General features: G+C 53.1%; 115 protein-coding genes and 15 pseudogenes (1 of these 130 cut by a window edge). 60 read left to right on the plus strand and 70 right to left on the minus strand.

The window, feature by feature from the left end; translation table 11 throughout:
• Positions 1–1,011, plus strand: a 1,011-nt coding sequence (locus AAER43_RS24890) for a RepB family plasmid replication initiator protein (protein ID WP_069683705.1), incomplete at its 5' end; no start/stop codon positions are given.
• 815 nt (positions 1,012–1,826) lie between these two features.
• On the opposite strand, the pseudogene AAER43_RS24895 reads toward AAER43_RS24890, so the two are convergent.
• Positions 1,827–2,558 (minus strand): annotated as a pseudogene (locus AAER43_RS24895) (tyrosine-type recombinase/integrase); the annotation flags it as partial.
• A gap of 727 nt (positions 2,559–3,285) precedes the next feature.
• A protein-coding gene (locus AAER43_RS24900; RefSeq protein WP_087451024.1) for an IS3-like element ISSen4 family transposase occupies positions 3,286–4,406 on the minus strand; the annotation gives its coding sequence in 2 pieces (ribosomal slippage) (positions 3,286–4,148 and positions 4,148–4,406; 1,122 coding nt in all).
• 98 nt (positions 4,407–4,504) lie between these two features.
• On the opposite strand from AAER43_RS24900, the gene tap reads away from it, so the two are divergent.
• Entirely contained in the window at positions 4,505–4,591 is an 87-nt protein-coding gene (tap, locus tag AAER43_RS24905) for a RepA leader peptide Tap (RefSeq protein ID WP_057058211.1), read from the plus strand.
• A 36-nt stretch (positions 4,592–4,627) separates the two neighbouring features.
• On the opposite strand, the gene AAER43_RS24910 is transcribed toward tap, so the two are convergent.
• Entirely contained in the window at positions 4,628–5,596 is a 969-nt protein-coding gene (locus AAER43_RS24910) for an IS5 family transposase (RefSeq protein ID WP_000654811.1), read from the minus strand.
• A gap of 430 nt (positions 5,597–6,026) precedes the next feature.
• Between AAER43_RS24910 and AAER43_RS24915 the strand changes: the two genes are divergently transcribed.
• Positions 6,027–6,935, plus strand: coding sequence for an HNH endonuclease (locus AAER43_RS24915; protein WP_057058090.1), 909 nt, complete (start codon positions 6,027–6,029; stop codon positions 6,933–6,935).
• A 386-nt stretch (positions 6,936–7,321) separates the two neighbouring features.
• Here the strand turns inward: AAER43_RS24915 and AAER43_RS24920 are convergent, their stop codons facing one another.
• The 4 genes from AAER43_RS24920 to silR form a co-directional block, all read right to left on the minus strand.
• Positions 7,322–7,672, minus strand: coding sequence for a DUF305 domain-containing protein (locus AAER43_RS24920; protein ID WP_003032889.1), 351 nt, complete (start codon positions 7,670–7,672; stop codon positions 7,322–7,324).
• Positions 7,673–7,815: 143 nt separating this feature from the next.
• Positions 7,816–8,247, minus strand: coding sequence for a silver-binding protein SilE (silE, locus tag AAER43_RS24925; protein WP_000790483.1), 432 nt, complete (start codon positions 8,245–8,247; stop codon positions 7,816–7,818).
• Positions 8,248–8,497: 250 nt separating this feature from the next.
• Entirely contained in the window at positions 8,498–9,973 is a 1,476-nt protein-coding gene (silS, locus tag AAER43_RS24930) for a copper/silver sensor histidine kinase SilS (RefSeq protein WP_003032875.1), read from the minus strand.
• Entirely contained in the window at positions 9,966–10,646 is a 681-nt protein-coding gene (silR, locus tag AAER43_RS24935; protein ID WP_001572351.1) for a copper/silver response regulator transcription factor SilR, read from the minus strand. Before silR ends, silS begins: the two co-directional genes overlap by 8 nt.
• A 189-nt stretch (positions 10,647–10,835) precedes the next feature.
• Between silR and silC the strand changes: the two genes are divergently transcribed.
• The 7 genes from silC to AAER43_RS24970 all read left to right on the plus strand — a co-directional run bounded on the left by silC (position 10,836) and on the right by AAER43_RS24970 (position 20,505).
• Entirely contained in the window at positions 10,836–12,221 is a 1,386-nt protein-coding gene (silC, locus tag AAER43_RS24940; RefSeq protein WP_000475512.1) for a Cu(+)/Ag(+) efflux RND transporter outer membrane channel SilC, read from the plus strand.
• Positions 12,222–12,249: 28 nt separating this feature from the next.
• Complete coding sequence (cusF, locus tag AAER43_RS24945; protein WP_001246153.1) at positions 12,250–12,603, plus strand: cation efflux system protein CusF; 354 nt, start codon at positions 12,250–12,252, stop codon at positions 12,601–12,603.
• Positions 12,604–12,716: 113 nt separating this feature from the next.
• The gene (gene silB / locus AAER43_RS24950; protein WP_023602553.1) at positions 12,717–14,009 is read left to right on the plus strand and encodes a Cu(+)/Ag(+) efflux RND transporter periplasmic adaptor subunit SilB; all 1,293 of its coding nucleotides are present in this window, start codon (positions 12,717–12,719) and stop codon (positions 14,007–14,009) included.
• A 10-nt stretch (positions 14,010–14,019) separates the two neighbouring features.
• Positions 14,020–17,166 carry a Cu(+)/Ag(+) efflux RND transporter permease subunit SilA gene (gene silA / locus AAER43_RS24955; RefSeq protein WP_342702038.1) on the plus strand — a complete coding sequence of 1,049 codons (3,147 nt, stop codon included), beginning with the start codon at positions 14,020–14,022 and terminating at the stop codon, positions 17,164–17,166.
• An 86-nt stretch (positions 17,167–17,252) separates the two neighbouring features.
• On the plus strand, positions 17,253–17,693 hold the full coding sequence (locus AAER43_RS24960) for a DUF411 domain-containing protein (RefSeq protein ID WP_000758228.1): 441 nt from the start codon (positions 17,253–17,255) through the stop codon (positions 17,691–17,693).
• Positions 17,694–17,819: 126 nt separating this feature from the next.
• Complete coding sequence (gene silP / locus AAER43_RS24965; RefSeq protein WP_004098955.1) at positions 17,820–20,267, plus strand: Ag(+)-translocating P-type ATPase SilP; 2,448 nt, start codon at positions 17,820–17,822, stop codon at positions 20,265–20,267.
• A 40-nt stretch (positions 20,268–20,307) separates the two neighbouring features.
• Positions 20,308–20,505: a DUF2933 domain-containing protein gene (locus AAER43_RS24970; protein WP_000843497.1), complete on the plus strand. Its 198-nt coding sequence runs from the start codon at positions 20,308–20,310 to the stop codon at positions 20,503–20,505.
• A gap of 33 nt (positions 20,506–20,538) precedes the next feature.
• On the opposite strand, the gene AAER43_RS24975 is transcribed toward AAER43_RS24970, so the two are convergent.
• Positions 20,539–21,276 (minus strand): peptidoglycan DD-metalloendopeptidase family protein, encoded by a 738-nt coding sequence (locus AAER43_RS24975; protein ID WP_004118669.1) that lies wholly within the window; start codon positions 21,274–21,276, stop codon positions 20,539–20,541.
• Positions 21,277–21,564: 288 nt separating this feature from the next.
• Positions 21,565–22,014 carry a copper resistance protein gene (locus AAER43_RS24980; protein ID WP_001023257.1) on the minus strand — a complete coding sequence of 150 codons (450 nt, stop codon included), beginning with the start codon at positions 22,012–22,014 and terminating at the stop codon, positions 21,565–21,567.
• 233 nt (positions 22,015–22,247) lie between these two features.
• On the opposite strand from AAER43_RS24980, the gene pcoA reads away from it, so the two are divergent.
• From pcoA to AAER43_RS25015, 7 genes are all read left to right on the plus strand, one after another.
• Positions 22,248–24,065, plus strand: coding sequence for a multicopper oxidase PcoA (gene pcoA, locus AAER43_RS24985; RefSeq protein WP_000925242.1), 1,818 nt, complete (start codon positions 22,248–22,250; stop codon positions 24,063–24,065).
• Positions 24,066–24,070: 5 nt separating this feature from the next.
• On the plus strand, positions 24,071–24,961 hold the full coding sequence (pcoB, locus tag AAER43_RS24990; RefSeq protein WP_074463541.1) for a copper resistance outer membrane transporter PcoB: 891 nt from the start codon (positions 24,071–24,073) through the stop codon (positions 24,959–24,961).
• Between the two features lie 39 nt (positions 24,962–25,000).
• A complete protein-coding gene (gene pcoC, locus AAER43_RS24995; protein ID WP_000025662.1) occupies positions 25,001–25,381 on the plus strand; it encodes a copper resistance system metallochaperone PcoC in 381 nt (126 codons plus the stop codon).
• Between the two features lie 55 nt (positions 25,382–25,436).
• Positions 25,437–26,315 carry a copper resistance inner membrane protein PcoD gene (gene pcoD, locus AAER43_RS25000; protein ID WP_080821469.1) on the plus strand — a complete coding sequence of 293 codons (879 nt, stop codon included), beginning with the start codon at positions 25,437–25,439 and terminating at the stop codon, positions 26,313–26,315.
• Between the two features lie 54 nt (positions 26,316–26,369).
• Positions 26,370–27,050 (plus strand): copper response regulator transcription factor PcoR, encoded by a 681-nt coding sequence (gene pcoR / locus AAER43_RS25005; RefSeq protein WP_001188930.1) that lies wholly within the window; start codon positions 26,370–26,372, stop codon positions 27,048–27,050.
• Positions 27,047–28,447, plus strand: a complete 1,401-nt coding sequence (gene pcoS, locus AAER43_RS25010) for a copper resistance membrane spanning protein PcoS (RefSeq protein ID WP_057058258.1) — start codon at positions 27,047–27,049, stop codon at positions 28,445–28,447. The genes pcoR and pcoS (AAER43_RS25010) overlap by 4 nt, the downstream gene beginning before the upstream one ends.
• Positions 28,448–28,662: 215 nt before the next feature.
• Positions 28,663–29,097 (plus strand): hypothetical protein, encoded by a 435-nt coding sequence (locus tag AAER43_RS25015; protein WP_004118347.1) that lies wholly within the window; start codon positions 28,663–28,665, stop codon positions 29,095–29,097.
• A 295-nt stretch (positions 29,098–29,392) separates the two neighbouring features.
• On the opposite strand, the gene AAER43_RS25020 is transcribed toward AAER43_RS25015, so the two are convergent.
• Both AAER43_RS25020 and AAER43_RS25025 read right to left on the minus strand, forming a co-directional pair.
• Positions 29,393–30,373, minus strand: a complete 981-nt coding sequence (locus tag AAER43_RS25020; protein WP_342702039.1) for an IS5-like element ISKpn26 family transposase — start codon at positions 30,371–30,373, stop codon at positions 29,393–29,395.
• A 308-nt stretch (positions 30,374–30,681) separates the two neighbouring features.
• Positions 30,682–31,365: pseudogene (locus AAER43_RS25025) on the minus strand (substrate binding domain-containing protein); the annotation flags it as partial.
• On the opposite strand from AAER43_RS25025, the pseudogene AAER43_RS25030 reads away from it, so the two are divergent.
• The 8 genes and pseudogenes from AAER43_RS25030 to AAER43_RS25065 form a co-directional block, all read left to right on the plus strand.
• Positions 31,358–31,762, plus strand: a pseudogene (locus AAER43_RS25030) (enolase C-terminal domain-like protein); the annotation flags it as partial. The pseudogenes AAER43_RS25025 and AAER43_RS25030 sit on opposite strands and share 8 nt — an antisense overlap.
• Before the next feature lie 15 nt (positions 31,763–31,777).
• A complete protein-coding gene (locus AAER43_RS25035; protein ID WP_015065581.1) occupies positions 31,778–33,643 on the plus strand; it encodes an ABC transporter ATP-binding protein in 1,866 nt (621 codons plus the stop codon).
• Positions 33,644–33,665: 22 nt separating this feature from the next.
• Positions 33,666–35,207, plus strand: coding sequence for a glutathione ABC transporter substrate-binding protein (locus AAER43_RS25040; protein WP_069683698.1), 1,542 nt, complete (start codon positions 33,666–33,668; stop codon positions 35,205–35,207).
• 81 nt (positions 35,208–35,288) lie between these two features.
• Entirely contained in the window at positions 35,289–36,221 is a 933-nt protein-coding gene (locus tag AAER43_RS25045; protein ID WP_015065583.1) for an ABC transporter permease subunit, read from the plus strand.
• On the plus strand, positions 36,218–37,087 hold the full coding sequence (locus AAER43_RS25050; protein WP_015065584.1) for an ABC transporter permease subunit: 870 nt from the start codon (positions 36,218–36,220) through the stop codon (positions 37,085–37,087). The genes AAER43_RS25045 and AAER43_RS25050 overlap by 4 nt, the downstream gene beginning before the upstream one ends.
• A gap of 2 nt (positions 37,088–37,089) precedes the next feature.
• Complete coding sequence (locus AAER43_RS25055; protein ID WP_057058099.1) at positions 37,090–38,133, plus strand: P1 family peptidase; 1,044 nt, start codon at positions 37,090–37,092, stop codon at positions 38,131–38,133.
• The gene (locus AAER43_RS25060; protein WP_015065586.1) at positions 38,130–38,951 is read left to right on the plus strand and encodes a M55 family metallopeptidase; all 822 of its coding nucleotides are present in this window, start codon (positions 38,130–38,132) and stop codon (positions 38,949–38,951) included. The genes AAER43_RS25055 and AAER43_RS25060 overlap by 4 nt, the downstream gene beginning before the upstream one ends.
• A gap of 571 nt (positions 38,952–39,522) precedes the next feature.
• Complete coding sequence (locus tag AAER43_RS25065; RefSeq protein WP_032413424.1) at positions 39,523–40,431, plus strand: LysR family transcriptional regulator; 909 nt, start codon at positions 39,523–39,525, stop codon at positions 40,429–40,431.
• 68 nt (positions 40,432–40,499) lie between these two features.
• Here AAER43_RS25065 and AAER43_RS25070 read toward each other — a convergent pair whose 3' ends face one another.
• On the minus strand, positions 40,500–40,709 hold the full coding sequence (locus AAER43_RS25070) for a LysR substrate-binding domain-containing protein (RefSeq protein ID WP_077255705.1): 210 nt from the start codon (positions 40,707–40,709) through the stop codon (positions 40,500–40,502).
• A 49-nt stretch (positions 40,710–40,758) separates the two neighbouring features.
• On the opposite strand from AAER43_RS25070, the gene AAER43_RS25075 reads away from it, so the two are divergent.
• The 3 genes and pseudogenes from AAER43_RS25075 to AAER43_RS25085 all read left to right on the plus strand — a co-directional run bounded on the left by AAER43_RS25075 (position 40,759) and on the right by AAER43_RS25085 (position 44,521).
• Positions 40,759–41,456 (plus strand): IS1 family transposase gene (locus AAER43_RS25075; protein ID WP_226322890.1). Its coding sequence is split into 2 segments (ribosomal slippage): positions 40,759–41,008 and positions 41,008–41,456, totalling 699 coding nucleotides; the frame shifts between segments, so codons are not numbered across the junction.
• 14 nt (positions 41,457–41,470) lie between these two features.
• A pseudogene (locus tag AAER43_RS25080) lies at positions 41,471–43,438 on the plus strand (Tn3 family transposase); the annotation flags it as partial.
• A gap of 78 nt (positions 43,439–43,516) precedes the next feature.
• Positions 43,517–44,521 (plus strand): IS110-like element IS4321 family transposase, encoded by a 1,005-nt coding sequence (locus AAER43_RS25085; protein ID WP_000427623.1) that lies wholly within the window; start codon positions 43,517–43,519, stop codon positions 44,519–44,521.
• Between the two features lie 181 nt (positions 44,522–44,702).
• On the opposite strand, the gene AAER43_RS25090 is transcribed toward AAER43_RS25085, so the two are convergent.
• Positions 44,703–45,047 (minus strand): hypothetical protein, encoded by a 345-nt coding sequence (locus AAER43_RS25090; RefSeq protein WP_071978086.1) that lies wholly within the window; start codon positions 45,045–45,047, stop codon positions 44,703–44,705.
• Positions 45,048–45,053: 6 nt separating this feature from the next.
• Here AAER43_RS25090 and AAER43_RS25095 point away from each other — a divergent pair, with 6 nt between their 5' ends.
• The 6 genes from AAER43_RS25095 to AAER43_RS25120 all read left to right on the plus strand — a co-directional run bounded on the left by AAER43_RS25095 (position 45,054) and on the right by AAER43_RS25120 (position 48,171).
• Positions 45,054–45,857, plus strand: coding sequence for a hypothetical protein (locus AAER43_RS25095; protein WP_275150593.1), 804 nt, complete (start codon positions 45,054–45,056; stop codon positions 45,855–45,857).
• Between the two features lie 133 nt (positions 45,858–45,990).
• On the plus strand, positions 45,991–46,482 hold the full coding sequence (locus AAER43_RS25100; RefSeq protein WP_015065591.1) for a hypothetical protein: 492 nt from the start codon (positions 45,991–45,993) through the stop codon (positions 46,480–46,482).
• Positions 46,483–46,542: 60 nt separating this feature from the next.
• Positions 46,543–46,746, plus strand: coding sequence for an HHA domain-containing protein (locus tag AAER43_RS25105; protein ID WP_004213596.1), 204 nt, complete (start codon positions 46,543–46,545; stop codon positions 46,744–46,746).
• 13 nt (positions 46,747–46,759) lie between these two features.
• Positions 46,760–46,990 carry a hypothetical protein gene (locus tag AAER43_RS25110; RefSeq protein WP_004206660.1) on the plus strand — a complete coding sequence of 77 codons (231 nt, stop codon included), beginning with the start codon at positions 46,760–46,762 and terminating at the stop codon, positions 46,988–46,990.
• A gap of 444 nt (positions 46,991–47,434) precedes the next feature.
• Complete coding sequence (locus AAER43_RS25115) at positions 47,435–47,701, plus strand: DUF1778 domain-containing protein (RefSeq protein ID WP_003026799.1); 267 nt, start codon at positions 47,435–47,437, stop codon at positions 47,699–47,701.
• Complete coding sequence (locus tag AAER43_RS25120) at positions 47,689–48,171, plus strand: GNAT family N-acetyltransferase (RefSeq protein ID WP_003026803.1); 483 nt, start codon at positions 47,689–47,691, stop codon at positions 48,169–48,171. The genes AAER43_RS25115 and AAER43_RS25120 overlap by 13 nt, the downstream gene beginning before the upstream one ends.
• A 182-nt stretch (positions 48,172–48,353) precedes the next feature.
• Here the strand turns inward: AAER43_RS25120 and AAER43_RS25125 are convergent, their stop codons facing one another.
• The 3 genes from AAER43_RS25125 to AAER43_RS25135 form a co-directional block, all read right to left on the minus strand.
• Complete coding sequence (locus AAER43_RS25125) at positions 48,354–48,551, minus strand: hypothetical protein (protein WP_000710701.1); 198 nt, start codon at positions 48,549–48,551, stop codon at positions 48,354–48,356.
• 694 nt (positions 48,552–49,245) lie between these two features.
• A complete protein-coding gene (locus AAER43_RS25130) occupies positions 49,246–49,653 on the minus strand; it encodes a hypothetical protein (protein ID WP_001572392.1) in 408 nt (135 codons plus the stop codon).
• A 47-nt stretch (positions 49,654–49,700) separates the two neighbouring features.
• Positions 49,701–50,273: a thermonuclease family protein gene (locus AAER43_RS25135; RefSeq protein WP_342702040.1), complete on the minus strand. Its 573-nt coding sequence runs from the start codon at positions 50,271–50,273 to the stop codon at positions 49,701–49,703.
• Positions 50,274–50,487: 214 nt separating this feature from the next.
• On the opposite strand from AAER43_RS25135, the gene AAER43_RS25140 reads away from it, so the two are divergent.
• The gene (locus AAER43_RS25140; RefSeq protein ID WP_087878311.1) at positions 50,488–51,915 is read left to right on the plus strand and encodes a DNA cytosine methyltransferase; all 1,428 of its coding nucleotides are present in this window, start codon (positions 50,488–50,490) and stop codon (positions 51,913–51,915) included.
• A gap of 163 nt (positions 51,916–52,078) precedes the next feature.
• Here AAER43_RS25140 and AAER43_RS25145 read toward each other — a convergent pair whose 3' ends face one another.
• Positions 52,079–52,861: a DUF4942 domain-containing protein gene (locus AAER43_RS25145; protein ID WP_342702041.1), complete on the minus strand. Its 783-nt coding sequence runs from the start codon at positions 52,859–52,861 to the stop codon at positions 52,079–52,081.
• A 465-nt stretch (positions 52,862–53,326) separates the two neighbouring features.
• Complete coding sequence (gene rcnR / locus AAER43_RS25150; protein ID WP_000019951.1) at positions 53,327–53,599, minus strand: Ni(II)/Co(II)-binding transcriptional repressor RcnR; 273 nt, start codon at positions 53,597–53,599, stop codon at positions 53,327–53,329.
• 121 nt (positions 53,600–53,720) lie between these two features.
• On the opposite strand from rcnR, the gene AAER43_RS25155 reads away from it, so the two are divergent.
• Positions 53,721–54,836, plus strand: coding sequence for a nickel/cobalt efflux protein RcnA (locus tag AAER43_RS25155; RefSeq protein ID WP_001572377.1), 1,116 nt, complete (start codon positions 53,721–53,723; stop codon positions 54,834–54,836).
• Between the two features lie 257 nt (positions 54,837–55,093).
• Here the strand turns inward: AAER43_RS25155 and AAER43_RS25160 are convergent, their stop codons facing one another.
• The gene (locus AAER43_RS25160; protein WP_096151415.1) at positions 55,094–55,528 is read right to left on the minus strand and encodes a copper-binding protein; all 435 of its coding nucleotides are present in this window, start codon (positions 55,526–55,528) and stop codon (positions 55,094–55,096) included.
• Between the two features lie 217 nt (positions 55,529–55,745).
• Positions 55,746–57,092, minus strand: coding sequence for a copper resistance membrane spanning protein PcoS (gene pcoS, locus AAER43_RS25165; RefSeq protein WP_001572376.1), 1,347 nt, complete (start codon positions 57,090–57,092; stop codon positions 55,746–55,748).
• Positions 57,093–57,130: 38 nt separating this feature from the next.
• Between pcoS (AAER43_RS25165) and AAER43_RS25170 the strand changes: the two genes are divergently transcribed.
• The 3 genes and pseudogenes from AAER43_RS25170 to AAER43_RS25180 form a co-directional block, all read left to right on the plus strand.
• Complete coding sequence (locus tag AAER43_RS25170; protein WP_000654804.1) at positions 57,131–58,099, plus strand: IS5-like element IS903B family transposase; 969 nt, start codon at positions 57,131–57,133, stop codon at positions 58,097–58,099.
• A gap of 188 nt (positions 58,100–58,287) precedes the next feature.
• Positions 58,288–58,929, plus strand: a pseudogene (locus AAER43_RS25175) (DUF1705 domain-containing protein); the annotation flags it as partial.
• 10 nt (positions 58,930–58,939) lie between these two features.
• Positions 58,940–59,215: pseudogene (locus AAER43_RS25180) on the plus strand (IS481 family transposase); the annotation flags it as partial.
• Here AAER43_RS25180 and AAER43_RS25185 read toward each other — a convergent pair.
• A pseudogene (locus AAER43_RS25185) lies at positions 59,213–59,395 on the minus strand (IS481 family transposase); the annotation flags it as partial. The pseudogenes AAER43_RS25180 and AAER43_RS25185 sit on opposite strands and share 3 nt — an antisense overlap.
• Before the next feature lie 53 nt (positions 59,396–59,448).
• Positions 59,449–60,153, minus strand: a complete 705-nt coding sequence (locus tag AAER43_RS25190; protein ID WP_001067855.1) for an IS6-like element IS26 family transposase — start codon at positions 60,151–60,153, stop codon at positions 59,449–59,451.
• A gap of 153 nt (positions 60,154–60,306) precedes the next feature.
• Between AAER43_RS25190 and AAER43_RS25195 the strand changes: the two are divergent.
• The 6 genes and pseudogenes from AAER43_RS25195 to AAER43_RS25220 form a co-directional block, all read left to right on the plus strand.
• A pseudogene (locus tag AAER43_RS25195) lies at positions 60,307–60,438 on the plus strand (IS110 family transposase); the annotation flags it as partial.
• A 1,062-nt stretch (positions 60,439–61,500) separates the two neighbouring features.
• Complete coding sequence (locus AAER43_RS25200) at positions 61,501–61,830, plus strand: type II toxin-antitoxin system RelE/ParE family toxin (RefSeq protein WP_000493286.1); 330 nt, start codon at positions 61,501–61,503, stop codon at positions 61,828–61,830.
• Positions 61,811–62,092: a helix-turn-helix transcriptional regulator gene (locus tag AAER43_RS25205; RefSeq protein ID WP_000780222.1), complete on the plus strand. Its 282-nt coding sequence runs from the start codon at positions 61,811–61,813 to the stop codon at positions 62,090–62,092. Before AAER43_RS25200 ends, AAER43_RS25205 begins: the two co-directional genes overlap by 20 nt.
• A 277-nt stretch (positions 62,093–62,369) precedes the next feature.
• Positions 62,370–62,939, plus strand: a pseudogene (locus AAER43_RS25210) (IS5-like element IS5B family transposase); the annotation flags it as partial.
• Positions 62,940–62,993: 54 nt separating this feature from the next.
• On the plus strand, positions 62,994–63,698 hold the full coding sequence (locus AAER43_RS25215) for an IS6-like element IS26 family transposase (RefSeq protein WP_023312637.1): 705 nt from the start codon (positions 62,994–62,996) through the stop codon (positions 63,696–63,698).
• Between the two features lie 104 nt (positions 63,699–63,802).
• Positions 63,803–65,032, plus strand: coding sequence for an EAL domain-containing protein (locus tag AAER43_RS25220; protein WP_047064190.1), 1,230 nt, complete (start codon positions 63,803–63,805; stop codon positions 65,030–65,032).
• 124 nt (positions 65,033–65,156) lie between these two features.
• Here AAER43_RS25220 and AAER43_RS25225 read toward each other — a convergent pair.
• The 4 genes and pseudogenes from AAER43_RS25225 to AAER43_RS25240 form a co-directional block, all read right to left on the minus strand.
• Positions 65,157–65,854 (minus strand): IS1-like element IS1B family transposase gene (locus AAER43_RS25225; protein WP_095033700.1). Its coding sequence is split into 2 segments (ribosomal slippage): positions 65,157–65,605 and positions 65,605–65,854, totalling 699 coding nucleotides; the frame shifts between segments, so codons are not numbered across the junction.
• 522 nt (positions 65,855–66,376) lie between these two features.
• Complete coding sequence (locus AAER43_RS25230; RefSeq protein WP_342702042.1) at positions 66,377–67,117, minus strand: SDR family NAD(P)-dependent oxidoreductase; 741 nt, start codon at positions 67,115–67,117, stop codon at positions 66,377–66,379.
• Between the two features lie 65 nt (positions 67,118–67,182).
• On the minus strand, positions 67,183–67,884 hold the full coding sequence (locus AAER43_RS25235) for a DsbA family oxidoreductase (RefSeq protein WP_001194072.1): 702 nt from the start codon (positions 67,882–67,884) through the stop codon (positions 67,183–67,185).
• A 65-nt stretch (positions 67,885–67,949) separates the two neighbouring features.
• A pseudogene (locus AAER43_RS25240) lies at positions 67,950–68,648 on the minus strand (alkene reductase); the annotation flags it as partial.
• 136 nt (positions 68,649–68,784) lie between these two features.
• Between AAER43_RS25240 and AAER43_RS25245 the strand changes: the two are divergent.
• From AAER43_RS25245 to AAER43_RS25255, 3 genes and pseudogenes are all read left to right on the plus strand, one after another.
• The gene (locus AAER43_RS25245) at positions 68,785–69,789 is read left to right on the plus strand and encodes an IS110-like element IS4321 family transposase (RefSeq protein WP_000427623.1); all 1,005 of its coding nucleotides are present in this window, start codon (positions 68,785–68,787) and stop codon (positions 69,787–69,789) included.
• A 277-nt stretch (positions 69,790–70,066) separates the two neighbouring features.
• Positions 70,067–70,264, plus strand: a pseudogene (locus AAER43_RS25250) (hypothetical protein); the annotation flags it as partial.
• Between the two features lie 28 nt (positions 70,265–70,292).
• Positions 70,293–70,556 carry a hypothetical protein gene (locus tag AAER43_RS25255; RefSeq protein WP_021243021.1) on the plus strand — a complete coding sequence of 88 codons (264 nt, stop codon included), beginning with the start codon at positions 70,293–70,295 and terminating at the stop codon, positions 70,554–70,556.
• Positions 70,557–70,586: 30 nt separating this feature from the next.
• On the opposite strand, the gene AAER43_RS25260 is transcribed toward AAER43_RS25255, so the two are convergent.
• Positions 70,587–70,766, minus strand: coding sequence for a Rop family plasmid primer RNA-binding protein (locus tag AAER43_RS25260; RefSeq protein WP_021243020.1), 180 nt, complete (start codon positions 70,764–70,766; stop codon positions 70,587–70,589).
• A gap of 68 nt (positions 70,767–70,834) precedes the next feature.
• On the opposite strand from AAER43_RS25260, the gene AAER43_RS25265 reads away from it, so the two are divergent.
• The gene (locus tag AAER43_RS25265) at positions 70,835–71,200 is read left to right on the plus strand and encodes a hypothetical protein (RefSeq protein WP_021243019.1); all 366 of its coding nucleotides are present in this window, start codon (positions 70,835–70,837) and stop codon (positions 71,198–71,200) included.
• Positions 71,201–71,261: 61 nt separating this feature from the next.
• On the opposite strand, the gene AAER43_RS25270 is transcribed toward AAER43_RS25265, so the two are convergent.
• The 19 genes from AAER43_RS25270 to AAER43_RS25360 all read right to left on the minus strand — a co-directional run bounded on the left by AAER43_RS25270 (position 71,262) and on the right by AAER43_RS25360 (position 81,806).
• Entirely contained in the window at positions 71,262–71,561 is a 300-nt protein-coding gene (locus tag AAER43_RS25270; protein ID WP_021243018.1) for a type II toxin-antitoxin system RelE/ParE family toxin, read from the minus strand.
• Complete coding sequence (locus AAER43_RS25275) at positions 71,551–71,814, minus strand: hypothetical protein (protein WP_000072676.1); 264 nt, start codon at positions 71,812–71,814, stop codon at positions 71,551–71,553. Before AAER43_RS25275 ends, AAER43_RS25270 begins: the two co-directional genes overlap by 11 nt.
• 137 nt (positions 71,815–71,951) lie before the next feature.
• Positions 71,952–72,404, minus strand: a complete 453-nt coding sequence (locus AAER43_RS25280; protein ID WP_125125741.1) for a hypothetical protein — start codon at positions 72,402–72,404, stop codon at positions 71,952–71,954.
• A gap of 548 nt (positions 72,405–72,952) precedes the next feature.
• Complete coding sequence (msrA, locus tag AAER43_RS25285; protein ID WP_021243016.1) at positions 72,953–73,447, minus strand: peptide-methionine (S)-S-oxide reductase MsrA; 495 nt, start codon at positions 73,445–73,447, stop codon at positions 72,953–72,955.
• Positions 73,437–73,898: a peptide-methionine (R)-S-oxide reductase MsrB gene (gene msrB, locus AAER43_RS25290; protein WP_021243015.1), complete on the minus strand. Its 462-nt coding sequence runs from the start codon at positions 73,896–73,898 to the stop codon at positions 73,437–73,439. The genes msrA and msrB overlap by 11 nt, the downstream gene beginning before the upstream one ends.
• A 23-nt stretch (positions 73,899–73,921) precedes the next feature.
• The gene (locus tag AAER43_RS25295) at positions 73,922–74,059 is read right to left on the minus strand and encodes a hypothetical protein (protein WP_021243014.1); all 138 of its coding nucleotides are present in this window, start codon (positions 74,057–74,059) and stop codon (positions 73,922–73,924) included.
• A 73-nt stretch (positions 74,060–74,132) separates the two neighbouring features.
• Positions 74,133–74,639 carry a DUF417 family protein gene (locus tag AAER43_RS25300; RefSeq protein ID WP_001567380.1) on the minus strand — a complete coding sequence of 169 codons (507 nt, stop codon included), beginning with the start codon at positions 74,637–74,639 and terminating at the stop codon, positions 74,133–74,135.
• A 30-nt stretch (positions 74,640–74,669) separates the two neighbouring features.
• Positions 74,670–74,930 (minus strand): DUF1471 domain-containing protein, encoded by a 261-nt coding sequence (locus AAER43_RS25305; RefSeq protein WP_001567381.1) that lies wholly within the window; start codon positions 74,928–74,930, stop codon positions 74,670–74,672.
• 212 nt (positions 74,931–75,142) lie between these two features.
• The gene (locus AAER43_RS25310; protein WP_001567382.1) at positions 75,143–75,700 is read right to left on the minus strand and encodes a TetR/AcrR family transcriptional regulator; all 558 of its coding nucleotides are present in this window, start codon (positions 75,698–75,700) and stop codon (positions 75,143–75,145) included.
• Positions 75,701–75,796: 96 nt separating this feature from the next.
• Entirely contained in the window at positions 75,797–76,063 is a 267-nt protein-coding gene (locus AAER43_RS25315; protein WP_001567383.1) for a YdgH/BhsA/McbA-like domain containing protein, read from the minus strand.
• A 374-nt stretch (positions 76,064–76,437) separates the two neighbouring features.
• The gene (locus AAER43_RS25320) at positions 76,438–77,427 is read right to left on the minus strand and encodes an IS110-like element IS4321 family transposase (protein WP_125125742.1); all 990 of its coding nucleotides are present in this window, start codon (positions 77,425–77,427) and stop codon (positions 76,438–76,440) included.
• Positions 77,428–77,691: 264 nt separating this feature from the next.
• The gene (locus AAER43_RS25325) at positions 77,692–78,696 is read right to left on the minus strand and encodes an IS110-like element IS5075 family transposase (RefSeq protein WP_000427614.1); all 1,005 of its coding nucleotides are present in this window, start codon (positions 78,694–78,696) and stop codon (positions 77,692–77,694) included.
• A 78-nt stretch (positions 78,697–78,774) separates the two neighbouring features.
• The gene (locus tag AAER43_RS25330; protein WP_003100847.1) at positions 78,775–79,332 is read right to left on the minus strand and encodes a recombinase family protein; all 558 of its coding nucleotides are present in this window, start codon (positions 79,330–79,332) and stop codon (positions 78,775–78,777) included.
• The gene (locus tag AAER43_RS25335; protein WP_021243030.1) at positions 79,326–79,697 is read right to left on the minus strand and encodes a hypothetical protein; all 372 of its coding nucleotides are present in this window, start codon (positions 79,695–79,697) and stop codon (positions 79,326–79,328) included. Before AAER43_RS25335 ends, AAER43_RS25330 begins: the two co-directional genes overlap by 7 nt.
• On the minus strand, positions 79,694–80,194 hold the full coding sequence (locus AAER43_RS25340; RefSeq protein WP_003100856.1) for a hypothetical protein: 501 nt from the start codon (positions 80,192–80,194) through the stop codon (positions 79,694–79,696). The genes AAER43_RS25335 and AAER43_RS25340 overlap by 4 nt, the downstream gene beginning before the upstream one ends.
• Positions 80,191–80,517 carry a hypothetical protein gene (locus tag AAER43_RS25345; RefSeq protein ID WP_003100858.1) on the minus strand — a complete coding sequence of 109 codons (327 nt, stop codon included), beginning with the start codon at positions 80,515–80,517 and terminating at the stop codon, positions 80,191–80,193. Before AAER43_RS25345 ends, AAER43_RS25340 begins: the two co-directional genes overlap by 4 nt.
• Before the next feature lie 254 nt (positions 80,518–80,771).
• Positions 80,772–81,128, minus strand: coding sequence for a cupin domain-containing protein (locus tag AAER43_RS25350; protein WP_000215515.1), 357 nt, complete (start codon positions 81,126–81,128; stop codon positions 80,772–80,774).
• Positions 81,118–81,519, minus strand: coding sequence for a DUF86 domain-containing protein (locus AAER43_RS25355; RefSeq protein ID WP_001293886.1), 402 nt, complete (start codon positions 81,517–81,519; stop codon positions 81,118–81,120). The genes AAER43_RS25350 and AAER43_RS25355 overlap by 11 nt, the downstream gene beginning before the upstream one ends.
• Positions 81,516–81,806: a nucleotidyltransferase gene (locus tag AAER43_RS25360; protein WP_001247892.1), complete on the minus strand. Its 291-nt coding sequence runs from the start codon at positions 81,804–81,806 to the stop codon at positions 81,516–81,518. The genes AAER43_RS25355 and AAER43_RS25360 overlap by 4 nt, the downstream gene beginning before the upstream one ends.
• A 158-nt stretch (positions 81,807–81,964) precedes the next feature.
• Here AAER43_RS25360 and AAER43_RS25365 point away from each other — a divergent pair.
• A pseudogene (locus tag AAER43_RS25365) lies at positions 81,965–82,402 on the plus strand (DUF4158 domain-containing protein); the annotation flags it as partial.
• A gap of 23 nt (positions 82,403–82,425) precedes the next feature.
• On the opposite strand, the gene AAER43_RS25370 reads toward AAER43_RS25365, so the two are convergent.
• Positions 82,426–85,413 carry a Tn3 family transposase gene (locus AAER43_RS25370; protein WP_069602320.1) on the minus strand — a complete coding sequence of 996 codons (2,988 nt, stop codon included), beginning with the start codon at positions 85,411–85,413 and terminating at the stop codon, positions 82,426–82,428.
• A 167-nt stretch (positions 85,414–85,580) separates the two neighbouring features.
• Here AAER43_RS25370 and AAER43_RS25375 point away from each other — a divergent pair, with 167 nt between their 5' ends.
• The 6 genes from AAER43_RS25375 to AAER43_RS25400 all read left to right on the plus strand — a co-directional run bounded on the left by AAER43_RS25375 (position 85,581) and on the right by AAER43_RS25400 (position 90,580).
• A complete protein-coding gene (locus AAER43_RS25375) occupies positions 85,581–86,222 on the plus strand; it encodes a recombinase family protein (protein WP_039265225.1) in 642 nt (213 codons plus the stop codon).
• Positions 86,223–86,526: 304 nt separating this feature from the next.
• Complete coding sequence (locus AAER43_RS25380) at positions 86,527–87,342, plus strand: SDR family oxidoreductase (RefSeq protein WP_039265224.1); 816 nt, start codon at positions 86,527–86,529, stop codon at positions 87,340–87,342.
• A 28-nt stretch (positions 87,343–87,370) separates the two neighbouring features.
• The gene (locus AAER43_RS25385) at positions 87,371–88,132 is read left to right on the plus strand and encodes an SDR family NAD(P)-dependent oxidoreductase (protein WP_039265223.1); all 762 of its coding nucleotides are present in this window, start codon (positions 87,371–87,373) and stop codon (positions 88,130–88,132) included.
• A 42-nt stretch (positions 88,133–88,174) separates the two neighbouring features.
• Positions 88,175–89,374: an MFS transporter gene (locus tag AAER43_RS25390; RefSeq protein ID WP_039265222.1), complete on the plus strand. Its 1,200-nt coding sequence runs from the start codon at positions 88,175–88,177 to the stop codon at positions 89,372–89,374.
• A gap of 10 nt (positions 89,375–89,384) precedes the next feature.
• Positions 89,385–90,320 (plus strand): GlxA family transcriptional regulator, encoded by a 936-nt coding sequence (locus AAER43_RS25395; RefSeq protein ID WP_039265221.1) that lies wholly within the window; start codon positions 89,385–89,387, stop codon positions 90,318–90,320.
• Positions 90,321–90,436: 116 nt separating this feature from the next.
• Entirely contained in the window at positions 90,437–90,580 is a 144-nt protein-coding gene (locus tag AAER43_RS25400) for a hypothetical protein (RefSeq protein WP_232764368.1), read from the plus strand.
• A gap of 144 nt (positions 90,581–90,724) precedes the next feature.
• On the opposite strand, the gene AAER43_RS25405 is transcribed toward AAER43_RS25400, so the two are convergent.
• Complete coding sequence (locus AAER43_RS25405; RefSeq protein ID WP_231591592.1) at positions 90,725–91,702, minus strand: AraC family transcriptional regulator; 978 nt, start codon at positions 91,700–91,702, stop codon at positions 90,725–90,727.
• Between the two features lie 121 nt (positions 91,703–91,823).
• Between AAER43_RS25405 and AAER43_RS25410 the strand changes: the two genes are divergently transcribed.
• Positions 91,824–92,357 (plus strand): carboxymuconolactone decarboxylase family protein, encoded by a 534-nt coding sequence (locus tag AAER43_RS25410; RefSeq protein WP_039265220.1) that lies wholly within the window; start codon positions 91,824–91,826, stop codon positions 92,355–92,357.
• Between the two features lie 325 nt (positions 92,358–92,682).
• Here the strand turns inward: AAER43_RS25410 and AAER43_RS25415 are convergent, their stop codons facing one another.
• The 12 genes and pseudogenes from AAER43_RS25415 to merT all read right to left on the minus strand — a co-directional run bounded on the left by AAER43_RS25415 (position 92,683) and on the right by merT (position 101,064).
• The gene (locus AAER43_RS25415; protein ID WP_045889332.1) at positions 92,683–93,900 is read right to left on the minus strand and encodes a TniQ family protein; all 1,218 of its coding nucleotides are present in this window, start codon (positions 93,898–93,900) and stop codon (positions 92,683–92,685) included.
• The gene (locus tag AAER43_RS25420) at positions 93,897–94,805 is read right to left on the minus strand and encodes a TniB family NTP-binding protein (RefSeq protein WP_028604704.1); all 909 of its coding nucleotides are present in this window, start codon (positions 94,803–94,805) and stop codon (positions 93,897–93,899) included. Before AAER43_RS25420 ends, AAER43_RS25415 begins: the two co-directional genes overlap by 4 nt.
• Positions 94,806–94,807: 2 nt before the next feature.
• The gene (locus AAER43_RS25425; RefSeq protein WP_028604703.1) at positions 94,808–96,490 is read right to left on the minus strand and encodes a DDE-type integrase/transposase/recombinase; all 1,683 of its coding nucleotides are present in this window, start codon (positions 96,488–96,490) and stop codon (positions 94,808–94,810) included.
• A 74-nt stretch (positions 96,491–96,564) separates the two neighbouring features.
• Positions 96,565–96,633 (minus strand): annotated as a pseudogene (locus AAER43_RS25430) (EAL domain-containing protein); the annotation flags it as partial.
• 15 nt (positions 96,634–96,648) lie between these two features.
• Positions 96,649–96,852 (minus strand): DUF3330 domain-containing protein, encoded by a 204-nt coding sequence (locus AAER43_RS25435; RefSeq protein WP_223998187.1) that lies wholly within the window; start codon positions 96,850–96,852, stop codon positions 96,649–96,651.
• Positions 96,853–96,963: 111 nt separating this feature from the next.
• A pseudogene (locus AAER43_RS25440) lies at positions 96,964–97,638 on the minus strand (EAL domain-containing protein); the annotation flags it as partial.
• Positions 97,635–97,871, minus strand: a complete 237-nt coding sequence (gene merE / locus AAER43_RS25445) for a broad-spectrum mercury transporter MerE (protein WP_021138754.1) — start codon at positions 97,869–97,871, stop codon at positions 97,635–97,637. The pseudogene AAER43_RS25440 and the gene merE, both read right to left, overlap by 4 nt.
• Positions 97,868–98,233 (minus strand): mercury resistance co-regulator MerD, encoded by a 366-nt coding sequence (merD, locus tag AAER43_RS25450; protein WP_021138753.1) that lies wholly within the window; start codon positions 98,231–98,233, stop codon positions 97,868–97,870. Before merD ends, merE begins: the two co-directional genes overlap by 4 nt.
• 17 nt (positions 98,234–98,250) lie before the next feature.
• Positions 98,251–99,936, minus strand: coding sequence for a mercury(II) reductase (gene merA, locus AAER43_RS25455; protein WP_024552206.1), 1,686 nt, complete (start codon positions 99,934–99,936; stop codon positions 98,251–98,253).
• A gap of 39 nt (positions 99,937–99,975) precedes the next feature.
• Positions 99,976–100,398 (minus strand): organomercurial transporter MerC, encoded by a 423-nt coding sequence (gene merC / locus AAER43_RS25460; RefSeq protein ID WP_024552205.1) that lies wholly within the window; start codon positions 100,396–100,398, stop codon positions 99,976–99,978.
• 27 nt (positions 100,399–100,425) lie between these two features.
• Complete coding sequence (gene merP / locus AAER43_RS25465) at positions 100,426–100,701, minus strand: mercury resistance system periplasmic binding protein MerP (protein ID WP_024552204.1); 276 nt, start codon at positions 100,699–100,701, stop codon at positions 100,426–100,428.
• A gap of 12 nt (positions 100,702–100,713) precedes the next feature.
• Positions 100,714–101,064 (minus strand): mercuric ion transporter MerT, encoded by a 351-nt coding sequence (gene merT, locus AAER43_RS25470; protein WP_024552203.1) that lies wholly within the window; start codon positions 101,062–101,064, stop codon positions 100,714–100,716.
• A gap of 71 nt (positions 101,065–101,135) precedes the next feature.
• On the opposite strand from merT, the gene merR reads away from it, so the two are divergent.
• Positions 101,136–101,570, plus strand: coding sequence for an Hg(II)-responsive transcriptional regulator (gene merR / locus AAER43_RS25475; protein ID WP_024552202.1), 435 nt, complete (start codon positions 101,136–101,138; stop codon positions 101,568–101,570).
• 78 nt (positions 101,571–101,648) lie between these two features.
• Positions 101,649–102,653, plus strand: coding sequence for an IS110-like element IS4321 family transposase (locus tag AAER43_RS25480; RefSeq protein WP_000427620.1), 1,005 nt, complete (start codon positions 101,649–101,651; stop codon positions 102,651–102,653).
• A gap of 517 nt (positions 102,654–103,170) precedes the next feature.
• Here the strand turns inward: AAER43_RS25480 and AAER43_RS25485 are convergent.
• Positions 103,171–103,711, minus strand: a pseudogene (locus AAER43_RS25485) (transposase); the annotation flags it as partial.
• 95 nt (positions 103,712–103,806) lie between these two features.
• Here AAER43_RS25485 and AAER43_RS25490 point away from each other — a divergent pair.
• Positions 103,807–104,787 (plus strand): IS5 family transposase, encoded by a 981-nt coding sequence (locus AAER43_RS25490; RefSeq protein WP_057058244.1) that lies wholly within the window; start codon positions 103,807–103,809, stop codon positions 104,785–104,787.
• 224 nt (positions 104,788–105,011) lie between these two features.
• Here the strand turns inward: AAER43_RS25490 and AAER43_RS25495 are convergent, their stop codons facing one another.
• From AAER43_RS25495 to yfdX1, 9 genes are all read right to left on the minus strand, one after another.
• Positions 105,012–106,163: a trypsin-like peptidase domain-containing protein gene (locus AAER43_RS25495; RefSeq protein ID WP_226322892.1), complete on the minus strand. Its 1,152-nt coding sequence runs from the start codon at positions 106,161–106,163 to the stop codon at positions 105,012–105,014.
• A gap of 24 nt (positions 106,164–106,187) precedes the next feature.
• A complete protein-coding gene (locus tag AAER43_RS25500) occupies positions 106,188–107,153 on the minus strand; it encodes a zinc metalloprotease HtpX (RefSeq protein WP_032238623.1) in 966 nt (321 codons plus the stop codon).
• Positions 107,131–107,628, minus strand: a complete 498-nt coding sequence (gene psiE-GI / locus AAER43_RS25505) for a heat resistance protein PsiE-GI (RefSeq protein WP_001514138.1) — start codon at positions 107,626–107,628, stop codon at positions 107,131–107,133. The genes AAER43_RS25500 and psiE-GI overlap by 23 nt, the downstream gene beginning before the upstream one ends.
• Before the next feature lie 2 nt (positions 107,629–107,630).
• A complete protein-coding gene (gene kefB-GI, locus AAER43_RS25510) occupies positions 107,631–109,340 on the minus strand; it encodes a heat resistance system K+/H+ antiporter KefB-GI (protein ID WP_057058227.1) in 1,710 nt (569 codons plus the stop codon).
• Positions 109,341–109,343: 3 nt separating this feature from the next.
• On the minus strand, positions 109,344–109,784 hold the full coding sequence (gene trx-GI / locus AAER43_RS25515) for a heat resistance system thioredoxin Trx-GI (RefSeq protein ID WP_000786814.1): 441 nt from the start codon (positions 109,782–109,784) through the stop codon (positions 109,344–109,346).
• Positions 109,774–110,919 (minus strand): hypothetical protein, encoded by a 1,146-nt coding sequence (locus AAER43_RS25520; protein ID WP_057058320.1) that lies wholly within the window; start codon positions 110,917–110,919, stop codon positions 109,774–109,776. Before AAER43_RS25520 ends, trx-GI begins: the two co-directional genes overlap by 11 nt.
• Before the next feature lie 79 nt (positions 110,920–110,998).
• Complete coding sequence (gene hdeD-GI, locus AAER43_RS25525; RefSeq protein WP_001090779.1) at positions 110,999–111,610, minus strand: heat resistance membrane protein HdeD-GI; 612 nt, start codon at positions 111,608–111,610, stop codon at positions 110,999–111,001.
• A gap of 89 nt (positions 111,611–111,699) precedes the next feature.
• Positions 111,700–112,587 carry a heat resistance protein YfdX2 gene (yfdX2, locus tag AAER43_RS25530; RefSeq protein ID WP_047670347.1) on the minus strand — a complete coding sequence of 296 codons (888 nt, stop codon included), beginning with the start codon at positions 112,585–112,587 and terminating at the stop codon, positions 111,700–111,702.
• A 102-nt stretch (positions 112,588–112,689) separates the two neighbouring features.
• On the minus strand, positions 112,690–112,951 hold the final stretch of the coding sequence (gene yfdX1 / locus AAER43_RS25535; RefSeq protein WP_032238607.1) for a heat resistance protein YfdX1. It continues 653 nt past the right edge of the window; 262 of the gene's 915 nt are visible here — the last part of the coding sequence; the start codon falls outside the window, past its right edge; the stop codon is at positions 112,690–112,692.

Consider the following 112,951-nt stretch of genomic DNA (forward strand, 5'->3'; position numbering starts at 1 on the left):
ATGACGAGCGAAAATAACAGCTTACCTCTCAATCTTCAGGAAGTGGACAAGACAACCGGTGAAGTTGTTAAGCTGGATGTCAACAGTACCAGTACAGTGCAGCCGGTAGCGCTCATGAGGCTCGGTCTCTTCGTTCCAACCCTGAAATCAACCTCCAGGAGTAAGGCAAACCGGAAAAACGTCACAGATGCCACTGAGGAGCTTGTACAGTTGTCCATTGCTAAAAGCGAAGGGTACACCGACGTTAAGATCACCGGTTCGCGTCTTGATATGGACACGGATTTTAAAGTCTGGCTCGGGATCATTCGCTCCATGTCAGAATATGGGGTAAAAAGTGACACCCTGGAACTGTCGTTCGTTGAATTCGTTAAGATGTGTGGATTTGACTCCCGGCGCTCAAACAAGAAAATGCGCTATCGCATCAGTAATTCCCTGTTTAAACTCGCCTCGGTTACCCTGAAATTCCAGAGCGAGACCAAAGGATGGACCACCCATCTGGTGCAGTCAGCCTATTATGACATCAACGAGGATATCGTGGAGATCAAGGCTGAACCCAAGCTCTTTGAGCTTTACCACATGGACAGGCGGGTACTGCTTCGGCTGAAAGCGATTGACGCCCTGCAGCGGAAGGAATCGGCCCAGGCACTGTATACCTACATCGAGAGCCTTCCCCAGAATCCCGCGCCTATCTCCATGAAACGTATGCGGGACAGGCTGAATCTCACCTCAAATGTCTATACGCAGAACCACACGGTCCGAAAGGCGATGGAGCAGCTGCGGGATATCGGCTATCTGGATTACACCGAGTTTAAACGTGGCCGGGCGACTTACTTCAGTGTGCATTATCGCAATCCCAAACTCATCAGCGGGACGGTGAAGATACCGCGCAGGGAGGAAGAGGAGAAGGCGCCGGAGCAGAATTATGACGAAGTCATTAAGGCACTGAAGGCTGCAGGCATCGATCCTCAGAAACTTGCTGAAGCGCTCTCGGCGATGAAGGCGGAAAATTGACTGCGATACGCATTACCATGACTGCCGTATGCATAAGCGATTAGTTATTGACTGTGATATGCATCACGCATACCACAGTCAATATTCGCACTCTTTCCTGCATGTGAATAACTGACAATATTGACTGCAGTATGTTATTTCTGGCCAGTATATGCTTATATTGACTGCGGTATGTAAGTTTGACGGGAATGTTACCCGGCCTGCTGAGTAATCTCCATATGACTGCATCCCACAGTCAATATTTGAGTACATCCCCGGTCCGCACTGAATGAAACTGCTCAGCAAAGCATTGATCCCCGTATTGCCGCTAAAACCAGTCCTCCGAAGTTCGCTAATCCTGTCGTACCCGCGGCCCGCCTGCAATCGTAAAGAGAAATCCCATGGCTGTCAGAACCGCCCCGGGACGCAGTCACTGACTATATGTTCGTACTGAATAACGACCAGGCTTGCCGGGTTAGAAAGATCCCTCAGGTATATTCCCTGTAATCTGCTCGCGCAGGACTCCTGCTGATATCCGGATCACAGTAAGTTTTATTGTCTGCGAGATGAAAATGCCTGCTGGTCACCTGAGGACGGGGCCTCCTTAATACGGATGATGTCATGGAGCAATAAGAAGGGGAGGGGGCACGGGATGTGGAATGAGACCAGATTCGGACGGAAATGATGTCCGGGTCATACCGGATAAGCGTCACGCTTCTTCGGCCGGCACGTTGAGGGACTTTGAAGGGATTGCCTCTGCCTCACCCGGGGCCGGAGCCAGTCCCTTTCACGTAGCGGCAAAAGCTCCGGCCGCCTGCCCGACAATCTAAGCCGGCCGGGGGCAGGGAGCGAAGGATCTCCGCGGCATCTCGCCCATCACCGGTAAAGGGAACGGCCAGGGTGGCAGCCATGTCCAGCGCAAATACCCGGGTATAGACTTCCATCGAGCGCGGATCCTTATGCCCGGCCAGTGCCTGGATGACCTTCCTGGGCTGCCGGTGATAAAGCATGTGCATAATATAGCTGTGACGGAAAGTATGCGGCGTCACGGGGATCGAAAAATGCACGCCGTCAGCTTCAGCCCGCTTCACCGCCTGTTTCAGCCAGTTGCGCATTGTCTCATCCGTGACGGGCCATAACGGCTCACGCCGGCGGGGGCGGGTGGTGACCATCCAGCTTTCCATCTGACGTACAAAACTGGCATCCGTCAGCGGTACCAGACGCACTTCATCTTTTGGCGGCCGGCCACGACGTGCCCGCACTTTTTCCGACAGCACCCGAACAAAAGGGCGCAGACCATCCAGGCCGAACGATTCCGGGGTGAGCGTCCGGGCTTCACCGATACGGATCCCGGTATTCCACATGGTGGCGAACAACATGTGGTGACGCTGGTCAGGCATATACCAGAGGAGGGCGCTCACTTCCGGCGCCAGGAGGTAAGCCGGCGTGGCACCTGTTGAGGTGGCCATCCGCCGGAGTGCCACCGCGGTCGCAAAATCAACGCCCGGGGCGATCGGCAGCAGGGAGACGCGTTCTGGTGAATTCTGCAAGGGAATGATGCTGTTCATGAGTTATTTTTCACGTAGCGCACGCACTGTTTATGGATACAGGTATTTTGCACCTGACGGGCCGATCCTGCCATGACAATAAATCGCAGCGCGCGGATCCTTTTGTTGTCTTATCCCGCATTATTGCGGGTAAAACCAAATACGTAAAGGATCGTTTTTCTGCTCAGATCCTCCATGAAGCCAGTAATGACGCGGGTTGATGGCTGTTTTACGGTTTTTGGGAGAATTGGAGTAATGCCAGGATGTACATGTTAGGCAGGAAAAAGAAGAGAAGAGAGCGCTACGCGATTTCCGGCCTGGTACACCCCTGTAACCTTGCGGGATTTCGCGTAACGCTTTCATAAGTTTACAACAGAAGAGAAAAGATATTTGCTGAAAAATGAAGTCCGTAAGTTAAATAAAAAATCATGATCCGTCCGGCACTATGTACTTAGCTGTCGTTTAGGTCTTAGGTGTTTTTGCTAAATTACGATGGTATCCCTTGTCAGAGTAATCTGGCTTGTCCTGCACATCTTCAGGTGACAATCCAGTGCAATTTCAGGGGTTAATCCTTTTGTCGTCAGCTGAATCTATCTATAAACGGGCTGTTTGTTGGTTCGCCAGAAGGAAAAAATTTAGCGTCTGAAGTGGTCAACAAAAACTGGCCACCGCGTTAGAGTTTTTCCAGTATCGGTTTTCTGATTCGTTTGGCGGTAACCTGACCTGCCCCCACGATTAGATACAACACTCAGTTAGTAACGTCGGAATCTTCATTCTCAGAATGACCCTTTCTCCAGCCCGCTGCAAATTCAGACGGTGTCTGATAATTCAGCGTGGAGTGCGGGCGGCATTCGTTATAATCCTGCCGCCAGTCATTAATAATTTTCCTGGCATGAACGATATCGCTGAACCAGTGCTCATTCAAACATTCATCGCGAAATCGTCCGTTAAAGCTCTCAATAAATCCGTTCTGCGTTGGCTTGCCCGGCTGGATTAAGCGCAACTCAACACCATGCTCAAAGGCCCATTGATCCAGTGCACGGCAAGTGAACTCCGGCCCCTGGTCAGTTCTTATCGTCGCCGGATAGCCTCGAAACAGTGCAATGCTGTCCAGAATACGCGTGACCTGAACGCCTGAAATCCCAAAGGCAACAGTGACCGTCAGGCATTCCTTTGTGAAATCATCGACGCAGGTAAGACACTTGATCCTGCGACCGGTGGAAAGTGCGTCCATGACGAAATCCATCGACCAGGTCAGATTGGGCGCCGCCGGACGGAGCAGCGGCAGACGTTCTGTTGCCAGCCCTTTACGACGTCTTCTGCGTTTTACGCCCAGGCCACTGAGGTGATAAAGCCGGTACACGCGCTTATGATTAACATGAAGCCCTTCACGGCGCAGCAACTGCCAAATACGACGGTAGCCAAAACGCCTGCGCTCCAGTGCCAGCTCAGTGATGCGCCCTGATAAATGCGCATCAGCAGCCGGACGGTGAGCCTCATAGCGGCAAGTCGACAGGGATAAACCTGTAAGCCTGCAGGCACGACGTTGCGACAGACCGGTCGCATCACACATCAACATCACGGCTTCCCGCTTCTGGTCTGTCGTCAGTACTTTCGCCCCAGAGCCACCTGAAGCGCCTCTTTATCCAGCATGGCTTCGGCAAGCAGCTTCTTGAGTCTGGCGTTCTCTTCCTCAAGCGACTTCAGGCGCTTAACTTCAGGCACCTCCATACCGCCATACTTCTTACGCCAGGTGTAAAACGTGGCATCGGAAATGGCATGCTTGCGGCAGAGTTCACGGGCGGGTACCCCAGCTTCGGCTTCGCGGAGAATACTGATGATCTGTTCGTCGGAAAAACGCTTCTTCATGGGGATGTCCTCATGTGGCTTATGAAGACATTACTAACATCGGGGTGTACTAATCAACGGGGAGCAGGTCAGTTGCTCTATGCAGGGAGTATATGTACATGCTCAGAAAACTTCAAGCTCAGTTTCTGTGTCATTGGCTCCTTCTGTGCAACATAAGCGCGGTGGGGGCTTTGTTGAATAAATAAGATTTCGTGCGAACGACCCTGTAGCTGGCTGGATTTTCAGGCAATACGCACGCTTTCTGGCATCCCAGCCTTTGTCATCCTGTTCAACGCACGCACCATGGCCATAGCTTCCGCTACCTGACCATCGTAGTCACGCAGCGTCAGTGAATCTCCCAACAACTGCTTCATTCTGTACATTGCCGTTTCCGCTATCGAGCGACGGTTATATTCCGTTGTCCATTTCCACCGTGCATTGCTTCCGCTCAGCCGCTGATTAGCAACGGCACGGTTGCGGTCTGCGTACTCACCGGGCCAGTAACCTGCTCCTTTTCGGGGAGGAATAAGCGCGCTGATTTTTTTGCGGCGCAGTTCATCGTGACAGAGCCGGGTATCGTAAGCCCCGTCTGCCGCGGCTGCCCTGATTTTTCTGTGAGTCTGCCGGATAAGGCCCGGGAAGGCTTCTGAGTCCGTGACGTTATTCAGCGACAGGTCTGCACAGACAACTTCATGTGTGTTGCTGTCAACAGCAAGATGCAACTTTCGCCAGATACGACGGCGCTCTTTGCCGTGCTTTCTGACTTTCCATTCGCCTTCACCAAAGACCTTCAGCCCGGTGGAATCAATCACCAGGTGTGCGATTTCACCCCGGGTGGACGTTTTGAAACTGACATTAACCGACTTTGCCCGCTTACTGACACTGGTGTAATCCGGGCAGCGCAACGGAACGTTCATCAGGGCAAAAATGGAATCAATAAAACCCTGCGCAGCCCGCAGGGTCAGCCGGAATACGCGTTTAATCACCAGAACGGTGGTGATGGCGAGATCAGAATAGCGCTGGGGCCTTCCTCGTGATGAAGGCGTTGCCGACTCATACCAGGCCTGAATCGCCTCATCATCCAGCCAGAAAGTGAGGGAGCCACGGTTGATGAGAGCTTTGTTGTAGGTGGACCAGTTGGTGATTCTGAACTTTTGCTTTGCCACGGAATGGTCTGTGTTGTCGGGAGGATGCGTGATCTGATCCTTCAACTCAGCAAAAGTTCGATTTATTCAACAAAGCCTAGTAAATGTTAAAATTTGTAGGTATCCACCCGTTAAACAAAATGATTAATATTTAAAAATACTCGTTGAACACCCGTGCCGTAATAATGAAGTACATTAAAAACGTTATCCGGTCATGTGAAGCTGAGACCGTCTCTTCGTCATGTAAAATGCCGTACTTTCTTTGTCGTGAAGAATGACCGGGTTAAGTCCATAAGGTTGAGAGGAAGTCTGCTGATGTGATACGCTCAAGGCGAGATTTATCTCAGTGAGAACTCACGGCAACAAAAAGTTTTTGGACAACAAAACACAAAGTTGTTTTGGACTGTAGGAGTCCAAGAGACAATGACATTACATACAACGCCGTGTAACGGATTTTACATTATTACAAAGCCTGTGTTACAAGAGAGTTATGGACATGATTGAAAAAATATGTGAAGTAATTGATGGTGAATACGTCTGTGATATAGATATTAGCGTTGAAGAATGGAAGGTTTTATTAAGGGATAAAAAAGTTTTTGATGACAAAAGTATTGCAGCATTAAAAAAATGGTTCATTGAGCCAGACCATTCCTGTACATGTTTCGATATCGGCAAGAAGTACGACCTGCACAGTATGAGTGCTAATGGTGTAATCAATGGGTTGGGTGGAAGAGTTCAGAAGCAGCTTGGCCGATTCGAGGTTAAAGGAGTCGGAAAGATTGCTTCCGGGACAAAATTCATTACAGTCATGAAAAGTAGAGAAATTAAAGGAAACCCAAAGCGAAATTTATGGACTATCCGTGAAGAACTTGTTCAGGCAATAAAAGAACTAGATTTTTTTAGTACGAACGAAAGCTCAAGCATTGATTTTTACTCAGATAATGATTTGATCACTGCTCTAGAAGAAAGTAATCACTTTGACGTTACTCAGACATTTGAGTATAGCGAAAAAGCGAAACCTAAGAAAGCTGCAATAGAAGTCAAAAATGGACTCTCATACCCAAGAAGTAAATCTGTTTCAAAAAATGCGCTTAACAAAGCTGATTATAAATGTGAAATTAATTGCGACCATCCAACGTTCAGAAGGCGAAACTCTCCTCTAAATTACACAGAACCTCATCACATTGTCCCGATGTCAAAGCAAGACTATTTTGAGAATTCACTGGATGTGGAAGAGAATATCATATCACTATGTTGCAACTGCCATAAACAAATTCATCTTGGCAAGGGGTTTGAAGATATGTTGAGGAAAATATATGCCGAGCGGAAAGATGTATTAAAAAAAGCGGGAATCGAGATATTATTAGAGGATTTGATTCTTTTTTACAAGATGGAAGATAATTAATCTTCGAGAAGATGCATGCTTATTTTTATTTTTTTAGCAATGAATGTGAAATACTGCCTGACTATCAATCCTGTCATGTGGTTCAGATTTATGGGGGAGGATTTTAATATTTTACCAGCATGGCATGTCGATCAATCGGTTAAGTATAGCGCCAGGTAACCAGACGGATTTTCCCTCTCAGGCGGGAGCCGTTATCCATCGTCCAGTACCTGATTAAAAGTAGGAGTAATTACAAGAAAATTAAATTGTATGACTATTATTTCCGTTCAGAAAAGAAAGTTACATTAAAAACCGAAATTATTCGGGTTTTTAATTAGTTAAGTGCTATATATTTTCGTGTCCGGGGGTACCCTAAGATGGTGCGCAAGACAACACTCCAGTGTTCATTATTTATTACTGTCAAGCCATTTATTCATCTGCTCAATTTCACCTTTTTGAGCTTTAATGATGTCCTGCGCAAGCTTTCTCATTTCGGGATCTTTTCCGTATTTGAGCTCGGTCTCAGCCATTGCGATTGCCCCTTCATGGTGTGCGATCATACCTTTTGCAAAGGCCTTATCGGGATTGGATTCATTAACGGCGGCCATCATTTTTTCATGCATATTTTTCATGCCAGCCATATATTCCTGTGATGATGCCGATGAGTGCATATCTGACATTTTCATTTCCGAATGTTCAGCAGAAATGGCTGGCAGGGATAACATTAATATTACAAAAAGGGTGTTTTTGATTTTCATATAATAATTCCTTTCAGACAGGTACCGGTTAAGTGTAGCTGAGTCAGACAAAAAAGCCCCCTGACGGGGGGCAAAAATGTAGCAACGTTGTTTCAGGAAAATCTATCAGGGAAAAGGTAACAGCACGGATACTACCGTCGCATTCAGCCTGCATTGATCATGCGGCGGTGCGCTTCGGCCATGGCCTGATGTGGGCCGGATTGCCCGTTATTCATGAATTCATGGGCAACCGCTGCTCTTTCATGCTCATTCATCGCCGCGTAAGACGTTGACGGGACGGTCGTGGATACCGTGTTATTTCCCATCATCTTCTGATGACTTTCCACCATTTTCTGGTGCGCATCCGCCGAGCCGTTCGTCATGGTCTCATGAGCAATAATGGCCTGTTCATGCTGGTCCATACCGGTCATACGAGGAGCAGTCCCCTGGATCCCGACAGGAGCCGCAGCAGACTGCATCTGGTGAGCAGGAGCCTGTGCATTGTTGACGCGATCATGGATATTCACGGTTTCAGTGGCCCAGGCCGATGAAATTAAACCAAAGCCCAGCAAAGATGCTAATACGATATTTTTCATGATAACTCTCCATTTCTGAATTAGTGATGTCCGGGGAAGTACAACCGGTGTTTTCAGTTCCATAACTGAAACAAGTTCGGCAGCGTTTATTTCTCCGGAAGAGGGCTGGATATTCATTTCCTGGCGTACTCTGACGCCGGGTATTGATGAAGCAATCCAGCCTTCCTGATAAGTTGCACTAATTATATCGAATGGCTTCTGTTTGCTGCATGACAGGCTAATGACATCTTTGTCATTTACATCTTTATTTTCAGCATTGGGTTTCCGGGATCATTTTCTCCAGTCTGGGCACGGATAAGATAAAACGCGTGGAGCGTACGTCTGATTCCACCTGCACTCTTCCGTGATGTGCTTCCACGATTGACTTCACAATCGCAAGGCCGATGCCGCTGCCTTCTCCTTTGCGTTGTCTGGATGGATCCACCCGATAAAAACGGTCAAACAGCCTTGATAAATGTTCTTCAGGGATCGGTTTCCCCGGATTTTCAATCACAAGGTCAAAAAAGCTCTCCTGCTCTCTTATTGAGACGGTGATTGCCTGTCCCTCCGGGGTATAACGCAGGGCATTGGATAACAGATTATTGATCGCCCTTCTGAACATTTGTGGATCTCCCTCAACCAGGCAGGGCATCCCGTTAAATTTGAGCGTGATATTGCGTTCTTCGGCCCAGGCTTCGAAAAACTCGAAGACTTTCATGACTTCCGCTCTGAGGTCAAACATGACCCTGTCAGGTATCAGCTGATTATTATCTGCCTGTGCCAGGAACAGCATATCGCTGACCATTTTGGTCATCCGGTTATACTCTTCAAGACTGGAATAGAGGACATCCTCAAGTTCCCTCTGTGTTCGATCCTGACTCAGTGCGATTTCAGTCTGCGTCACCAGATTGGTGATGGGCGTTCTGATCTCATGCGCGATATCGGCAGAGAAATTGGCCTGGCGGGTAAAGACATCCTCAATCTTTCCAATCATATGATTGAACGAGATAACCAGTTGCTCCAGCTCAATGGGAACGCGTGTCGGTTCCAGTCGCGCATCAAGATTCTCGGAGGTGATGTTTTTAATGGCATTGCTGACATTACGAAGGGGCAGGTGCCCCTGACGGACAGCGATTCGAATGATCAGAACAATCAACAGGCTTATCACGACGGCAATCGCAATCAGGTTCTTTTTCAGCGCATCGAGGTAATGGAGATGGAAATTAATGGATAGGCCAGTCAGCATGACATAGTTCTGCTGTTTGCCCTGAAATATCGCCTGACCAGAGGAGGCGATAATCCTGTATGTTTCCATCTTCATTTCGGACCCGGTATCCATCGGTCCCGCAGGATCCTCCACCGTCCAGAGAAAGACATCCCGTGCGCGGCTGTGCTCGCTAAAATCTGCTGAATTCACTGCCGGGCGTAGTGCCGCCCCCTGAGCTGAGCTAAAGAGCACTTCACCCCTGGGATTGAGGAGCAAAAGGGCAACGTTGCGGTAGCTGGCAATTGATTCCTTTATTTTGCTTACTTTTTTTTCATCCGGATCTGCCGGGGACTGGAGTATACGGCTCAGTGTGGTGCTGATTTGTTGCAGATCGCTGACATCCTGCTCGGCAAAATGCTTTTCAACAGAATGCAGCATAAACCAGGTGAAGGCGATAAACGCCAGTATTGTGGACAGGCTGATAAAAAAGGTCAGCCGCAGCGCGAGTGAGAAAGGTCGTCTGGACGGTTTGCTATGCATCCGGGATCTCCAGCATGTAGCCCACGCCCCGCACTGTCTGGATCAGTTTTGTCCCGTAATCGTTGTCTATTTTAGCGCGGAGTCGCTTTACTGCGACATCAATCGCGTTAGTGTCGCTGTCAAAATTCATGTCCCAGACCTGAGAGGCAATCAGGGAGCGGGGAAGAACTTCTCCCTGATGGCGAATGAAGAATTCCAGCAAGCTGAACTCTTTACTGGTGAGCACAATGCGGTTCCCGGCGCGGCTGACTTTTCTGGATACGAGATCAACCGAGAGGTCAGCCACTTTAAGCTGGCTTTCCGTGATCATCGTGTTTCCCCGCCTGAGGAGGGTTCTTACCCGGGCGAGCAGTTCAGCAAACGCAAAGGGCTTCACCAGATAATCGTCCGCACCCAGCTCAAGTCCTTTGACCCTGTGTTCAATCGTGCCAAGGGCCGTCAGCAGTAATACCGGCATCCCCTTTCCGGCACTGCGCAACATACGGATGATATCCCAGCCGTTTACATCAGGCAGCATGATATCCAGGATGACTAAATCATACTCGGCTGTCATGGCAAGATGATATCCGGTCAGACCATTATCAGCGTGATCCACGACGAACCCCGCCTCTGTCAGCCCCTTGCTGAGATATTCACCTGTTTTAATTTCGTCTTCAACGATTAATATTTTCATCATGCTCCCCGGCTGGCTGCTAATGTCATTTTATTGCGCCCACGATCGTTATCAACGGATTACAGCAAAAATGACAACATTGTCATTATCCTGTCACCCGGCAAACAGAGAGCGTTCGGTAAAGTATCCCTATCAATACTCTGGACTTCGTTTGAACCATTTACCAGGTCTGCCTGTACGAGAAGCGTTATGTTCAAATTAAAATTACTCAGCATCAGTACCATATTCATCCTGGCTGGTTGTGTTTCTCTGGCACCTGAATATCAGCGTCCGCCAGCTCCGGTTCCCCAGCAGTTTTCATTGTCTAAAAACAGTCTGACGCCTGCGGTAAACAGCTATCAGGATACGGGCTGGCGAAACTTTTTTGTCGATCCCCAGGTCAGCAGGCTGATCGGTGAAGCCCTGAATAATAACCGTGATTTGAGAATGGCTGCCCTGAAGGTTGAAGAGGCCCGGGCCCAGTTCAACGTCACGGATGCAGATCGTTATCCCCAACTGAATGCCTCATCCGGGATCACATACAACGGTGGTCTGAAAGGTGACAAGCCGACCACACAGGAGTACGACGCGGGTCTGGAGCTCAGCTATGAGCTCGATTTTTTTGGCAAACTTAAGAACATGAGTGAGGCTGATCGCCAGAACTACTTTGCCAGCGAAGAAGCCCGTCGTGCCGTACACATCCTGCTGGTCTCCAACGTTTCACAGAGCTATTTCAGCCAGCAACTGGCGTACGAACAACTCCGTATTGCGCGGGAAACGCTGAAAAATTATGAACAGTCCTATGCTTTCGTTGAGCAACAGCTCGTGACCGGGAGTACGAACGTTCTGGCACTTGAACAGGCGAGAGGACAAATCGAAAGTACCCGCGCCGAAATAGCCAAACGAGAAGGCGATCTGGCTCAGGCAAACAATGCCCTGCAACTGGTGCTGGGAACGTACCGCGCACTTCCGTCAGAAAAAGGGATGAAAGGCGGGGAGATCGCACCAGTAAAATTGCCACCAAATCTATCTTCACAAATTTTGCTGCAGCGACCGGATATTATGGAAGCGGAATATCAGCTGAAAGCGGCTGATGCCAATATTGGCGCAGCGCGAGCGGCCTTTTTCCCCTCCATTACCCTGACCAGTGGTCTTTCCGCAAGCAGTACGGAGCTGTCAAGCCTGTTTACGTCAGGAAGTGGAATGTGGAATTTTATCCCTAAAATTGAAATTCCTATTTTTAATGCTGGCAGGAATAAAGCCAATCTGAAGCTGGCTGAAATTCGCCAGCAACAATCGGTGGTTAATTACGAACAAAAAATTCAGTCAGCCTTTAAGGATGTTTCCGACACGCTTGCGCTGCGCGACAGCCTTAGCCAGCAACTTGAGTCACAGCAGCGTTATCTTGATTCACTTCAGATAACTCTCCAGCGTGCCAGAGGATTATATGCAAGTGGTGCTGTCAGTTACATCGAAGTGCTGGATGCAGAACGTTCCCTCTTCGCTACGCAGCAAACCATTCTCGATCTTACCTATTCCCGACAGGTTAACGAAATTAATCTGTTTACCGCGCTGGGTGGCGGTTGGGTAGAGTAAATTTATTTAATTAATCAGGAAATTAAAAATGCGTAATTCACTTAAAGCCGTTTTATTTGGTGCCTTCTCTGTCATGTTTTCTGCCGGTCTTCATGCTGAAACACATCAGCATGGCGATATGAATGCTGCCAGTGATGCTTCGGTACAGCAGGTTATCAAGGGCACCGGTGTCGTTAAAGACATTGATATGAACAGTAAAAAGATTACCATTTCGCACGAAGCAATCCCTGCTGTGGGCTGGCCTGCAATGACCATGCGCTTCACTTTTGTTAATGCAGACGACGCTATCAATGCCCTGAAAACCGGCAACCATGTCGATTTCTCGTTTATTCAGCAGGGCAATATCTCCTTACTCAAAAGCATTAACGTTACGCAATCCTGATTATCAGTCCGGAGCGAATACATCCAGTGCGCCTGAACATTCATTAAGGGATTACTGTGAATGAATGATCGGGCGCATATGCCAGGTGTTTTGATTTTTCAGCGAGAAATTGTATGGCTTCTTTAAAGATAAAATATGCTGCAATAATTATCAGCAGCCTCATAGCAGGGGGGCTGATATCGGTTACTGCCTGGCAGTATGTAAACTCATCACAAAAAACAGTACAAACCGAACAAAAGGCACCGGAGCGAAAGGTACTTTTCTGGTATGACCCGATGAAACCGGATACCAAATTTGATAAACCCGGAAAATCTCCCTTTATGGATATGGACCTGGTGCCGAAATATGCTGATGAAAGTGGCGATAAAAGCAGTGGCGGGATCCGTATCGATCCAACCCAGGTTCAGAATCTGGGATTAAAAACGCAAAAAGTTACGCGAGGAATGCTGAATTATTCCCAGACAATCCCGGCTAATGTCAGTTACAACGAGTATCAGTTTGTCATTGTGCAGGCGCGTTCTGACGGTTTCGTCGAAAAAGTGTATCCCCTGACGATTGGCGATCATGTGAAGAAAGGCACTCCGCTTATCGATATCACCATTCCTGAATGGGTTGAGGCACAAAGTGAGTTCCTGCTGTTATCCGGTACAGGCGGTACGTCAACCCAGATAAAAGGGGTTCTGGAGCGACTTCGTCTGGCTGGTATGCCGGAAGAGGATATTCAAAGGCTGCGTTCAACCCGCACAATCCAGACCCGTTTTACCATTAAAGCACCTATTGATGGTGTCATTACTGCGTTTGACCTGCGCACCGGAATGAATATTTCGAAAGATAAAGTAGTGGCTCAGATTCAGGGGATGGACCCGGTCTGGATCAGCGCTGCAGTGCCAGAATCTATCGCCTATCTGCTGAAAGATACGTCGCAGTTTGAAATTTCGGTACCGGCTTATCCGGATAAAACATTCCATGTCGAAAAATGGAACATTCTTCCCAGCGTGGATCAGACAACCCGTACGCTTCAGGTCCGTCTCCAGGTTTCTAATAAGGATGAGTTTCTCAAGCCGGGCATGAATGCCTATCTGAAACTGAATACCCAAAGCCAGGAGATGCTGCTGATACCAAGCCAGGCCGTTATCGATACCGGCAAAGAACAGCGCGTGATTACTGTTGATGATGAAGGCAAGTTTGTGCCGAAACAGATCCACGTTCTGCATGAATCACAGCAACAGTCCGGCATTGGCTCCGGCCTGAATGAAGGCGATACCGTGGTGGTCAGTGGCCTGTTCCTCATTGACTCCGAAGCCAATATTACGGGCGCGCTGGAACGTATGCGCCACCCTGAAAAAACAGAAAACAGTATGCCAGCAATGTCTGAGCAGCCTGTAAATATGCATTCAGGGCACTGAGGAGACGACGATGATTGAATGGATTATCCGGCGCTCTGTCGCCAACCGTTTCCTGGTCATGATGGGCGCACTGTTTCTCAGCATCTGGGGCACATGGACGATAATTAACACGCCGGTCGATGCGCTGCCTGACCTGTCTGATGTACAGGTCATTATTAAAACCAGCTATCCCGGACAGGCACCGCAGATTGTAGAAAACCAGGTCACCTATCCGCTTACCACCACCATGCTGTCCGTACCTGGCGCAAAAACCGTGCGTGGATTTTCACAGTTCGGTGATTCGTATGTGTATGTCATTTTTGAAGACGGGACCGATCTGTACTGGGCCCGTTCGCGCGTGCTGGAATACCTGAACCAGGTTCAGGGCAAACTGCCTGCGGGTGTGAGCTCTGAAATCGGTCCGGACGCCACGGGAGTGGGCTGGATATTTGAATATGCCCTGGTCGATCGCAGCGGAAAACACGACCTTTCAGAACTGCGTTCTTTGCAGGACTGGTTCCTGAAATTTGAACTGAAGACCATCCCGAACGTGGCTGAGGTAGCCTCGGTTGGTGGCGTGGTGAAGCAGTACCAGATTCAGGTCAATCCGGTAAAACTGTCCCAGTATGGGATCAGCCTGCCCGAAGTGAAACAGGCTCTTGAATCATCTAACCAGGAGGCCGGTGGTTCATCCGTTGAAATAGCCGAAGCTGAGTATATGGTCCGCGCCAGCGGCTATCTGCAGAGCATTGATGATTTTAATAACATCGTCCTGAAAACAGGCGAGAATGGCGTGCCGGTTTATTTGCGGGATGTTGCCCGCGTGCAGACCGGGCCTGAAATGCGGCGTGGTATTGCCGAACTGAACGGCCAGGGGGAAGTCGCAGGCGGCGTGGTGATACTGCGGTCGGGTAAAAACGCGCGTGATGTAATCACAGCAGTGAGGGATAAACTGGAGACACTGAAGGCCAGTCTGCCGGAAGGCGTTGAAATCGTGACCACCTACGATCGCAGCCAGTTAATCGATCGGGCGATTGATAATCTCAGTTCCAAACTTCTCGAAGAGTTTATCGTGGTGGCCATCGTCTGTGCCCTGTTCCTGTGGCACGTACGTTCTGCCCTGGTGGCGATTATCTCTCTGCCGCTTGGTCTGTGTATCGCCTTTATCGTCATGCACTTCCAGGGACTGAACGCCAATATCATGTCGCTGGGAGGGATAGCCATTGCCGTCGGTGCGATGGTGGATGCCGCCATTGTGATGATTGAGAATGCGCATAAACGGCTTGAGGAATGGGATCATCAGCATCCGGGTGAGCAGATTGACAACGCTACCCGCTGGAAGGTGATTACCGACGCCTCCGTGGAAGTGGGACCCGCACTGTTTATCAGCCTGCTGATCATCACCCTGTCCTTTATTCCTATCTTTACCCTGGAAGGTCAGGAAGGACGTCTGTTTGGCCCGCTGGCATTCACGAAAACGTACTCCATGGCAGGAGCGGCCGCGCTGGCCATCATTGTCATTCCGATCCTGATGGGATTCTGGATCCGGGGAGAAATTCCTGCCGAGACCAGTAACCCCCTGAACCGGGTGCTGATCAAAGCGTATCATCCATTGCTGCTGCGGGTCCTCCACTGGCCAAAAACAACCCTGCTGGTTGCGGCCTTGTCCATTTTCACCGTTATCTGGCCACTGAGTCAGGTGGGTGGGGAGTTTCTGCCGAAGATCAATGAGGGCGACCTGCTGTATATGCCGTCAACATTGCCTGGCGTCTCTCCGGCAGAAGCTGCAGCACTCCTGCAGACGACGGACAAGTTAATCAAAAGCGTTCCTGAAGTGGCCTCTGTATTTGGCAAGACCGGTAAAGCAGAGACCGCAACGGATTCCGCACCGCTTGAAATGGTGGAAACCACGATCCAGCTCAAACCTGAGGATCAGTGGCGTCCAGGTATGACGATTGACAAGATAATTGAAGAACTCGACAAGACCGTCCGTTTACCGGGTCTGGCAAACCTGTGGGTTCCGCCAATCCGTAACCGTATTGATATGCTTTCAACCGGGATCAAAAGCCCGATAGGTATCAAGGTTTCAGGGACTGTTCTGGCCGATATTGATGCGACTGCGCAGAGTATCGAGGCGGTAGCCAAAACCGTGCCGGGCGTGGTGTCTGCCCTGGCTGAGCGACTTGAAGGCGGGCGTTACATCGATATCGATATCAACCGGGAAAAAGCGTCCCGTTACGGTATGACTGTCGGTGATGTGCAGCTGTTTGTCTCATCAGCCATCGGCGGCGCAACGGTAGGGGAAACGGTTGAAGGCGTGGCCCGCTACCCGATTAATATCCGCTATCCGCAGGATTACCGGAACAGTCCAAATGCATTGAAACAGATGCCGATCCTGACCCCGATGAAGCAGCAGATCACGCTGGGCGATGTCGCGGATATTAAGGTCGTTTCAGGGCCGACTATGCTGAAAACGGAAAATGCCCGGCCAGCCAGCTGGATTTATGTTGATGCCCGCGGCAGGGACATGGTGTCGGTGGTTAACGACATTAAGACGGCCATCAGCGAGAAAGTGAAACTGAGACCGGGAACCAGTGTGGCATTCTCCGGACAGTTTGAACTGCTTGAGCATGCCAACAAGAAACTGAAGCTGATGGTGCCGATGACGGTGATGATCATTTTCATCCTGTTGTATCTGGCATTCCGCCGGGTTGACGAAGCCCTGCTGATCCTGATGAGCCTGCCGTTCGCCCTGGTTGGCGGAATATGGTTCCTGTACTGGCAGGGCTTCCATATGTCAGTGGCGACCGGAACCGGGTTTATCGCCCTGGCCGGGGTGGCAGCAGAGTTTGGCGTGGTCATGCTGATGTATCTGCGTCATGCCATTGAAGCGCACCCGGAATTGTCCCGTAAAGAGACGTTCACACCGGAAGGTCTTGATGAAGCCCTCTATCATGGTGCCGTACTGCGTGTCCGGCCGAAAGCCATGACCGTGGCGGTGATCATTGCGGGTCTGCTGCCAATACTCTGGGGAACCGGCGCAGGTTCAGAAGTCATGAGCCGTATTGCTGCGCCAATGATTGGTGGGATGATCACGGCTCCGCTGCTGTCCCTGTTCATTATTCCTGCCGCCTACAAATTAATCTGGCTGCGCAGACATAAAAAAAGCGTGTCCTGAACCTGAAAGGGCACCCCCTGTGGGTGTCCTTCTTTACTGATTCACCCTGACGTCAGGGTTTATATCGATAATATACAGAGGTGAGTATGAAAAAAGTGGTTCTAATGGCGCTGGCTCTCGGCCTTTCACTACCCGCGATGGCGAGTGAAAAAGTGATTGATATGTACAAATCTGAAAACTGTGGCTGTTGTTCCCTGTGGGGCAAAGCGATGGAAAAAGACGGGTTTGAAGTACGAACTCACGTCATGAATGATCAGGCGCTGTCAGCCCTGAAAGAAAAGCATGCTATTCCTGCAGGACTACGAAGTTGTCATACCGCGGTTGCCGGTAATTTGATCATTGAAGGCCATGTGCCTGCGACAACGATACATAAGGCAATGCAGTCTGGTTCGGGTATATACGGTCTCGCCACCCCCGGTATGCCAGCAGGAAGTCCTGGAATGGAGATGGGAGCCCGAAAAGAGGCTTACGATGTTATCGCATTCTCACCGGATGGAAGTAAAAAAGTCTTCCAGCGAATCGAATAGTCAGCGGAACGGCTGATAACGGGACGCCGGTAGCAGGCACTCCTGTGCCGGCGATATTCGTGGTAATCGCATCCATGACATACCCTGAAGACAGAAGATGCTTCGGTATGCATAAGGAGAGTTACTGTGAAAAATGACAATGCAGTGCAACACAACAACCAGACTGCTTCTGAGCAGACATTATCCCCGGACGAGGGCCACGTATTGCATAAGGTGAGAGATCCCGTGTGCGGGATGGCCATCCTGCCCGACAGGGCGCACAGCAGCATTCGATACCAGGACCACCAACTTTATTTCTGCTCCGCCAGCTGTGAGAGTAAATTTAAAGCCCATCCCGATCGTTATCTTACCGAAGATGCCAGTGAACATTCCCATCACCATCACCACGATCATCACGAAGTCAGCCCTGATCAGATAAAACAGCCTCACAACCAGGCGGAAAAAGAGAATTCTGAAGGTGTGTGGACATGTCCGATGCACCCGGAGATACGCCGCAGTGGTCCCGGAAGCTGTCCTGTCTGTGGAATGGCACTGGAGCCGCTCGTAGCTACGGCATCCACGGGGCCGAGTGATGAACTTCACGACATGACAAGACGCTTCTGGCTGGGGTTGTTGCTGGCGTTTCCGGTTCTGGTACTCGAAATGGGATCTCATCTGTTTCCCGACTTGAGGAATACAGTACCGCCACAGTACAACACATGGCTGCAGTTGCTTCTGGCCTCCCCTGTCGTGTTGTGGTGTGGCTGGCCATTCTTCGCCCGGGCCGGAATGTCGTTACGTAACCGCTCCCTGAATATGTTTACCCTTGTTGCAATGGGGACCGGCGTAGCCTGGGTTTACAGCGTCATTGCAACCGTCTTCCCCTCCTGGTTTCCTGCATCGTTCAGAAACATGGATGGCCTGGTGGCCGTTTATTTTGAAGCCGCAGCAGTTATTACGGTGCTTGTTCTGCTGGGACAGGTTCTTGAGCTGCGGGCACGGGAACAAACCTCAGGCGCCATTACTGCGCTTCTGAACCTTGCCCCCAAAACCGCCAGACGGCTGGATCATGACGGTCATGAAACGGATATTAATGCGGAAGATGTCCTGCCTGGCGATAAGCTCCGCATCAGACCTGGAGAGAGTATTCCGGTCGACGGTATCGTGATCGAAGGCAAAACAACCGTTGATGAATCGATGGTGACCGGGGAGTCTATGCCGGTTACCAAAACGAAGGGTGACCCTGTCATTGGGGGGACGATTAATCAGACAGGTAGTCTTATCATCCGTGCAGAGAAAGTCGGTGATGAAACGATGCTCTCACGAATTGTTCAGATGGTCGCTGATGCACAGCGTTCGCGTGCCCCCATCCAGAGAATGGCAGACAGCGTTTCAGGCTGGTTTGTTCCTCTGGTGATACTTATCGCGGTTGTTGCTTTCTTGATCTGGTCTGTCTGGGGGCCCGAGCCCAGGATGGCGCACGGTCTCATTGCGGCTGTGTCGGTCCTGATTATTGCCTGTCCCTGCGCGCTGGGACTGGCCACGCCGATGTCGATAATGGTGGGGGTGGGCAAAGGCGCCCAGGCCGGGGTGTTAATCAAGAATGCCGAAGCCCTTGAGCGTCTTGAAAAAGTGGACACGCTGGTTGTCGACAAAACAGGCACGCTCACGGAAGGTTCGCCTACGGTGACAGGGATTATCAGTCTCAGTCCGGGTGGGGAAATATCTCTTTTACGTGTAACAGCTGCAGTGGAAAAAGGTTCGCAGCATCCGTTGGGTATGGCTGTTGTCAGAGCCGCGCATGAAAAGGGGATCGTGATACCTGCCGTCAGTAATTTCAATGCCCCGTCGGGGAAAGGTGTCTCAGGCGATGTCGAAGGTCAACGGGTTGTTATTGGTAATGAACTGGCTATGCAGGAAAACAGTATCGTTATTGATAATCAAAAGGCCGTTGCGGATACGTTGCGGATGGAAGGCGCTACCGTTATCTATGTGGCCACAGACGGGAACCTCGCAGGCCTGATAGCTATCTCGGATCCCGTGAAAGCAACCACGCCGGATGCGCTTAAAGCTTTGCGTCAGGCGGGGATCCGCATTGTTATGCTCACCGGGGATAACCAGCTTACTGCTGAAGCAGTCGCACGGAAACTGGGAATAGATGAGGTTGAAGCCGGGATTCTGCCGGATGGCAAAAAAGCAGTGATAACCCGACTGAAAGCGTCTGGCCATGTGGTTGCGATGGCCGGAGACGGTGTGAATGATGCCCCGGCGCTGGCAGCGGCTGACGTGGGTATAGCCATGGGAACGGGTACAGATGTGGCAATAGAAAGTGCTGGCGTTACCCTTCTCAAAGGCGATTTGATGATACTCAACAGGGCCCGTCATCTGTCAGAAATCACCATGAAAAATATCCGGCAGAATCTGTTTTTTGCGTTTATCTACAATGCTCTTGGGGTGCCTGTAGCTGCAGGTCTGCTTTATCCTGTGTATGGAATACTGCTGTCGCCAGTTATTGCGGCGGCGGCTATGGCCCTTTCCTCCGTTAGCGTCATTGCAAATGCGTTGCGTCTGAAAAGTGTCAGGCTCGGGAAATAACCCTGAATGAAGGGTCTGTTACTAACAGAAGGAGTCCGGTATGAAAAGTACCACCTATGCACTTATTGCTGTCGCCGCGATTGCGGCATTTGCCCTCCTGCGCGAACACTGGTCACATGTGGCAGGTTACTGGCCATATCTGTTATTGCTGGTCTGCCCGCTAATGCATCTTTTCCACGGCCACGGAGGGCATGGAGATCATCAACATCAAGGAAGTGAAAACGATAAAAAAAATTAATCCGGCAGACGGGGCCGCGTCGCGGCCCCGTTATCAGTCCAGGTATCGTTCGTAGTCTCTGGCATGCGCAAAGGCATGCTGTTCAAGTTTGTTATCAGCGGGTGCCGCTGCCCGGAACGCCAGTGAGTTAACAGGATTGTTATTGATGACCAGCTCGTAATGCAGATGAGGACCGGATGAACGTCCGCTGTTACCGGATAACGCAATAGCGTCTCCCCGGGTAACCCTGGCCCCTTTAGTAACGAGTATTTTATTGAGGTGGAGATAGCGAGTTTTAACACCGGCTTTTCCCGTTACTTCAACAAAATATCCCATGGTACTGTTGTATTCGGCCCGGGTGATTTTTCCGTCGATGACGCTGACTATTTTCGTGTTCATGGGCATGGAATAATCAATGCCATTATGGGGACTCACTTTTCCCGATACCGGGTTAAGTCTTGCAGGATTGAAAGGCGAACTGAGTCTTGCTGTGGCCGGTAACGGATAATCGAGACTGCCTTTCCCGGAAGTATCGGAAAGGTTATAGAACTTTTTATCTGATATACGATACGCCGTGTAATTAAATGAACCGGACGTAAATTTATAGGCCACGACACGTGATTTTCCCGCTTTCTTTTGCAGTACGAGTTTTAATGATTCATTTTTTTTCAAATGCCGCAGATTAAACCGGGAAGGCAGGGAGCGCTGAAGAGTAGCGATCTCGTTCGATTCCAGCCCCGAGCGGGTGGCTGAAAGGTAGGCATTTTCTTTTACGACATCGGTAGAATACATTTACTGGAATTCGCCGTTAGCATGAACACTGCGGCGTATGCTAGGGGTTTTCAGGAGGCGTGTCATCTGTCAGTTAATCGGGAGCACCGTTGATGGTCGTCATTTTTGTAACATATCTTGTTTCCCGTTTGCTCCTGAAGCTCTGGGAACTGTATGACCAGCCCGACGGTGATGATTAACGGGACTGAAACAGGTTACGGCAGAGCAATATGGGGCTCATGTCCTGCTACGTAACCCGTCAGTAAAGCCCTGCTGCGCACCTGACGCTAAGCACTAACCCGCCTGCAGTTACCTGGTCGAATACAGCCCGCGAAGCTTTCTTGCCTGCGTCTGATGTGCTTCCGCACCGGCATTATTGACCTGCTCATGCACGAGAGCGGCTTTTTCTCCGGCATTCAGTTCGTTAAAAGAAGAAGACGAGGTCTTTGAATTTGCATCACTGCCGGACAGCATTTTTTTATGTTCCTCAATCATTTTCTGATGCGCATAGGACGCGCTGTTGTTCATAAATGAATGAGCAACAATGGCCCTTTCATGTTCATTCATTTCAGAGAATGAGGGCGTGTTGTTTTTATTAACCCTGTCCGGTAAGTTTTCATGCGTCGAGGAGTTCACATGACTGACGGCTGAGGCATTATTAACAAATCGATGTGCTTCATGGGCAATATCACTGGACTGAGCAAAAGCTGCCCCACAAAATAAAGCTGTAAACGCAGTGGTCGTGATTAATATATTCATGTGTAATTACCTTCTGAGGTACATAAAAGATGTCCTTATGATCATATATAAAAAAATCAACCTGTGGGGAAGATGACGTAAATGTAATACAGCCACGTACATTACACGATTGTAATGAATTTGTTTCTTAAGGTGTGCTAGATTCATTTCATTGTAAGTGGATGAACCAGTAATTTAATTTAAATCGGTTCTCGAATTCTGTCAGTAACCATACTTTAAATAAGGGAATGCGCATGCTGTTGAAAACGTCTCGACGAACTTTCCTGAAGGGGTTAACCCTCTCTGGCGTAGCCGGAAGTCTTGGCGTATGGAGTTTCAATGCGCGTTCCAGTCTGAGCCTGCCAGTTGCCGCATCCCTGCAGGGTACTCAGTTTGACCTGACCATTGGTGAAACGGCCGTCAATATCACGGGCAGTGAGCGTCAGGCCAAAACAATCAATGGAGGCCTGCCGGGGCCCGTTCTTCGCTGGAAAGAAGGTGACACCATTACCCTGAAGGTCAAAAACCGTCTTAATGAACAGACGTCCATTCACTGGCACGGCATTATTCTTCCGGCCAATATGGATGGTGTTCCGGGGCTGAGTTTTATGGGCATAGAGCCTGATGATACCTACGTTTACACCTTTAAGGTTAAGCAGAACGGGACTTACTGGTACCACAGCCATTCCGGTCTGCAGGAACAGGAGGGGGTATACGGTGCCATTATCATCGATGCCAGGGAGCCAGAACCGTTTGCTTACGATCGTGAGCATGTGGTCATGTTGTCTGACTGGACCGATGAAAATCCTCACAGCCTGCTGAAAAAATTAAAAAAACAGTCGGATTACTACAATTTCAATAAACCAACCGTTGGCTCTTTTTTCCGCGACGTGAATACCAGGGGGCTGTCAGCCACCATTGCCGATCGGAAAATGTGGGCTGAAATGAAAATGAATCCGACTGACCTCGCGGATGTCAGTGGCTACACCTACACCTATCTCATGAACGGGCAGGCCCCGCTGAAAAACTGGACCGGACTGTTCCGTCCCGGTGAAAAGATACGCTTACGGTTTATCAACGGCTCGGCAATGACCTATTTCGATATCCGTATCCCCGGGCTGAAAATGACGGTCGTGGCTGCAGATGGCCAGTATGTAAACCCGGTTACCGTTGACGAATTCAGGATTGCCGTTGCCGAAACCTATGATGTCATTGTGGAGCCTCAGGGTGAGGCCTATACCATCTTCGCACAATCCATGGACAGGACCGGTTACGCTCGAGGGACACTGGCCACGAGAGAGGGGTTAAGTGCTGCCGTTCCCCCCCTCGATCCCCGTCCTCTGTTGACCATGGAAGATATGGGTATGGGGGGAATGGGACATGATATGGCAGGAATGGACCACAGCCAGATGGGAGGCATGGATAACAGCGGAGAGATGATGTCTATGGACGGTGCTGACCTTCCGGATAGCGGGACATCCTCCGCGCCCATGGATCACAGCAGCATGGCCGGTATGGATCATTCCCGGATGGCCGGAATGCCGGGTATGCAAAGTCATCCTGCGTCAGAAACGGATAACCCACTGGTTGATATGCAGGCGATGAGCGTCTCTCCGAAATTAAATGATCCGGGTATTGGTCTTCGAAATAACGGAAGAAAGGTTCTCACGTACGCGGATTTGAAAAGCCGCTTTGAGGATCCTGACGGACGTGAACCTGGCCGTACCATAGAACTGCATTTAACCGGCCACATGGAAAAGTTTGCCTGGTCATTTAACGGAATCAAGTTTTCAGATGCCGCACCGGTGCTGCTGAAATACGGTGAGCGGCTCAGGATCACGCTGATCAACGATACCATGATGACTCACCCCATTCACCTGCATGGTATGTGGAGCGATCTGGAAGATGAAAACGGTAATTTCATGGTTCGTAAACACACAATAGATGTTCCCCCTGGTACAAAACGCAGTTACAGAGTGACAGCAGATGCGCTTGGCCGCTGGGCGTATCACTGCCATTTGCTCTATCACATGGAAATGGGAATGTTTCGTGAAGTCCGGGTGGAGGAATGATGCGAATGAAGAGAAATTTGAAGGCCATACCTGTTCTGGTCGCCGGTTTGTTTACCTCACAGCTTTCTATTGCGGCGGGCTCCGTCTCTGCAGATCCCCACGCCGGGCACGACATGTCTGCCATGCAGATGCCAGCAGATGAGAATTTCACTGAGATGACGTCAATGGAGCCCATTGTAACTGAGAGCAGAACGCCAATTCCGCCTGTTACCGATGCCGACCGGAAGGCTGCATTCGGCAATTTACAGGGGCATGCGATTCACGACAGTGCGATTAATTATCTGGTTCTGCTGGATCAACTGGAATGGCAACGGTCGGATAACACCAACAATTTCAGCTGGAGTGTTAACAGCTGGATTGGAGGCGACACAGATCGGATTTGGCTAAAGAGTGAAGGTGAACGAAGCAATGGGGAAACGGAGGCGGCTGAAGCGCAGTTACTCTGGGGACATGCGGTTGGCCCATGGTGGGATTTGGTTGCGGGTGTCAGGCAGGATTTCAGATCTGCTTCTGCCCGGACCTGGGCTGCTGTCGGTTTTCAGGGGCTGGCACTCTATAATTTTGAGTCTGAAATTACGGGTTTTGTCAGTAATGGCGGAAAAGCAGCCCTTCGTCTGGGAGGAGAATACGACGTTTTACTGACTAACCGGCTCATACTCCAGCCATCCTATGAGGTGAATTTCTACAGTCAGGATGATGAATCGCGGGGTCGCGGCAGGGGACTGACTGACACAGAGCTGGGGCTCCGGCTGCGCTATGAAATACGCCGTGAGTTTGCACCCTATATAGGCGTTTCCTGGAATCAACTTTACGGGAAAACATCCGATATGGCGAAAAGAGAAGGTGAGAAAGACCATCAGGTAGTATTCCTGGCGGGAGCCAGAATCTGGTTTTAACGCACTGATATAAAACACTCAACTAAACAGGTAAATAAAATGTCGATTTTAAATAAAGCCATTCTTACAGGTGGCCTCGTTATGGGCGTTGCTTTCTCTGCTATGGCCCATCCGGAATTAAAAAGCTCTGTGCCACAGGCTGATTCAGCCGTAGCGGCCCCGGAAAAGATTCAGCTTAATTTCTCGGAAAATCTGACCGTGAAATTCTCAGGTGCAAAATTAACGATGACGGGTATGAAAGGCATGTCATCACATTCTCCGATGCCGGTCGCGGCAAAAGTGGCGCCAGGCGCTGACCCTAAATCGATGGTCATTATTCCGCGAGAGCCTTTACCCGCTGGCACTTATCGTGTTGACTGGCGCGCGGTTTCTTCAGATACGCACCCTATTACCGGTAATTACACCTTTACAGTGAAGTAATATTATGAACGACCTGATTATGATTGTTATTCGTTTTCTTCTTTATCTGGATTTGATGGTAATATTTGGATTGCCATTTTTTCAGATATATGGAATAAGCGGTGTCAGACATGAAACCTATAACCTGACTAATTTCAGGTCGTTTATAACCTTTGCTGTTGTTACAGGCATCATTCTTACTGGCATTAATATGCTCCTGGTATCTAATGCCATGAGTGGAGTAACTGACCTCAGAGAATTATCCATCCATGTTATCGAGATGGTGATAGAAGAAACTGATGTGGGTATTAGCTGGATTGTCAGGCTCTGTGCCCTGTTTACCACACTCGGTGCTTTGTTCCTTTACACTAATAAGAGAGTATTGTCCTGCCTGCTGATGACGATGAGTGGGGGCGTGGCGCTGGCTACACTTGCCTGGGGAGGACACGCCGTTATGCATGACGGTCTGCATTACTATCTCCATTTACTGAGCGATCTGACCCATCTCGGCGCTGCAGGTGCCTGGACAGGTGCTCTGGTTGCATTTGCTATCCTGCTGATGCGCAGAAACGAGCATAATGCACAGAGCGTCATTGTGATATCTGACTCCCTGGCAAAATTTGCCACGGCAGGAACGGTGATTGTTGTAGCCCTGATCCTGAGTGCGCTGGTCAACTATCTGTATATTGCTGAGGGTAACTTAACTCCCTTATTCAACAGTTCCTGGGGGAGGATATTGCTTGCCAAGACGGCTCTGTTTGTTCTGATGCTTCTTCTGGCTGCAGCAAACCGGTTTCACCTGGGTCCCCGGCTTGAAGTTATGGTCAGGGAAGGGAATTATGATCGCAGCGTTGCCCTGATGCGAAACAGCATCCTGACAGAATTCGTTGTTGCGATTATCATTCTGGGCGCCGTAGCGTGGCTTGGAATGCTTGCTCCGTCTCAGATCAGCTAGGGGACAGCCAAAGCTCATGCGTGAGATTTTTACTTTCATATCAGCGAGTTGACCATGCAGCGTATTTTAATCGTTGAAGACGAACAAAAAACAGGTCGTTACCTGCAGCAGGGACTGGTTGAGGAAGGCTATCAGGCCGATCTCTTTAATAATGGCCGCGATGGTCTCGGGGCCGCGTCGAAGGGACAGTATGATTTGATAATACTGGACGTGATGCTGCCTTTCCTCGACGGGTGGCAAATCATCAGCGCACTGAGGGAGTCCGGGCACGAAGAACCGGTCCTGTTTTTAACCGCAAAGGACAACGTGCGGGACAAAGTGAAAGGACTGGAGCTTGGCGCAGATGACTACCTGATTAAGCCCTTTGATTTTACGGAGCTGGTTGCACGTGTAAGAACCCTACTGCGCCGGGCACGCTCGCAGGCCGCAACAGTCTGCACCATCGCCGATATGACCGTTGATATGGTGCGCCGGACCGTGATCCGTTCGGGGAAGAAGATCCATCTCACCGGTAAAGAATACGTTCTGCTTGAGTTGCTGCTGCAACGCACCGGAGAAGTGTTACCCAGGAGTCTTATCTCGTCCCTGGTCTGGAACATGAATTTTGACAGTGATACGAATGTGATTGATGTCGCCGTGAGACGTCTGAGAAGTAAAATTGATGATGACTTTGAGCCAAAACTGATCCATACCGTTCGCGGTGCCGGATATGTCCTGGAGATCAGAGAAGAGTGAGGTTCAAAATTTCCCTGACCACACGCCTGAGCCTGATTTTTTCTGCGGTGATGCTTACGGTATGGTGGTTATCAAGTTTTATCCTGATTAGCACCCTGAATGGCTATTTCGATAATCAGGACCGCGATTTTCTGACAGGTAAACTTCAGCTCACCGAAGAGTTTCTTAAAACAGAGACGTTCAGGAACAAAACGGATATTAAGTCATTATCAGAAAAAATAAACGATGCGATGGTGGGGCACAATGGCTTATTCATTTCTATAAAAAACATGGAAAATGAAAAAATTGTTGAACTCTATGCCAAAAATTCTGTTTTTCCAGCGGTCCTGCTTAATAAGTCGGGTGATATTCTCGACTATATGATCCAGACGGAAGAAAATAACACCGTGTACCGCAGTATCTCGCGGCGGGTTGCCGTGACGCCGGAACAGGGTAAAAGCAAACATGTCATCATTACGGTTGCCACGGATACTGGGTATCACACCCTGTTTATGGACAAACTCAGTACCTGGCTGTTGTGGTTCAATATCGGTCTGGTCTTTATTTCTGTTTTTCTGGGCTGGCTGACCACACGTATTGGTCTGAAACCGCTACGGGAAATGACCAGTCTGGCTTCCTCCATGACCGTACACAGCCTGGATCAGCGTCTAAATCCCGCTCTGGCTCCGCCGGAAATCTCTGAGACCATGCAGGAGTTCAATAATATGTTTGATCGCCTGGAGGGGGCATTCCGGAAACTGTCAGATTTCTCGTCTGACATCGCGCATGAGCTGCGCACACCAGTCAGTAATCTGATGATGCAGACGCAGTTTGCACTGGCTAAGGAAAGGGATGTTTCGCATTACCGCGAAATTTTATTCGCTAACCTGGAAGAACTGAAAAGGTTGTCACGAATGACCAGTGACATGCTTTTTCTGGCACGTTCAGAGCATGGTCTGCTGCGGCTGGATAAACATGATGTGGATCTGGCAGCCGAACTGAATGAATTACGTGAGTTGTTCGAGCCCCTGGCAGACGAAACAGGAAAGACAATCACGGTTGAAGGAGAGGGCGTTGTTGCCGGAGACAGCGATATGCTCCGACGTGCTTTCAGTAACCTGCTTTCCAATGCAATCAAGTATTCTCCCGATAACACCTGTACAGCGATACACATTGAGCGTGACAGTGACTGTGTGAACGTGATGATTACGAATACGATGTCCGGCCAGGTTCCCGCTAATCTGGAACGTTTGTTTGACCGGTTCTATCGCGCAGACTCATCAAGGTTCTACAACACGGAAGGCGCGGGGCTGGGATTATCAATTACAAGGTCGATCATTCATGCTCACGGCGGCGAGCTGTCAGCAGAACAGCAGGGGCGGGAAATTGTGTTCAGTGTGCGTCTGTTAATGGATTAATACCGTTATTCAGGAGAAACCCGGAAGGTGACAAAAATGTCATCGTTCAGTCACGCGATAAACAGAGGCGGTTTTTTATAATCAGCCATAAATCAGGACAGCGTGATAATTCAATCGCCCGGTTCCTGGCGTGATGATCAACCAGCCCTGAGATCAAATGCTTTCTCTGTTATAAGCATTGATTGTTCGGGTATGAAAACACCGGAGACCCAACCATGAAAAAGATCCTTGTATCCTTTATTGCCATGATGGCTGTCGCTTCATCTGCCTGGGCTGCAGAGACAATGAACATGCATGACCAGGTAAATAATGCCCAGGCGCCTGCCCATCAGATGCAATCATCCGCTGAAAAAAGTGCAGTTCAGGGGGAGAGCATGAAAATGATGGATATGAGCGGTCACGATCAGGCCGCAATGTCCCATGAAATGATGCAAAACGGCAATTCTGCCGCCCATCAGGACATGGCTGAAATGCATAAAAAAATGATGAAAGCCAAACCTGAGAACACCCAAGAAACTGCTAAGCCATTTTCCGAAATGAGCGAGCATGAGAAAGCCGCTGTTGTGCATGAGAAGGCGAATAATGGCCAGTCTTCCGTTATTCATCAGCAACAGGCGGAAAAGCATCGCAGCCAGATCACCCAGAATTAACCCGCAGCTCCACTTGTCAGACCCTCATTTGACGCCGAAGTCACTGGCTTACGCTCCCGTCCGGGAGCGTTTTTTTTATAAGCGAAATGAATAATAATGAAAGAGTCCATACACAATGTTTTTTTGGTCATGTCGACCTCACAATTAAGGAAGGTGCGAATAAGCAGGTCATTTCTTCCCAAGCTGACTCGCTGATTAAAATTTCGCGGATCTGGGCCGATTTTTTTCCCGCAAACACATCGAATCAGCCTATTTAGGCTATTTTTTCCACCATTTCTGGCGTTATTTCCGGTTTTTACTGAGATCTCTCCCACTGACGTATCATTTGGTCCACCCGAAACAGGTTGGCCAGGGTGAATAACATCGCCAGTTGGTTATCGTTTTTCAGCAGCCCCTTGTATCTGGCTTTCACGAAGCCGAACTGCCGCTTGATGATGCGAAACGGGTGCTCCACCTTGGCACGGATGCTGGCTTTCATGTATTCGATGTTGATGGCCGTTTTGTTCTTGCGCGGATGCTGCTTCAAGGTTTTTACCTTGCCGGGACGCTCGGCGATCAGCCAGTCCACATCCACCTCGGCCAGCTCCTCGCGCTGTGGCGCTCCTTGGTAGCCGGCATCGGCTGAGACAAATTGCTCCTCTCCATGAAGCAGATTACCCAGCTGATTGAGGTCATGCTCGTTGGCCGCGGTGGTGACTAGGCTGTGGGTCAGGCCACTCTTGGCATCGACACCAATGTGGGCCTTCACGCCAAAGTGCCACTGATTGCCTTTCTTGGTCTGATGCATCTCCGGATCGCGTTGCTGCTCTTTGTTCTTGGTAGAGCTGGGTGCCTCAATGATGGTGGCATCCACCAAAGTGCCTTGGGTCATCATGACGCCTGCTTCGGCCAGCCAGCGATTGATGGTCTTGAACAATTGACGGGCCAGTTGATGCTGCTCGAGCAGGTGGCGGAAATTCATGATGGTGGTGCGATCCGGCAGGGCGCTATCCAGGGATAATCGGGCAAACAGGCGCATGGAGGCGATTTCGTACAGGGCATCTTCCATGGCACCGTCGCTCAGGTTGTACCAATGCTGCATGCAGTGAATACGCAGCATGGTCTCCAGCGGATAGGGCCGTCGGCCATTGCCCGCCTTGGGATAAAACGGCTCGATGACAGCGGTCATATTCTGCCATGGCAGAATCTGCTCCATGCGGGAGAGGAAAATCTCTTTTCGGGTCTGACGGCGCTTAGTGCTGAATTCACTATCGGCGAAGGTGAGTTGATGGCTCATGATGTCCCTCTGGGATGCGCTCCGGATGAATATGATGATCTCATATCAGGAACTTGTTCGCACCTTCCTTAAGATAAGAGGGTGATTAGGGATAAGATTACTGACCCCTATAAAACGTGCAAAAACTACGATGTTTTATCACAAGACCACTGTTGCGTCCTTACGTGGTGCCATGACAACGTGAAGTTAAGGAAGCTCTGTTTACATAAAACACTTACCCTCTCATTAAAACAGTGATATGAGCAACGTCCGCTCCTGACACAATGCAGCCCATCCGCACATAATCACCACCACCATTCTACTCAACTCTACTCCGCAAACCTCGCCCGCAGCCACCGAATAAACGTGGTCACAGCCTTAGGAACCTGCGCAGTATGCGGACGTATTACCCATAAGCTTTCGGCAAATGCGTCTACCGTTCGCCATGCGGGCAGAACCTGCGTTAGTGTCCCTGCAGCCAGCGCGGCGCGCGCACTAAAATCAGGGAGCAGGGCGATACCGAGTCCCTGTAATGCCGCATCGCGGACGGATTCGCTGTTGTTAGTGGCAAAGTTTCCCTGTCCCTTCACCATTACGGTTTCCTCTCCGCCCGTCACTTTGTGGAAATGCCATCGCGGCGGTTCCTGTCCGCGCAGATAGTACAGACAGTTATGCCGCTCCAGGTCGTCGGGCTTTTGCGGGGTGCCGTATTGCGCCAGGTAAGCGGGGGAGGCAACCAGAACCGCATGCGTGTCACACAACTTCAGCGCAATGTGGGTTTCCGGAAGTGTCTGGCTGTGACGGATGGCCAAATCAAAACCTTCACGAGTCAGTGATACCAGACGGTCGTTGACATCCAACTGAATAGTGACCTGTGGGTACTCCCGGACAAAATCGCCAATGACCGGGACGAGCTGCTGGCGCGCAAAGGCTACCGGCGCACTGACACGCACCAGGCCTCTCACCGGGCCGGTTTCATCACGAATGCGTAAAAAGGATTGCTCAAGCCTGCTGGTGGCGCTTCAGGCCTTTAACATCGCGATGGTCGAGCAACCGCTTCCCGCTGGTCAGGATCATGACCTGCAACGCTTCCGTCATCCTGTTCCCGTCTGTGCGGACGAGAGTTGCCACACGCGAGAGGACATTGCCAGCCTGCGTCATCGCTACGAGATGATCAACATCAAGCTGGATAAGTGCGGAGGTCTGACGGAAGCGCTGGCGATGGTCGATGAAGCGCACAAGCAGAACATGCGCATCATGGTCGGCTGCATGCTGGGTTCATCCCTGGCGATGGAAGCGGCATTGCCCGTGGCGGTGCACGCAGAGCACGTCGATTTAGATGGCCCGATCTGGCTGGCGGCTGACAGCTCTCCTTTTTTGAATTACTCCGATGGCCGTATCTGGCTGTAAGGCGACGAGGCATTGATGACGGACACACGACTCACTTCTTCTGCCACACGTGCTGACGGTGCATCACCGGTGCTTGCTGTTCAGAACCTTAGCGTCTCATTTCGTGGACGCAGTGGTGAGAATCAGGCGCTGAAAGGCATCAGTTTCGCCATTTATCCAGGCGAAATTGTCGCCGTGGTGGGCGAGAGCGGCTCAGGTAAATCAGTCACGTCGCTGGCCGTGATGGGCTTGCTGGCGAGCAGCGGCCGTATCGATCGCGGCAGCATGCAGTTTCGCGATCGCCGCGGAGAAGTTCATGCGTTAGAAACGCTGGATGACAGTCAGCGCCGCACGTTGCGTGGCCGTGAAATGGCGATGATCTTTCAGGAGCCGATGACCTCACTGAATCCGGTGCTGCGTATCGATGATCAACTCACCGAAGCGTTACGCGACCATCATCAGTGCGACAAGAAACAGGCTCATGCGCGCGTACGTGAACTGCTGCGACAGGTACGTATTGCCGATGTCGATCGCGTCATGAAAAGCTATCCGCACGCGCTGTCCGGCGGAATGCGCCAGCGCGTGATGATTGCTCAGGCGCTGGCCTGTGATCCGCAACTCCTGATTGCCGACGAACCCACGACGGCGCTGGACGTCACCGTACAGGCGCGCATTTTACATATCCTGCGTGAGTTGCAACGCGAGAAGAACATGGCGGTGTTGTTTATCACCCATGATATGGGCGTTGTGGCGGAAATTGCGGATCGTGTTGTGGTCATGCTGCGTGGCGAAGTGGTCGAGCAGGGCACCGTGTCAGAGATTTTTGCCGCCCCGCAGCATGCATATACCAAAGCGTTGCTGGCAGCCGTGCCAAAACTGGGCGACATGCGCGAATACGCGTGGCCGCAACGCTTTCCTCTGTTGGGTGCACAACAGGTGGCGCAACACGAACAGCTGACGGCGCGCTACGACAGCGAACCGCTACTCGATGTACGTGGGTTAAAAGTGTATTACCCCATCCGCAGCGGCATCTTCTCGACCCATACGCATCATGTGCATGCGGTTGAGCAGATTGATTTCAGTCTGTGGCCGGGTGAAACCCTGGCCATCGTGGGTGAAAGCGGCTGCGGTAAATCGACCACCGGGCGTGCGCTGATGCGCCTGATCGCCAGTGAGGCGGAAAGCATCCACTTTGAAGGAAAGGAAATCTCTCATCTGAAAGAGACGGCATTCCAGCCGCTGCGCCGTGAAATTCAGATGGTGTTTCAGGACCCCTATGCGTCACTGAATCCACGTCTGACGGTGGGGTTTACCATTGCCGAGCCGTTGCTGTTGCATGGCATGGTGGACTCACTGGAACAGGCTTCTCCACACATTGATGCGCTGCTGACAAGCGTCGGGCTGTTGCCGGAGCACGCGCGCCGTTATCCGCACGAATTTTCGGGCGGTCAGCGCCAGCGTATTGCCATTGCCCGCGCGATGGCCCTGAAACCGAAAGTGATTATTGCTGATGAAGCCGTATCGGCCCTTGACGTTTCAATTCAGGCGCAGGTGGTGAATCTGATGATGGATCTCCAGCAGCAAACGGGCGTAGCCTGGATATTCATCTCTCATGATATGGCGGTCGTCGAGCGCATTGCCAACCGCGTGGCGGTGATGTACCTCGGCCAGATTGTCGAGCTCGGACCGCGCCAGTCGGTCTTTAATCAACCGCAACATCCTTATACCCAACGTCTGCTGGCCTCCGTGCCGGTGGCAGATCCCGAGAACCGTCAGCCTCGCCGTTTTGATGACAGCGAAATCCCTTCGCCGTTGCGAAAGGTGGGCGAAACGGTCACGAAACCCCGTTATCGGCAGGTTGCACCGCAACACTGGGTCGCTGACGGCATTGCATTGCGATAATCCTTAACGACCAGGAGATTTTATGAAAACGCTGTTCCGCCGTACTTCACTCGCCCTCGCCTTAACGACGACACTGGTCATGACCGCGCAGGCACAGGATCTGCGCATTTCAATGTATGCCGATATTACGGGGCTCGATCCGCACGATACCTCGGATAATGTCAGCTACTCGGTGCAAAGCGGTATCTTTGAGCGCCTGTTTCAGTTTGATCCCCAGATGAAGCTGGAGCCCTGGCTGGCGACCGGTTACACCTCCAACGACAGTGCGACGGAATTTACGCTGACGCTGCGTAAAGGCGTTACCTTCCAGGACGGTACGCCTTTTGATGCGGAAGCGGTCAAAGCGAACCTTGATCGTCTGGCTGACCAGAAAAAAGGGCTGAAGCGCAACAGCCTGTACAAAATGATCGATAAGGTGACGGTGCTGGCACCCGATCAGGTGAAAATCTCACTCAATCAGTCATTTGGTGCTTTTATTAACACGCTGGCGCACCCTTCGGCGGTGATGTGGAGCCCGTCGGTTCTGAAACAGTATCCGGACGAGGCCCAGTTGCGGCTGCATCCGGTGGGGACCGGACCATTTAAATTCGTAAACTGGACACCGGGCAAAGCGGTCACGCTGGCGAAGTATGACGGTTACTGGCGGCAGGGCTGGCCCAAAGTCGATCAGGTGATCTTCTCACCCAGTCCGGAAGATGCGACACGGGTTGCCGCGTTGAAATCGGGTCAGGTGGATGCCATTTGGCCTTTGCCTTCGGATCTGATCGCGGCGGTGAAGCAGGACAGCAACCTCGCGATTCAGCGCGATCCGAGCATCTATCTCTATTACATGGCGATCAATACGCAGCATAAGCCACTGGCCGATGTCCGCGTGCGCCAGGCAATCAACTATGCGATTGACCGTAATCTGTGGTTGAAGGTGGCCTTTGCCGGTTTGGGTAAACCGGCCACCTCCGCGATGCCGGAAGGGGTGCAGTTCTATGAGAAGCAGAGCGATCCCGATTACCACTATGCGCCGGATAAGGCCAAAGCGTTGCTGAAAGCGGCGGGCTACCCGAATGGGCTGGATCTCAAGCTCTGGGTCACCAATGCGACCGCCAGCGTGCGCGCCGCCCAGGTGCTGAAGGCGCAACTGGCCACGGTGGGTATTCGCGCCACGGTGACACCGATGGATTCCGGAACGCGCAACGCGAAGCTGTGGGGCGTTCAGGACCCGAAAAAAGCCGAATTTGACCTCTATTATGGCGGCTGGTCGACGTCTACAGGCGATGCCGACTGGGCTCTGCGTCCGCTGTTCGCCACCGAATCCTGGGTACCTACCTCGTACAATGTCTCCTATTTCAGCAATCCTGATGTCGACAAGGCGATTGCTGCCGGGCTGGCGACGGCCGATCCGGCAAAACGTGGTATCGCCTATGCACAAGCGCAAAAGCTGTTGTGGAAAGAGGCCCCCGTGGCGTTCCTTGGCACGCCAGACAATCTGGTAGGCAAACGCAGCACCCTGAGAGGCGTTTCGATGCTGCCTGATGGCAATCTGTTGTTTACTCAGGCGTCGTTTAAATAAGTCGCGGATGTCCCTCACGTGCCCTTGCCGGTTACGGCGGCACGTGAGGCTTCCCGTTTCACCTTTATTTCAGGGAATGGCATGTTTGCATACATCATTCGCCGATTGCTGGAGATGATCCCGGTTTTGCTGGTGGTCTCGCTGCTGGTTTTCGGTTTCATCAAGCTGCTGCCGGGCGATCCGGCGCGCATTTATGCCGGGCCGGATGCACCGATTGAAGCGGTCGAAGCGGCACGTCAGCACCTCGGGCTCAACGACTCGTTGCCGCAGCAGTATGTTAACTGGATAGACAGCCTGTTACATGGCGATCTTGGCACCACGTACCGCACCCAGCAACCGGTGCTGCAGGTGATTAAGCAGGGCTTCCTGCCCACACTGTGGCTCGCCTTAGCCGGTTTCGCCTGGTCTGTGCTTCTCGGCCTGATGCTTGGCGTACTCGCGGCCCTGAAACGAGGGAAATGGCAAGACTGGACGCTAATGAGCGTGGCGGTGGGCGGTATCTCGATGCCGGCGTTCTGGCTGGGGCTGCTGCTAATCCAGTTCGTTGCGATGCCTTTTGGCCTGTTCTCGGTCAGCGGCTTTAACAAGGCCAGCGATATTGTCCTGCCCGCCATCACGCTGGGATCGTCCGTTGCGGCGGTCATGGCACGCTTTACCCGCTCGGCTTTCCTTGAAGTGGCACAGGAAGATTACGTGCGCACCGCGAAAGCTAAAGGGCTGCGTAACCGTCTGGTGACGTGGAAACACGTGATGCGTAACGCGCTCATCCCAGTAATCACCATGCTGGGGTTGCAGTTTGGTTTTCTGCTGGGCGGTTCGATTGTCGTGGAAAGCGTCTTCAACTGGCCAGGGTTAGGCTGGCTGTTAATTGAGTCTATCAAAGCGCAGGATCAGCCGGTCATTCAGGCGCTGGTGATGCTGTTTGTATTTGAATTTATCGTCATTAATCTGCTGGTGGATCTGCTTTACGCGGTCGTCAATCCGGCAATTCGTCTGCGACAGGAGCCGAGATGAGTCATCAATCGCCTCAGGTTATTCGCTCGCCGTGGCGCGATTTCCTGCATGCTTTTGTGCGCAATCCTCTGGCGCTGGTTTCAGGCGGATTTGTCCTGCTGCTGATTCTGGTGGCGATCTTTGCGCCCTGGCTGGCTCCCTGGGATCCGATGGCACCCGACTGGATGGCGTTATCCTCGCCCCCTTCGGCAGCACACTGGATGGGCACCGATGAACTGGGGCGCGACCTGCTCAGCCGTATTATCTATGGGGCGCGTATTTCGCTGTATGTCGGCGTGCTGTCCGTGACGCTCGGCATGATTGTCGGCGTCGTGCTGGGGTTGCTGGCGGGCTATTACGGTAGCTGGGTCGATATGCTGATCATGCGCGGTGCTGATGTGTTATTCGCGTTTCCCGGCATGCTGCTGGCCATTGCGGTGGTGGCGCTTCTGGGAACGGGCCTGAACAATGTCATCATCGCCGTCGCGGTGTTCAGCGTGCCCGTCTTTGCCCGGATTGTTCGCGCCTCCACGCTGTCATTGAGACAGGCTGCCTATGTGGAAGCCGTGCGCTGTGCCGGTGCACCCGACCGAATCATTATCCTGCGCCATATTCTGCCGGGCACGCTTTCCAGCGTCATTGTTTATTTTACGATGCGCATTGGCACCAGTATTCTCACAGCGGCAGGCTTAAGCTTTATTGGCCTCGGACCGGAGCCGGATGTGCCTGAATGGGGCAATATTCTGGCCATGAGCCGGAGCATGATGATGGCGGGCGCGTGGCACATGAGCGTGTTTCCGGGGCTGGCGATTTTTATCACGGTGCTGGCGTTTAACCTGCTCGGCGACGCGCTGCGTGACACGCTCGACCCGAAACTTAAGGGCTGATGATGGACTTTCAACAACTGCAGTGCGAACTGCTGCTGGATCGCTGGCGTAACGAGCGTCAGTTGGGGCAGCCGCGTAGCGCATGCGGCCCCACTAATCGCATCAGCGATGTGGCTGGTGTGCGCGTCGGCCACGTCACGCTGGCTGAGGGAGAGCTGCAGACTGGCGTCACCGCTATCGTTCCGCCGGGTGATAACCTGTATCTCACGCCGCTGCCGTGCGGAGCTGAAGTTCTGAATGGCTTTGCGAAACCGGTCGGACTGACACAGGTCGAGGAGCTGGGTGTGTTACACACGCCGATTCTGCTCAGTAACACGCTGGCGGTGGGCACGCTGTTTACCGCGCTGGTACGGGATGCCATCCGTCGTAACCCGGAACTCGGGCGGACGCTGCCGACGGTGAACCCGCTGGCCCTGGAGTGCAACGACGGCTGGCTCAATGATATTCAGGCGCTGGCCATCAGTGAGGCGATGGCGCAGGAAGCATTGCATACAGCCGCAGCGCACTTTTCCCGCGGCAGCGTTGGCGCAGGACGCGGGATGAGCTGTTTTAATCTGAAGGGCGGGATCGGCACGGCCTCGCGTGTTATTCCGTCGCTCAATGCCACGCTGGGAGTGCTGGTGCTGGCGAATTTTGGCGCGCTCAGCGCGCTCACGCTTGACGGTGTGCGACTCGGTGAAGTGATTGCACCGCTGCTGGCAGGAGAGGCACCGCAACGTGATGCCGGTTCTGTCATCATCGTGATGGCGACGGATGCGCCGCTGGATGCGCGTCAGTTGAAGCGTATCGCGAAGCGTGCCGGTGCCGGCCTCGGGCGGCTGGGCAGCTACTGGGGCCACGGCTCGGGCGATATCGCCGTAGCGTTTTCAACGCAACCGCTGCCGCAACCGCCGCAGGACGCCATGCTGGAGCCGCTGCTTGCCGCCGCGGCAGATGCCACCGAACAGGCTGTACTCGATGCCTTGTTGAGCGCAGAGCCTGTTACCGGCTTTCGGGGTCACCATCGCCCCTCACTGACTCAGATTCTGGACAGGTTAACCACATGAAAATTTTTATTTCTGCCGATATTGAAGGTATCGCGGGCGTTATGCGTCCGGAGCAATGCACACCCGGCAACCCGGAATATCAGTTGGCCCGTGGTCTGATGGAACAGGAAGTGAATGCCGCGATTGAGGGGGCGTTCGCGGGAGGCGCAACGGAGGTGGTCGTTGCAGACAGCCATGCGCAAATGACCAACCTGCGGGCGGAAAATCTTGATCCCCGCGCCCGGCTGGTGCAGGGCAAACCGCGCGGCTTGTCGATGGTTGAAGGCATAGAACAGCAGACGTTCGACGGATTATTTCTGGTGGGCTATCACAGCGCAGCAGGCGAACCCGGCGTACTGGCGCACACCATTAATGGCCGTGCATTCTGGCGTATCCATATCAATGGCCTGGTGATGGGCGAAACCGATATTTACGCCGCTGCCGCCGCTGAGCAGGGCACGCCACTGTGGCTGGTCACGGGCGACGATCAGCTGCAGAGCTGGATAGCAGAGTATTACCCAACGGTTGACTACGTTTGTGTCAAACGCGCCATTTCCCATACCTGCGCAGAATCCATTAGTCCCAAAGCGGCACAACGTGCCATAGGCAGTGCTGCACGCGCCGCGCTTGAGCATCAGCGCGATACGCGCACGACCCGGTTGACCGCGCCTTATCATATGCAGCTTCAGGCCAGTAAACCCGTGTTGGCCGATCTGTTCAGCCTGATCCCCGGCGTCACGCGCATCGATGCGGTTACCGTGGGATATCAGGCAGAGCGGATGGAGACGTTGATCAGCTTGCTCAGTGCATTTTCTTACCTGGCGAGTACCCAGTCGTAGCACAGGGACAGCCATGAGGTCAGGGGCGGGTAACCTTCGCCCCTGCAGCTTCCTTTTTTCAGAAACATCGCCGCCGGGCGCGATCGTGCGCACTGACCGACAATCCGCCACCAGGCACCGTCGATCCACATGAGATAACCCGGCCGTCTCCCCGCTGCACCATGGCAGGGCGAACGCCTGGCTTTACCCTTTTCAATGATTCAGCCAGTGAGGGGAAATGGACCGATACCGGCGCGATTTGCACCTGTTTCCCCTTGCATAAGCCCGGCGCCGCCTTATTTCAGCGCAAGGCGGTAGCGGGTCCCTTCGCCTCCCTCTGTTTTACGGTACAATTTTTGCAGCAGGGGTTGTCCTGTCTTTACCCGCCCGGATCGTATCGGCAGTAAGGAATAACGACAGAGGCAGGACAGATTCAGGCGCTGGCCGTTTCTTTGCCCGTACCGCGGGTGAGATGACAGATGGTTCAGGTTTTCCATTTTGATTCAGGCGTTGGCGGTGCTGTAAGTGAAGCGCTGAAAAGGGTGCATCACAGCGGCCTGCGGGTAGCTGAATCCACACAGGGTAAATAATGATGCGGCTCCGTCACATAGAAGTCTTTCAGGCCATCGTACAGACCGGCAGCATCAGCGCAGCCGCGCGCCTGCTCAACGTATCGCAGCCCAATATCAGCCGCGTGCTGAATCATGCAGAACAGCAACTGGGCTTTGCGCTGTTTGAGCGGCGTATCCAGGGCATGAGCGTCACGGCAGAAGGGCGACGGCTGCTGCCAGAGGTGGAAGATCTCTACCAACGCTTACAATCCATCACCCAGCTCACTGAACAACTGCGACGCGGCGAAGGGCAGATCGTCCGTGTTGGTGCGGCTCACGCTTTCGGTCAAATGGTGTTGGCACCGGCATTGGTCACCTGGCGACAACAGGTGCCCTCGGTCAGCGTTGAACTGGTCACGGAACACTTTAGTACCTTATGCCAAATGATCCTGGAGAATCAGCTTGATTTCGCCCTGGTCTTTGGTCAGCAGGTGGATGCAGCGCTGCTGGCGGAACCGCTGTTTCAGTCGTCAATGGTGGCGCTACTGCCGCCAAATCATCCCCAACATGAGCCCGTTACGCTGGCATGGTTATGCGCGAATAACCTGCTGATGATGCAGACCCAGGATCCGCTTGGGCGCGTCCTGCACCGCGCGCTACGCGATAAAAAGCTGAATCCGGCAGTGTCGTTATCGATTAAAACCTACTCGGTGATTGCGGATATGGTACTGGCAGGCGGCGGTGTGGGCGTGGTGGATCTGTTCACGGCTTGCCGCTATGCCGAACAGCTAAAATTACTCCCCGTCGCACAGCCGTTGCCGTTTGAAGTGATGCTGATCAGCCGTCGTGATCAACCCCAGTCCCAGTCCACGCTGCAACTTAAGCAGGTCATTCGCAACAGGCTGTGGGAAATCGCCCGCCAGTGCGAAGCGCAGTTTATTTGTGACTGAGCAAATAAACGGTGGTACGAGGTGCGTTCAGGCCTTTCGCCGCGCCTGAACGGCCCTGGTCGGGCTTTTCAGATGCGCGTTGTGGCTTTCACGGTGTCGACAAACAGTCGTAACGCGACGGGCATGTGCCGGTTTTGTGGAAAATAGAGTGCGATACCTTGCGAGGTGATTGTCCAGTCGTCCAGCACGGTTACCAGGCGCTGTGTATCCAGCCCGTGCTGTGCATAGCGCTCCGGTACATAAGCCATGCCTAATCCGGCGATGGCAGCATCGGTAATGGTGCCAACTTACTGATTTAGTGTATGATGGTGTTTTTGAGGTGCTCCAGTGGCTTCTGTTTCTATCAGCTGTCCCTCCTGTTCAGCTACTGAAGGCGTGGTGCGTAACGGTAAAAGTACTGCCGGACATCAGCGCAATCTCTGCTCTCACTGCCGTAAAACATGGCAGCTACAGTTCACTTACACCGCCTCTCAGCCCGGTACACACCAGAAAATTATTGATATGGCCATGAATGGCGTCGGATGTCGCGCCAGTGCACGCATTATGGGCGTTGGCCTCAACACGATTTTACGACACTTAAAAAACTCAGGCCGCAGTCGGTAAACTCACGCATACAACCGGGCAGTGATGTGATTGTCTGCTCTGAAATGGATGAACAGTGGGGTTACGTCGGCGCTAAATCACGCCAGCGCTGGTTGTTTTACGCGTATGACAGGATACGGAGGACGGTTGTGACGCACGTATTCGGTGAACGCACGTTGGCCACGCTGGAGCGTCTTCTGGGCCTGCTGTCGGCCTTTGAGGTCGTGGTATGGATGACGGATGGCTGGCCGCTTTATGAATCACGCCTGAAGGGAGAACTGCACGTTATCAGCAAGCGATATACGCAGCGCATTGAGCGGCATAACCTGAATCTGAGGCAACATCTGGCAAGGCTGGGCAGGAAGTCACTGTCGTTCTCAAAATCGGTGGAGCTGCATGACAAAGTCATCGGGCATTATCTGAACATAAAACACTATCAGTAAGTTGGAGTCATTACCGAGAGTCCGGGGAAGATCCCTGGGCCGCAATAGAAGACGTCCTTCCCTGGCAGGAATTCATCAACAGCGTGGAAGAGACGCGGTTCCTGTCACGTAAGGACAACTTCGACCCGTTGCATCTGATCACAGAAAAATACAGTACGCTGCGTAAATACGCCCCCCGGATGCTGTCCGTGTTGCAGTTCAGGGCTGCACCCGCCGCAATGCAGCTCAGTGACGCATTGGATACCGTCAGAGATATGTATAGAAAACAACTCCGAAAAGTACCGCCTTCCGCGCCAATCGGGTTCATCCCGGAAAGCTGGAGAAAGGTTGTGATCACCCCCACCGGCATTGACCGAAAATATTACGAATTTTGCGTGCTGAATGAACTGAAAGGAGCCTTACGTTCAGGTGACATCTGGGTAAAGGGGGCACGCCGCTACAGGAATTTCGATGATTATCTGATCCCGTCAGACGATTTTGAAAAATCACTCCGGGATAACCAGTTACCCCTTGCTGTTCCGGCCGATTGCCATGAATACATCAAGAGCCGTTTGACGCTTCTTGCATCGCGTCTGGAAGAAGTTAACGCGATGGCGCTGGCCGGTGATTTACCCGATGTTGATATTTCGGATAAAGGCGTGAAAATTACCCCGCTGGATAACAGTGTCCCTTCAGCAGCATCCCCTTTTGGCGATCTGGTTTATGGCATGCTCCCTCACCCTAAAATTACTGAAATGCTGGATGAAGTGGACGGCTGGACTGGTTTTACCCGCCATTTCACACATCTCAAAAACAATCACGTCAGACCTAAAGACAGAAAGTTGTTACTGACCACCATCCTGGCCGATGGTATCAACCTTGGACTGACAAAAATGGCCGAATCCTGTCCGGGAACGACCAAATCGTCACTCGAGGGCATTCAGGCCTGGTACATCAGGGATGAAACCTATTCAGCTGCGCTGGCCGAGTTGGTCAATGCCCAGAAAAAAAGCCCTCTGGCGGCATTCTGGGGCGATGGAACAACGTCATCGTCTGATGGACAGAACTTTCGGGTGGGGAGTCACGGGCGTTATGCTGGTCAGGTCAATCTTAAATACGGTCAGGATCCAGGCGTGCAGATTTATACGCATATTTCGGACCAATACAGCCCGTTTTACACCAAAGTTATCAGCCGCGTGCGGGATTCAACACACGTACTTGATGGTCTGCTGTACCACGAAACTGATCTGGAAATTACAGAGCATTACACCGACACAGCAGGTTTCACTGAGCATGTTTTTGCGCTAATGCATCTGCTCGGATTCGCTTTTGCGCCAAGGATCCGGGATCTTCATGACAAACGGCTGTTTATTCATGGAAAAGCTGAGTTGTATCAGGGGCTTCAGTCAATCATCTCGACAACCAGCCTGAATCTAAAGGAAATTGAAACCCACTGGCATGAGGTGCTGCGTCTGGCAAGTTCTATAAAGCAGGGAACGGTAACAGCATCACTGATGATGAAAAAGCTGGCAAGCTATCCGAAGCAGAATGGTCTGGCAAAGGCGCTGAGAGAGATTGGCCGCATCGAAAGGTCATTGTTTATGCTGGACTGGTTCAGGGATCCTTTACTGCGTCGACGCGTACAGGCGGGGCTGAATAAAGGTGAGGCTCGCAATGCCCTTGCGCGAGCGGTCTTTATGCATCGGCTGGGTGAAATCAGAGATCGGGGGCTGGAGAATCAGAGCTATCGAGCCAGCGGTCTGACGTTGCTGACTGCGGCGATCTCACTGTGGAATACGGTATATATAGAAAGAGCGATAGATTCTTTGAGACGAAAAGGGATCCCGATTAATGAGCAACTGATTACCCATCTGTCACCACTGGGATGGGAACATATCAACCTGAGCGGGGATTACGTCTGGAGAACGAACCTCAAACTGGGACAGGGTAAATACCGCGCATTACGCTCAGTGAATAGTAATATGTACAAAAAACAGGCTTAGCGTAGGATAATTAATGAGATGGTCACTCCCTCCTTCCCGGTACTATGCTGAGGACAGGCTTTCATTCGGAGAACTATCATGGAAAACATTGCGCTCATTGGTATCGATCTGGGTAAAAACTCTTTCCATATTCATTGCCAGGATCGTCGCGGGAAGGCTGTTTACCGTAAAAAATTTACCCGGCCAAAGTTGATCGAATTTTTGGCGACATGCCCCGCTACAACCATCGCAATGGAAGCCTGTGGCGGTTCTCACTTTATGGCACGCAAGTTGGAAGAGTTGGGGCATTCCCCAAAGCTGATATCACCACAATTTGTCCGCCCGTTCGTTAAAAGCAATAAAAACGACTTTGTCGACGCCGAAGCTATTTGTGAAGCTGCATCGCGTCCGTCTATGCGTTTTGTGCAGCCCAGAACGGAATCTCAGCAGGCAATGCGGGCTCTGCATCGTGTCCGTGAATCCCTGGTTCAGGATAAGGTAAAAACAACCAATCAAATGCATGCTTTTCTGCTGGAATTTGGCATTAGCGTTCCCCGAGGAGCTGCCGTTATTAGCCGACTGAGTACCATTCTTGAGGATAATAGTTTGCCTCTTTACCTCAGCCAGTTATTGCTGAAATTACAACAGCATTATCACTATCTTGTTGAGCAGATTAAAGATTTGGAATCCCAGTTGAAACGAAAGTTGGACGAAGATGAGGTTGGACAGCGCTTGCTGAGCATTCCCTGCGTCGGAACACTGACAGCGAGTACTATTTCAACTGAGATTGGCGACGGGAAGCAGTACGCCAGCAGCCGTGACTTTGCGGCGGCAACAGGGCTTGTACCTCGGCAGTACAGCACGGGAGGTAGGACGACATTGCTGGGAATTAGTAAGCGAGGTAATAAAAAGATCCGAACTTTGTTGGTTCAATGTGCCAGGGTATTCATACAAAAACTGGAACACCAGTCTGGCAAATTGGCCGATTGGGTCAGGGATTTACTGTGCCGGAAAAGCAACTTTGTCGTCACTTGTGCTCTGGCAAACAAGCTGGCCAGAATAGCCTGGGCCCTAACGGCACGACAGCAAACTTATGTAGCATAACGGCAGAAATACACCGGTTTAAAGAATTACTGATCTGGTTTTGCGAATACTGATATTGATGATACTAACGGCCCACCGGCCTGTTGAGGAACCTGTAAAACGGAAAGGCTCATTGAAGCCGTATATTTTCTGGAGGTTCATCAGGCGCGGAACTCATCAAGGCGCGGGAATAAAATCCCATTCAGACGCCGGATAGATTCAAGCAAGCCAACTTGTCGTCAAAATCGGTGTTGCAAAAACGGGAGTGACCATAGATTCCGTTTTCCAAGCGGACCCCAACCTGCGTGCCTCCTGCCGGCGCATGGAAGCCGCGGGCTGGCTGCGCACCCTGCGCGCGCCGAACCTGCAGCTGGCCGTCGAGCTGACGGATGCCGGCCGTGCGCTGGCCGCCCCGTTTCTCGCTGACGAACAGGCGCGTGTCCTGGCGGAGCAGCGCGCGACGGCGATCCGGGTTCTGCCTCTGGTCCCGCCTGTCCAGGCAGATGAGGCTGACGACCGGCCGGTGGAGCTGGATGGTCGATGGCACCGGGCGTTGCGGGGTGACTACGTGATCCGTCTTGACGGCACCACCTGCCTGCAGCTGTGGAATGCGGCCGGGCAGGTGACACGCCTGGAAGGCGATCCCCTGCAGGTCGCCACCTGGCTGCAGTCCTGTCACGATGCGGGGATTGCGGTCCGGGTACAGATTAATGAGAGCGCCACGCCGGAGGCGGGCACGGTGGACGTTACCGCGCCGGCGGACCAGACCGGCACCTGGTGCCGTCAGCTGGACGCCGCGCTGCAGGCGGAGGGGATCACCGGGCTGACTGAGGATATTCAACTGGCCGTGGTCAGTCCTGAAGCGTCCCTGCGGATGCTGCCGGCACCGGCGCGCCTGCTGCACGTTCTGCGCGACGCGGACCCGCTCACTGCTGCCACATACGAGGAAGACACGGTGGCCGCGCTGGCTGACCTGCTGGCCCGCGCGGGGTTCACGGACGACCAGGCGCAGGAGCTGCAGTGGCACCGCATCCGCTGGCCGCTGATGAGTCAGGAAGAAGCTGACCGGCGCGAGCTGAACAGCCTGCTGGATGAGCTGGAACAGCGACAGCTGTACTGCAACCGCGGGCAGCTGACGGAGATTGTGTTTTCGCCAGTTCGCAAACCCGGAGAGCGCTGGACTGAACGTCTGCAGTGGCTCCTGATGACGGATGGATTCGGGTTCCGCAGTCCGCTGTCGCGTGAAGCGGCCTCACGGGCGCTGACTATCCTGGCCGGTTACACGGGACGGGAGGTGGCGGAGCATCTGGCCACGGTGATGGTGTGGAACGACGCCGAAGCAGGAGAGAGGCCCTGAGCCCATTGTCTTCAGCAGGCCACGTTCATCCTGGCGTGACCGGCTCGCGCTGCAAAAAATGACTGACGAACTCCGGCCTGGAGCATGAGAACCGGGACTGTACCCAACCACCACAAGGAACAAGAGCTAAAACATGAAAGTCACTGAAAACCGACTGGACACCCTGATCGATAACCTGAACACCCTGATTTGCGAGGACAGCCTGCTCACGCGCCAGGAGCGTGAAACCCTGGTGCGGGCCGTGGCCGCCATCGGCGCCATGAAAGCGCGCGTCGGCATGAAAAAGCCCGCGGTACCGGCATCGTCGAAACCGAAGGAAGAGAAACAGGCACCTGTACCTGACCCACGCTTTCCGAATGCCCGCCAGGCCTGGGTGGCTGAAGAGGAAACTTTATTACTGGATGCGCTCGATGGCGTCCCGAATGATGATATTGGTAAGCATCTTTTCTGGCTTTCCGAAAAACTGGGGAGAACGCCGTTCAGCGTCGCCTGCAAAATCACGTCACAAAGACATCTGACAAATGGATGGAAAGAGCAGTTCAGGGAAGTTTCGGATAAAATTCGCTTGTCCGGCCTGAGCATCAGTGATTATCTTAAGCAGAACGGCACGGGCCATAACGCCTGAAAGAAATTTGCGTTATTTGTAAAATTAAATACTAGGGACGCCTCAGGATATAAAAAACTAATGACGAAACAGGAATGGATTTTACGACTACGGCGCTGTACATCGAAGGAAACCCTGGAAAGGGTAATAGAAAAAAATAAATATTCTCTGTCAGATGATGAGCTTGAGCATTTCAATGCCGCGGTTGATCACCGGCTGGCGGAGATGACGATGGGAAAGTTGTATGACCGGGTACCGCCAGGTGTCTGGAAATTTGTGAAATAGAACAGGTGACCTTATGAGTTACGGCTGGCTCTTCGAAAATCCGGATGATGACATTTCGGGTTATAATCATATCAATCTGGAACACCTCCCTCCGGAGCTAAAACAGGTTGCTCTCCAGATAGTACAAAATCAGTTTGATCGTGATACTGCAGAGAAAAAACTGGCAGAATTAATCCAGCAACTCGAGTTTGATATAACTGCAGCAGAACTGTCAGCATATCTTTTTAAACCGGGCCATGCCTGACGGCTAACCCGGTAGCGATAATAGTGGAGACCGACGGAGGGCTTCACTTTGGCCGCGGGATCAGCGTCCTGCGGATGGTTTCCATCAGAAGTTGATAGTGCACAGACGGGCTTTTATCCAGCCGCAGACCGTTCTTCCAGCATTCATCCGAAAATTGTTCCGCTTCATTACAGGTACGATCTTCAGGCTGCCGGCTCTCAAGCCAGCGAGTCTGTACTTCTTAATCTGTTCTGTTCATTAACTTAGTCCTTGCCTCGTTAGGGGATGACATCCCTGATTGTGCTGTCATGACACGACAAACACATCAACTTATGTTACGAAATCGATTCAAGTAACTGATATTTAACATAAAACGCATTATCGGTACTTTGAAGTGTATAGCATTTGCTATACGTTCGTGTTGTGTTATTCTTGTATATCAATTGCTATACAAGAGAGGTGTGTATGAAATCAGATGTTCAACTCAACCTAAGAGCTAAAGAGTCTCAGAGAGCACTCATCGATGCTGCTGCAGAGATCCTTCATAAATCGCGAACCGACTTTATCCTGGAGATGGCCTGCAAGGCTGCGGAGAATGTGATCCTTGATCGCCGTGTTTTCAATTTTAACGACGAACAGTATGCAGAGTTCATCGATATGCTCGATGCACCAGTCGAGGATGAGCCCGCCATTAATAAACTACTGGCAAGGAAACCTCAGTGGGACGTATAACCACGCCCGAGCCGTTATCCAGCTCTCATCAGCTGGCTGAGTTCGTCAGTGGAGAGACAGTCCTCGATGAATGGCTAAAACAGAGAGGTTTAAAAAATCAAGCTCTTGGCGCTGCCCGAACGTTCGTTGTTTGCAAGACGGGTACGAAGCAAGTAGCTGGTTTTTACTCTTTGGCCACCGGTAGCGTTAACCATACGGAAGCGACAGGTAGTCTTCGGCGTAACATGCCAGATCCTATACCGGTGATTATACTCGCTCGCCTGGCGGTAGATGTCTCATTGCACGGAAAAGGGGTTGGCGCCGATTTACTCCACGATGCAGTTCTACGGTGTTATCGCGTAGCTGAGAACATTGGGGTTCGTGCGATAATGGTTCATGCGCTTACTGAAGAAGCCAAAGGTTTCTATGCTCACCATGGATTTAAGGCATCACAAACTCATGAGAGGACTCTGTTTCTAAAGCTTCCATGACTGGTTGCTGGAATGGGAAAGTAGCTGGTTACCGTCTTAACATATTGATTTTTATGTTATTTATTCTAATATTTAACATAATCTTTGTTATATGTACTTATAAATCAATGACATAAGGTTTAAAGTCGTATGATCTACGCACTAGGCCATGGCTTGTAATGAGTGAAAAAAGGTTCAAGATTTTAGAGAAATGCTCCCAAGATCAACATGGCGGCATAAGTTTTCCAGCTTGACCAATCAATCGTGGAACCAAGCAACAGATAGAATGCCAGGCCTACCAGCCCCAGCTTTACTACTATCCCAATTAATATGGTAAAGATAGACTCATCGCGTTCGCCTTTAAGTAATTTACAACGCGTAATTAGATCGTCTTTTTTCATGTAGAATCCCTTAGAGTTATTAAAGTCCTGCATTAGAAGTTGTTACCTGCCGAAGTTACCTCGTATGAGTTAACTGTGGCTCCAAACATACAAAATATAAGCTGTGCCAATTGAAAGGATTAGAAAAGCACAGTTACTAATAAAATCTACTAATGCTTGTAGCTTCTTTAGTCTCACTATTGCTGGACCGTGTTCAGTAGAGGTACTACTCAGCCCTTTTGTTCTGGCACTCTCTGCTTTTCTGAAAAAATTGTAATGCAATCCTGACCGCAAGCAAAACCATGCCAAACCAGTCGTTATTACGATATTTATGTAGAAAGCATATTGAATCATTTGTTCAGTTTCGAAGCTTTCCATTGAAAACCCTTTGTTGAAATGTTGAATAAAATTATTTTTAGTAAATGTAAGCAATAAATAGAACGAATATTAATAGTGAAAGATGCAATGCCAACATCTGCTTATGATGCCTTATGAGGATTTCTTCCTTCGCATTCATTAAATCGTACATCTCATCAATATTTTTATTGCTGGTATATTCGAGACGTTCATCACGAAGTAATTTGAACTTTACCAATACGACAAGTGATTTAATAATAAAGCTCGTAAGCATAACAGTTATAGACAAAAATAAAAAATAGGCCAAATTCATATATCACTCCATGGAGATTAATAGAAAAATTTATAATAAGTAATCTCATAGAGCATTACTTGAATCTTCTTCCCATACTAAGGACTCACCGAGAAATTTAGTTAAAGATGATTTGGCATACTGTGGTTCGGAAAAAAAACGTGGGAACCAGCCGTCAAAGCTTTGGGTACCATTGTGACGATTTTCAGGCGAGACTGATAAGCGGTACCCGTCTCCGTAAGGTGAAATGCTAAATGTGTATCCATCATCTGTCTTTGAGATCAGCGTTTTGCTTGTCATATGACTAATAGATACCGTTAACTCCTTTGGTGTTTGTATCACCGAAAGAAGAAACAATGCGCTTATGGCTGCAAAAATCCAGCAATATAATGATGCATCCATAAAACCAGCTACAACACTCGATCCCAAAAAAAACCAAAATAAACTTATTAAGATTACTGAGTTTTCATTCATGTCTGTTCCTTGTTATTACTAATTATATTATGCTTTATAGTTGACCGTCAGACTACCCACGGGTTTTGACGAACAAAGTCACGCACTCCATTTATACATGCTTTTGAGATGACTTCAAAATAAGGATGGTTTGATGGAATCATATTCCCGGTATTATCAAGAAGCATAATAGTCCCTAAAGACCGAACCCCTTTTGCCTCCTTTTGTGCTGCGGATTCATATTTGATATAGCCAGGGACAATGGCGTTATCTTCGAACCGATAAACCCACGCATATCCACTGTCCACCATAGAGGCATTGATATCATATCCATCTAACCAGATGGTACCTAACATACGGCCATAGATATCCGTACCATGGTCTATCACGGTAACGATTTTAGTTGCTATAGCTGTGGTTAAGGCCTGTTTTGCTTTTTGGCCAAAAGCCTGTTTAGATTCAGGAGCGTCTATACCATACATCCGTATTTTGATGGTTGTGTTTTGAGCATCCAACGCAGTTATGGTGTCACCGTCAACAATCTTAACCACCTTTGCCTCAAAAGTTGTTGAGTTCCCCCAGGACGCCACTGGGAATACAACAATCATGATGGGCAAAAGTAACTTTGTAAAAAAAAACATCATTTCACCTGAATTTGTTGAGTACAGACATGTATCCACAAGCCTATTTACAGGCAGTATTTTAACAAGTCATTATTTCATGGGCGGGCTTAAAACCAATCTTTTTGCAACTTAAAGGCAGAATAATCACAATAAATTTAGAACCTGAACCAAAAAATAATCCAAATTAAGCGTGTTAATCTATCTCAAAGATATTATTCCTGAGAGAGTTTGGATGAAACGTTACACTCATGATCTTGAGACAGACCTGAATGATGTGGATAAAACACCATCTCTGATCCACAAAACTTTGTTAACAGCTTCGACTATTTATGACCTGAAATATCTGGCTCAGGTATTAAATGATGAAAATGGCAGTAATTGGTCCCGTGCATCCCTTAAACGTCAGGTTACATGCATACCTGAGCATTGTGATCTGAGTATCGCAGATGGACGCTATCTACAGACTTTAATACCTTCACGACCTGCTGATTATGAGGACAGGCACTTTAGCTTTATCGAGCTGTTTGCAGGGATAGGTGGACTGCGAAGCGGATTTGATGCCATCGGTGGTAAATGTCTTTTCACGAGCGAATGGAATACTTATTCCAGCCGTACTTACCGGGCGAACTGGTATTGCGATGAGAACGAGCACCGCTTCAATTCAGACATCCGTGACATCACTCTTAGCAACCGGCCCGAGGTTACTGATGACGAGGCATACAAATTTATCGATGCCTCTATCCCGGATCATGATGTTCTTCTTGCGGGATTTCCATGCCAGCCATTCAGCATCGCCGGTGTCAGTAAAAAGAACTCTATGGGTCGCAAACACGGTTTCGAGTGCGACACTCAGGGTACGCTCTTCTTTGATGTGGCCAGGATCATCCGGGCAAAACAACCTGCAATTTTTGTTCTGGAAAACGTAAAAAATCTGAAGAGTCACGATAAGGGTAATACCTTTAACATCATCATGAAAACGCTCGATGAGCTTGGCTACGACGTCGCAAACAGCGAAAGCACGGGCGCGGATGATCCTAAAGTCATCGATGGCCGTCATTTCCGACCCCAGCACCGTGAACGTATCGTCCTTATTGGTTTTCGCCGCGACCTACGTCTGAAAGACGGTTTTACTCTGAGAGACATTAAAGACTTTTATCCGGACAAGCGCCCTTCTCTCTCAGATTTACTGGATCCGAGCGTAGATAGTAAATACATCCTCTCCCCTAAACTCTGGGAGTACTTATACAACTATGCAAAGAAACATGCGGCAAAAGGCAATGGTTTTGGTTTTGGACTAGTAGATCCTTCCAATGTTAATAGTGTCACCAGAACCCTCTCAAGCCGCTATATGAAAGACGGATCTGAAATTCTTATTGATCGGGGCTGGTCTCATGAGCTGGGAGAAACTGATTTCCATAACACATACAACATGGACCGTCGGCCACGCATGCTAACGCCACGTGAATGCAGCAGGCTAATGGGCTTCGATAAACCCGGGGAAAGTGTTTTCCGTATCCCTGTGTCCAATACACAGGCTTACAGACAGTTTGGGAACTCCGTGGTCGTTGATGTCTTTGCGGCCGTCGCCAAACTGCTGAAGTCACGAATTGAATTTGCAGCCTCCCAGCGCTTGCGGCAGTTTTACGACGAAGTCAGCTGACCTGAGCTCCTTCATCAATTTAAATGCTTAAGATTGTTGTAATAATGTCAGAGGTCAACCATGACGTATTTCGAATCAGCTGAAGGTGAGACGGTATCTAAAGAACGAGCATTACAAGAACTGTCCAGGCATTGCGTTCCCGAAACAGATTTCGAAGAATTCTTTAGCGACATGGGCGTAAAGGAACAGTATGACGCTCAGGAAGTGTTGCTCTGGTTGGGATATTAAACTTCCTGTTTAGGAGACTACACCGCCAGCCATTCTCATCACTGACCTCGCCTGTGAATTCTGTATTTCTCATGGCCGTCAGCCTGTCGACCATACTCAGCCCACCGCCGGTTGCAGGTGTTGGAGTATCAGAACAGATGCATACAATATTCTCAAAGTCGCGTAAACAAAAGTGATTGTCCTGCGAGAAACCGTTGTACCTCAGCACGTTCACACCAGGAAAAATCCCCCGAAGAACAAGCTTTTTTGGCATTGTATATTGCCTGGCATTGCTTTTGAAACTTCGGTCAAGCTTGTTGAGAACATCAACGAAACCTTCTGCAAGGGTGTCTCGTCTGTTAGCCAGTGCATGCTGTAATGTTCCCTTAACAATCTCCAGGGAAGCGACGGGCGGATCCGTACGAAGGGATTCGTTAAAGGCTTCTTTTTGCTTATGGTTCCAGTACCGGTCCATACCTGTTTCTTCAAAGAGCCTTTTCCACGTTTTACGGTCAATTTCCTTACGCCCCTCCTCGATGGTGCGATCCAGTGACGACGGAAGACCAAATGCGTTGGGCTGCATAATTCTGCTGGTGAAGAGAGAGAGACCGCACAGTTCCGACGCTTCCGAGATTAACCGCATCCCTTCTTCGAATTTCTGCATGGCCATATCCCGGGCGCTGATGAGCTGCCCTGTCCGGCTCGCCGGTACTGGCTCAGAACCCTGGTTTTGAGTCATTTTACACTCCATTTTGGTATGTCAGAACATTTTGATTTGAGCAAAGGTAGGTGTACACAGACATTAAAGTTGTCTCCTTTAACATGAAAAAGACTTTAAAGTTGTCTACTTCTTCAGATAGACCTACTTAACAGGATACTAAGTAGGTCATCTCCTTTCTCGCGTAGCATCTCTCGACGTTCACAGCAGAGGACACGTTTCAAAATGTCATCCAAAATTTTTTTCCATTATCTGACGTTGGGTGATTTTGATGGTCAGCGAGTAGAGGCTTTAACAATGTGGGTTGCCCTGAGCAAAGTAAGGGAAGTAGATGTACCAGAAATGTACGCGTTGCCTTGCATGAAGGGGGGCATCTTAAAGCTCATTGATTAAACAAACTCACTATGCCGCTACAAACAGCCCAAAACCGTCACTTGATAACGTGTTATTTAGATAAATTAATGCTCAGGGCTTTTAGCCAAACTGTCACTTGATGTAAGAATCCAGAACCTTCAGCACAACGTCCAGGTCTTCTTCTCGTTTCTGTTCTTCACTTTCATGAACAATATGTTCAGTCAAATGTCCTTTAATCACTTCACGCAATAAACCATTCACGGCACCACGTATGGCGGCTATTTGTTGCAGTACAGCGGCACATTCGTGAGGTTCATCAAGCATTTTTTTCAGCGCAGCAACCTGCCCCTGGATCTTGCTTGTACGTGCTTTCAGTTTTTGTTTATCGCGGATGGTATGTGACATGTGGGCTCTCACTCTCCTGGATATTTTATGTAACTATACCAGCGTTATTCTACTGGGGGGTAGTATATTTTACTGGGGGGAGTAGAATCCGGCCTACACTTAATAACCAAGAATGATTCTCATGAACGAATTTACGACACTTCTTCAGCAAGGCAACGCATGGTTTTTCATCCCCAGCGCCATTCTGCTTGGCGCGCTTCATGGACTGGAGCCCGGGCACTCCAAAACAATGATGGCAGCATTCATCATTGCTATAAAAGGCACCGTACGTCAGGCCGTGATGCTGGGTGTCGCGGCAACATTGTCGCACACTGCAGTCGTATGGCTGATTGCTTTTGGAGGGATGTATATCAGTAATAAATTTACCGCAGAATCAGCCGAACCCTGGCTACAGATGGTCTCTTCAGTGATCATCCTTGGTACGGCTTTTTGGATGTTCTGGCGAACCTGGAGCGGTGAGAAAAACTGGCTGGAGGGAATGCAGGAGAATGAACATCATCACCATGACGAAACAAGGTTGATCGATACTGGCCATGGAAAAGTTGAACTGTCCATTTTTGAAGAAGGACAACTTCCCCACTGGCGGCTACGCACTCTTAGTGGCCAAAGATGGGCTTCTGAAGATATCTCATTAACCACACTTCGGGAAAACAGTACGATCTCTCAGACTTTTGAATTTGTTGATCATGGTGATTATCTGGAGTCAACATCTCCCATCCCTGAGCCTCACAGTTTCAACGTACGTCTGTCTCTGGGACATCGTGGTCATGTCCATGACTATGATGTGGCGTTCGCTGAACACGACCATGACCATGACCACTCTGAGCTTGATGGGCTGGATGTGAATTCGAAAGAGTATCAGGACGCTCACGAACTGGCTCATGCCAATGACATAAAACGCCGCTTCGACGGGAAAGAAGTAACCAACGGGCAAATCCTGATATTTGGACTGACAGGAGGGCTTATCCCTTGCCCGGCAGCTATAACTGTATTGTTGATCTGCCTTCAGCTTAAAGCGCTTACGCTGGGTGCCACACTGGTTGTTTGTTTCAGTATCGGCCTGGCATTGACCCTCGTAACGGTTGGAGTGGGTGCGGCGATCAGCGTTCGTCAGGTCGCCAAACGCTGGAGTGGCTTCAATACCATCGCCAGAAGAGCCCCCTATATTTCAAGCGCCCTGATTGCTGCTGTTGGGATTTACATGGGTATACATGGCTGGAATGGGCTGGTGCATTAACACCGGTACTGATGACACACACTCTGGGTACTTACAAAGTACATCCTAAGCGCCACCGTTGAGGTTATGAGCAGAAAAACCCGGAATATAAAGCTGCTCTTTCCGGGACTTGTTGCTGAGGCAGGGATTAAGTAACTGATTAAATCCATTCCCATAAGACTCAATGATAAATGAAAGAATAAAAAAAACGCTCCCGGACGGGAGCGTAAGCCAGTGACTTCGGCGTCAAATGAGGGTCTAACAAGTGGAGCTGCGGGTTAATTCTGGGTGATCTGGCTGCGATGCTTTTCAGCCTGCTGCTGATGAATAACGGAAGACTGACCATTATTCGCCTTCTCGTGCACAACAGCGGCTTTTTCATGCTCGTTCATTTCTGAAAATGACGTTGCTGATTCGTTGGTGGTCCCTGGTTTGCCTTTCATCATTTTTTTATGCATCTCCGCCATGTCCTGGTGGGCAGAAGCGTTGCCGTTTTGCATCATTTCATGGGACATTGCAGCCTGATCGTGTCCGCTCATATCCATCATTGTCATACTGTCTCCCTGAACAGCGCTTTTTTCAGAGGTTGACTGCATCTGATGGGCGGGTGCCTGGGCATTATTTACCTGGTCATGCATGTTCATTGTCTCTGCAGCCATGGCGGATGAAGCGACAGCCATAATGGCAACAAATGATACAAGGATCTTTTTCATGGTTGGGTCTCCGGTGTTTTCATACCCAAACAATCAACGGCTTATAACAGAGAAAGCATTTGATCTCAGGGCGGGTTATTCATCACTCCAGGAACCAGGCGATTGCGTTATCACTCTGCTCCTGATTTATGTATGATTATAAAAAACCGCCTCTGTTTATCGCGTGACTGAATGATGACAATTTTGTCACCTTCCAGGTTTCTCCTGAAGAACGGGATTAATCCATTAACAGGCGCACACTGAACACAATTTCCCGCCCCTGCTGTTCTGCTGACAGCTCGCCGCCATGAGCATGAATGATCGACCTTGTAATTGATAATCCCAGCCCCGCGCCTTCCGTGTTGTGGACCCTTGATGAATCAGCTCGATAGAACCGATCAAACAAACGTTCCAGATTAGCGGGAACCTGGCCGGACATCGTATTCGTAATCATCACGTTCACACAGTCACTGTCACGCTCAAGGTGTATCGCTGTACAGGTGTTATCGGGAGAATACTTGATTGCATTGGAAAGCAGGTTACTGAAAGCACGTCGCAGCATATCGCTGTCTCCGGCAACAACGCCCTCTCCTTCAACGGTGATTGTCTTTCCTGTTTCGTCTGCCAGAGGCTCGAACAGCTCACGTAATTCATTCAGTTCGGCGGCCAGATCCACATCATGTTTATCCAGCTGCAGCAGACCATGCTCTGAACGTGCCAGAAAAAGCATATCACTGGTCATTCGTGACAACCTTTTCAGTTCTTCCAGGTAAGCGAATAAGATTTCGCGGTAATGCGAAACATCCCTTTCCTTAGCCAGTGCAAACTGCGTCTGCATCATCAGATTACTGACCGGTGTGCGCAGCTCATGCGCGATGTCAGACGAGAAATCTGACAGTTTCCGGAATGACCCCTCCAGGCGATCGAACATGTTATTGAACTCCTGCATGGTCTCAGAAATTTCCGGCGGAGCCAAATCGGGATTAAGACGCTGATCCAGGCTGTGTACGGTCATGGAGGAAGCCAGACTGGTCATTTCCCGTAGCGGTTTCAGACCAATACGTGTGGTCAGCCAGCCCAGAAAAACAGAAATAAAGACCAGACCGATATTGAACCAGAACAGCCAGGTACTGAGCTTATCCATAAACAGGGTGTGATACCCAGTATCCGTGGCAACCGTAATGATGACATGTTTGCTTTTACCCTGTTCCGGCGTCACGGCAACCCGCCGCGAGATACTGCGGTACACGGTGTTATTTTCTTCCGTCTGGATCATATAGTCGAGAATATCACCCGACTTATTAAGCAGGACCGCTGGAACAACAGAATTTTTGGCATAGAGTTCAACAATTTTTTCATTTTCCATGTTTTTTATAGAAATGAATAAACCATTGTGCCCTACCATCGCATCGTTTATTTTTTCTGATAATGACTTAATATCCGTTTTGTTCCGGAACGTCTCTGTTTTAAGAAACTCTTCGGTGAGCTGAAGTTTACCTGTCAGAAAATCGCGGTCCTGATTATCGAAATAGCCATTAAGGGTGCTAATCAGGATAAAACTTGATAACCACCATACCGTAAGCATCACCGCGGCTTTGTTGAATAAATCGAACTTTTGCTGAGTTGAAGGATCAGATCACGCATCTTCCCGACAACGCAGACCGTTCCGTGGCAAAGCAAAAGTTCAAAATCACCAACTGGCCCACCTACAATAAAGCCCTCATCAACCGTGGCTCCATAACTTTCTGGCTGGATGATGAAGCTATTCAGGCCTGGTATGAGTCAGCAACACCTTCTTCACGAGGCAGACCTCAGCGCTATTCTGACCTTGCCATCACGACTGTGCTGGTCATTAAACGCGTATTCAGGCTGACCCTGCGCGCTGCGCAGGGCTTTATTGATTCCATTTTTTCTCTGATGAACGTTCCGCTACGCTGCCCGGATTACAGCTGTGTCAGCAGGCGGGCAAAGTCGGTTAATGTCAGTTTCAAAACGCCCACCCGGGGTGAAATCGCACACCTGGTAATTGATTCCACCGGGCTGAAGGTCTTCGGTGAAGGCGAGTGGAAAGTCAAAAAGCATGGCCAGGAACGCCGCCGTATCTGGCGTAAGCTGCATCTCGCCGTTGACAGTAAAACACATGAAATCATCTGCGCTGACCTGTCGCTGAACAACGTTACGGACTCAGAGGCCTTCCCCGGGTTAATCCGGCAAACCCACCGGAAAATCAGGTCAGCCGCCGCCGATGGCGCTTACGATACCCGGCTATGTCACGATGAACTGCGGCGTAAGAAAATCAGCGCGCTTATCCCTCCCCGAAAAGGTGCGGGTTACTGGCCCGGTGAATATGCAGACCGTAACCGTGCAGTGGCTAATCAGCGAATGACCGGGAGTAATGCGCGGTGGAAATGGACAACAGATTACAACCGTCGCTCGATAGCGGAAACGGCGATGTACCGGGTAAAACAGCTGTTCGGGGGTTCACTGACGCTGCGTGACTACGATGGTCAGGTTGCGGAGGCTATGGCCCTGGTACGAGCGCTGAACAAAATGACGAAAGCAGGTATGCCTGAAAGCGTGCGTATTGCCTGAAAACACAACCCGCTACGGGGGAGACTTACCCGAAATCTGATTTATTCAACAAAGCCTCGTTAAGGTTAACCTAAGATTTCAGAATGATAATCTCTGCTTTGCAGCGAATAAGGCAATCATAATATTAGATTGAATTGTTGTAATTATCATCAATGTTTTTACTGGTTTACTATTTTCCGGAGGTGTTAATGCCTGTACTTTTCAGGGTGAAAGTTATTCCGCTGGTTTTACTTCTGGCAATGATCTTTGCGTTTTTACTTAACTGGCCAATATTGCTGCATTTTTACGAGATTTTGTCGCATTTAGAGCATGTCAAAATTGGTTTTGTCATTTCTATTCCCTTTGTTCTGGTTGCGGCGCTTAACGTTGTTTTTATGCCTTTCTCAGTTCGTTTTCTGCTGAAACCTTTCTTTGCTTTACTGTTTATCACTGGCTCACTGGTCAGTTATTCGACACTAAAATATAAAGTAATGTTTGATCAAACGATGATTCAAAACATTATTGAAACTAACCCCCAGGAAGCGCATTCCTATCTTAATGGCTCAATTATTATATGGTTCGTCTTTACCGGTATCCTTCCTGCCATCCTCCTTTTTTCAATAAAAATTCAATATCCTGAAAAATGGTATAAAGGCATTGCTTACCGTTTGCTCTCCGTGCTGGCATCGTTGAGTTTGATTGCAGGTGTTGCCGCACTTTATTATCAGGATTATGCCTCTGTCGGCCGCAATAACTCGACATTGAATAAAGAGATCATCCCGGCGAACTACGCTTACAGCACTTTCCAGTATGTTAAGGATACGTACTTTACGACTAAAGTGCCTTTCCGGACAACGCGCTGAGCCGGAATCCCGCAAGGTGGGTGTTGATGCGCGGGTAACGATAGACGGCACCGCATGGGAAGTTGAACCGGATATGGCGGGGGAAATCGTCATTCTGCTGTGGGGGTTGTTTGACGAAGAGATGTATGTGGAGTTTACCGGTGAAACATGGGGGCCTTATTATCCGGTATCGGGGCCTGTGCCACTACACCGTTATCGGACGTTCAGGCGTGGCAAAGCGGCTGAACGGGCCGATCGTATTCATGCTCTGGCCAGACAGCTGAACATCCCCATCCCGGGCGAACCGACCGTATTGTTCCCAGCTGCACATATCTCTCACGCCGTCCCGGGGGATATTTGCCAGCCAGTCCTCCAGGCGCGAGTGTTTCTCGCTGCGGTGTTGCTGCGCATTGTAACGACTCAGATAGTTCCAGAGCCATTCGTTGGCCTGCAGCTCCGTCTCCGGTTTATGGAAAGGCACTGTTGCAAAGTTAGCGATGAGGCAGCCTTTTGTCTTATTCAAAGGCCTTACATTTCAAAAACTCTGCTTACCAGGCGCATTTCGCCCAGGGGATCACCATAATAAAATGCTGAGGCCTGGCCTTTGCGTAGTGCACGCATCACCTCAATACCTTTGATGGTGGCGTAAGCCGTCTTCATGGATTTAAATCCCAGCGTGGCGCCGATTATCCGTTTCAGTTTGCCATGATCGCATTCAATCACGTTGTTCCGGTACTTAATCTGTCGGTGTTCAACGTCAGACGGGCACCGGCCTTCGCGTTTGAGCAGAGCAAGCGCGCGACCATAGGCGGGCGCTTTATCCGTGTTGATGAATCGCGGGATCTGCCACTTCTTCACGTTGTTGAGGATTTTACCCAGAAACCGGTATGCAGCTTTGCTGTTACGACGGGAGGAGAGATAAAAATCGACAGTGCGGCCCCGGCTGTCGACGGCCCGGTACAGATACGCCCAGCGGCCATTGACCTTCACGTAGGTTTCATCCATGTGCCACGGGCAAAGATCGGAAGGGTTACGCCAGTACCAGCGCAGCCGTTTTTCCATTTCAGGCGCATAACGCTGAACCCAGCGGTAAATCGTGGAGTGATCGACATTCACTCCGCGTTCAGCCAGCATCTCCTGCAGCTCACGGTAACTGATGCCGTATTTGCAGTACCAGCGTACGGCCCACAGAATGATGTCACGCTGAAAATGCCGGCCTTTGAATGGGTTCATGTGCAGCTCCATCAGCAAAAGGGGATGATAAGTTTATCACCACCGACTATTTGCAACAGTGCCCCTTAACGAATGGAAGGGACTTCCCCTGGATATGCGCCTGATTAACTCTTGTGCAATCATGGGGTAAACATAGCCCCGGAGGGATTCGTTATGACCATCACGACTGTCGGTATCGATCTTGCTAAAAATGTGTTCGCTGTTCACTGCGTTGACCAACACGGTAAAACTGTTCTGGTTAAACCCAAAGTATCGCGTGCTGCCCTTACGGTGATGATTTCAGGCTGTACTCAGCCAGCTAAAGCACGAAACAAAATAACCATCTGACCTGCAATTCGTTGATGATAAAGGGTTATACCCCGTGAGGCCTATCTGGCTATTGTACAGGATATACGTATCCGCTTAACGAACAAGAACCTCACGCGCGTCTTTCATCAGGGTCCGAATCGATGACGATTCATCATGGCCGTTTATAGTGCCGCAGTCTCTCCCCTTTATTTTTACTGAAGAGCAGACAGAAACCATAAACACCGGCGTTGACACGCCGGGGAAGCCCTTATAGTACAATAATTTTCGAAATCCAACCCATCCCGCCTACAGGAATGACGGATTTTTCGGCGGTTCCGGCGTAGACCCACCACAACTGCTGTATAGCTTGTGGGTAAGTGATAATGAAGTGCAAACGAGATGGCGCAAATACTCTTTTGGTTTATCTTTTAATTACTTACGTATTAAAAGATAAACCAAAAAATAAAAGACATTACTGTTATCCCCTTTAAAAAGTGGATAACCGAACAGCATCGGCGCGAGCGCCTCAAAAGTAGCTCCCCACGCTAAAGCGCGGGGCATTCAGAACGGAATCCCTCGATGGCTAACAGCTCGCCTGTTAGCCATCGAGGGATTGGACAAATCCGGCCACGCCGGATACGTCAGCAAATATCGCTGAAGAATTAGCTTACACGCTCGTAAGCGGCTCTTACGACCCGCTAACGCGGAGATACGCCCCAACTGCGGCTTCGCCTTGTTGTGACCACTCCGACCGCGCACAAAAGCCTCTGAGCCGCTTTTAGCGGAATATGGCTTTGCAGGGTGAAGGGATGGATAGGCGATCCCTTTCGATCCCTCACTGGTATCGGCGGCTAACCCTCGGTGCTACCTGTCATTTCATCCTGCCGCCTTACATGCGCTAACGCGCATAAGTCCCCGTTCCTCAGTGGAACGAAAACTCACGCTAACAGGGTAGTGACCGGGTAGCCACGATAACTGCCAACAAAATTAGCTTATAGGTTAATTCTACCTTGTCTGAAATTAGCCTATAGGTTAATATTAATAGAAATGGGAGGTCACATGTTTAGCGTTGTTTATCACCCGGAAGCCAGGGAAGAAGCCACAGCATTACCCGTAAAAATCAGGGTGAAGTTTGACCGTCTCATCGGCAAACTGGAGTATGACGCCCGATTACTGCGGGAGCCGGACACGAAGCCCCTGGGCGATGGACTTTTTGAGATCCGCACGATGGGGACGGACATAGCCAGGGGAATCTGGGTATACCACAAAGGCAATACCATCATCATGCTCCGTGTTTTCATCAAGAAGTCACAGAAAACGCCAGCGAAAGAAATCGATCTCGCCAAAAAGCGGTTAGCGGAGGTACTTAATGAAACTGGTAAGCCATAAAGAACTGCATAACGAGTGGATGCAGGACGATGAATATCGCGCTGCATGGCAGGAAGAAGAACGTAAGGAAAAGCTCAGGGAGCTGCTTGCTGAATGGCGCAAGCATGACAACCTGACAAAAGCGCAGGTTGCTGAACGCATGGGGGTTACACCTCCGGTTATTTCTCGCCTGGAAAACAACATCACCAAAGCCAGCATCGACACACTGACCCGCTACGCTCACGCCTGCGGCATCAAGAAACCTGTCATTGCCCTGTACTGAATAGCCAGCCCTCCGGGGCTGGCCTTTTTGTTTCGGTCAGTCCCAAAATTTTGTTAAAGCAAGTTTAAAATGTCACCTGTTTCTCCAAAGTTGAAATGTCACTTCTAAGCCAATCTATTTATACATAATCTTTACATCTTTCCCCGGTGACAAAGTGCTAATTGGTCTGTAATGTTCAATGTGTGGCAGGCAAGCCGCCGGTGACTTAGGGAAGGTGCGAACAAGTTCCTGATATGAGATCATCATATTCATCCGGAGCGCATCCCAGAGGGACATCATGAGCCATCAACTCACCTTCGCCGATAGTGAATTCAGCACTAAGCGCCGTCAGACCCGAAAAGAGATTTTCTTGTCCCGCATGGAGCAGATTCTGCCATGGCAAAACATGGTGGAAGTCATCGAGCCGTTTTACCCCAAGGCTGGTAATGGCCGGCGACCTTATCCGCTGGAAACCATGCTACGCATTCACTGCATGCAGCATTGGTACAACCTGAGCGATGGCGCGATGGAAGATGCTCTGTACGAAATCGCCTCCATGCGCCTGTTTGCCCGATTATCCCTGGATAGCGCCCTGCCGGATCGCACCACCATCATGAATTTCCGCCACCTGCTCGAGCAGCATCAACTGGCCCGTCAATTGTTCAAGACCATCAATCGCTGGCTGGCCGAAGCAGGCGTCATGATGACCCAAGGCACTTTGGTGGATGCCACCATCATTGAGGCACCCAGCTCTACCAAGAACAAAGAGCAGCAACGCGATCCGGAGATGCATCAGACCAAGAAAGGCAATCAGTGGCACTTTGGCATGAAGGCCCACATTGGTGTCGATGCCAAGAGTGGCACTGTTGCAAATAGTCGGTGGTGATAAACTTATCATCCCCTTTTGCTGATGGAGCTGCACATGAACCCATTCAAAGGCCGGCATTTTCAGCGTGACATCATTCTGTGGGCCGTACGCTGGTACTGCAAATACGGCATCAGTTACCGTGAGCTGCAGGAGATGCTGGCTGAACGCGGAGTGAATGTCGATCACTCCACGATTTACCGCTGGGTTCAGCGTTATGCGCCTGAAATGGAAAAACGGCTGCGCTGGTACTGGCGTAACCCTTCCGATCTTTGCCCGTGGCACATGGATGAAACCTACGTGAAGGTCAATGGCCGCTGGGCGTATCTGTACCGGGCCGTCGACAGCCGGGGCCGCACTGTCGATTTTTATCTCTCCTCCCGTCGTAACAGCAAAGCTGCATACCGGTTTCTGGGTAAAATCCTCAACAACGTGAAGAAGTGGCAGATCCCGCGATTCATCAACACGGATAAAGCGCCCGCCTATGGTCGCGCGCTTGCTCTGCTCAAACGCGAAGGCCGGTGCCCGTCTGACGTTGAACACCGACAGATTAAGTACCGGAACAACGTGATTGAATGCGATCATGGCAAACTGAAACGGATAATCGGCGCCACGCTGGGATTTAAATCCATGAAGACGGTTTACGCCACCATCAAAGGTATTGAGGTGATGCGTGCACTACGCAAAGGCCAGGCCTCAGCATTTTATTATGGTGATCCCCTGGGCGAAATGCGCCTGGTAAGCAGAGTTTTTGAAATGTAAGGCCTTTGAATAAGACAAAAGGCTGCCTCATCGCTAACTTTGCAACAGTGCCATAGAAAGGTTACATTTCTAAAAATTATAACGCTGACCTGGGGACCGGGAATATGTATTCATTTATCGCACGCCAGCCTATTTTTGACACAAAAATGCAGACCGTCGCTTATGAGCTGCTTTTCAGGGACGGAATGAACAATGCCTTTCCCGATGTTTCACCAGAATACGCCACGTCCAGAATGATTTCTGACCAGTTTTTATGCATCCCTGTTCCCCGTATAGCCAACAATCACAGTTCTTTTATTAATGTGCCGCACCAGATGATCATTAACGGACTGGGCGATACGCTGCCGAATGAAAAAGTGGTCATCGAAATTCTGGAAAATGCAGTCCCGGATGATGCGCTTTTCTGTGCCGTAAAGGATATGCACGACAGGGGTTACCAGCTTGCGCTCGATGATTTCACGATGGATGATGAATGGGACCGCTTTATGCAGTATATTTCTGTCATCAAATTTGATGTCAGAGACAATGACTATGAAGATATCCGGCAATATATCCACAGAAAAAGTCAGCTTCTGCAGGGCATAAAATTCCTTGCTGAAAAAGTGGAAACAAGGGACGAGTTTGAGCTTTACAGCCGGGCGGGTTTCGCGCTTTTCCAGGGATTTTTCTTCAGTCGCCCGGAAATCCTCAGAAATAAATGCCTTTCCCAGAACCCCCTGCCACTCTCCAGGCTGATGATGGAGGTGAACAGGGAAAACCCGGACTTTGCCGCGGTCGAACGTCTGCTTAAAACCGATCTGACGCTGTCATATAAAATCATGCGCTACGTCAGAAACATGCTGTTTAACTCACATGGCATAATTCAGGCGGACAATCTTACCCTGAAAGAAATGCTGATGTATCTGGGGGGCAATGAACTCCGGCGGTTTGTTGCGGTGGCCGCCCTTTCAAATATGGGGCGTTCCGGCATCAGTGAACTTTATCATCTGAGCATGGTTCGCGGAAAATTCTGCGAATTAATTGCCGGAAAAATAAATAATGTTTCATTATCCTATAACGCATTTATATGCGGTCTGTTTTCATTGCTGGATGTCATTCTTGAACTCCCCATGGACGATTTAATTAAACAGATTTCAATCCCGCAAAACGTAACTGCCGCGCTTTGTGAACATAAAGGTGAACTTTTTGACATACTGACCCTGTCGTTATGTTATGAGAAACTTAACTGGGAGGAAACCGCGAAAATATGTAATACCCTCAATATCAGCGAGTTCACTGTTATAGAAACCATGCAGGCCGCAACAAAATGGGCGGACGAGCTCGCCGTCTGTTAAGGATATTTATCACAAGACAAATCAGTCATACACATCATTTTTTTAATTAAAGAAATACCGGTGAACGCCGTTATATCCGCTTATCCAGACACAACGAGACACTATTATCGGTAATGACTCCAACTTATTGATAGTGTTTTATGTTCAGATAATGCCCGATGACTTTGTCATGCAGCTCCACCGATTTTGAGAACGACAGCGACTTCCGTCCCAGCCGTGCCAGGTGCTGCCTCAGATTCAGGTTATGCCGCTCAATTCGCTGCGTATATCGCTTGCTGATTACGTGCAGCTTTCCCTTCAGGCGGGATTCATACAGCGGCCAGCCATCCGTCATCCATATCACCACGTCAAAGGGTGACAGCAGGCTCATAAGACGCCCCAGCGTCGCCATAGTGCGTTCACCGAATACGTGCGCAACAACCGTCTTCCGGAGCCTGTCATACGCGTAAAACAGCCAGCGCTGGCGCGATTTAGCCCCGACGTATCCCCACTGTTCGTCCATTTCCGCGCAGACGATGACGTCACTGCCCGGCTGTATGCGCGAGGTTACCGACTGCGGCCTGAGTTTTTTAAATGGCGGAAAATCGTGTTGAGGCCAACGCCCATAATGCGGGCGGTTGCCCGGCATCCAACGCCATTCATGGCCATATCAATGATTTTCTGGTGCGTACCGGGTTGAGAAGCGGTGTAAGTGAACTGCAGTTGCCATGTTTTACGGCAGTGAGAGCAGAGATAGCGCTGATGTCCGGCAGTGCTTTTGCCGTTACGCACCACCCCGTCAGTAGCTGAACAGGAGGGACAGCTGATAGAAACAGAAGCCACTGGAGCACCTCAAAAACACCATCATACACTAGCATCACCGACAAAAGGCTGCCTCATCGCTAACTTTGCAACAGTGCCCTTATTCGCACCTTCCCTAGCTAAAGCAAAAAAAAGTGCTCAAAAAATTCTGGAGAAAAAATCCGTTTCTGCCGATACTGCCTCTGCGGGCTGTGCCTATTTCAGGACAATGGACTCTCACCCGTTAAGAGATGGGGAAAATGAACTGGCAGCGCTTCAACAAAGTAGGGGTCGTCTCAGAAAACGGAATCTATGGTCACTCCCGTTTTTGCAACACCGATTTTGACGACAAGTTGGCTTGCTTGAATCTATCCGGCGTCTGAATGGGATTTTATTCCCGCGCCTCGATGAGTTCCGCGCCTGATGAACCTCCAGAAAATATACGGCTTCAATGAGCCTTTCCGTTTTACAGGTTCCTCAACAGGCCGGTGGGCCGTTAGTATCATCAATATCAGTATTCGCAAAACCAGATGAATGATTGTTTAAACTGGTGTATTTCTGCCTTTATGCTTCGTAAGTTTGCTGTCGCGCCGTCAGTGCCCAGGCTATTCTGGCCAGCTTGTTTGCCAGAGCACAGGTGACGACAAAGTTGCTTTTCCGACACAACAACTCCCTGACCCAGTCGGCCAACTTGCCAGACTGGTGTTCCAGTTTTTGTATGAATATCGGCGTATGAACAATCCCGGGAGACACCGCGTTGACACGAATACCCGCGCTGGCCAGCTCAATCGCCAGATTACGCGTCAGGGCATGCAGACCCGCTTTTGCCATTGAATAGGCCGAGGCCGGCGAGTCACCCAGTGCAGCCTGAGCACCAATCGAACCGACGTTGACGATAGACCCTTCGAGCTTCGCGGCGAGCATGTTCTTCACGACATCCTGTGTAATAAAGAACGTGGCTCGGTTCAGCGAAAGATACATGTCATAATCGGCAAAGCTGTGCTCGGTAAATCCTTTGGGCATGAAGATACCGGCGGCATTCACCATCAGGCTGATATCGCGATGGTGAGCATTAATTTCCTGACGGATAGTTTCCATACCTTCTTCGGTCATCAGGTTCGCCGCGATGACCGCAACCGGTCCCAGAGGGCTCAGTTCTTTTTGCACCGCTTCGGCTTTGTCTTTTTTATTCCCGGTCAGCACGACACTGCCGCCCGCTTCCAGTACCATGCGTGCCACGGCCAGGCCCATGCCGCTGGTACCGCCGACGACGAGCAGTTTTTTACCTTTGAAAAAAGTGTTCATTTTCTGACTCCATTACTGGTGGGTAAGACGTTGCCGGCAGCGTGAAACTGCCGGCGGTTGACGGATTAAATACTGCAGCCATCCGTTCCGCAGGTCTGACCCGCAGTGGCTGAAAATTCGGTTTGCTGTTCATCCCAGACCTGACGCAGGGCATTCAAAAAGTTATCTGCTGCCTGAGCCCCGCTGATGGCATATTTTTCGTTCATCACAAAAACCGGAACGCCGCTGAGGCCAATAGACTGTGCGTGGGCTTCATCGTCGGAAACGGTGGCGCGAAAATCGTCATTTTCCAGGGCGGCTTCAGCGTCAGCTTTCGGCATACCGGCTTCTACGGCCATGGCAACGAGCTGCTGACGGTCAAAGAGAGAGCGACCTTCGGTGATACTGCCATGATAAAAACGTTCTTCCACCGCGTCCGCAATTCCGGCCTTACGCGCGGCAACCAGCAGGGTGTGTGCATCTTCTGTATCACCAAACATCATGCCGTCGAAGTTGTAGATCAGACCTTCAGATTTACCGGCGGTGCCCACCTGATTCATCATCAGCTCCGCTGAATGCTGACTGCCCAGCTTTTTAACGATGGCATCCTTAAAAGGCATCGCGGGAGTACCACCGGCCAGACGGTAGCTGTGATGGCGGATCACCACCTGGTCGCGAAATTCAAAGCGATTCAGACCCTGTTCAAATCTTTTTTTAGCAATCCAGCACCACGGGCAGACCAAATCTGACCAGATATCGATGGTAAGGGTGGGTTTCAGCGTTTGCATAATGATTCCTCAAAGACGTTGGGCGGTCGGATCTCACTTATCAGAGAACCGCGACCGTATGGGATTTATTGCGCCTGCCAGACCGGGTAATCGGTATAGCCTTTTTCCGGGGAACCACTGACGCCGTAGTAGGTGGCGCGGTCACTTTCTGCCAGTGGCCAGCCGTTTTGCATTCTTTCAACCAGATCCGGGTTAGCGATGTAGGGCACACCAAATGCCACCAGATCCAGCTCATCATCTTCCAGAGCCTGCTCTGCGATATCACGGGTAAAACCGCCGGCAGCGATGATGGTGCCTTTAAACGTGTTGCGAAAACGGCGGCGGAAGCCTTCCGGAAGTGGCGCTTTGATGTACACCGGCTGATAGTAAAGGTGTACGTAGGCCAGTTCCCGCTGACCGAGCGCGTCGGTGATGGCTGACCAGGTTTGCTCTTCACCTTCATACGGCGCGAGGTCATAAATGCGGCCGAACGGTGACAGGCGCACGGCAACGTGGCTGTTACCCACGGCTTCCGCCACGGCGTCAATGGTCTCCAGCAGGAAACGCTGACGATTTTCCACCGAGCCGCCGTATTCGTCGGTGCGGGTGTTCAGTTCGCTACTGAGGAACTGGTCAAAGATGAATCCGTTTGCCGCCATGATTTCCACGCCGTCAAAGCCGGCTTCCATCGCCAGGCGTGCGGAGTGCACGAAGTCTGCAGTGATGCGTTTAACTTCATGCGTTTCCAGCGCGCGTGGCTGGCTTGGTACAACCGGGCCCGGTTCCGGAAAATACCGCTCATTACGTACAGTCGATACCGCTTTGTACAAAAAACAGTCTTAGCGTGGGATAATTAATGAGATGGTCACTCCCTCCTTCCCGGTACTATGCTGAGGACAGGCTTTCATTCGGAGAACTATCATGGAAAACATTGCGCTCATTGGTATCGATCTGGGTAAAAACTCTTTCCATATTCATTGCCAGGATCGTCGCGGGAAGGCTGTTTACCGTAAAAAATTTACCCGGCCAAAGTTGATCGAATTTTTGGCGACATGCCCCGCTACAACCATCGCAATGGAAGCCTGTGGCGGTTCTCACTTTATGGCACGCAAGTTGGAAGAGTTGGGGCATTCCCCAAAGCTGATATCACCACAATTTGTCCGCCCGTTCGTTAAAAGCAATAAAAACGACTTTGTCGACGCCGAAGCTATTTGTGAAGCTGCATCGCGTCCGTCTATGCGTTTTGTGCAGCCCAGAACGGAATCTCAGCAGGCAATGCGGGCTCTGCATCGTGTCCGTGAATCCCTGGTTCAGGATAAGGTAAAAACAACCAATCAAATGCATGCTTTTCTGCTGGAATTTGGCATTAGCGTTCCCCGAGGAGCTGCCGTTATTAGCCGACTGAGTACCATTCTTGAGGATAATAGTTTGCCTCTTTACCTCAGCCAGTTATTGCTGAAATTACAACAGCATTATCACTATCTTGTTGAGCAGATTAAAGATTTGGAATCCCAGTTGAAACGAAAGTTGGACGAAGATGAGGTTGGACAGCGCTTGCTGAGCATTCCCTGCGTCGGAACACTGACAGCGAGTACTATTTCAACTGAGATTGGCGACGGGAAGCAGTACGCCAGCAGCCGTGACTTTGCGGCGGCAACAGGGCTTGTACCTCGGCAGTACAGCACGGGAGGTAGGACGACATTGCTGGGAATTAGTAAGCGAGGTAATAAAAAGATCCGAACTTTGTTGGTTCAATGTGCCAGGGTATTCATACAAAAACTGGAACACCAGTCTGGCAAATTGGCCGATTGGGTCAGGGATTTACTGTGCCGGAAAAGCAACTTTGTCGTCACTTGTGCTCTGGCAAACAAGCTGGCCAGAATAGCCTGGGCCCTAACGGCACGACAGCAAACTTATGTAGCATAACGGCAGAAATACACCGGTTTAAAGAATTACTGATCTGGTTTTGCGAATACTGATATTGATGATACTAACGGCCCACCGGCCTGTTGAGGAACCTGTAAAACGGAAAGGCTCATTGAAGCCGTATATTTTCTGGAGGTTCATCAGGCGCGGAACTCATCAAGGCGCGGGAATAAAATCCCATTCAGACGCCGGATAGATTCAAGCAAGCCAACTTGTCGTCAAAATCGGTGTTGCAAAAACGGGAGTGACCATAGATTCCGTTTTCTGAGACGACCCCTATCTGTTCAACCGCCGGGCGAACGGCATCGATGAAATCTGGTACATCTGCCCGGACAGGCCGACGCTCGTCCGGGTGCAACGGGCAATTTTGGCGGTGGATGAAATCGTGAACCCACAGACCGGCGAGGCCCGAAAAACGGCAGAGCTGGACCGGGAACGGCTGTTTGCCTGCTTCAAATTCATGGTCATGGTCTGAGGTTAATCATTCATTTATGAGGTGTTTTATGACAAACCGGATTGCGGTTGTGGGCCGGGAGGCCCTGCTTATGGTCGGGGCGATGGCCGGAGGGCTGTGTGTGCTGGCCGCGCATCTGCTGAAATTGTTCTGGCGCGTGCTGCCGGTGTTTCTGCTGCTCTACGGGTTCGTGCAGTTTCTGGCGAGGAACCCGGCGATCCGTGACTGGTTGTTCCTGCATTTCGGGCAGGGAGGCACGGCGGCGATCCTGATCGGTGGTACCCTTCTTTGCCTGCGTCGTCTGATGAAATGACGGCAGACAGCACCGGCCGCGTCGGTGCTGTTATTCCTCCCCGAGCTGGTCCCGCATTGCCAGCCAGAGCGTTTCCGCGTCCTCGTGCAGCCGTTCGCACATGTCGGCCGCGGTATCCATATCCAGTTCGTTCAGCTTTTCCAGCAACAGCAGCGACTGATCCCTGATGAATTTTGCCATGTTGAGAGCGGTTTTTTCCTGTTTCGTCATGTTTCTTTCCTTCCGGGCATGGTGTGCGCCTGTCGGGTATACTGTCTCAAAAATAGCGGGGTGAGACAATGGCGTGGGTGACGGTGAGACAGGCCACGGAACTGACGGGAAAAGCCCGAAGTTCCCTGTATCGGGATATGGCTAAAGGCCGCGTATCATACCGGACGGAGGCTGATGGTGGTCGTGTCGTAGATACCAGCGAGCTTATCCGGGTGTACGGTGAGTTAAGACTGATTGAGACTCATGATCGGGACGGGTTGAGACTGCCGGATGAGACTGAAAAAACGGTATCAGAGGCGCTGATTGCGGAGATAAAAGCGCTGCGGGAAGAGGTGGCCGGGCTGCGGCAGGAAATGCAGGCCATGAGACTACTGGAACACAAAACGGAGACAGCAGAGACACCGCGCCGGTGGTGGCAATGGGGGAAGCGCTGACGCGCTGCGCTTGTCCAACCGGCGACGGCCACGCAATGAATTGCGCCCCCGTCACCCGTTATCAGCGGACGGAGTGGGGATTCTGGCGCTGGCCGACTACGGCCAGAACCCGGATTTTCTGCGCCGGGTCATTCACATCATAGAGGACATGCTGTCCCATCAGGCTTATCCGGCGAACGTCCTCGCCATAGCGTGAGTCCACTTCGTAGAGACGCGGAAAGTCTGCCAGCTTGTCTGCGGCCGCAAGAACGCGATCGGTGACGTTCCGCGCATCCCACAGAGATGAATTTTCCGCGATGTAGTCAAACAGTGCCGTTACGTCCTCGATGGCTCCCTGCTTCCATTCCACGTCATACGGCATCACGCAGTTCCTGATAGCGACCATGCAGCCGCTGGCGGAGTTGTTCCGTGGTCATGCCCGGGCGTGTATCAGCGCGGGCTGCAGTCACTTTGGCGCGAACCTGATCTTCATACTCGGCCTGTGCCAGTTCTTCGTTAGCCAGGCGCTGCAACAGTGCTGCCTTGTCCGGGCCACCTTCCGGCAGTATGCGGGGCAGACTTTCGGCCAGTTCCCGCAAGAAGTTGGCGTTTTCGTAGTGTGTGGTATTGCTCATTACAGAGCCTCCGGGGTTGATGCGTCGACATGAAGGAGTTTAGCAGGGACACTCCCTGAAAAATATGCTGAATCCGGTACGCGAAGCGTTACTTCCTTGTACTGGCTGTTCTCTGTTATTCGTGCTGTCTTGCAGGCTTACTGCGGGTTGCTGTCTTTTTTTTCTCGCTGCCTGAGTCCCTCAGCAAAACCGACCATCCAGCCTAATGGATCATGCTGCGCAGCCCCTGACAACAGCGCGTCAGATTCCAGTCCGGCTTGTCGTCCTGCCTCTCTGACATCTTCTCGTACCCATACCGCAATTTGCTTATAACCCGCCTCGCGCATACGTGCTTTATAGGCTGCCTGGCCGCGTGCATTCTTGATCAGATACTTGCGGTTGCTAGTGATATCGCGTGTCTTGTTGTTTGAACCGGTCATTAATTCCTCAGGCATTACAGAGTTGTCGTACACACAGAAAACATTACTAGTAATTATGATTGTTGTGAGTATTCCAGGGAGAAAATGAGAGATTTCCCGCGCAAAAGGGCGCTTTTTGGCGGTTTCAGGTGGTAAACGCACTGAAACGGGCCGCCATGCAGTCCGGTGCATAGCCATTCATGCCATCAGAATTCATCAGGCAAGTTTTGCGGGGTTTTCGCCGGGTAAGCTGTGGTTTTCACCGGCTTCGCGCTGAAATCGCCCTGAGCGCGTTTTAGCGGTGCGTACAATGAAGCCTTTATGTTAAATAGGGGCTTTTGTTGTCCGGAAAAGGCTGAGCAAAAATACGATAAACAGTGTCATACCGGTAACCAGCATGACATAGCCGGCTGTTGGGTTATAAGTCAGACAGAAGGCTGTGCAGGCACTGGGGGCGTGTATGCGAAAAAGCCCGGCAAAACACAGACTGGCCGAGAGTCCGTAAAATAACGATCCTGCGATAACGGTCAGCATAATTCTAAACATTGTCCCTTTGTCCCTTTGACCCTAATCATCCTCATCTTTTTTCTAATATGCCCCTTAAAATCAGGATGTTGATTGTTTTGTATGCAAGAAATGGACTAAAGAAATTTGTTTGTGATCCCATTCTCGTTTCTGCATATGAACAAAAAAGCCCCGCACATGGGCGGGGCTGAATGCTGCGAGTCTGCGACGGTGACTTATCCCGGAAGCGTCCAGTCAGGTCGTTCAAAATGGCAGGTATAGCCGTCGGGATTATGCTGCAGGTAATCCTGATGCTCTGGCTCTGCAGACCAGAACTCACCGGCCTGCTCTACTTCTGTCACCACGACTCCGGGCCAGACTCCTGAATCATCTATTTCACGGATAAGCTGGTTTGCCTGCTGCTTTTGCTCCTCTGTGGTGAAAAAGATGGCTGAGCGGTAGCTTGAGCCGACGTCATTACCCTGACGAAGTATTGTTGTAGGGTTGTGAATACTAAAGAAATATTCCAGTAGTTTTCGGTAGCTCAGTTTATCCGGGGAATACACCACCTTCACCGCCTCCGCATGTCCTGGGTGGTGCTGGTATGTCGGGTTATCATTACGTCCGCCGGTATAGCCCACTTCGGTGCTGACCACGCCATTGAGTTTGCGGATCAGCTCCTGGACACCCCAGAAACAACCACCGGCAAGGATTGCCACATCAGTTTTCATGCTTATCTCCTTTCTCAAACAGGGGAAGAAATTCACCGTATCCTTCTGTTTCCAGAGCGCCTTTCGGGATAAAACGCAGTGAAGCCGAGTTAATGCAGTAACGTAATCCACCGGTATCCTGTGGCCCGTCAGGGAAGACGTGTCCCAGATGGCTGTCACCGTGACGGGAACGCACTTCAGTACGCACCATGCCATGACTGAGGTCGCTCAGGTTGTGGACGTTGTTTTCCACTGGTTTGCTGAATGCCGGCCAGCCACAGCCCGAATCAAATTTGTCCTTCGACGAGAACAGTGGCTCACCGGAGACGATATCCACGTACAGTCCGTCCTCAAAGTGGTCGTCATATTCTCCGGTAAACGGGCGCTCAGTGGCGCTTTTCTGGGTGACGCTGAACTGCAGTTCCGTCAGTGCCTGAATGGTCTGTGGGTCTTTTTTATACGGTTTGTTCATATCGCTCTCCTGACAAATCTCACTCACCGGGACGGGTCCTGCTCATGAATAAGATCCAGATAGTGTTTTTCAAAGTCCGGGTTGGCGGGGAGCGACTTATTTTCCAGGTAGCGCTCTAAAAAGTAGCGGGGAGTGATCCCCGCCCGAAAGGCGGCTTCCATGCCTCTCACCATGAACCCGGGAGTGGTGTCATATTTGCTGGCCAGAAATATCAGGCTGCTGCGTAATTCAGGGTCACCCCATGGCTGACAATGCGTCAGACGAGCGGGGTTTGTGCACGGCGCTGAGTTGCTTCGCCCTCCGGTTAATCAGTGTCCGTCGCAGGTCATGACGCAACAGCACCAGTCCAGCCCCAATCAGAAGAACATCCTTGATAATGAAGCTGTCAATGCGACCCAGCTGCGGCAGAAGGCTCAGGGTGACGATGCCGGTGCCTGCCACCATCAGGGCGCCTGCTGCACCCACTGCCGGCCGGAAAAATCCGGCAATCAGGGCCAGAAGGGTGATATTTTCCACCACGCCGAGTGCGTAGCTGAGCCCCTGAACGCCGAGAGCCGGATACAGCGCACCGAGCCAGGTGCCTGGCAGCAGGTGGTGAAGGGCATTGGCCTCGAAGGCAAACCATTTGTAGGTGCCAAACAGGGCGAAGATGAAAATCACTGACAGCCGCAGAACCATAATGTCCAGGCCTGACGTTTTACGAAGTAACCGGCGCAGTTGTGTCTCGACGTTATTTTTCATGGTGTGTGTCCTTTTATTTTCGTTTTGTGTTTATGCAAACAGCGTGGCGCGGGCATGAACGAAACGGGCCTGCTCAAGCTCAGAAATCAGATAAGCGGCAGCGCCATGTTCAAGGGCTTCGCGGATAACCTCCCGCTCCAGCTCATCCACGGAAGACACCCAGCCAACAGAGAGTGTACGGACCGGTACCAGAGCTGCTTTTTCTTCCTCAGTAAGATCGGATTTGATGATGACCGGTCCATGGGCTTTACGGGTGAAGACAGCGATAACGTCGTTGATAAGTGCTTTCATGATGATGCCCCTTGCATGTCTGTTTTATTGTGTTGTCGTGTTGTTAATATTTATTCTACCTACCAGTAGATAGATTGGCAAGGGGTAACTGGAAATTAAACGCAAGGAAAGTCTTAATGTCTTCTGAGGCCCCCGGAATACAGGCGTTGTCAGCGGTGATTTTTTTGAGTGCTGGCTGCCCCGGTTAAACCGGGGCAGCCACAGGCGTGGCTTTACGGGCGGGAGAGTAGCTGAATAAGCGCGCTCATGGTGCGGGAACAGGCATCATGAGGAGGGATCCGATTGAGCATCAGGGCCCCTTTAATGGCGCTGCCGATGATAATGGCCACGTCAGCCGGCTCAGCAGTAAAAGCCAGTTCACCGCTTTCACGACCCGAAACCAGCACACTGGTCAGGATGCGCAGGTCGGTTTGTGCCAGTCGTGAGGTGGCTTTCTGAAGAGGTTCTTCAAACAGGGCGCTGTCGGACAGCATGGCGTGAATGCCACACATCTGGCCGCTGTCGGCGCATTTGAGAAATGCGTCCATATAACCCTGCAGACGGGCTTTACCCGGTGGCAGCTGTAACAGGGCAGCTTCCAGTTTCAGCAGGCTGGCCTCCTTGTATTCACAATAGGCAAGCCCGAGGTCGGTTTTGGTCTGAAAATGGTAATGGATACTGGCCTTCCGTATTCCCAGACCGTCAGCGAGATCAGCATAGCTGAAGCCCTGGTAGCCGTTCTGCTGGATAAGGGTATCAGTCAGTTCAATCAGACTGTCATGGGTGGACATAATGTTCTCCTGGCACCTGCGGGTGCCTGTTATTCAGACACAACTGCGCCCGGAAACCAGAAGGGTTCCGGGCGCAGTTGCGAGGGTAACGGGTATTCAACGATACAGGACAGCGGTACCGGAAAGTTTATTCATACCGGTGGCACTGGTGATGCGGTAGTGTGTGGCCCCGGCATCAGCGGCTTTCATATCCAGTGAGGCCACCAGGTCATCCAGGGTGGTGAAGCCACCGGAAGAGACCACCCCAATTTTTTGCAGCGATGCTGCTTCGCTGCGGGAAACCATTTGCGGGCTGGCGGCATAGCTCAGTGCGCTGGCGGACAGGGCGATGATGGCAAGGGTGGTTTTGATGATGTTTTTCATGATGACGCTCCTGATGTTCTGTTGTGTGTTTTTGTTTGTGTGTCGTGTTGTTAAAATCAAATCTACCAACCAGTAGATAGGTTGGCAAGTGTTAATTGGGGTCCGCTTGGAAAACGGAATCTATGGTCACTCCCGTTTTTGCAACACCGATTTTGACGACAAGTTGGCTTGCTTGAATCTATCCGGCGTCTGAATGGGATTTTATTCCCGCGCCTTGATGAGTTCCGCGCCTGATGAACCTCCAGAAAATATACGGCTTCAATGAGCCTTTCCGTTTTACAGGTTCCTCAACAGGCCGGTGGGCCGTTAGTATCATCAATATCAGTATTCGCAAAACCAGATCAGTAATTCTTTAAACCGGTGTATTTCTGCCGTTATGCTACATAAGTTTGCTGTCGTGCCGTTAGGGCCCAGGCTATTCTGGCCAGCTTGTTTGCCAGAGCACAAGTGACGACAAAGTTGCTTTTCCGGCACAGTAAATCCCTGACCCAATCGGCCAATTTGCCAGACTGGTGTTCCAGTTTTTGTATGAATACCCTGGCACATTGAACCAACAAAGTTCGGATCTTTTTATTACCTCGCTTACTAATTCCCAGCAATGTCGTCCTACCTCCCGTGCTGTACTGCCGAGGTACAAGCCCTGTTGCCGCCGCAAAGTCACGGCTGCTGGCGTACTGCTTCCCGTCGCCAATCTCAGTTGAAATAGTACTCGCTGTCAGTGTTCCGACGCAGGGAATGCTCAGCAAGCGCTGTCCAACCTCATCTTCGTCCAACTTTCGTTTCAACTGGGATTCCAAATCTTTAATCTGCTCAACAAGATAGTGATAATGCTGTTGTAATTTCAGCAATAACTGGCTGAGGTAAAGAGGCAAACTATTATCCTCAAGAATGGTACTCAGTCGGCTAATAACGGCAGCTCCTCGGGGAACGCTAATGCCAAATTCCAGCAGAAAAGCATGCATTTGATTGGTTGTTTTTACCTTATCCTGAACCAGGGATTCACGGACACGATGCAGAGCCCGCATTGCCTGCTGAGATTCCGTTCTGGGCTGCACAAAACGCATAGACGGACGCGATGCAGCTTCACAAATAGCTTCGGCGTCGACAAAGTCGTTTTTATTGCTTTTAACGAACGGGCGGACAAATTGTGGTGATATCAGCTTTGGGGAATGCCCCAACTCTTCCAACTTGCGTGCCATAAAGTGAGAACCGCCACAGGCTTCCATTGCGATGGTTGTAGCGGGGCATGTCGCCAAAAATTCGATCAACTTTGGCCGGGTAAATTTTTTACGGTAAACAGCCTTCCCGCGACGATCCTGGCAATGAATATGGAAAGAGTTTTTACCCAGATGGGGTCGTCTCAGAAAACGGAATCTATGGTCACTCCCGTTTTTGCAACACCGATTTTGACGATAAGTTGGCTTGCTTGAATCTATCCGGCGTCTGAATGGGATTTTATTCCCGCGCCTCGATGAGTTCCGCGCCTGATGAACCTCCAGAAAATATACGGCTTCAGCGAGCCTTTCCGTTTTACAGGTTCCTCAACAGGCCGGTGGGCCGTTTGTATCATCAATATCAGTATTCGCAAAACCAGATGAATGATTGTTTAAACTGGTGTATTTCTGCCTTTATGCTTCGTAAGTTTGCTGTCGCGCCGTCAGTGCCCAGGCTATTCTGGCCAGCTTGTTTGCCAGAGCACAGGTGACGACAAAGTTGCTTTTCCGACACAACAACTCCCTGACCCAGTCGGCCAACTTGCCAGACTGGTGTTCCAGTTTTTGTATGAATACCCTGGCACACTGAACCAACAAAGTTCGGATCTTTTTGTTGCCCCGCTTGCTAATCCCTAACAATGTCGTCCGACCTCCCGTGCTGTACTGTCGGGGTACCAGCCCTGTTGCCGCCGCAAAGTCACGGCTGCTGGCGTACTGCTTCCCGTCGCCAATCTCAGTTGAAATAGTACTGGCAGTCAGCGTTCCAACGCAGGGAATACTCAGCAAGCGCTGTCCAACCTCATCTTCGTCCAACTTTCGTTTCAACTGAGATTCCAGATCTTTAATCTGCTCAACAAGATAGTGATAATGCTGTTGTAATTTCAGCAGTAACTGGCTGAGATAAAGAGGCAAACTACTGTCCTCAAGAAGGGTACTCAGTCGACTAATAACGGCAGCACCTCGCGGAACGCTGATACCAAATTCCAGCAGAAAAGCATGCATCTGATTAGTTGTTTTCACCTTATCCTGAACCAGGGATTCACGGACACGATGCAGAGCTCGCATTGCCTGCTGAGATTCGGTTCTGGGCTGCACGAAACGCATAGATGGACGTGATGCTGCTTCACAGATAGCTTCAGCATCAACGAAGTCATTTTTGTTGCTTTTAACGAATGGGCGGACAAATTGCGGTGATATCAGCTTTGGAAAATGCCCTAACTCTGCCAGCTTGCGTGCCATAAAGTGAGAACCGCCACAGGCTTCCATCGCGATGGTTGTTGCTGGGCATGTCGCCAGAAATTCGATTAGCTTTGGTCGGGTGAATTTTTTACGGTAAACGGCCTTCCCACGATGATCCTGACAATGAATATGGAAAGAGTTCTTACCCAGATCGATACCAATAAGCGCAATGTTTTCCATGATGGTTCTCCGAATGAAAGCCTGTCCTCAGCATAGTACTGGGAAGGAGGGAGTGACCATCTCATTAAATAAAGCACGCTAAGCGTGCGTGGAGGCTGGCACCCAGCGGTACAGCGTCGGAATGGACACGCCGAGGTTCTTGGCCACGTCCTTGGGCGGCACCCCGCTGGCCAGCAGCTTCTTGGCCGACTCGATCTTGCTGTCGGTCATCTTCGGCTTGCGGCCGCCTTTGCGGCCGAGCTGCTTGGCGACTTCCAGCCCGGCGCGGGTGCGCTCGACGGTCAGCTCGCGCTCCATTTCGGCAAGGCTCGCCATGACGTGGAAGAAGAACCGCCCGGATGGTGTGCCGGTGTCGATGGAGTCGGTGAGGCTCCTGAACTGGACACCGTGCTTGTGCAGATCGCCGACCAGATCGACCAGTTGCTTGACCGACCGGCCCAGCCGGTCGAGCTTCCAGACGACCAAAGTATCGCCTTCGCGCAGCATTTCGAGCGTCTTGGCCAAGCCAGGCCGGTCTGCCCGCGTGCCACTCACCTTGTCCTCGAAGACCTTTTTACATCCGGCCTTGCTCAAGGCTTCGCGTTGCAGCTCCAGGTTCTGATCCTGCGTCGAGACGCGCGCATAGCCAATCAACATGGCTTGTCTCGCGCCCGGTCGATGCGTTCCTGCATCGCCTGCATCACTTCTTCGTGGGTGTACGATCTGGCGTTGGCGTCGGTGGCTTGCCGCAGGGCTTCCTCAACCTCGCGCGTCATCCGCTCGTAATCCTCCGGCCACAGCGCTTGCTCCATGCGCAGCGACGCCTGACTCAGCAGGTGCAGCAGGCTGAACAGCCGCATGTCGTTGGTGGCGACGATGCGCTCCCGAATCTGCTCCTGAATAGCTTCGCTAGCCCGATGCGCTTGTGGTGTGGCAGTCCCCTCGTAGTCAGCGGGGAATTCCGCTTCCTCGGCAATCCTTGCCCAGGCGCTGGCCAGCGCCTCGATGGTTGACGTGCTCATTTCCGCCGCTCCTGTGCTCTTTGGCGAATCAACCGGCCAAGGGGCCTCGACGCGAAAACCAGCAGCATCACGCCTATCGGATACCAGGTCGAGAAGACCACCAAGGCATCGAAGGCTGGCCGTCCGGTGTTGGTAGGCAGTACGGCGGTCACAGCCATCAACCCGCCGACCGTCCAGATGATGCGCCACACGTAGGGCATCACGCGGGGCACGTAGCCGTCATCGAAAGCGGTCTGGTAGTAGCGGCGCAGGCCGCGCTCGGCAAGCGCCTGGCGCTGCCGCTCCGACAGCGCATCCGTCCGGCCATACCAGCGCCGGAATGGTGGACAGCGCAGCAGCAAAGGGGTGAAGAGGATCATCACCGCCACGATCGCGACACCCCACGCCATGACGGCGCCGGCATCGGGCCGCTTGGCGTTCTCGATCACGGGCGCGAAGACGCCCGGAGCACCGATCATCCAGAACAGCGCAATGTGCTGATGGAAGGAGAGCTTCATTTGCTCATCCACTTGCGCAGCAGGCGCTTTTTCAGGGAGGCGCGTTCTTGCGGGTTGCGTCCCTTGTGATTGGCGATGCGATCCGCCGTGGCGGCCTGGCGCTTGACGGGCCAGTAGGAGCGGCCATCCTTGCCCATCGACCAGACGCTGCTGGCCTGGTTTTCCAGCAGGGGCAGATGGGCGCTCAGGGCTTCGGGCGACGCGCTGGTCAGCGCCGTGCGCTCACGGGTGCGCCAGCGCTGATGCCAGAGCTTCTTGTCCTCGCGCTCGCTGCCGCAGGTCGTGTGCCCGACGATGGGTGTTTTGCGGCGGCTGCGGCTCATAACGTAGTGGTCTCCAAGAACATTCAGGACTGATCCCAGGCGTCGATGGTCAAGACCTGATCGGCAGGACAGGCGGCTACGCGGTCGGGAACTGGATGGTGTTCAGTCTCATGCCGACCCCATTCGATTGATCGCGTCGCTTGCGGCACGCTGCGACGCAAGGAGGTTTGCGACCTGGTTTAGCAGCCGTGTCCGCTGCATGTCTGTTACCTATCTCCCCGACCGCTCATTGGACCAACTCCAGAGATTGGGCTCTATCGCTCAGCCAATACGAAACCGGCATTGGCTGATGCCACAACCGAGACTAACACAAATGGCTCGGTACCTGTATTTCGCGCCCCGTGCACTTGGCCCGGTCTTGCCACGGCTATCTCACCTTCCCTGAGGGCACGAACAATCCCATTGCCCTGAAAGTAATCAGCCATTCCCGACAAAACAGTCCACGTGTCTTGGCCGTGAGGATGAATGTGAGCCGCAATTTCCTGCCCGGGATGGACATGCCAAACCACGATAATTGAGTCTCGGGTTTCAAGCACAACGGAACGAATAGGCTCGCCTTCGGACGGCTGAACATACTCGGCTACAGAAAATATTCTCGATTCAACAGTCATCGGAGATCCCTCTTTCACAGTTGTCGTTACGGTCTTCATCGTCGGCATCCTGACGCACGGCGGGCAATTGCTGGAGCAACGCCGGCAGCCATTCCTGTACCGTCTCCCACACCACATCGAGGTTGATGTCGAAATAGCCGTGAGCCATGCGATTACGCATATTGCGCATGCTGCGCCACGGCACGTCGGCATGCGCCTGGGTGAACTCGACGTAGCCATCCATCACCTTTGTGGCCGCCTCGCCGATGACGATCAGGCTCATGATGACGGCCTGCTGGGTGCGCTTGTCGGCCAAGAAGTCGTCCTTGGCCATCCCTTCCACGAAGCTGCGCGCATCGGTTGCGGCCTGCTGAATGTGGTCGAGGTAATCGGGCAGGCGGTTCTCGCTCATATCGGTTGCGCCTCCGCGAGCACCTTGGCCCGGAACTTCGGCGGCAGGTCGCCGGGAGTCAGCAGATCGACGTCAACGCCGAGCAGCGATTTCAGTTCTTCTTCCAAATCGCCCAAGTCCAACAACGTGGCACCGGGCAGCGCATCGACCAACAGGTCGAGGTCGCTGCCATCCCGGTCGGTGCCATGCAGCACCGAGCCGAAGACGCGCGGGTTCGCGGCGCGAAAGCGGCCTACCGCTTCACGCACTGCGCTTCGCTTCATGTCAAGCACAACAGACGGTCGCATGCGCATCCTTTCTTATCGAAACTCGTTGAGATGATATGCAATCAAGAATAGAATTTCAAGAACTATTTTCGAGAATCGCAATGCCTTGATTCCCGTGCCGCGCCGGTTGCCTTGGCGGGCTTGTCACAAACCTACGTTTTCAAGAAGAAGGAAACCGCATGCCCCGCCGTTCGATCCTCTCCGCCGCCGAGCGCGAAAGCCTGCTGGCGTTGCCGGACACCAAGGATGAGTTGATCCGTCACTACACGTTCAGCGAAAGCGACCTCTCCATCATCCGGCAGCGGCGCGGCCCGGCCAATCGGCTGGGCTTCGCGGTGCAGCTCTGCTACCTGCGCTTTCCCGGCGTCATCCTTGGCGCTGATGAGCCACCGTTCCCGCCATTGCTGAGACTGGTCGCCAACCAGCTCAAGGTCGGCATCGAAAGCTGGGACGAGTACGGGCAGCGTGAGCAGACCCGACGCGAGCACCTGGTCGAGCTGCAAACGGTGTTCGGCTTCCAGCCGTTCACGATTGGCCACTACCGGCAGGCTGTCCAGTTGCTGACCGAGCTGGCCATGCAAACCGACAAGGGCATCGTGCTGGCCAGAGCCTTGATCGGGGTCAGTTTGGATATAGAAAATTATTGTACGTTAAGGTTGTTTTTTGACCTTTCTACTTTAGCGGGCCTCAGCCGACGAAACCTACCGGAAGCCGGTATCCGGTTGCTTTTCCAGATGTAATCGCCTGTCAGATTGATATGCTCCCAGCCTAGTGGAGACAAATGCGACAGCAGTTGTTCGTTGATCTTTAGTCCCTTACGCTTCAGGGCATCGATCGCCCTTTCCATATACATAGTATTCCACAGCGAGATCGCAGCCGTCAGCAGCGTCAGTCCACTGGCGCGATAGCTCTGATTTTCCGGCTTCCTGTCCCTGATTTCTCCCAGCCGGTGCATAAATACCGCCCGCGCCAGTGCGTTACGTGCCTCACCCTTATTCAGCCCCGCCTGTACCCGCCGACGCAGTGCAGGATCGCGGAACCAGTCGAGCATAAACAGCGTTCGCTCAATGCGGCCAATTTCTCTCAGTGCTTTGGCAAGTCCGTTTTGCTTGGGGTAGCTGGCTAGCTTTTTCAGCATCAGGGATGCTGTCACGGTTCCCTGCTTTATCGAGGTCGCCAGACGCAGCACTTCACGCCAGTGAATTTCGATCTCTTTCAGATTCAGGCTGGTAATTGATATCAGTGACTGAAGCGCCGGGTACTGGTCCGCTTTCCCTTTGATAAACAGCTTCTTGTCGTGGAGATCCCTGATTCGCGGACAGAACGCAAATCCCAGCAGATGCATCAGGGCAAAGACATGATCGGTGAAACCAGCTGTATCGGTGTAATGCTCCCTGATTTCCAGGTCGCTTTCGTGGTACAGCAGACCATCGAGAACATGGGTTGAATCCCTGACCCGACTGATTATGCAGGTGTAAAACGGGCTGTATTGATCCGAAATATGGGTATAAAACTGACGTCCGGGCTCCTGCCCGTATTTCGGGTTAACCTGCCCTGCGTAGCGGCCTGAGCTGCCTGTTCTGAAATTCTGTCCATCTGATGATGACGTTGTCCCGTCGCCCCAGAATGCTGCCAGTGGTCTTTTTCCCTGCGCATTTACCAGTTCTGCAAGAGCGGCTGAATAGGTTTCATTGCGGATGTACCATGCCTGAATATCTTCGAGTGATGATTTGGTGCTACCGGGGCAGGCTTCTGCCATTTTGGTCAGGCCAAGGTTGATACCATCCGCAAGGATGGTGGTGAGGAGCAGGCGGGTATCGGGACGGGTAATGTCATTTTTTATATGCGAAAAATGACGGGTAAACGTCGTCCAGCTGTTTACCTCGTCGAGAATTTCCGTGATTTTAGGGCGCGGTAGCATGCTGTAAACCAGTTCTGCCAGCGGTGAAACCTGCGCCGGAACGCTGTTGTCCAGCGGAGAGACTTTTACGCCCCTGTCGGAAATCTCCACATCGGGCAGTTCACCAAGGGCAGCCATGGCATTGACCTCTTCAAGTCTGGACTGAAGCAGGGTCATGCGGTTGGTAATGTACTCATGAAAATCAGCAGATACGGGCAATGGCAGCGCCGGTGTGAGTTTGTCAAAGTCCTTTTCGGGAATGAGGTAATCATCAAAATTTTTGTAGCGGCGTGAACCTTTAACCCAGATGTCCCCGGAGCGCAACGCCCCCTTAAGCTCGCTGAGAGCACAAAATTCATAGTACTGCCGGTCAATACCTGCGGGTGTAATTACCACCTTGCGCCAGCTTTCGGGGACAAACTCCAGCGGCGCTGTCGCCGGAACTTTACGTGACTGTTTCCGGTACATATCCTTGATCACAACCAGCGCATTAGCCAGAGGTTGCGCTGCCGGGGTTGCGACTAACTGTAAAGCGGACAACATGCGCGGGGCATATTTCCGTAATGTGCTGTATTTCTCAGTAATAATATGCAGTGGGTCAAAATTATTTTTTCTGGCGAGATGACGTGTTTCCTCCAGACTGGCGACAAATTCAGGCCACGGGAGTATGTTTTCTATTGCGAGCCATGGATCGCCACCGGAATCGCGGGCATCAGACAGCGCCTGGCCGACATCGATGTACTGCCTCAGTTTTGACTGGATCAGCTTTCCTGTCTGCTGAAGGCGCTCAGCCTGTGTTCTTTTGGCTTTGCTGAAAAGGCTGCTCAGCATTCGTTCATGCAACTCAATCACTTCGTCTGTCAGTATGGCTCTGGCTTCTTCCAGCACACACACCAGGATCGCATGACGCCGGGCTGCTGAAAATCGGGTCAAATCCCGGCTGCTCATCTTTCGGCCTTCACGCGCCAGTTTCAGCAACCGGTTCTGGTGAATGGTACGTTCTATGCCTTCCGGTAATGCCAGCGATTCAATGCTGCTGAGCCGATCAAGATGTTGCAGCACGTTCTTACCATTGATTTTACCCGGCGGTTGCAGAAGCCATGTCAGCCTGGAAGACTGATTATCCGATGACTCAAGTAAACGATCCAGCGCATCCCTGTGAGCCTGAGTTAACGGGGCATTCAGGGTCTGAAATACGATTTTATCGCCGCCTGCCATGGCCTCCGCACAGGTACGCTCCACGACATCAATCGCGGGGATTATCACGTTGTTCTTCCGGAGCCAGACCAGCAGCTCTTCGGCCAGAAGAATACCTTTATCGGTGCGCGTCGCCATCGGCAGCAGGTGTGTAATACAGTCCTGCTGTATTTTGCCGGTAAACGCTTTTACGCCAAGATAGCGGTACAGTTCAGTTAAATGTTCGCGTCGCGTGGTTTCCCTGCCGGAAAGGTAAGCAGGCCAGAGATCCCCGGTAAGTTTTAGCCTGCCGGCGATATGCTTCAGCAGCGCATCAGAGGGTGGGATTTTTTTATCCGGGGCAAAGCCGACATTTTTCAGATAGCAAAGAAGGACGGCAAAACCAAAACGGCTGGCAGGTTTACGGTGGGCACTGATAAGTGCAAGATCATGTTCACTGAAATACGCCATCCGGGTCAGCGTTAACTCATCTTCCGGTAATGCCAGTAATGATTCTCTTTCCGACAGAGAAAGAATCTGCCTCCTTGCCATATAGTTTCCCTCGTAAATTATTTGATGCGGTATTTTTAACAAAAATGGTTATCGCATAAGGGTACACCCTGACGCCATAACCAAAACGTGACGGCACACGATAAATGACATAACCTATATGCGATAGAATAAATGCAATAACCTAAATGCGATAACACGGTGAAAAAATGTTCATCAGAGCTTATTTAAGGGCATCGACGGAAGATCAGTTCGCCGATCGGGCAAAAGAGATGCTGGAGCAGTTTGTTCAGGAACGGGGACATAAAATAGCCAGTTACTACCGGGAAAACATCAGCGGTACAAAACTTGACCGCCCTGAGCTGGGACGCTTACTGATGGACAGCCATCGCAATGATATTTTACTGGTCGAGCAGATAGACCGCCTGACCCGTCTGAGCAACAGTGACTGGATGACGCTGAAAAAGCAGATAGAACAACACGAGCTGCGGATTGTCAGCCTGGATGTGCCCACCTCATGGCAGGCGCTGTCAGATAAAGACCCCTCGCAGGCTGACCCAATCACCCGCGCCGTGATAACCGCCATCAATAATATGCTCATCGACCTGATGGCCGCGATGTCGCATAAGGACTGGCTGAGCCGCCGCCAGCGCCAGAAGCAGGGAATTGAACGGGCACATACACTGGGGAAATACCGGGGTAAACAGGCCGATCAGGAGCGACATCAGAAAGTCCTGTACTACCGGCAGGTAAAGAAACTGAGTATCCAGGAAACGGCTGATGCTACGGGCTACAGTGCGTCACAGGTTTGCCGGATACAAGCGCTTCATAAAAATAATACATCTTCCTGAAAAGCTGAAATAACAGTGTTGATTTGCAGTCATGGCGTAATAGTTAGCGCTCTGTGACTAGCAGCCTGACGCATCATCTATGTAAGTAAAGTCCACTGTGTGCCAGGTGCGGACATTACTGTACACAGTAAGCAGGCTTATGTGTCTGAAATGAACCCGCAGCCCGATAGTCATTTTCTCTCCTTCCCACTACCCGAACCGAAATACGAAATGACCTAAATAACTACCATATTCGTCATTTACGACATCCCTTTCTCACTTATGATTCTCTCATCGAATCAATGGTGATCGAAAGGAGTCTGCAATGAGTCTCGCAACACAAACAGGTAAAGGCACTGCCGTCATCACTGGTGCATCCACCGGCATCGGTGCTGTTTACGCCAGTCGACTGGCGCGCATGGGATACGACCTGATCATTATCGCCCGTAATCATAACCGCCTGAATCAGATGGCCAGCCACATTACTGCGGACACCGCCCGCAGTGTGGAAGTGCTGGCAGCCGATCTGGGTGATGCCCAACAGCTGGCAGCAGTGGAGAAGAAACTGCGCTCCGATGCCAGCATTACCCTGTTGGTGAACAATGCCGGAGTCGGTACACATACGCCTTTGTTGTCTAGCGACGTCGATCAAATGCAGGCGATGATTAATCTTAATGTCGTCGCCCTGACCCGTCTGACTTACAGCGTGGTTCCTGGTTTTGTCGCGCGAGGTGTGGGTGCCATCACCAATATTTCATCGATTGTCAGCCTTGCGCCGGAACTGCTTAACGGCGTGTACGGCGGCACAAAGGCCTTTGTTCTGGCCTTCAGTCAGTCACTCCATCATGAACTCTCTGAAAAGGGCATTCACATTCAGGCCGTGCTGCCGGGAGCGACAGCAACACCGTTCTGGGACAACGGCGGTTTACCCCTTGAACAACTCGATAAGTCAATAGTCATGAGTGCTTACGACCTGGTGGATGCGGCGCTGGCGGGTTTTCTTAGCGGGGAACTTGTCACCATCCCCTCACTGCATAACGACGCTTACTGGCAAGCCATGGAGCGGAATCGGCAGGCCATGATCCCGCACCTCTCAAGTAATGTACCCGCCAGCCGTTATCGCACCGGACTGACTCACTAACATTGTATTTGCCAACAGGAATAACCCTATGAAACTGACAGGAAACACGATTTTTATCACTGGCGGCACGTCAGGTATTGGCCGCGCAATGGCAGAAAAATTTCATCAACTGGGTAATCAGGTGATCATTTCAGGCCGTCGTAAGGCTCTTCTGGACACGGTCACGGCGGCCAACCCGGGGATGGATTCCGTGGTACTGGATGTCACCGATGCGTCCAGCATTAAATCGGCGGCGAAAGAGGTGCTCTCCCGCTATCCGGCACTGAATGTGGTAATCAATAACGCTGGCATTATGCCCTTCGATAACGCTGCTGCCGAACTGGATGACGATATGGCCACCACCTTACTGAATACCAACCTGTTGGGAACTGTTCGGGTCAGTTCAGCTTTTGTTGAGCAATTGAAACAACAACCGGATGCAGTATTGATCAACAACAGTTCGATTCTGGCTTTTTTACCCCTGGTGACGAATGCACTCTACTCAGCCACTAAAGCCGCGATTCATTCTTACACCCTGTCGCAGCGTTTTCTACTGCGCGATGCCGGCGTGAAGGTCATTGAAATTTCACCCCCCTGGGTCGATACCGATTTGATCTACAAAAGCGGTGATTCACGTGCGATGCCATTAGCCGATTTTATCCAGCAGACCTTTGAAAAACTGGCGACAGATTCCATTGAAGCGATTGTCGACAGTGTGCTGCCAGCCCGTGCGAATCAGGGTGCTAATGAACACGAGATGGTGAACGCGTTTAATCAGTCAATGGTAGATAACCCAATACCGGTTGCCTGACCTGCTCTGGGGCAGGCAACTGCCCCTTCTCTGGAGTTTATGATGCAAAATCACCTGTCAGCATTTCAAAAGCGTGCATTATGGGCGCTTAGCCTGGCCTATTTTATTCAGGCGACTGGTTCGCTTTCCGTGGCGGGTAGTCTGGTCCCCATTTCCCAGGAATGGGGCATCAGCGACGCTCAAAGTGCCCGCCTGCTCTCCATTTTCGGTCTGACGTTTGCACTGGGCGCGCCGCTGGCGCAGGTTATGTTCGGCAAGTTCATGCGCAGAGCACAGGTGCTGGCAGGCATGCTGGTATTTGGGCTGGGAGCCCTGATTTTTGCCATCGCGCCGGACTACAAAGTACTGGTGGCTTCGCGGATTGTAATGGGTCTGGGTGCCTCCCTGATCGGGCCGGTACTGATTGCGCTCGGTGCAGAGTTAGTCGCCCCTGAGGAGCGTGGCAGTGCTATTGCCATGATCCTGCTGGGTGTATCTATGGCCAGTATGGTCGGTATTCCGCTGGCGGCATGGCTGGCCACTGTCTGGGGTGCGCGTATGCTATTCACGCTTATCGCGCTGGTGAGTGTTCTCACTGCAGGTGCCGTTTTTTTGCTGGTACCGGACGTCGTCAAAGGTGTTGATATCCGCTTACGCCAGGTCGGTGTGGTGCTAAAAGAGGGCAAATCACTGGCCGCTTTTCTGGTCGTCTTTTTTATCACCTCTGGTGTGTACGATATGTACGCCTTTATCTCACCGATGATCCGCGATCGCTGGCAAGGTGATGCATCAGCTATCTCTATCGCTCTGGCTGTTATCGGTGCGGCGGGTATTGTGGGGAATCTTTTTGTTGCCCGTGCAGCACGCCACTTCAGCGCGGAACACTTACTGGTTACCGGTCTGATGTTACTGGTGACGGATATGCTGCTCGTCATGCTACTGCCAGCTCAGCTGTCATTGCTGTATCTCCTGCTGGTCGTCTGGGCCTTTTCCACTGACCTGTTATGGCCCACTCAACAGCGGCGTATTGTGGAGATCTCGACCGCAGAAACGCGTGGAATTTCGCTGGCATTAACCAGCGCCTTTATGTTCTGCGGCATTGGGTTTGGATCGGCGGTAGCATCATGGCTTTATCCCCTGTCGGGTTTTTACGGTGTAATGATAAGCTCAGTAATGTTCCTGCTGCTGGCACTGGCCAGCCTGTGGACCTCTGAGCGGTTACGGGCCCGCTCCGCGGAATATCAATCAGTCCGCCTGTCATAAAGGAGTTCCAATGCACCGTATAGGATTAATCATTGCCGATCATTTTCAGATGCTGGCGCTGTCTACGCTGACGGTATTTGAGTTTGCCAATCTGGTGGCTGAACATCCGTTTTACCAGCCGGTGGTCTACTCCGAACACGGAGGAACCGTACGTTCTTCTTCGGGTATCGGCGTGGATTCGACGAAGTTGACTGAGGAAACTCTGGTAGATACCTGGCTGGTAGCAGGCGTGCTTTCACCTGTTGAGGATCCCGCCAGCCCCGGCGTGATTCATTTTCTGCAAACCACCGCCCGTCAGGCACGCAGGATTGCCGGAGTCTGTACCGGTGCATTTGTGCTGGCACAGGCTGGCCTGCTGGAGCAAAAACGTGCCACCACGCACTGGGCACACTCACAGAGCCTGGCATCGCGGCATCCCACGATTCAGCTTGAAGATGATCGTATTTTTATTATTGATGACACTATCTGGACGTCTGCAGGCATGACCGCGGGGCTGGATATGGCGCTTGGTATGGTGGAGAAAGATCTCGGTGCAGATATTGCCCGTACGGTCGCGCATCGCCTGGTGATGAATCAGCGTCGCTCCGGCGGTCAGAAACAGCATTCGGAAATGCTTGCTCTGGCACCGCGCTCAGATCGCCTGCAAACGGCGCTGGAATATGCCCGCCACAATCTGCGCAAAACGCTGACGGTGGAAATGCTTGCCGATGCGGTGCATGTCAGTGCTCGCCAGCTCAGCCGCCTGTTTCGTCAGGAGACAGGCAAATCTCCGGCGAAAGCAATTGAAGGGCTGCGGCTTGAGGCCGCGCGCTTGATGATTGAGCAAAGCCGCCTGTCACTGGATGCCATTGCCCGCGAGTCCGGTTTTCGCGACAGACGGCATATGCGGGAGGTGTTTATTCGCGGGTATGGCATTCCACCTCAGTCGCTTCGCGCAGGGCGTTAAGCCGTACGGCTGTTTTCACTCATCCAGTGAAGGTGTTAACCAGGTTCATGGGGTTATTTTTCTTTCCCATGAGCGTAGGCTAGCCGCCTGGTTTATCACTGAAAGGACGTTCGAATATGCACGATAATATTACACTTGTTGCCACTATTACCGCCCGGCAGGGCGCACGCGAAAAGGTACTTCTGGCACTTAAAACTGTCGAACACGATGTGCAGGGGGAAACCCGGGTGTTTACAGTATCAGTTGTACATGAACCGTGAAAATGATCACCAGTTTATGATGATTGAACGCTGACAGTCAGCCCTGATGCTGGAAAAGCATACCCAGGCAGCACCGTTCAACACACTGGTCCACGCAATTGACGGTATGGCCGAGCTGCAGGTTACTTCGCTAATCTCTGCAGTCTAATTCTCAGCCTGTTGACCGTTAATCTTATCCACCTCGGTGGGCTCGTTGCCAGTGATCGTTGTGCTGTACCCACGTTTACGGTGCAGAGCAGGCGTTATGCCCCAGGTTTTTTTGAACGCTTTAGAAAAAGACGACAGCGACAAAAAACCACACTGTTCGGCTACTCTCTCCGTTGTCAGGTTTTTCTCTTCTGAAAGCAGTCTTGCCGCCAGCACCATACGTAACTGGTTGAGCCAGACCTGGGGCGTCTGATGATAGCTGTATGAAAAGTGGCGGGCGAAAGTGGCACGGGACAGAAAACAGCGTTTCGCCATCGATTCCATCGTCCATGGCGACGCAGGATCGGCGATGACGGCCAGTATGGCGGGAGCAAGACGTGTGTCGCTCAGCAGCCGTAACACACCCGCGGGAGGCTCGTGCAACGACAGCAAAATACGCAGGATTAGCGCGAGCAACGTATCTGCCAGCCCCTTCACGATACTCGTACTGCCCGGCAAACCGCCAAGACTTTCGCGTACCAGCATACCCAGCAGTGTTTCCAGTTCAGGGACATCGTGTTGCTCATCGGCATGGAGATGGATCAGCGTTGTTTCATCGGCGAACATCCAGCGATAACCCGGCCCGAAATGAAACTCGCCACACAATACCTCGACCGCAGGCCCCAGTCCTTCCGTCCACACTTCAGTGACGATGCCATTATTGTTGACCTGAGCAGGTACGACCTGCCCCCAGTCCACCAGACTTTGCAGTAAATGTGGCGATCCGTGCGGGAAAAGAATGATATCACCCGCACGCACGTCGAACGTCTTCCCCCCAACAATCAGCCGGGTTTCGCCACGAAGAATGACGTGCCAAGGCACAATACCGGCGGCTTGTTGCGGATGGTCGGCATCCCAGCGCCCGGTAAAACGACAGTGAAGATTGACGCTACATGTTGGTGCCAGTAAGGAAAGCAAGCGGCTGAGATTGTCCACTCTGACTCCTGAGACGATAAGACAAATAATCGAGACGATACGGCCTGCATGCCCGCCGGCTGCGCTCTATTATGTGCTCATCGCCGATACGGCGAAACCCTTAAACTGAAAGGAAAAAATGATGAGCCGTTTAACTTCCGTACAACCTGAAAATGCCACTGGCACGACAGCAGAACTCTTCAGCGCCATTAAACGGGCGATGGGTAAAGTCCCGAATGCCTACCAGACCATTGGCATCGCCCCCGACATTCTAGGTCATGCATTGCAACACAACGCCACGCTGGCTAAAAGTCAGTTGAGCAAACAGGAAATTGAAGCCGTTAACCTTGTGGTCAGTGAAGTCTCAGGGTGTGATTACTGTCTGGCGGCGCATACGTTGACCGGAAAAATGGCAGGTTACAGCGTTGAGCAAATTCAGGCATTACGCCGGGGAGAGTTCCCGGAAGATCCGCACATTGATGCACTGGTCAAATTTGTAAAAACGCTGGTGACGACCCGCAACACCTTACCAGAAGAATCCGTCAGTCGTTTTCTGGCAGCAGGCTTTAGCGATCGGCAGGTGGTGGAAGTCATCAGTGCAGTCAGTGCGATTCTGTTTACGAATATGATCAACCGTGTGAATGACACCCTGGTGGACTTTCCAAAAGTAAACTAACCCCACATGTGGCAGAAAGGCATCTCTTTCTGCCACAACAATTATGCTAAATGGACCATTTAGCCTCAGTCGTCAGCGAGAATTGAATTTGAGTAACGATAAATTATCTCGTGAACCGACAACAGTTATGGTGATCTATCAAGGTCCGCTCCTCGCTCATAGCTGCCTGTCAACGTGGTCAAGCTCCCTTATCGCAGACCAGGGGTATAAAAAATCACCTTAACGTACAATAATTTTCGATATCCAAACTGACCCCTATCAGCATGTCGTACCTGTCACATATACGTTCGATTATGTGACAGTGTGCGCCGGAAAATTCTGGCCGTCAAAATTTGTCACTTAACCCGTCATTCTGTCTAAGACATGCAAAGGGTCCATCAGGCTCGTAATGTGACAGAAATTCCGGGGGGATGCCTTCCTTTGCAAAGGTGGCTCGCAACTGTTCCAGGGAAGCTGGGTCGCGCCGACCATAGGAAGCCAAGGCGAACAGCGAGCGCGCCGTCTCGGGGTTGTGCCGCGCTTCAATGATCGCCTCACTGATAGCTTGGACCGCCCGTTGCCAGTGATTGACGGGTTCGGGCTTCGGCGCTTTCGCCGGCAGACCACTGGTGAACCCGGTTTGGGGCTCGGACCAGAACAGCTTTGCATGCTCGCCTGGCGGGCTTATATCCCTCACCTCAATCAAGCTGATTGCCGCTGCCGCTGCCTCCAGCATCTGCAACCGTACTGCCGGGTTCAGGGTTTCATACGGTCGCCACAGACTTTGCCCAGCACGCAGCGGATGCCCGCAGCCTTGCCAGACTTGGCGGAGATACCCCGCGTAGGTTCCGCACGCCGAAAGCGGGGTGTTCAGCTCATCGAGCAGCGTGCGTAGCAGCCGAAACCACAATCCAGCGTGGATGCGTCGGCGCGGCAGCTCCACATGGCCGGTCGTCAGTGCCTGCCAGGTACGCCGGTCCATCACTGCAATCGGGTCGCTGGCGGTGCGCGGCGCAGTGTCGGCGTTCTCCCAGCCGAGAAACCGCCCAGGCACGCCCCAATAGGATTCCAGCCAGCAGCCATGCAGCGGGCAGCTCAGCATCAAGGGCAGCTTCCATGCAAGCAGTACGGCTTGGTTTGCCGGGTCGTTCAGACAGAGCGGACAGGCGCGATGTATCGGCTGGCTGGGCAGCCAGGCACGCCAGCTCGTGATGGATCGCGTCCTACGGCGGAGTTTCGGCAGCAGCACCGAGAGCTGGAACGCATAGGTTTCCAATGCATCTGGAATCTGATCATCAAGACTGTCCAGTAGCCAAGGCACCCAGCCGGCGAAACTCATGCAACGCAGCCGATCCGGCTCGATGCCGCTCCGCAGGGAGAGCATCTCCAGCAGCGCCAGTGGTGGCGCGGTGTCCAGGTCATCAACCTGACCGTGACCAAGATCTTGCTCCAGCAGCTCGGACACCTCCATGTGATAGCAAAGGGCCACGCGGTTGAGCCACGAAGACAAGGCTTCGCCTTCCCTGGGAGCCGGATGCAGTGGCCAGCGTGGCGCTGGCTTCACATCAGTTCCCGCTCGAATTGCCGCCGCCGCTCGCTGGGACCGGTGTAATCGGCCATGCTGAGCGTGCGATGGTTGATCGCTTCCTCGCAGCTCTCCACGGCGACGATGGCCGCTGCCATCAGCAAGTGCGCCAGTTCGCCTATGGTGCCCTCGCTGCGTGTGAGCAGGTAGCGGGCCATGTCCAGCGTGGCAATCGACGAGGGTCGCCGCAGAGGAAGCGAAGCGGCGAAGCTGGCCAGCAGTGAGCAGCAATCGTCGTTGGCCTCCCACAGCGGCAGCATCATCGGCTCGAAGCGGTTTTCCAACTGGTCATCCGAGCGGATGGCCAGATAGGCGTCGCGCGTGCCAACCCCGACCAGTGGGATGCGCAGTTCGTTGCCGAGGAAGCGCAGCAGATTGAGGAATTCCCGGCGGTTGACGCTGTTACCAGCCAGGACGTTGTGCAACTCGTCGATCACCAAAATGCGCACGCCGACCTTGCGCAGCAGTGCCAGCGCCAGTTGCTCCATTTCCGGCAGTCGTGGGCGCGGTCGCAATGGCGCACCCATCGCCGCGAGCAGCGCGACGTAGAAGCGGATCACAGACGGCTCGGACGGCATCTGCACGACCAGCACCGGGATGTGCTCCTGGTCGGCATCGGCGCTGGCCAGATGCGTGCGCCGGAACTTCTCGACGATCATCGACTTGCCGTTGTTGGTCGGGCCGACCAGCAGCAGGTTGGGCATGCGTTGCTTGTTTGGCCACGCATACAGGGTTTCCAGCCGGTTCAGCGCCTCGACCGCGCGGGGGTAGCCGATCCAGCGGTCGGCGCGAAGGCGTTGGATGCGCTCGTCCGCCGGCAGCCGGGCCAATCCCTGCGCCGCCGGCAGCAGGTGGGACAGCTCGATGATGGGATATTCTTCCACGGCTACCACTCCTCAATCTGGTCGAACGGTTTGGCGGGCGGCTGGTTGTCCGCCTGCTGGTCATCCATGTCAGCGTCCGGTGGTGGCGTGGCTTTGACAGGCGGTGCCGTTGCCTTGAGATGCTGGCGTCGATCTGCGTCGCGCCGCGCCTTGCGCGTGGTCTTCTGCGCGGTGGTCACGATTTTGCGCATCTGGTCGATCATGCGGAACAACGCCGACTCATCCACCTGTTCGCGCCCTTGCTGCCGCAATTTCATCAGCGCCTGCCGTTGTTCCCAGAGGGTGACAGCCGGGTGCGACAAGGTACGGTAGGGAATTTCCAGGTAGTGCTGCCCCTCTGGTTCCAGCACCCATATGCGGCTGATGTCGCGTGGGTCTCGCCGGATCAGGAACGCAGGCGAGCGGTCGCGCCGAGCTATCCACGGCTTGAGCGCATCGGCGTAGTAGTGGATGTGGTCGATGACGAAGCCGGTGCGGGTCAGCGTGCGGCGGATGATGGGCAGAAAATCGACCAGAAAAGCCGTGGCGCGAGTGATGACGGTTGGCACGCCGGTCCGCGCGATAGCTTCGGCCCAGCGCGCGGCCGGCGGTTGGAGCAGGCCGTTGTGCACAGAGCCGTGATAGGTGCCGACCGCCAAGGCGAGCCAGCGCTCCAGCTCGCGCAGTGTCAGGGTGGCCATCTTCTCGGAGGCGTATTCCCCGCGCTGGTCAGGGTTGGAGAAGGTCGTTCCCGGCAGTTCGTCGTGGATCATCTGCATCGCCGTGCCGATGATCCGTTCTACGATGCCGCCGTAGTGCGGCTGCCCGAGCGGGCGATAGTCTAGCCGGATGCCATGCTGCTCGCAGCCACGGCGTAGCGCTTCACTCTTGAACTCGGCTGCATTGTCCAGATAAAGCTGCCTGGGCTTGCCGCTCATCGGCCAGTCCATTTCCACATTCAGCCCTTCCAGCCAGGGACGCTTGTCACAGGCGACATGCGCTAGGCACAGGCCGACTGAGACGGCTGACGGGGCTTCCAGCGTGACGACCATGCCGAGCACGCAGCGGGTGAACACGTCGATGGCGATGGTCAGGTACGGGCGGCCAATCGGTTGCCGGTCGCGCTCATCAACCACGATCAGGTCTATCACCGTGTGGTCAATTTGCACCTGCTCCAGCGGTACTGTCAGGGCAGGCGGTACACCGCCGGCACCTTGCAGGTCACGGGCGGCATCTTGCCCTTCCCGGCGGCGCGTGGTTTTGAGCGGATCGAGGCCGACGATCCTCAGTGCCACGGTGTTGCGCGTCGGCACCCGCAGGTTCTGCGCCTTGCACGCCCGCGCCACCTCGCGGTGAAACGCTGCCAAGCTGCGCTTCTGCTTGGTCAGGAACCGCTTTTGCAGCAGCTCGCGGATGATGCACTCGACCGATTCCGGCAAGCGCCCCTTGCCTTTGCCGCCGCCGGAATGGCCGGGCACCAGGTCAGTCACGAGGCCGCTGCCTTGCCGGGCACGCCGGATCAGGACGTACACCTGTCGCCGAGACAAGCCCAACGCCTGAGCCGCCATATCGGCCGCTTCGTGCCCGACCGTCTCCGACTGCGCCAACGGGCCAATGATCTCCGCACGACGGCGCGCACGCTCCCATACCTCATCAGGCAGAGTGGCCACGCCTTGCTCGGGAATCCGTGGGGTGTCGGTCGCCATACTCACCTCGCTTTGGTGCACACGAGTATTGAGCATAGTCGAGACTGGTGCAGATGACTTCTGATATTGGGCTTTCAGGAGCGGGCTGCACAATAGCCGTTACGCCCAATCAACTGGTGCAGTCGTCTTCTGAAAATAACATCAGGTTAGGGTATGCCTCAATCTGACGGCGGCGAACCGCAAGCGTTCAGTTCGGCGCTCGTTTCGGTCGCGTTGCTTGCCCGCGCCTGGAAGCGTTGATAACACTCCAGCCCGCAGAAGCGCTCGACGTACTCCGCACCTTCCGGTGTGAAGGCGGCGTCGAGCGGGATTTCCTTGCAGCACACGCAGCAACTGGTGGCAGTCGGATCATTTGCATTCATGGTGGCACCCCTCCATTGACTGACAAAGGCGGCGAATGCCGCCGCCGGCACTGGCTTGGCGAACAGGAAGCCTTGCCCCGTATCGCACTCCGCTTGCCGCAACAGCGCGAGACTGGTCGGCGTTTCCACGCCCTCGGCCACCACGTCCATTCCCAGCCCGTGCGCAAGCTGAATCACGGTGTGCACGATGGTCCGGTCGCGGTGGTCGTCGGCGAGTCCGGCGACGAAGGACTGGTCGATCTTGAGCTTAGTAATCGGGCAGCACTTCAGGTGTTGCAGACAGGAATACCCCGTCCCGAAGTCATCGGCAGCGAAGCGCACACCGATCTGTCGCAAGGCTTCCAGGGCTGGGAAGATCGCCGGATTGCCGAACGCGACCGATTCGGTCAGCTCAATTTCCAGATACTCGGCAGGCAACTCGGCGTCAGCCAGCACGCCCTTTACCCACCCGTCGAAATCCGGTCCTACCTGGCTCGCCGAAACATTGACGGCGAGCCGGAACGGTTGCCATGCCAGCATCCGCCATTCGCGCATCTGGCGGCAGGCGGTGCCCAGCACCCAAGCGCCGATTTCAGGCATCAAGCCGGACGATTCGACCACGGGCAGGAACTGGCCCGGCGGCAAAAGTCCGAGCTGCGGATGACGCCAGCGCAACAGGGCTTCCGCACCGACAATCTGGTCACTGCGCAAATCGACAATCGGCTGGTAGTGCAGCTCAAACTGCCCGCGCACAACCGCCTGCGCCAATTCGGTCGCCGTCCATCTGGCGGGCAGTGATGTGCTCACGATCTTTCCTTGAAGACCCGCAACAGCCGCGTCACGGACAGGACAAACAAGCCGGTCAGCGTGATGGCTGCAATACCCCAATGCTCCCCGATGAACGCGCCGGCCGTCGTCCCCGCGAGCACCACAGCGAGAATCGGCAAATGGCAGGGACAGGTGAGCACGGCCAACGCGCCCCACAGGTAGCCGGTGAACGGCTTGTGTGTCTCGGTCGGCAAGCGCTCGGGGCTGTTCATGGCAGACTCTCCGCATGCTGTACCAGCTCGGTCGGCATGGTGGCCAACTGCACCTCCAGATCGGCCAATGCTTCGCGCCGACGTTCGACGAACTGGCGCAGCACGGCAAGCTGCGCGGCCGCTTCGTCGCCGTCCGCGGTATCCAACGCCCGGCACAGCCGCGCCAGCGCGTCGAGACCGATACCCGCTTCGAAAGCAGCCCGCACGAAGCACAGCCGTTGCAAGGCCGCATCGTCGAACAGGCCGTAGCCGCCAGGGGTGCACGCCACCGGCCGCAGCAGTCCGCGCAGCAGGTAGTCGCGCACGATGTGCACGCTCACCCCGGCATTAAGGGCCAGCCGGGACACCGTGTAGGCGTTCATCGAACACCTCCTTTTTCTCACCCGGCGCAGCAGGAAAGCTGCTTCACATCCTTGTTAAAGGTCTGCGCCGCGAGCTTCAGTCCCTCGACCATCGTCAGATAGGGGAACAACTGGTCGGCCAGTTCCTGCACGGTCATCCGGTTACGGATGGCGAGTACCGCCGTCTGGATCAGTTCGCCGGCTTCCGGCGCGACCGCCTGTACGCCGATGAGCCGTCCACTACCTTCCTCGATGACCAGCTTGATGAAGCCGCGTGTGTCGAAGTTGGCGAGCGCACGCGGCACGTTGTCCAAGGTCAAGGTGCGACTGTCGGTCTCGATCCCGTCGTGCTGGGCCTCTGCCTCGCTGTAGCCCACGGTGGCGACTTGCGGATCGGTGAACACCACGGCAGGCATGGCGGCAAGGTTAAGCGCCGCGTCACCGCCCGTCATGTTGATCGCCGCACGGGTGCCGGCCGCTGCCGCCACATAGACGAACTGAGGCTGGTCGGTGCAGTCGCCGGCCGCGTAGATGTCCGGCGTGCTGGTCCGCATGCCGACGTCGATGACGATAGCGCCTTGCAGGTTGAGCGCGACACCTGCCGCGTCCAGCGCCAGGCTGCGCGTGTTGGGCGAGCGACCGGTGGCGACCAGCAGTTTGTCGGCGCGCAGCTCGCCGTGCGCCGTGGTGAGCACGAATTCGCCGCCCTCGTGCGCGACCTGGCTGGCCTGGGTGTGCTCCAGCACCTCGATCCCTTCGGCGCGGAACGCCGCCGTGATTGCCTCACCGATGGCCGGGTCTTCGCGGAAGAACAGGGTGCTGCGTGCAAGAATCGTTACTTTGCTGCCCAGTCGGGCGAACGCCTGCGCCAGTTCCAGCGCTACCACCGACGAACCAATCACGGCCAGCCGCTCAGGAATGGTGTCGCTGACCAGTGCTTCGGTGGAAGTCCAGTACGGCGTGTCCTTCAGGCCGGGAATCGGCGGCACGGCCGGACTCGCGCCGGTGGCAATCAGGCAACGGTCGAACGCCAGCACACGTTCGCCACCACCGTTGAGTTGCACGGTCAGGCTGTGCGCGTCCTTGAAACGGGCTTCGCCGTGCAGCACGGAGATGGCGGGATTGTCATCCAGGATGCCTTCGTATTTGGCGTGGCGCAGTTCGTCGACGCGCGCCTGCTGCTGGGCCAGCAACCGCTCGCGCAAGATCGTCGGCGGTGTGGGCGGCATGCCGCCATCGAACGGGCTTTCTCGGCGCAAGTGGGCGATGTGCGCGGCGCGGATCATGATCTTGGACGGCACGCAGCCGACATTGACGCAGGTGCCGCCGATGGTGCCGCGCTCGATCAAGGTGACGTGCGCGCCTTGCTCGACGGCTTTCAGCGCCGCCGCCATCGCCGCGCCACCGCTGCCGATAACGGCAATATGCAATCCGCCACCGTCACCACCAGCCTTGTCGCCGCTACCTAGCCATTCGCGCATCTTTCCGAGCAAGCCACCGCCCACCGGAGGCACGGGCGCGTCGGCGAGCGTGGCCCGATAACCGAGTCCGGCCACGGCGGCAGTCAACGCGTCCGGCGATATGCCGGCCTCGACGGCGAGTTTGGCGCTGCCCTTCGTATAGGAGACATCCGCCGACTGCACGCCGGGAACTTTCTCCAGGGCTTCCTTGACGTGCGTCGCACACGAGTCACAGGTCATGCCGGTGATTTTGAGGGTGGTCATTCATCGTTCCTTTTCTGTGTTGGCCGCTGGCTCACGCAGTCAGTCGTGTTTCGCGGGGAGTTCGCAGCCATCCGGGCCGCAGCGGCGATTTACCGGCGAAACCAAGTCCCAGATCGACACGCCGATCATCAGGGCTAGGCCGGTGTATACGAGGCGTGCTGTCCACCAGTTGCCAAGCAGCCAGACGGTTCCGGCGAACACGATGGCTGGCCCGATCATGCCGAGCAGGCTGCGGTGCCATTGCCGATGACTCAGCCAGCCCAGTGCATTCGCCAGCAAAGCCACGACGGCGAACAGCGGTAACAGCGTGGAGATAAACAACCCTTCGTATTCCTGTAGAAAGCTCAGCCCGATGGCCGCGCCCAAGCTGGCGAGGGCCGGGAAGCAGGCGGCGCAGCCCATCGCTGAAACAACGCTGCCGAGCGCGCCAGCCTTGTCGGCAATGCGTGTGATCATCCCCATGATCGCCCTAGGCTCTGGTTCAGTGGCTCACTGCTTGACGCTGGAGGGATAGCCCGCGTCTCCGGTTGCCTTGGTCAGCTTCTGCACGCTGGTCTTGGCATCATCGAAGGTGACCACCGCTTCGCGTGTCTCGAAGGTCACGTCAACTTTGCTGACGCCTTCGACCTTGGAAATCGCCTTCTTGACGGTAATCGGACAGGCAGAGCAGGTCATGCCCGGTACGGACAGTGTGACGGTCTGGGTAGCGGCCCACACGGGGGCAACAACGGCGGCGAGGGCGAGGGAGGCAAACAGTTTCTTCATGGTGAACTCCGATCAGTAGAAAAATGGCATGACATAGGGAAATCCGAGCGCGACCAGAACCAGCACGGCCACGACCCAGAAAATGAGCTTGTAAGTCGCTCGCACTTGGGGAATCGCGCAGACCTCACCCGGTCTACAGGCTTGCGCAGGGCGGTAGATGCGCCGCCAGGCGAAGAACAAGGCTACCAACGCTGCGCCGATGAAAATCGGGCGATAGGGCTCCAGCACGGTCAGGTTGCCGATCCATGCCCCGCTGAATCCCAAGGCGACCAAGACCAGCGGCCCGAGGCAGCAGGTCGAGGCGAGGATGGCGGCCAGTCCGCCAGCGAAGAGCGCGCCGCGCCCGTTTTGTGGTTCAGACATGCGCTTGTCCTTTCGAATTTGAATTGGATAGCGTAACCTTACTTCCGTACTCATGTACGGAGTCAAGTGATATGGAAAACAATTTGGAGAGCCTGACCATTGGCGCTTTTGCCAAGGCGGCCGGGGTCAACGTGGAGACGATCCGGTTCTATCAGCGCAAGGGCCTGCTGCCGGAACCGGACAAGCCTTACGGCAGCATTCGCCGCTATGGCGCGGCGGATGTGACGCGGGTGCGATTCGTGAAATCGGCCCAGCGGCTGGGCTTCAGCCTGGATGAAATCGCCGAGCTGTTGCGGCTCGATGATGGCACCCACTGCGAGGAAGCCAGCAGCCTGGCCGAGCACAAGCTTCAGGACGTGCGCGAAAAGATGGCCGACCTGGCGCGCATGGAAACCGTGCTGTCTGAACTGGTGTGCGCCTGCCATGCGCGGAAGGGGAATGTTTCCTGCCCGCTGATCGCGTCGCTACAGGGCGGAACAAGCCTGGCAGGGTCGGCTATGCCTTAGCGTGCTTTATTTAATGAGATGGTCACTCCCTCCTTCCCGGTACTATGCTGAGGACAGGCTTTCATTCGGAGAACTATCATGGAAAACATTGCGCTCATTGGTATCGATCTGGGTAAAAACTCTTTCCATATTCATTGCCAGGATCGTCGCGGCAAGGCTGTTTACCGTAAAAAATTTACACGGCCAAAGTTAATCGAATTTTTGGCGACATGCCCCGCTACAACCATCGCAATGGAAGCCTGTGGTGGCTCTCACTTTATGGCACGCAAGTTGGAAGAGTTGGGGCATTTTCCTAAGCTGATATCACCACAATTTGTCCGTCCATTCGTTAAAAGTAACAAAAACGACTTTGTCGACGCCGAAGCTATTTGTGAAGCTGCATCGCGTCCGTCTATGCGTTTTGTACAGCCCAGAACTGAATCTCAGCAGGCAATGCGTGCGCTGCATCGTGTCCGTGAATCCCTGGTTCAGGATAAGGTAAAAACAACCAATCAGATGCATGCTTTTCTGCTGGAATTTGGCATCAGCGTTCCACGAGGAGCTGCCGTTATTAGCCGACTGAGTACCCTTCTTGAGGACAATAGTTTGCCTCTATACCTCAGCCAGTTATTGCTGAAATTACAACAGCATTATCACTATCTTGTTGAGCAGATTAAAGATTTGGAATCCCAGTTGAAACGAAAGTTGGACGAAGATGAGATTGGACAGCGCTTGCTGAGCATTCCCTGCGTCGGAACACTGACAGCGAGTACTATTTCAACTGAGATTGGCGACGGGAAGCAGTACGCCAGCAGTCGTGACTTTGCGGCGGCAACAGGGCTAGTGCCTCGACAGTACAGCACGGGAGGTCGGACGACATTGCTGGGAATTAGTAAGCGAGGTAACAAAAAGATCCGAACTTTGTTGGTTCAATGTGCCAGGGTATTCATACAAAAACTGGAACACCAGTCTGGCAAATTGGCCGATTGGGTCAGGGATCTACTGTGTAGGAAAAGCAACTTTGTCGTCACTTGTGCTCTGGCAAACAAGCTGGCCAGAATAGCCTGGGCCCTAACGGCACGACAGCAAACTTATGTAGCATAACGGCAGAAATACACCGGTTTAAAGAATCACTGATCTGGTTTTGCGAATACTGATATTGATGATACTAACGGCCCACCGGCCTGTTGAGGAACCTGTAAAACGGAAAGGCTCATTGAAGCCGTATATTTTCTGGAGGTTCATCAGGCGCGGAACTCATCGAGGCGCGGGAATAAAATCCCATTCAGACGCCGGATAGATTCAAGCAAGCCAATTTATCGTCAAAATCGGTGTTGCAAAAACGGGAGTGACCATAGATCCGTTTTCTGAGACGACCCCTTCTTCAGCCTTTCAGTACTCAACCTTGAGGATCATCTCGGCTTAGTGATCTCGCCTCAATCCCCGTTGTCAGCGGGTTACATCACCCTGCAGGCATGCCGCAGGTCACTGCCGCTCAGGTTCTCCACCGTCACACCCGGTGGGATTGTTAGGCTTCTCGTCATGAGTTACCGGTTCAATATTCCAGACAGACTCGTGGTTCATTTGAGCGTCCATGCTCGCCCTGAATTCCGGGCACACTGTAGGTTATGTCCGTTACCCAACGCTCATCCGGAGTATCCGGATTGAACTGTCGCTGGAGCCTGTTGGGCGACACGATACTGGCCTCGCCTTTACGTGCCCTCGGGCTCCGGTATCCGACCTGAGCCTTTATCCCGACACGTTTCATCAGTCGCCAGACTCTGTTCACTCCGCACTGTTGTCCGCTGTCCCGCAGATCCAGATGGATTTTGCGATAACCATAGACGCATCCCGATTCCAGCCAGAACTGTTTAATCTGTCCTGTCAGTCTCAGGTCTGCCTGATGGCGTTGTGAATGCGGCTGCTGAAGCCAGGCGTAAAAACCACTGGGATGTACATCCAGCACCCGACAGAGCAGGCGAACAGGCCAGCAACAGGTGTTGATTAGTGGAAGAATCCGGACCGTAGTTCTTTATCCAGGCGTAAAGGCTGTGGGTGGTGATATCGAGACGCGTTGCAACGCTGGCAACAGAATAACCGCGATCAACAACCTGTTTGACTGCTTCAATTTTAAACTCTTCGGGATAACGCTTACCGCTCATGGGCACCTCTCTTTAAGCCATCTTAAATGACTCTGAGGTGTCTGTTAAACCCGTGGCGATTCAAAATACGCTGATCCCGCCACCCGAGTTCTTCCATGAAGCAGATGACCTTCGCCGACGCCGAGTATGCCGGCAAGGGCAAGCAGACCCGCAAGGAACTGTTCCTGATCGAGATGGATCAGGTGGTGCCGTGGAAAGGGCTGATTGCCCTGATCGAACCGCATTATCCGAAAGGCGAAGGTGGTCGCCCGGCGTATCCCTTGATGGCGATGCTGCGTATCCATCTGATGCAGAACTGGTTCGGCTACAGCGATCCGGCCATGGAAGAAGCGCTGTACGAGACGACCATCCTATGTCAGTTCGCCGGGCTGAGCCTGGAGCGTATTCCTGACGAAACCACCATCCTCAACTTCCGTCGTCTGCTGGAGAAACATGAGCTGGCAGCCGGCATCCTCTGCGTGAACAATGGCTACCTGGGGGATCGCGGTCTGTCGCTGCGCCAGGGCACTATCGTCGATGCCACGCTGATCCACGCGCCCAGTTCAACCAAGAACCAGGACGGCAAGCGCGACCCGGAAATGCACCAGACCAAGAAGGGGAACCAGTATTACTTTGGCATGAAGGCGCACATCGGCGTTGATGATGAATCGGGGCTGGTACACAGCGTGGTGGGCACGGCAGCCACCTTGGCGGATGTCACCCAGGTCGACAAACTGCTGCACGGCGACGAGAACGTCGTCTGCGCCGATGACGGCTACACAGGCGTCGAAAAGCGCTCCGAGCATGCCGACCGAGAAGTGATCTGGCAGGTCGCAGCACGCCGCAGCACCTACAAGATGCTCGATAAACGCAGCGCCCTGTACAAAGCCAAGCGCAAGATCGAGAAGGCCAAGGCGCAAGTGCGAGCGAAGGTAGAGCCCCCGTTTCGCGTGATCAAGCGGCAGTTCGGCTACACCAAGGTACGTTTCCGAGGGCTGGTGAAGAACACTGCACAACTGGTGACGCTGTTTGCCCTGTCGAGCCTATGGATGGCCCGCCGACATTTGCTGGCAAGCGCAGGAAAGGTGCGCCTGTAATGCGGAAAATGGCCGTCGCAAGGTGCTCGCGACGGCTGAAAGCACCGAAATGAGCGAGTGATCCGATCGTTTTTGATCGGTTCACCGCTTTCAAAATCAGCAGTGGCTGAAGTCAGCCGGAAATACAGGGCTACTTCAGACCATCCCTAGCTAGGGCTCGTAGTTCGGCGCAAGGCTGAAGTCGCTTGGCTGCTTCGCTGTGCAGATCCATGACCCACTTTCCATCAAACTCCCGGTTGTAGTTCCACAAGCATCTCGCGAGTCTTGCCGGCCCGCTCCACTAACAAGACCACAACATCTCCAACGTTCTTGTCGTCTAGCCGGGCCTGTAATGTGGTGACGTCGTCAACGGCGATACCGTCGATGCTGATAACGCGATCGCCGGGCACGATGCCGCCTGCGGTGACCTCGACGCCGACGAGCCCGGCCCTGTGCGCCGCCGAGCCCGGCGTCACGCGCAATACGAATACGCCCTTACTGCCGGTCAGCGCCTGCAGACGCGTGTTGAGCTGCTCATCCACCTCGATGCCCAGCGCCGGATGGATGTACTTGCCGGTCTTTATGAGTTGCGGCACCACGCGCATGACGGTATCGACCGGCACCGCAAAGCCTATGCCGGCCGAGGCGCCAGACGGACTGTAGATGGCGGTATTGATGCCGATCAGCCGCCCAGCCGAATCGAGCAGCGGGCCACCGGAATTGCCGGGGTTGATGGCGGCGTCGGTCTGGATCAGGTGATCGATGGCCGGGCCGCCCGCTTCTCCCGGCAACGAGCGGTCGAGCGCGGAGACGATACCAGTGGTGAGCGTCCAGTCCAGGCCGAAGGGGTTGCCGATAGCAAACACCTTCTGACCCACCTTGAGGTCGGCACTGGTGCCGACCGGCACGGCCGGCGGGCGCTTGAAACCGACGCCGATCTTGAGCACGGCGATGTCGTGCGCGGGGCTCGTCCCCACCAGCGCGGCCTGGTAGTCGCGGCCGTCGGCCAGTTTGACGGTGGCTTCGGACGCGCCCTGGATGACGTGGAAGTTGGTGACGACGTGGCCGGCGTCGTCCCAGATGAAGCCCGAGCCAGTGCCGCGCGGCACGGAGAACACGTTGCGCGTCCAGACATCGCGTACTAATTGCGCGGTGGTGATGTAGACCACCGAGGCGCGCGATTTTTCGAACAGTTCGATGGTGGTTTTCTCGTCCGCCGCCAGATCGCCACGCGCCATCACGGTGCGTTCTGCTGCCTCGCGCGGACTGAACCAGGCCTCGATGGCGGGCAGAAACTGCCACAGCAGCATGAGCGCGGCAATACAGGCGGTGATGAAGAGCCAGCGCCGGACGAAGCGGTCCGGCGCGGGGCGTTGGTACGGGTCGAGATAGGCCATGAGACGTCTCCTGTTGATGGGCAATCAGCGCCACAGCCCGCTCGGGCGCCAGCGCGGTGGGCGCGTCGCTAAAGCGGATTCCGGCAAAAAATGGGGCGCGCGGAGTGGCAACGCTGATGCTGGCCCAGGCGCCAACGTCAGCAGGCGTGCGATGCGCTCTTGCGTTGCCGGACGCGTGCGCAAGCAGGAGGGCTCGGGATTGCCCCATCCCGGCCATAGCCAGGCACGCCAGGAGCGGCTGACCCGCTCGATTTTCGCCAGCGCGGACGCCAGCCCCTGCGGGTCGCCAGTCAGTTCCGCCGCAAGGCGGTCAGCGTCGAACTCACGCACGCGAGACAAGCCGAGCTGTGCGAGCAGGGCCAGTTGGGGCGATGCGGCCAATAACAATAGACCAGGCCAATAGACCTCCGCCGCGCCAACCAGCAGCGCGGGCAGGCTGAGCAGGATCGCGATCTGTCCCATAAGGGCCAGTAGGCACGTGAGGCGACTGACGGAATCCGCCAGCCCCATGACACGCAGATCCTCATTAGCGATGTGCGCGACCTCGTGCGCGAACACACCCGCCAGCTCGCGTGGGCTCAGGCTGCGCAGCAGGCCATCGGTGAGGGCGATCGATGCCTCCTGCTTCGATCCGGTGGCGAAGGCGTTGACGACGGCACTGGGCACATAGTGCGGCACCGGCGTGGCGGGCAAACCGGCACGGGCGGGCAGCTCGCGCAACAGGGCCCACATCTCGTGGGCTTGTTGCGGGTGCAAGGCCCGTACGCGGTACAGGCGCAAGCTCAGCGCCGACGCGGCTACCGGTTCCAGCAGCAACGCACCTGCAACGGCAAACAGCGCGAGCCACAGGCAGCCTTCCCCAAATGGCAGTCTCCCTGCTGCGGCTGCGATCCCGACCAGGGTCAGGACCAACAGCCCGGTCTGCAGGCGGTTGAGCCAGCGGTGTTGCAAGAGCGCAGTGCGCGGATCACTCGGATGATGACGGGTCATGCTCAGAGGTCTCGGCGGCGCGGTCGCCGCGCTTGCGCAGCAGCCAGTAGGTCGCACCCAGAGCCAGCGTGGCGCCTGCCAGCGCGGCTATCTTTGCGGGGCTCGCGTCGGAGTCGAGGATCACGAACTTGCGGGAGAGTGCGATCACCGCGATCAGGACCACCGTCTTAACCTGGATGATGCTGTCCCGACGCAGCGCCACGCGCACGATGGAATGCTTGAACTCCATCGCGATCAAGAGCGTCATGATCATGCCGAACACGCTCTGGAATACCTTGTGGTCCAGGGGATTGAAGGCATCGAGAACCAGCAGCGTGAAGACGATGGAGATGAGCTGGAACAGCGACACCATGATGATGACGGCGATCACCGCCGACAGCACGAGCGCGACGACCTGCTCGAAGCGCTCGTAAAAACTCATGATGGCCAATTGGTCACGCAAGACCTGAAATGGGTTAAGGCGTTTTGATTTCATGACTATGAACTCCCTGGAAAACGGCTGCTGTCGAGACGGCGGCGCATTGCGCTGATGTGTCCTTCAATCAACTCGGTCGACATGCCAAGCGTCGACATCACCTGTTCCGCCAGCCCAATAGCTGCGGCAAAGGATTGCTGATACACGCGCACGTTAGGCATGGCGCGAAATGCATCGGCCGCGGTCGTACTTCTGCATGACACCCACAAGGTTAGCGCCGGACGGCGCTCGGCAATCGCCAGGGCGATGCGCAACGCTTGCTGGGCATGGGCGAACGTTAGCACCACCAAGTGCGCATGCGTCAAGCCGGCAGCCAGCAAGGTATCGGGCCGACTGGCATCGCCATGGAACACCGGCGCGCCGGCGGCACGCGCGGCCTCTACCTTCTGCGCGTCCGCCTCCAGCAGCAGATGCGCCACGCCGGCGTGGCGAAGAATCTCGCTGACTGTCAGGCCAAGCTCGCCCGCGCCGCAAACGATGACATGGTCTCGATATCGCGTCGTCTGCGCGGCGATCTCGACTTCTTCAGCCTGGGGTGGCTGAATGACGCCGCCGGTGCGGCTCAAGAACCGGGCAAGTACATCGTGATGGCGGATCAGTAGCGGTGCCAGGGCCATGCTGAGCACCAGCGCGACCAGCATGGGTTGGACGACGGTCGCGGGGATCAGATGCTGCTGCAAGACCGTGCCCAACAACAGCAGGGCGAACTCGCCGCCGTGCCCCAACGCTATGCCCGTGCGCCAGGCATCGAGGGCGGACAGGCGCGTCGCCCGCAAGGCCAGCGTATTGAGCAGGATCTTGACCGGTACCAGCACCACCAGCCACGCCAGCACCGCCAGCGGTGCCGAAAGAATCTGTGCTGCGTCCAGTTGCAGGCCGATGGTCACGAAGAACACGCCCGACAACACATCGCGAAACGGCCTGAGGTGGCTTTCCATGTGGTGCCGGAAGTCGCTCTCGCCCAGCACCATCCCGGCGAGGAAGGCCCCCAGGGCGGCGGATACGCCGACCGCGTGCGCAGCAGCGGCGGCAGCCACCACCACGCACAAGGAGACGAGCACGAACGATTCCTCGTGGCCCCGCCGCGCCACCCAGCCCAGCAGGCCATGCAACAGACGGCGCGAGACGAGGGCCGCTGCCGCGAACAGCAGCAGCACACCGAATACTTCGAGCAGCACATGCTCGATCTTCGGCGACTCGCCGCGCGCCCAGATCGCCAGCAAGGCCAGCAGGGGCACGCTGGCCAGGTCCTGAAAGACCAGCACGGCGATGGCACTGCGTCCGTGGCGGGTGGTGAGCTCGCCTTGGTCGGCCAGTTGTCGGCTGACCAGCGCCGTGGACGACATGGCCGCCGCAGTGCCGAGCAGCGCGGCGCTCTGGCCGGGCTGCCCCAGCCACATCAATAGCAGGATCAGCGGCGGGGCCACGGCGATCATCTGCAGAGCGCCCGCCATCAGCACCGTCCTGCGGGCGAGCCAGAAGTCTCCGAGGGAGAATTCCAGTCCGACCATGAACAACAGCAGCGCCACGCCCAGCTCGGACAGAAAGCTCAGCGTCTCCCCCGGCGCGATCACGCCGATGACTGAGGGGCCCAGTACAACGCCGACAGAGAGATACCCCAGCAAGGCGGGCACTCTGAACGCCGCCGTGGCCATCGCCGCCAGGCTGCAAGCCGCCAGCAGGATTAGCGTAGTGCCGAGCAAGCCCTGCATCGGTCAGCGCCCCACTTGCGTCGACGTCCAGCGCACGATGTCCTGCGCGCCCATCGCGCCGGCCTGACGGGCGATCTCCCGCCCACCCTGGAACAGGGCGAGCGTCGGGATGCTGCGGATACCGAACTGCGCGGCCAGGTGGGGCTCAGCCTCGGTATTCACCTTCGCCAGCCGGATCCTCGGTTCGAGCTGGTGCGCCGCTTGCTGGAACTGTGGCGCCATCATCTTGCACGGCCCGCACCATGGCGCCCAGAAATCGACCAGCAGCGGCAGATCGCTGCGCTCCACGTGGCGCGAGAACGTCGCCGTGGTCAACTCGATGGGCTCGCCCGTAAACAAGGGCTGCTGGCAGCGGCCACAGTTGGGATGTTCCGATAGCTTCGCAGTCGGTACGCGGTTGATGGACTGGCAATGCGGGCAGACGAGGTGAAGATCATTCTTCATGGTTCGCCTCCTTGGACCACAGTGAGGCTGCCTCGCTTCGGGTCACAGACAATGCCGACCAATCAACGCCTTGGAGCCAATCGTTCCCGTTTTTGCTTACTCCGGCCTCTTCCAGATGAGCAGCGATGAATGCTTCGGCCTGCATGAGCCACCTTCGGACAGCATCTTCCTTACTAGGGATCAGCAGGATTTCAGAGACGCTGCTGGCATTCAGCCCGTCCACACGGATAAGCAGAAAAATGCGCCGCCACAAACGCGGCATGTCCTTCAGCAGGTCAAATGCAAAAGCGAACTCGCTCGACCGATCAATCAGCTCCTCCTGTTCCGCGATCGTTGCGACATCGGGATGCTGACTGCCAGCGAAAATATCGGCCAGCTTGAGTGTGTCATCGTGCTGATAAAATTCGAAGATTTCCTCTTCCACCATGGCCTCGGCCACGTCTTGGGCATCCGGTTCGACCGGCGCGTCCAGAGAAACGAATTCGCCAAATTGCCGGCTGCTTGCCACTTCGTTATCCAGGACGGCGAACAGATGCTTCAAAAGACCGGTGTAAGCCTCTTTTTCCCCCGGCACGGATTGCCATTCCACCTTAGCTCGGACAATCGCTTCATCCACCACGTCGCGCAGCGTCGGATAATCGCGCGGTAAATCGCCGACGGCCCGCAGATAAGCCAGCTCACGCCTTGCGACAGCCTCAAGTTTCGACAGTAGAGGCATTCGGGTCACCTCGGCCTCATGGTCGGCTGATGCGGGTTTTGCGGCAATCCGCACCTTGAGCTCGCGCAAGCGCTCGCGTCGTGCTTTGCGCTTGATTTGATCCTGAGCATGCAGTCGGTCAAAATGCTTCTTGGCCTGACGGAACAACGACTGTGCGAGCATCTGCGCGAGGGGCGTCAGCTCGTCATGTGATGCAGTAACGCTGACAATCTTTTTGCCGGGCAGGTGCATATAGCCACTGGCCAGAAATTGCCGCTTGATCTTGTCGCGATCAAGGACGATTTGAAGTCGCGCTGAATCTTTAGTGTGTTTGTCGAGCAATGGCTTGAGGGCGTGCTCGATCACATTTCCCAAAGCTCTCTGCCAAGGTTCATGAAACTCTTTGTCGATAGCTCGATAGCTATATTGTATCTGCATGTATGACTCCTTCGATGTCATTTCTATGGAGGCATGAATCGAGGATGCTCATATCCATAGATTTTGGTTTGGCACGCTCTTACCCCAGGCGCGTTTTGCGAAGACTCCAACTCAAAAACAAAAGCGTGACGCCATAGACTGCCGCATGGAAACCCAACAGCCAGCCTGCGGCCACGAATGACTCGACCGGACGGGTAAAAAATATCCACAAGACGATAGCACCAAGGATAATCGAGAGCAGTCCACTGAGGGCAAGCCAGATTTCACCCTTGATTTCCCGACGCAGCCGAACGGCGGCGGATATCTCCAGCACACCGGTGAAAATCGCCCAGAAGCCCACGCTAGCCCATAAAAAAGAAGCCAAGACTATCGTGGCGACCCAAGGAGCAACCAGGACGACGACGCCCGTAAGTATGCCGACAATGCCGCTGAACAGCAGCCAGCCCCAGCGCTCTTTTTTCTGGATATGGCGCACCGCTGCAAACAAGTTGAACGCGCCATTGACCAAGGAAAATGCGCCGAACATGATGGTCATGGCCAACAGAGCCGATTGTGGCATCCAGAACGCGAGGGCTGCAAAAATCAATGCCAAGACACCGCGCAGCACAAAAAGCCACCAATTTTGGCTCAGCGAACACAGTGCTTTGGTGGGGTCATCCGCATTGGAATTGGCGATGGTGTCTGTGTTCATGCAATATCTCCTAAAGATCTATACAAAATAAAAAATCAAACACTCATGGGACAAGAGAGGGGGCGCTATGCGCCCCCTCTCCAGCGGTTTCAGAACAACCTGGACAGTTTTGCCTTGACTTCATCGAGCCAGCCTTTTCCGCAGCCTCCCCCTCCCGTCTTTTCCTTGATTTTCTTGAGTTCAGCGTACAGGGGCTCAAAGTCCTTCCTTTTTCCATAGCCCAGCAGTTCTGCCATTTCCAACTGCTGCCGGGCTTCGTTCAACAATGTCTCCAGGCGCTCATTGGATGCTTCGCTGCGCTGACCATCTTCTACCAGGGGCTCGGCGCGCTTCAGGAGCAGCTTCGCACGCAGGACGGGCAGCGGAAGCACGCTGCGCTCCTCGACCAGCGTGCTGAGCGCTGACTGCAGCGCGGCTTTGGCTTCTTCGATCTTGCCCTGATCGATCAGCGGCACGACTGCCTTCACGGCTGCGGGATAGGACGCCAAAGGGATGTTGGTGACCGTGATCACGATTTCACTGGCCAGCAAAGCCAGCACGTGGCGAGCCTGTTGCACCTCGCCATGTTTGAGGGCATCCAGCGCCTCGTCGGTCATCGCCTCAATGGTTTCCGTGTTGGCGAACAAGTCGTGCACGATGGTGCGCACATCAACGCCGGCCAGGGCGAGCGTGGGTTCGCGCGCGACGATCAGCTCCAGCTTTCCCGTCACTTCGGCCAGCGTTGCCAATGCGCGTGCAGTGTCCTTGCCGTCAAGTGCGGCCAGCGCTGATTTGGTCAGCGACAAGGCCGAGACTGCCTCATCGAGGACTTGTTTACGTTTGTCTGCCGCCTGCGAGTCCGTTTCTTTCTGAACCTCAGGCTGTACCTCCGTGACGACGTCAGGCTTGGACTCTGGACTGACAGGAAGGCTGCTTACCGCGGCCTGTTCGTTTTTTCCTTCGTTCGTCGCATTGGGATTCGGTGTTTGCTCATTCATGGTGATATGCCTCGTATGAGATAGTGAAAATAGGCGAATCTATTGGGGCTGAATGCGAACATCGCGAGACTGACCGACAGAGCAGTCAGCCCCTTCATCACCTCAAAACAGCTTTTGGATGCGCGTCTTCAACTCGTCGAACCATCCCTTGCCGCTTTTGCCACCAGCCGACTTTTGCTCAATGGACTTCACCTGATCGAAGATGGGTTTGAAGTCCGCCTTCTTGCCATAACCCAGGATCTGCGCCATCTCGATCTCCGTGCGCACGGACGACAGCAAGGTGCTGAGCTCCTCGTTCTGCCTGGCATCGCGCCTGTCGGTCTCGGCCAGCTTTTCAGCTTTTGCCATCGCGGCTTCGGCCCGT

Source organism: Enterobacter sp. FUJ80071, assembly GCF_038739915.1.
GTDB lineage: Bacteria > Pseudomonadota > Gammaproteobacteria > Enterobacterales > Enterobacteriaceae > Enterobacter > Enterobacter kobei.

Excerpts from the sequence above, each read along its gene's own strand:
- tap (WP_057058211.1), top strand. The coding sequence starts at position 4,505 with ATGCTCAGAAAACTTCAAGCTCAGTTTCTGTGTCATTGGCTCCTTCTG.
- AAER43_RS24915 (WP_057058090.1), top strand. The coding sequence starts at position 6,027 with ATGATTGAAAAAATATGTGAAGTAATTGATGGTGAATACGTCTGTGAT.
- AAER43_RS24920 (WP_003032889.1), bottom strand. The coding sequence starts at position 7,672 with ATGAAAATCAAAAACACCCTTTTTGTAATATTAATGTTATCCCTGCCA.
- silE (WP_000790483.1), bottom strand. The coding sequence starts at position 8,247 with ATGAAAAATATCGTATTAGCATCTTTGCTGGGCTTTGGTTTAATTTCA.
- silS (WP_003032875.1), bottom strand. The coding sequence starts at position 9,973 with ATGCATAGCAAACCGTCCAGACGACCTTTCTCACTCGCGCTGCGGCTG.
- silR (WP_001572351.1), bottom strand. The coding sequence starts at position 10,646 with ATGAAAATATTAATCGTTGAAGACGAAATTAAAACAGGTGAATATCTC.
- silC (WP_000475512.1), top strand. The coding sequence starts at position 10,836 with ATGTTCAAATTAAAATTACTCAGCATCAGTACCATATTCATCCTGGCT.
- cusF (WP_001246153.1), top strand. The coding sequence starts at position 12,250 with ATGCGTAATTCACTTAAAGCCGTTTTATTTGGTGCCTTCTCTGTCATG.
- silB (WP_023602553.1), top strand. The coding sequence starts at position 12,717 with ATGGCTTCTTTAAAGATAAAATATGCTGCAATAATTATCAGCAGCCTC.
- silA (WP_342702038.1), top strand. The coding sequence starts at position 14,020 with ATGATTGAATGGATTATCCGGCGCTCTGTCGCCAACCGTTTCCTGGTC.
- AAER43_RS24960 (WP_000758228.1), top strand. The coding sequence starts at position 17,253 with ATGAAAAAAGTGGTTCTAATGGCGCTGGCTCTCGGCCTTTCACTACCC.
- AAER43_RS24970 (WP_000843497.1), top strand. The coding sequence starts at position 20,308 with ATGAAAAGTACCACCTATGCACTTATTGCTGTCGCCGCGATTGCGGCA.
- AAER43_RS24975 (WP_004118669.1), bottom strand. The coding sequence starts at position 21,276 with ATGTATTCTACCGATGTCGTAAAAGAAAATGCCTACCTTTCAGCCACC.
- AAER43_RS24980 (WP_001023257.1), bottom strand. The coding sequence starts at position 22,014 with ATGAATATATTAATCACGACCACTGCGTTTACAGCTTTATTTTGTGGG.
- pcoA (WP_000925242.1), top strand. The coding sequence starts at position 22,248 with ATGCTGTTGAAAACGTCTCGACGAACTTTCCTGAAGGGGTTAACCCTC.
- pcoB (WP_074463541.1), top strand. The coding sequence starts at position 24,071 with ATGAAGAGAAATTTGAAGGCCATACCTGTTCTGGTCGCCGGTTTGTTT.
- pcoC (WP_000025662.1), top strand. The coding sequence starts at position 25,001 with ATGTCGATTTTAAATAAAGCCATTCTTACAGGTGGCCTCGTTATGGGC.
- pcoD (WP_080821469.1), top strand. The coding sequence starts at position 25,437 with ATGGTAATATTTGGATTGCCATTTTTTCAGATATATGGAATAAGCGGT.
- pcoR (WP_001188930.1), top strand. The coding sequence starts at position 26,370 with ATGCAGCGTATTTTAATCGTTGAAGACGAACAAAAAACAGGTCGTTAC.
- AAER43_RS25015 (WP_004118347.1), top strand. The coding sequence starts at position 28,663 with ATGAAAAAGATCCTTGTATCCTTTATTGCCATGATGGCTGTCGCTTCA.
- AAER43_RS25020 (WP_342702039.1), bottom strand. The coding sequence starts at position 30,373 with ATGAGCCATCAACTCACCTTCGCCGATAGTGAATTCAGCACTAAGCGC.
- AAER43_RS25035 (WP_015065581.1), top strand. The coding sequence starts at position 31,778 with ATGACGGACACACGACTCACTTCTTCTGCCACACGTGCTGACGGTGCA.
- AAER43_RS25040 (WP_069683698.1), top strand. The coding sequence starts at position 33,666 with ATGAAAACGCTGTTCCGCCGTACTTCACTCGCCCTCGCCTTAACGACG.
- AAER43_RS25045 (WP_015065583.1), top strand. The coding sequence starts at position 35,289 with ATGTTTGCATACATCATTCGCCGATTGCTGGAGATGATCCCGGTTTTG.
- AAER43_RS25050 (WP_015065584.1), top strand. The coding sequence starts at position 36,218 with ATGAGTCATCAATCGCCTCAGGTTATTCGCTCGCCGTGGCGCGATTTC.
- AAER43_RS25055 (WP_057058099.1), top strand. The coding sequence starts at position 37,090 with ATGGACTTTCAACAACTGCAGTGCGAACTGCTGCTGGATCGCTGGCGT.
- AAER43_RS25060 (WP_015065586.1), top strand. The coding sequence starts at position 38,130 with ATGAAAATTTTTATTTCTGCCGATATTGAAGGTATCGCGGGCGTTATG.
- AAER43_RS25065 (WP_032413424.1), top strand. The coding sequence starts at position 39,523 with ATGCGGCTCCGTCACATAGAAGTCTTTCAGGCCATCGTACAGACCGGC.
- AAER43_RS25085 (WP_000427623.1), top strand. The coding sequence starts at position 43,517 with ATGGAAAACATTGCGCTCATTGGTATCGATCTGGGTAAAAACTCTTTC.
- AAER43_RS25100 (WP_015065591.1), top strand. The coding sequence starts at position 45,991 with ATGAAAGTCACTGAAAACCGACTGGACACCCTGATCGATAACCTGAAC.
- AAER43_RS25105 (WP_004213596.1), top strand. The coding sequence starts at position 46,543 with ATGACGAAACAGGAATGGATTTTACGACTACGGCGCTGTACATCGAAG.
- AAER43_RS25110 (WP_004206660.1), top strand. The coding sequence starts at position 46,760 with ATGAGTTACGGCTGGCTCTTCGAAAATCCGGATGATGACATTTCGGGT.
- AAER43_RS25115 (WP_003026799.1), top strand. The coding sequence starts at position 47,435 with ATGAAATCAGATGTTCAACTCAACCTAAGAGCTAAAGAGTCTCAGAGA.
- AAER43_RS25125 (WP_000710701.1), bottom strand. The coding sequence starts at position 48,551 with ATGAAAAAAGACGATCTAATTACGCGTTGTAAATTACTTAAAGGCGAA.
- AAER43_RS25130 (WP_001572392.1), bottom strand. The coding sequence starts at position 49,653 with ATGAATGAAAACTCAGTAATCTTAATAAGTTTATTTTGGTTTTTTTTG.
- AAER43_RS25135 (WP_342702040.1), bottom strand. The coding sequence starts at position 50,273 with ATGTTTTTTTTTACAAAGTTACTTTTGCCCATCATGATTGTTGTATTC.
- AAER43_RS25140 (WP_087878311.1), top strand. The coding sequence starts at position 50,488 with ATGAAACGTTACACTCATGATCTTGAGACAGACCTGAATGATGTGGAT.
- AAER43_RS25145 (WP_342702041.1), bottom strand. The coding sequence starts at position 52,861 with ATGACTCAAAACCAGGGTTCTGAGCCAGTACCGGCGAGCCGGACAGGG.
- rcnR (WP_000019951.1), bottom strand. The coding sequence starts at position 53,599 with ATGTCACATACCATCCGCGATAAACAAAAACTGAAAGCACGTACAAGC.
- AAER43_RS25155 (WP_001572377.1), top strand. The coding sequence starts at position 53,721 with ATGAACGAATTTACGACACTTCTTCAGCAAGGCAACGCATGGTTTTTC.
- AAER43_RS25160 (WP_096151415.1), bottom strand. The coding sequence starts at position 55,528 with ATGAAAAAGATCCTTGTATCATTTGTTGCCATTATGGCTGTCGCTTCA.
- pcoS (WP_001572376.1), bottom strand. The coding sequence starts at position 57,092 with ATGCTTACGGTATGGTGGTTATCAAGTTTTATCCTGATTAGCACCCTT.
- AAER43_RS25190 (WP_001067855.1), bottom strand. The coding sequence starts at position 60,153 with ATGAACCCATTCAAAGGCCGGCATTTTCAGCGTGACATCATTCTGTGG.
- AAER43_RS25200 (WP_000493286.1), top strand. The coding sequence starts at position 61,501 with ATGTTTAGCGTTGTTTATCACCCGGAAGCCAGGGAAGAAGCCACAGCA.
- AAER43_RS25205 (WP_000780222.1), top strand. The coding sequence starts at position 61,811 with ATGAAACTGGTAAGCCATAAAGAACTGCATAACGAGTGGATGCAGGAC.
- AAER43_RS25215 (WP_023312637.1), top strand. The coding sequence starts at position 62,994 with ATGAACCCATTCAAAGGCCGGCATTTTCAGCGTGACATCATTCTGTGG.
- AAER43_RS25220 (WP_047064190.1), top strand. The coding sequence starts at position 63,803 with ATGTATTCATTTATCGCACGCCAGCCTATTTTTGACACAAAAATGCAG.
- AAER43_RS25230 (WP_342702042.1), bottom strand. The coding sequence starts at position 67,117 with ATGAACACTTTTTTCAAAGGTAAAAAACTGCTCGTCGTCGGCGGTACC.
- AAER43_RS25235 (WP_001194072.1), bottom strand. The coding sequence starts at position 67,884 with ATGCAAACGCTGAAACCCACCCTTACCATCGATATCTGGTCAGATTTG.
- AAER43_RS25245 (WP_000427623.1), top strand. The coding sequence starts at position 68,785 with ATGGAAAACATTGCGCTCATTGGTATCGATCTGGGTAAAAACTCTTTC.
- AAER43_RS25255 (WP_021243021.1), top strand. The coding sequence starts at position 70,293 with ATGACAAACCGGATTGCGGTTGTGGGCCGGGAGGCCCTGCTTATGGTC.
- AAER43_RS25260 (WP_021243020.1), bottom strand. The coding sequence starts at position 70,766 with ATGACGAAACAGGAAAAAACCGCTCTCAACATGGCAAAATTCATCAGG.
- AAER43_RS25265 (WP_021243019.1), top strand. The coding sequence starts at position 70,835 with ATGGCGTGGGTGACGGTGAGACAGGCCACGGAACTGACGGGAAAAGCC.
- AAER43_RS25270 (WP_021243018.1), bottom strand. The coding sequence starts at position 71,561 with ATGCCGTATGACGTGGAATGGAAGCAGGGAGCCATCGAGGACGTAACG.
- AAER43_RS25275 (WP_000072676.1), bottom strand. The coding sequence starts at position 71,814 with ATGAGCAATACCACACACTACGAAAACGCCAACTTCTTGCGGGAACTG.
- AAER43_RS25280 (WP_125125741.1), bottom strand. The coding sequence starts at position 72,404 with ATGCACCGGACTGCATGGCGGCCCGTTTCAGTGCGTTTACCACCTGAA.
- msrA (WP_021243016.1), bottom strand. The coding sequence starts at position 73,447 with ATGAAAACTGATGTGGCAATCCTTGCCGGTGGTTGTTTCTGGGGTGTC.
- msrB (WP_021243015.1), bottom strand. The coding sequence starts at position 73,898 with ATGAACAAACCGTATAAAAAAGACCCACAGACCATTCAGGCACTGACG.
- AAER43_RS25295 (WP_021243014.1), bottom strand. The coding sequence starts at position 74,059 with ATGGAAGCCGCCTTTCGGGCGGGGATCACTCCCCGCTACTTTTTAGAG.
- AAER43_RS25300 (WP_001567380.1), bottom strand. The coding sequence starts at position 74,639 with ATGAAAAATAACGTCGAGACACAACTGCGCCGGTTACTTCGTAAAACG.
- AAER43_RS25305 (WP_001567381.1), bottom strand. The coding sequence starts at position 74,930 with ATGAAAGCACTTATCAACGACGTTATCGCTGTCTTCACCCGTAAAGCC.
- AAER43_RS25310 (WP_001567382.1), bottom strand. The coding sequence starts at position 75,700 with ATGTCCACCCATGACAGTCTGATTGAACTGACTGATACCCTTATCCAG.
- AAER43_RS25315 (WP_001567383.1), bottom strand. The coding sequence starts at position 76,063 with ATGAAAAACATCATCAAAACCACCCTTGCCATCATCGCCCTGTCCGCC.
- AAER43_RS25325 (WP_000427614.1), bottom strand. The coding sequence starts at position 78,696 with ATGGAAAACATTGCGCTTATTGGTATCGATCTGGGTAAGAACTCTTTC.
- AAER43_RS25330 (WP_003100847.1), bottom strand. The coding sequence starts at position 79,332 with ATGTTGATTGGCTATGCGCGCGTCTCGACGCAGGATCAGAACCTGGAG.
- AAER43_RS25335 (WP_021243030.1), bottom strand. The coding sequence starts at position 79,697 with ATGAGCACGTCAACCATCGAGGCGCTGGCCAGCGCCTGGGCAAGGATT.
- AAER43_RS25340 (WP_003100856.1), bottom strand. The coding sequence starts at position 80,194 with ATGAAGCTCTCCTTCCATCAGCACATTGCGCTGTTCTGGATGATCGGT.
- AAER43_RS25345 (WP_003100858.1), bottom strand. The coding sequence starts at position 80,517 with ATGAGCCGCAGCCGCCGCAAAACACCCATCGTCGGGCACACGACCTGC.
- AAER43_RS25350 (WP_000215515.1), bottom strand. The coding sequence starts at position 81,128 with ATGACTGTTGAATCGAGAATATTTTCTGTAGCCGAGTATGTTCAGCCG.
- AAER43_RS25355 (WP_001293886.1), bottom strand. The coding sequence starts at position 81,519 with ATGAGCGAGAACCGCCTGCCCGATTACCTCGACCACATTCAGCAGGCC.
- AAER43_RS25360 (WP_001247892.1), bottom strand. The coding sequence starts at position 81,806 with ATGCGACCGTCTGTTGTGCTTGACATGAAGCGAAGCGCAGTGCGTGAA.
- AAER43_RS25370 (WP_069602320.1), bottom strand. The coding sequence starts at position 85,413 with ATGGCAAGGAGGCAGATTCTTTCTCTGTCGGAAAGAGAATCATTACTG.
- AAER43_RS25375 (WP_039265225.1), top strand. The coding sequence starts at position 85,581 with ATGTTCATCAGAGCTTATTTAAGGGCATCGACGGAAGATCAGTTCGCC.
- AAER43_RS25380 (WP_039265224.1), top strand. The coding sequence starts at position 86,527 with ATGAGTCTCGCAACACAAACAGGTAAAGGCACTGCCGTCATCACTGGT.
- AAER43_RS25385 (WP_039265223.1), top strand. The coding sequence starts at position 87,371 with ATGAAACTGACAGGAAACACGATTTTTATCACTGGCGGCACGTCAGGT.
- AAER43_RS25390 (WP_039265222.1), top strand. The coding sequence starts at position 88,175 with ATGCAAAATCACCTGTCAGCATTTCAAAAGCGTGCATTATGGGCGCTT.
- AAER43_RS25395 (WP_039265221.1), top strand. The coding sequence starts at position 89,385 with ATGCACCGTATAGGATTAATCATTGCCGATCATTTTCAGATGCTGGCG.
- AAER43_RS25400 (WP_232764368.1), top strand. The coding sequence starts at position 90,437 with ATGCACGATAATATTACACTTGTTGCCACTATTACCGCCCGGCAGGGC.
- AAER43_RS25410 (WP_039265220.1), top strand. The coding sequence starts at position 91,824 with ATGAGCCGTTTAACTTCCGTACAACCTGAAAATGCCACTGGCACGACA.
- AAER43_RS25425 (WP_028604703.1), bottom strand. The coding sequence starts at position 96,490 with ATGGCGACCGACACCCCACGGATTCCCGAGCAAGGCGTGGCCACTCTG.
- AAER43_RS25435 (WP_223998187.1), bottom strand. The coding sequence starts at position 96,852 with ATGAATGCAAATGATCCGACTGCCACCAGTTGCTGCGTGTGCTGCAAG.
- merE (WP_021138754.1), bottom strand. The coding sequence starts at position 97,871 with ATGAACAGCCCCGAGCGCTTGCCGACCGAGACACACAAGCCGTTCACC.
- merD (WP_021138753.1), bottom strand. The coding sequence starts at position 98,233 with ATGAACGCCTACACGGTGTCCCGGCTGGCCCTTAATGCCGGGGTGAGC.
- merA (WP_024552206.1), bottom strand. The coding sequence starts at position 99,936 with ATGACCACCCTCAAAATCACCGGCATGACCTGTGACTCGTGTGCGACG.
- merC (WP_024552205.1), bottom strand. The coding sequence starts at position 100,398 with ATGGGGATGATCACACGCATTGCCGACAAGGCTGGCGCGCTCGGCAGC.
- merP (WP_024552204.1), bottom strand. The coding sequence starts at position 100,701 with ATGAAGAAACTGTTTGCCTCCCTCGCCCTCGCCGCCGTTGTTGCCCCC.
- merT (WP_024552203.1), bottom strand. The coding sequence starts at position 101,064 with ATGTCTGAACCACAAAACGGGCGCGGCGCGCTCTTCGCTGGCGGACTG.
- merR (WP_024552202.1), top strand. The coding sequence starts at position 101,136 with ATGGAAAACAATTTGGAGAGCCTGACCATTGGCGCTTTTGCCAAGGCG.
- AAER43_RS25480 (WP_000427620.1), top strand. The coding sequence starts at position 101,649 with ATGGAAAACATTGCGCTCATTGGTATCGATCTGGGTAAAAACTCTTTC.
- AAER43_RS25490 (WP_057058244.1), top strand. The coding sequence starts at position 103,807 with ATGAAGCAGATGACCTTCGCCGACGCCGAGTATGCCGGCAAGGGCAAG.
- AAER43_RS25495 (WP_226322892.1), bottom strand. The coding sequence starts at position 106,163 with ATGGCCTATCTCGACCCGTACCAACGCCCCGCGCCGGACCGCTTCGTC.
- AAER43_RS25500 (WP_032238623.1), bottom strand. The coding sequence starts at position 107,153 with ATGACCCGTCATCATCCGAGTGATCCGCGCACTGCGCTCTTGCAACAC.
- psiE-GI (WP_001514138.1), bottom strand. The coding sequence starts at position 107,628 with ATGAAATCAAAACGCCTTAACCCATTTCAGGTCTTGCGTGACCAATTG.
- kefB-GI (WP_057058227.1), bottom strand. The coding sequence starts at position 109,340 with ATGCAGGGCTTGCTCGGCACTACGCTAATCCTGCTGGCGGCTTGCAGC.
- trx-GI (WP_000786814.1), bottom strand. The coding sequence starts at position 109,784 with ATGAAGAATGATCTTCACCTCGTCTGCCCGCATTGCCAGTCCATCAAC.
- AAER43_RS25520 (WP_057058320.1), bottom strand. The coding sequence starts at position 110,919 with ATGCAGATACAATATAGCTATCGAGCTATCGACAAAGAGTTTCATGAA.
- hdeD-GI (WP_001090779.1), bottom strand. The coding sequence starts at position 111,610 with ATGAACACAGACACCATCGCCAATTCCAATGCGGATGACCCCACCAAA.
- yfdX2 (WP_047670347.1), bottom strand. The coding sequence starts at position 112,587 with ATGAATGAGCAAACACCGAATCCCAATGCGACGAACGAAGGAAAAAAC.